Here is a 115343-nt window from a genome sequence, read left to right on the forward strand (position 1 = left end):
GGCGCCCCCCCCAGCCGGGCCGCAAAACAAACCCACCCCGCGGTGGGGCCTCACCACCTCCATATCCGTTCCCCCCCGCCACCGGCGTTTTGTCGTCGTGCCCCGTGCCCCGGGTCGGGCGGGCGGCCGGGGCCGCCCGCCGCTCAGCCGAGGTCGGCCGGCTTCGGCGTGCCACCCGGGCCATCGCCCCGGCGGCGCCGCGGCAGGCGGGGCCGGAACCGCTCGGCGAACGCGTACCGACGCTCGGCCCGGCTCGGCCCGCCCCGGCGGCGCAACGACGGCGGGAGCAGGCTCGCCCGCAACCGGCGACCGCGTCCGGCCCGGGCCAGCAGACCCCGGCGGACCGCCCGCACGTCCTCGCCGAGGCCCGGCTCGCGGACCGGCGGGGTGGCCGCGTACAACAGCCGTTCGGTGGCGAGCGCGATCCGCGGCAGCGCCTCGCGGGCGGCGAGCACGGCCGATCCCGCCGCGAGCCGCCCGGTGTCGTCGGCGTCCCCGGCACCCTCGGCGGCGGGGGCGTCGACCGCCAGCACGGCGAGCAGCCGTTCGGCGGCCTGGCGCGGGGTCTCCGCGTCCGGTGCCGGGTGGCCCAGGTCGCGGGCGGTGTCCAGCACCTCGGCCCACCCGCCGAGCACCGGCCCGGCGCGGTCGTCGGCATCGACGTCGGCCGCCACGTCCCGGGTGAGCGCCGCGAACCGGCGTCGGCGAACCCGGGTGCGGACCAGCATCGGCGCCACCACGAGCAGCACCGCCAGCAGCACGGCGCCGCCGATCAACAGCACCCGGCCGGACAACCGCGGCCCGTCCGAGGAGGCGCCGACGGCGGCCGGCGCGCTGGTCGTGGCGGTCGACGGCCCGGCGCTCGGCACCGTCTGCGGCTGCTTGGTGGGCAGGTCGCCCGCACTGCCCGGGGTGGCCGACGGCGCGACCGGTGCCACGTCCTGCTGGGCGTAGGACGGCGAGTTGCCTCGGGAGGGGGTCGGCTCGAACCGGATCCAGCCCGCGCCGGAGAAGTACAACTCCGGCCACGCGTGCGCGTCGTGGCTGCTGACCTTGTAGCTCATGTCGGCCTGCTGCGTGCCGGGGATGAAACCGACCGCGATCCGCGCCGGGATGCCCAGGGTGCGGGCCATCACCGCCATCGCGGAGGAGAACTGTTCGCAGTAGCCGACCTTTTGCTCCAGGAAGTTCTCCAGTGCCGAGGCGCCGTTGCCGGGCGGGACCTTGGTGTCGTAGCGGAACTGGTTGGAGCGGGCGAACCACTCCTCCAGGTTGCGGGCCCGGTCGTAGGAGGTGCCGTTGCCGCCGATCCGCTGCGCCTGCTGGCGGATCCGGTTCACCATGTCGGGCGGCAGGTTCAGCGCCACGTAGGGCGCGAGCGCGGGCGGCGGCGGGCCGGCGGCCTTGAGCTGGGCGGGGGTCGGCTCGACGTCGAGGCTGGTCACCGTCCAGCCGAGGCCGCGCAGGCCCTGCTTGTTGTCGGCCAGCAGCAGGCGACCCTCGGGCTCGTAGCGCCAACTGCCCTTCACCTGGACCTGCGTCGCCGGGTAGGGCATCGGCAGCGAACCCTGGTCGTAGTCCCGGTCGGACTCGACCCGGGTGACCACCTCGGTGGTGCGCACCCCCTGGTCCAGGCCCGGCGGCTTGGGGAAGTCCTTCGGAACGTCGGTCAGTTGCCGCTCCGACGGCTGCCAGGAGCGGCCGTCGAACCGGTCGAGGGAGGAGATCCGCAGATAGATCGAGCCGGGCGAGGCGGAGCTGGTGCGATAGCGCATCAACTCCCGGTTCTCCGCCCGGTTCAACTCGTCGGAGAGCTTGACCACGGGGTTGATCGTGGTCAGCCGATGCGACTGCGGCCCGTTGTCGTTCTTGTCCAGGAGCCGGTTGGCGCTCAGCGGGATCAGCGCGGGCACCGCGACGGCCACCGCGAGCGCGGCCACGCCGATCCGGCCGCCGCCGCGGGCGGGTGGGCGGTACTGGCGCATCGGTGGATAGCCGGGCGGTATCGGCGGCGCCAGCGGCCTGCCCCAGCGCAGCAGCCGTTCGCGGCCCTCCGCGAGCAGCAGCAGGACGTAGGCCAGCGCCGCGACCAGGAAGACCGCCCAGCCGAGGCCGGACTGGGACAGCGCGGCGGGCACGCTGTAGAGCGCGAGCAGCGGCAGGCCCGCCGGCGCGGCCTGCGCGTAGGTCACCGCGATCATGTCCACGATCACGGCCACGCCGCCCATCACCGTGAGCAGGATCGCGACGATCCCGGGCGTGGCGGGCGCGGGCGTGCTGAACTCGCGAATGTCCTGTCCGCCGGTGCGCATCAACTCCACGAACGCGTCGACGCTGCCGGGGGTCGGGATCGGGCCGCTGGCGTCGGGGACGCAGACCAGGAGCAGGTAGGGCACCAGGGCGGCGAGCTGGGTCAATCCCACGATCGGGCGCGGCACCCGGATCCGCCGGGCCCCCTCGCCGACCAGGGCGACCAGCAGGATCGCGCCCAGTCCCTGGGCGATCCAACGGCCCGCGTCGACCAGCGGGAGCAGTGCGGACGAGGTCAGTGCGGTCGCGAGAGCCGCGACCAGGGCCAGACGCAGTCGGCCGGTCATGGCCGTTCCCCTCCGTCGACGGTGGAGCCCCCGATCGTGGGCGCCGTGCGAGGGCGCGGCGGCGGGCCCGAGGCGGCGGGCGTGGATACGGGCGCGGGGGCCGCGGGGGCGGCGGCGCGCGCGGTGCCGGCGTAGGACATCGAGCCGGCGGCGGCCGGGTCGCCCACCCGACCGGCCGAGCGCCACAGTTCGGACAGCCGGGAGCCGGCCCGGGCGGAGAGCACGCGCCAGCCGGCCTGGCGGAGCAGGCCCACCGCGCTGTCGTGCGGCAGCGCGCCGGGCACCCGGCCCCACGTGCTCACGTCCAGGACGATCGCGACCCCGCGCCCGGAGCGGTGCCGGGCCCGGCCGAGCCGCTTGACGTCGTCCTCGGTCAGCGCGCCGAGCACGGCGACGGTCAGCCCGCCGCCCGCCGGGTCGCGCAGCGCGGGCTCGGCCTGGTCCAGGGCGTTCACCGGCACCGTCTCCACCACCGCGAGCGCGTCGAGCAGGAAACCCTCCAGGTCGCCGGGCGCGGCCCGGATGCCCTCCAGGTCCCCGGCGAGCGCGTCGCCCTCGGCGTCGAGCAGGCGGGTGGTGTAGCCGCGCCGGCACAGGTGTACGCCCACCGACGCGGCGGCCGAGACCACCCATTCGAAGGACGAGGCCGGTCCGTCGCCGACGTGCGCGCCGGCGCGGGTGTCGATCAGTACGGTGGCCCGGTTCTGCCAGGCCTGTTCCTCGCGGCGCACCATCAGTTCGCCGCGGCGGGCGGTGGAGCGCCAGTGCACCCGGCGTACGTCGTCGCCGTGCCGGTACTCGCGCGGGACCACGTCCTCCTCACCGGACGCGGACACGTTGCGGGCGTGGCTGTCGCCGTAGCCGGTCCACTCGCCGCCCAGGTCCACCGCGGGCAGTGGCTGCACGGCCGGGGTGACCACGAGGGTGTCCCGGGCGGCGAAGGAACGAGTCAGCTCGCACATCCCGAACGGGTCGGCCATCCGCAGGCGCAGCGGCCCCACCGGGAAACGCCCGCGCAGATCCGAGCGCACCCGGTAGGACACGTGCCGGTTGCCGTGCGGCTCGATGCGGTCCAGCACGAAGCGGGGCCGCGAGCCGAGCACGTAGGGCACGTGGTCCTCGAGCATCAGCAGACCGGTGGGGATGCGCGAGACGTTGTCCACGCGCAGCCGCACCTGGGACTCGTGGCCGGCCGCCACCCGGGGCGGCTCCAGCCCCCGGGCGCTGGTGACCAGGTGCCGGGTGCGGGCGACGATCAGGACCGCCACCAGCGGCAGCGCGGTGAGCAGGAAGCCGACCCGCAGCAGGTCGCGTTGGCCCAGGACCACCGCGCAGATGCTCGCGGCGATCCCCGCCGCGAGGAAGGAGCGCCCCCGGGTGGTCAGGCCCGACAGTGCGGTACGCACGTCAGCGCGCCGCCCCGGAGCCCGTGCCGCCGAGGCGACCGTCGGACGGCACCGGCGCGTAGCCCTCGTGCGCGGTCGGCGCCTGCGTCGGGTACGGCCGGCCGCCGTTGTGGTGCGGGACGCCGCCCGGGTAGGGCTGGTGGGCGGGCGGCACCGGCGGGGCGGGCACGATCTGCGGCGCGCCGACCGCCCGCCCCTGGGCCGGTTGCGGGGCCTGGCCGGTGGGGGCGCCGGGGACCGGGACCTGGCGCACGATGTCGGCGACGATCTGCTCCGGGGTACGTCGGGCCATCTGCGCGTCGGCGGTGGGCAGCAGGCGGTGGGCCAGCACCGAGACGGCCAGGGTCTGCAGGTCGTCCGGCAGGACGTAGTCGCGGTTGTCCAAGGCGGCCGCCGCCCGTGACGCGCGGACCAGGTGCAGGGTGGCGCGCGGCGAGGCGCCAAGGCGCAGTTCGGGCGAGCGGCGGGTGGCGTTGACCAGGTCGACCGCGTAGCGCGCGACGGCCGGGGACACGTGCACCCGGCGGACGGCGTCGGCGAGGCGGACCAGGTCGCGCGCGTCGGCGACCGGGGTCAGGTCGGTCAGCGGGGAGCCGGCGCTGTGGCCGCCGATCATCCGCAACTCGGCGTCGATCGCCGGGTATCCCATCGAGACGCGGGCCATGAACCGGTCCCGCTGCGCCTCGGGCAGAGGATACGTTCCCTCCATCTCCACCGGGTTCTGCGTCGCGATCACCATGAACGGCGCGCTCAACTCGTAGGTGGTGCCGTCGACGGTGACCTGACGCTCGGCCATGCACTCCAGGAGCGCGGATTGCGTCTTCGGCGAGGCCCGGTTGATCTCGTCGCCCACCACGATGTTGGCGAAGATGGCGCCCGGCTTGAACTCGAACTCGCGCTTCTCCTGGTCGAAGACGCTGACGCCGGTGATGTCCGAGGGCAGCAGGTCCGGGGTGAACTGGACCCGACGCATGTCGCAATCGACGGATCGCGCGAGGGCCTTCGCCAGCATCGTCTTGCCGACTCCCGGAACGTCCTCGACGAGCAGGTGGCCCTCGGCCAGCAGCACCGTCAAGGCGAGGCGGACGACCTCGGGCTTGCCCTCGATCACGGTCTCCATGGCCCCGCGGATCCGATCGGTGGTGACCGTCAGATCCCCCAGACCGGCCTGATCGTTGAACGTCGACACCCGTGCCCCTCCCTGGAACCGCGTTGTGCACGCCCTGGGTCAGGGCCACAGGCCGATTCTCCCGGTAGCGTGCGCTGCCGTCACCCCGTTGGACGGCCCGGACAACGCGCATTGCGACTCCGGACGGTAGCCGACGCGGCATGGAGGGCGATCCGGTCGGCGCAAAAGGCTTCGGCCGAGACGGGTCGATCCCCTCGATGGTGCCGCGCCGATCCGGAATTCGGGTCGGCGGGAGAGGCGACGGAGCCTATGACTGCGCGGAGGCGCCTTCCGGTTGCACGTCGGAGAGCGGGAAAACCTCGCGCAGCAGGCCGGTGGTGACGTCGTAGACGAAACCGCGCACGGTCTCCCGGTGCAGGAGGAACGGGGAGCGGAGCACCCGGTTCATCGACTGGCGCACGTCGCCGTCGAGATCGACGAACGCCTCGACCGCCCACTGCGGGCGCAGGCCCGTGTCGGCCTCGAGTTCGCGGCGGAAGTCCTCGGTGACGGTGAGCATGCCGCACTGGGTGTGGTGTATCAGTACCACCTGCGTGGTGCCCAGGTGCCGCTGACTGATCGTCAGCGAACGCACCACGTCGTCGGTGACCACGCCGCCCGCGTTGCGGATCACGTGCGTGTCGCCCAGTTCCAGACCGAGCATCGCGTGCACGTCCAGGCGGGCGTCCATGCACGTGACGACCGCCGTGTGGCGGACCGGCATGGCGGACATACCGGGGTTCCGGTACTGCTCCGCGTAGAGGCGGTTGGCTGCGACAAGACGATCGACCATGGTCAGGACGTTAGCGATTGCCAGGCGGATCCGCTTCGTGGGGGGAGTCACACTGCCCACATGCAGATGATTCGTCGCAATTCTGAGCTATGAGTGCTAATCCACGAATGGGAGATTCGTACCGGGAGCCCAAGGGTGCAAAGGCCGAAACCCGCGCCCGATGCGGGGGAGTGGCGTGCGGGGGGCGCGCAATCGGGTGGTTCTTCTGCCTCACCCCTTCTGAGCTGGGCTTTTGTCATCAGTGGGAACAGAGTGACGCGCCCGAAAAGGGTTGACCGTGGGGTTTGGTGGAGTAGAGTGGCGGGAAATGGAGCCCACAAGCTCCTGACGGCGGCCGGAGGTGCTCGGTGTTTCTGGGCACATACGAGCCCCGGTTGGACGACAAGGGCCGGCTGATCCTGCCGGCGCGATTCCGGGACGAGCTGGCGGAGGGCCTTGTGATCACAAAGGGGCAGGAACGCTGCCTCTATGTGTGGCCCATCGCGGAGTTCACCCGGATCGCCGAGCAATTGGGTCGAGCCCCGGTGACCTCGAAGGCGGCACGCGACTACATGCGCGTGCTCTACGCCGGGGCCTCCGACGCGGTGCCGGACAAGCAGGGGCGAGTGCTGGTGCCGCAACCCCTGCGCGACTACGCGGGCCTGGACCGGGACAGTCGGGACTGCGTCGTCATCGGGACCAACACCCGGGTCGAGCTGTGGGCGGCCCGGACCTGGCACGACTACCTCGCGGAGCAGGAGCGGTCCTTCGCCGTGTTGTCCGAGGAGGTGCTGCCCGGTCTGATCTGAGCCGATCCGAGCGCGGCGACGCCCATCGCGTCTTCTCGGTTCCCGAGTCGCATCCTCACGAACGTGGTCTCGCCCGGCGCACCTGCGGCGAGGTCTCCACCCGCTCCGAGCTTTCTGGCACTCCTTCCCCGGTGCCAGAGGTCACTTCCCCAGACGAGCGGGCGGGGACCTGGCGGCACGGTTCGCGGCATGTTCCGCGAGAAGGTTGCACCTCGGCCTCCGGGCCCTGCCCGGCGGATCTTGGCGGGTCCGCGCCGCCCGGCACCGCACCTCGCCGCACCGGAGAAACAGCCGAATGGAACCACTATGCGGCTGCTCCTCCGGCACGCCGATGCACGGCACCGGACGACGCGGCCTGCTCCGCCGAGATCCGCCGGGCAGGGCCTAGACTGCGGGTTTCCGCACGACGAAGGGCCCGGAGTGAACGCGACGATGGTGGAGGGGCCGTGACGGCACCCGCCCACATTCCGGTCCTGCTGGAGCGGTGTGTCGACCTGTTGGCCCCCGCGTTGCGCGCACCCGGAGCGATCGTGGTGGACGCGACACTGGGCATGGGCGGACACAGCGAGGCCCTGCTCACCGCCTTCCCCGAGGTACGGCTGATCGGCCTCGACCGCGACCCCGAGGCGCTGGAGCGCTCGGCGGCCCGGCTCGCGGGGTTCGGCGAGCGGGCGACGCTGGTGCACGCGGTCTACGACGAACTGCCCGAGGTGCTGGATCGGCTCGGGATCGAGCGGATCAACGGCATCCTGTTCGACCTCGGCGTGTCCTCGCTGCAACTGGACCGGGCCGATCGCGGCTTCGCCTACGCGCAGGACGCGCCGCTCGACATGCGGATGGACCCGACCGTGGGCATCACCGCGGCCGACATCCTGAACGGCTACACCGCCGCGGAGTTGGCCCGGATCCTGCGCGACTTCGGCGAGGAGCGGTTCGCCCGCCGGGTGGCCGACGCGATCGTGCGCGAGCGGGAGAAGGAGCCGTTCACCACGAGCGCGCGGCTGGTCGACGTGGTGCGCACCGCGATCCCGGCCGCGACGCGGCGTACCGGCGGCAATCCCGCCAAGCGCACCTTCCAGGCCCTGCGGATCGAGGTCAACGGGGAACTCGCGGTGCTGGAGCGGGCGTTGCCCGCCGCCGTGCGGGCGCTCGCGCTGCACGGGCGGATCGTGGTGATGTCCTACCACTCGCTGGAGGACCGGATGACCAAGCGCGTGTTCGCGGCCGGCGCACAGAGCAAGGCGCCGCCGGACCTGCCGGTGGTGCCGGAGGAGTTGCAGCCGCGGTTCAAGCTGCTCACGCGCGGTTCGGAGCAGGCGAGCGAGCGGGAGAACGAGGCGAACCCGCGCGCGGCATCGGTGCGGTTGCGGGCCGCGGAGCGGGTGCGGGAAGACCGGTGAATCGACGCGGCGGACGGGGGAGCCGATGAGCGGCGCGGCGAAGACGATGACCCGGATCCGCCTGGCCGCGCGCCGGGCGAAGGGGACCACGCGCACGCCGTTCGTGGTGCTCGTGGTCGGTCTGCTCGGCGGCGGGCTGTTGTCCCTGTTGCTGCTGAACACCGCGCTCAACCAGGGCTCGTTCGAGGTGGGCCGGTTGCAAAAGCGCCAGGACCAGCTCACCGACGACCGCGAGGCGTTGCAGCGCGAGCTGGACGCCAGGGCCGCGCCCGGCGAACTCGCCCGACGGGCCCAGGAGCTGGGGCTGGTTCCGGGGGGCAGTCCGGTCTTCATCGACCCCGCGACCGGGCGAGTGCTCGGGGTGCCCAAGCCCGCAACGTCCAAGCCGCCGTTGGTACCGGAGGCCCCCGCGACACCGGCCGGTGCCACCGCCGCCCCGCCCGCCGGTGGGGGACCGGGCGTGCCGGTGGCCCAGGCCGGGGCCGATCCGGCCGGGGCTTCGGCGCCGGCGACTCCGGCGGCGCCGGCGGCGCCCGCCGTCGAGACGCCGGCGACCATCGCCCCGCCTGTCGCCGAGACCCCGGCGGCCCCGGCGACGCCCGCCGCGCCGGAAGCGGCTCGTTGACGCGAGGCTCCGCCGATCGTGTCGCCCGCCCGGGTGCGCGGTCCACGGGCGGGTCCGGGCCGTGGGGCGCCGCGCCGCGAGAGGGCGGCGCGATTCGACGTGTCGGGTCGGGGTGGCGGGCGGGTCGATGTGGTCGGGTGGAGGAGGGTGGGGTTTCGCCCGGCGCCGCGCGTTCGTCCGCTCGTTGTACGGGTGTGCCGCCGGGTGCGGTGCGCTGTCGCGTCCGCCCCGCTGTCGCGTTCGACTTGTTGTCACATTCGGCTTGCTGCCGCATTCGGCTTGAAGGGACCCCGCGTTGACCGACGGACGCCGTGACCCCCGTGATCCGCGTGATCCCGACGAGCCGCGTTCCGCCGGAAGGGGCCGCCGGGACGCCGGCGCCGACCCGGCCGGGTCCTCGGCGCGCCGACCCCGGTCGGCGGCCGACCGCACGGGTGCGCCGGACGCGCGCCGCCCGCGCCCGCGCGGTCAGGGCGACCCGGCCGCGCCGCGTGGTGCGGGTGCGCGCGACGGGGAGCGGGCGGAACCCGGCGCCCGAGCCGGCCGACCCGGGCGACCGCGCCGACCGGGCGACGAGTCGGATCCGCCCGCGCGGCGCACCGGGCGACCCGCGAGCCCCGACGCGCCCCGCTCGGGCCGGTCGCGCGCGGACGGCGGGTCCTCCGGGATCGGTTCGGGCCGGTCGCGGGGCGATGGCGCCTCGCCCCGGGCGGGGTCCGGGCGGGCTCGGGACGCGGACGGGGCCGTGCGTCGAGGGGCGGAGCGTGCTCGGGCCGAGGACGGCGCTGCGCGGCGCGATTCGGGTCGGTCGCGGGGTGATGGCGTGTCTTCCCGGGTGGAGTCCGGGCGTTCGCGGCGCGAGGACGAGTCCGCGCGTCGGGGTTCGGGGCGCGGCGAGAACGCGGTCCCTCGGGCCCAGGGTGCCTCGCCGGGTAGGCCGCGCGTGGACGGTGCGTCCTCCCGGGCCGACGGGCGGGCGCGGGCCGGGTCCGGGGAGGATCGTGGCCGGCTTCGGGCGTCGCGGGCGCGGGAGCGTGGTGGGGCGGAGAGTGGGCCCCGGCCCGTGCGGCGGGCCGGGGATGCCGCCGCCACGCGGGACGAGCGTTCGGCCGCCCGACGCCCCCGGCCGGTGGACGGCTCGGGAGACCGGGCCGGGTCGGAGCGGTCGAGGCCGCCTCGCACCGCCTCCGGTGAGGGCGCCGGGCGGCGGGTCCGCGAGGCTGCCCGGGCCGAGCGGGCCGGGGCTTCGGGGCGGGCGCGGCCGAGTGCCGCCCGGCCGGCTCGTCTCCCCGCCCCGCGTCGGCCCGTACGGCCCGCCCGGATGGGCGACCCGCGCAAGCGGCTGCGGATCGGGCTGATCGCGCTCGGCGTGGTGCTGACCCTGTTCGCCGGCCGACTGCTTCAACTCCAAGCCCTGGACGCGCCCGCGTACGCCGCGCAGGCCGCCGCCAAGCGCACCCAGACCGTCACCGTGCCCGCCGAGCGCGGCTCGCTCACCGACGCCTCCGGGGTGAGCCTGGCCAAGTCGGTGGACGCCTACGACGTCACCGCCGACCCCACCCAGGTGCAGAAGTACGACCCGCACGCCACTGCGCTGGCGCTGGCCCCGCTCGTGGGCGGCGACCCGGTGGCCATCGAGGCCAAACTGCGCACCCCCAAGTCCCGCTACGTCGTGCTCGCCCCACAGGTGGACCCCGCCGTGTGGAACACCATCCGCCAGGCGCAAAAGGACCTCGGCAAGGTGCGCCGTGACGACCTGGTCGGCATCTACTCGACCAAGCACAGCAAGCGGATCTACCCGGCCGGCCCGGTCGGCGCGAACCTGGTCGGCTTCGTCAACGCCACCGGCCACGGCGGCGGCGGCCTGGAGATGACCCTCGACGGCCAACTCGCGGGCAAGGACGGCCGCACCACGCAGGAGATGGTCTACGGCCGCCGAGTGCCCACCTCCGACCTCACCGGCACCCGGGCCGTGGCCGGCTCCGACGTGCAACTGACCGTCTCGCGCGACCTCCAGTGGTACGCCGAGCAGTTGATCGGCGCCAAGGTCGCCGAGACCAAGTCGGAATCCGGCACCGTGGTGGTCCAGGACGTGCGCAGCGGCCAGATCCTGGCGATGGCCACCGCACCCGGCTACGACCCCAACCACATCGGCCCGAACGACGTGCACAACCTGGGCAACCGGGCGGTGGAGGAGGCGTACGAGCCGGGCAGCACCGGCAAGGTGATGACCATGGCCGCGGTGATCCAGGAGGGCCGGGCCACCCCGGGCACCCACGTGACCGTGCCCAACCGGCTCGCCCGCGCCGACCAACTGTTCAAGGACGAGCACGACCACCCGACCCAGCAGCTCACCCTGGCCGGCGTCCTGGCCAAGTCCAGCAACATCGGCACCATCCTGGCCTCGGAACAGCTGGGGCCGAGCCGCGCCGAGGCCAACGCCAAGCTGCACGAGTACCTGACCCGGTTCGGCGTCGGGCAACCGTCGGGCCTGAAGTTCCCGGGCGAGACGCCGGGCATCCTGGCCCAGCCGCAGAAGTGGAGCGGGTCACAGCAGTACACGATCCCGTTCGGCCAGGGCCTGTCGGTCAACTCGGTCCAGGCCACCTCGGTGTTCCAGACCATCGCCAACGGCGGCGTGCGGATCGAGCCGAGCCTGGTCAAGGGCAGCACCGACGCGGACGGGAAGTTCAAGCCCGCCGCCGCGCCCAAGTCCACCGTCGTGGTCAGCCCGGAGACCGCCCGCCAGGTGAGCGACATGCTGGAGACCGTGGTCGCCGACGACGGCGGCACCGGCAAGAACGGTCGCATCCCCGGCTACCGCGTTGCGGGCAAGACCGGCACCGCCAACCGGTTCGACCCCAAGACCGGCCACTACAACGGCTACACCACGTCCTTCATCGGCTTCGCCCCGGCGGACAACCCGCAGGTCGTGGTGTCGGTGACGCTCCAGGCGCCGGGCATCGACGGAGGTGGCGGCAGCCTGTGCGCGCCGGTGTTCCAGCAGGTGATGACGTTCGCCCTGCAGAGCCGTCGGATCGCCCCGAGCGGCACCGCGCCGCTCGATCTCCCGATCGAGTGGTGATCGATGCCGGCACCAGGCGAGTGGTCAAAGCGCGGTAGCCTGCCCGCCGTGCCCAACCGTGATCTGCGCCGCCCTGCCGAGGTGCGCCCTCAACCGCTGACCGGCCTGGCCGGGTTTCTCGCCGTCCCGCTCACCGGGGGCCCGAGCGATCCGGAGGCGACGCTGACCGGCGTCACCCACGACTCGCGGGCCGTGCGCCCGGGCGATCTGTACGCCGGGTTGCAGGGCGAGCACGTACACGGCGCCGCGTTCGCCGCGCAGGCCGCGAAGGCGGGCGCGGCCGCGCTGCTCACCGACCCGGCCGGCGCGGCCCTGGCGGCCGACAGCGGCCTGCCCACCCTCGTGGTGGCCGATCCGCGCGGCCGACTGGGTGAGATCGCGGCCTGGGTGTACGGGCGGCCCGCCGAGCACCTGACCATGTACGGCGTCACCGGCACCAACGGCAAGACCACCACCGCCTACCTGCTCGACGGCGGGCTGCGCGCGGGCGGCGGCGTCACCGGGATGATCGGCACCGTCGAGACCCGGATCGGCGAGGAGGTGGTCCCCAGCGTGCGCACCACGCCGGAGGCCACCGACGTACAGGCGCTGCTCGCGTCGATGCTGGAGAGCGGCGTCACCGACGCGGTGATGGAGGTCTCCAGCCATGCGCTCGCGCTCGGCCGGGTCGACGGCACCGTCTACGACGTCGCACTGTTCACCAACCTGTCCCAGGACCACCTCGACTTCCATCCGTCGATGGAGGACTACTTCCTGACCAAGGCCGACCTGTTCACGCCGCGCCGCTCGCGACTGGGCGTGATCGACGTGGACGACGCGTACGGCCGCCGGCTCGCGAAGCTGGCGAGCGTGCCGGTGCTGACCGTGTCCGCGACGGGCGACCCGGACGCCGACTGGCGGGCCGAGAACGTCGAACTCGGCCCCGACGGCAGCCGCTTCACCGTGGTCGGGCCCGACGGGCACAAGGCCGAGGCGCGGGTGTGCCTGGCCGGCCCGTTCAACGTGTCCAACGCGCTGCTCGCGATCGTCGCGCTGACCGCCGGCGGCGTCTCGCTCGACGACGCCGTCGAGGGCGTGGGCCGCACGCCGGGCGTGCCCGGGCGGATGGAACGGGTCGACGTCGGCCAACCGTTCGAGGCCGTGGTCGACTTCGCGCACACCCCGGACGCGGTCGAGACGCTGCTGCGCGCGCTGCGCCCGGTGACCTCCGGCACGCTGACCATCGTGCTCGGCGCGGGCGGGGACCGGGACCGGGCCAAGCGCCCGCTGATGGCCGCGGCCGCCGCCCGGTTCGCCGACGCGGTCGTGCTCACCAGCGACAACCCGCGCTCGGAGGACCCGAACACGATCCTGGACGAGATGCTCGCCGGGATCGGTGCGGCCGACGCCTCGCCGGGTGCCGTGCTGGTCGAGCCGGATCGGGTCGCGGCGATCGCGCTCGCGGTGGACCGGGCCGCGCCGGGCGACACCGTGGTGATCGCGGGCAAGGGGCACGAACAGGGCCAGGAGTTCGCGAACGGGATCAAACACCCCTTCGACGACCGCGTCGAGCTGCGCGCGGCGTTGGCCAGAACCATGCACGCCGGCCCCGCGTCCCCCAAGCAGTCCACCGATGCGAGGATCGTGGCTCCCGCACCATCAACGCACACCCCGACGTCCGAGACCCCGAACCCAGGCGTCCCGGCGACCGGCACCTCGCGTGCCGAGGAGACGAACCAGTGATTTCCACCACTCTTGCCGAGATCGCCACCGCTCTCGGAGGGCGGCCGGCGGGCGGCGCGGATCCGCACGCGCACATCACCGCCGGGATGGTCGTGGACTCCCGCAAGGCCGGCCCCGGCACGCTGTTCGTGGCCGTACGCGGCGAGCACGTGGACGGGCACGACTACGCGCGCGCCGCGATCGAGGCCGGCGCGGTCGCGGTCCTCGCCGACCGCGAGACCGGCACCCCGGCGATCCTCGTCGACGACGTGGTCCGCGCGCTCGGCCGACTCTCCCGGACGATCCTGGACCGGCGTCCCGAGACCACGGTGATCGCGCTGACCGGCTCCTCCGGCAAGACGAGCACCAAGGACCTGCTCGGCCAGGTGCTCGCCCGCCGGGGCCCGACGATCGCCCCGAGCGGCAACTTCAACACCGACATCGGCCTGCCGATGACCGTCCTGGGGGTGACCGAGGAAACCCGTTACCTGGTCGCCGAGATGGGCGCGCGCCACGTCGGCGACATCGCCTACCTGTGCACGATCGCCCCGCCCCGGATCGGCCTGGTGCTCAACGTCGGCTCCGCGCACATGGGCGAGTTCGGCGGGCGCGAGGGCATCGCCAAGGCGAAGGGCGAGCTGGTCGAGGCGCTGCCCGCCGACGGCGTGGCCGTGCTCAATCGGGACGACCCGTACGTGCGCGCGATGGCCGCGCGCACCAAGGCCCGCGTGGTCACCTTCGGCGAGAGCGCCGAGGCGGACGTACGGGCCGAGAACGTGACACTCGACGAGCAGGGACGGGCCTCGTTCACGCTGTGCGTGCCGGAGGGCAGTGCGCCGGTGATCTTGCGCCTGTACGGTGAGCACCACGTGGCGAACGCACTCGCGTGTGCCGCGGTGGCACGCGAAGTGGGCATGACCGTCGAGGACATCGCGGCCGCCCTCGGCGCGGCCGGTACGATCTCCCGCTGGCGGATGGAAGTCACCCGCAGGGACGACGGGGTGACCGTCGTGAACGACGCGTACAACGCCAACCCCGAGTCGATGCGGGCCGCACTCAAGGCCCTGGTCGCGATGGCGGGTGGCAATCGTACGTTCGCCGTGCTGGGCGCCATGCGGGAGTTGGGCGAGGAGTCGCTGACCGAGCACGACGCGATCGGGCGACTCGCGGTACGCCTGAACATCCACCGACTGGTGGCCGTGGGCGGCAGGGAGGCCGCCTGGATCGACATGGGCGCGAAGAACGAGGGTTCGTGGGGTGAGGAGTCGGTGCTGGTGCCCGACGTAGAGGCGGCCGTCGAACTACTCCGGGGCGAACTGGCCCCGGGCGACGTCGTACTGGTGAAGGCGTCCCGAGGGGTCGCCCTGGAACGGCTCGCGGACGCGCTGTTGGCGGACGCCGCCGGGGACGACGTGAGCAACGCGGAGGTGCACGGGTGAGGGCCATCCTCATCGCCGGCGGCATCGCCCTGGTGTTGTCGCTGATCGGTACGCCGCTCGCGATCCGGATCCTGGTCAAGCGCGGCTACGGCCAGCTGATCCGGGACGACGGTCCGGCCGGACACCACAGCAAGCGCGGTACGCCCACCATGGGCGGCGCGGTGATCATCCTGGCCGCGCTCATCGGCTACGGCGCCGCCAAGGCGATCACCCTGGAGACGCCGAGCGCGTCCGCGCTCCTGGTGCTGTACCTGATGGCGGGCCTGGGCCTGGTCGGCTTCGTCGACGACTTCATCAAGATCGTCAAGCAACGCAGCCTGGGTCTGCGGGCCAAGGCCAAACTGGCCGGACAGTCGTTCGTGGGCATCTCGTTCGCACTGCTCGCGATCCAGTTCAAGGACGCGCGCGGGTTCACCCCCGCGTCCACCCACCTGTCCTTCGTGCAGGACACCGCGCTCGACCTGACGCCGGTGTTCTTCGTGATCTGGGCCTACATCCTGATCGCCGGCCACTCCAACGGCGTGAACCTCACCGACGGTCTGGACGGTCTGGCGACCGGCGCCTCGGTGATCGTCTTCGGCGCGTACACCTTCATCGGCGTCTGGCAGTACGGTCAGTCGTGCCTGAACGCGCCCGGCGTGGGCTGCTACGACGTGCGCGATCCGCTCGACCTGGCGATCGTGTCCGCCGCGATGATGGGCTCGTGTTTCGGCTTCCTGTGGTGGAACACCTCGCCGGCCAAGATCTTCATGGGCGACACCGGTTCGCTCGCCCTGGGCGGCGCGCTCGCCGGGCTGGCCATCCTGACCCGCACCGAGTTGTTGTCCGCGCTCATCGGCGGCCTGTTCCTGATCATCTCGCTGTCGGTGATCATCCAGGTGGGCTACTTCAAGATGACCGGCAAACGGGTGTTCAAAATGGCGCCGCTCCAGCACCATTTCGAACTCAAGGGGTGGACCGAAGTACTCATCGTGGTTCGGTTCTGGATCATCGCCGGCCTGTGCGCCATTCTCGGGATCGGCATCTTCTACGCGGGCTGGGTTACGGGAACGTAAGAGACGTGAGTACGAAAGACCTGAGCACCTTCACCCATCACGGTGCGCCGTGGGCCGAGCTGTCGTTCTGCGTCGCGGGCACCGGGGTCACCGGCGCGTCCGCGGCGCGGGCGCTGCACGGCCTCGGCGCCCGGGTCGTGGCGATCGACGGCAGCGCCGACGACAACGCGCGGCGCCGCGCCGAGGAGTTGGGCGCGCTCGGCGTCGACGTGCGGCTGGGCGACGACGAGACGCTGCCCGAGAACACCGACGTGCTGATCACCTCGCCCGGACTGCCGCCCACCAAGCCGCTGTTCGCCGCCGCGCGCGCGGCCGGCGTACCGGTGTGGGGCGACGTGGAGTTGGCGTGGCGGTTGCGGCCGCGCGTGGACCCCGCGCCGTGGCTGGCGATCACCGGCACCAATGGCAAGACCACGACCGTGCGGATGCTCGCCTCGATCCTGGAGGCGTCCGGCAAGCGGGTCGCCGCCGCGGGCAACGTCGGCACACCCGTGGTGGACGCGGTGCTCGCCCGCGACGCCGACGGCGAACCGGCGTACGACGTGCTCGCCCTCGAACTGTCCAGCTTCCAACTGCACTGGCTGCCGACCTGGGAGGAAAGTCCCAAGGACGACGCCGGCGCGCCGCGGATGCTGGCCGCGGCGGTGCTGAACATCGCGCCGGACCACCTGGACTGGCACGGCTCGCCGGAGGCGTACGCGGCGGACAAGGGCCGGATCTACGGCGGTTGCCAGATCGCCTGCGTGTACAACCTGGCCGACCCGCAGACCGAACAGCTCGTGCACGAGGCCGAGGTCGAGGAGGGCTGCCGCGCGGTGGGCTTCGGGCTCGGGCCGCCGGGGCTGTCGAACTTCGGGGTGGTCGACGACCTGCTGGCCGATCGCGCGTTCGTGGCCGACCGGCACAGCACCGCGGCGGAGCTGGCCACCGTGGGCGACGTGAACCCGCCCGCGCCGCACAACGTGGCCAATGCGCTGGCCGCCGCCGCGCTGGCCCGCGCCTACGGCGTGCCGCCCGTGGCGGTGCGCGACGGGCTGCGCGCCTTCCGGCCCGACGCGCACCGCATCGCGCATGTGGCCACCGTGGCCGGCGTCGACTACGTGGACGACTCCAAGGCCACCAACGGACACGCCGCGGCGGCCTCGCTGGCCGCCTACCGGGACATCGTGTGGATCGCCGGCGGCCTGGCCAAGGGCGCGTCCTTCGACGACCTGGTCTCCGGCGCGAAGAGCCGGCTGCGCGCGGTGGTGCTGATGGGCGCCGACCGCGCGGTGATCCGGGACGCGCTCGCGCGACACGCCCCCGATGTCCCCGTGGTGGAGGTTGCCGCGACCGACACTGGGGCCATGGAACTGGTCGTGGGCGAGGCGGCGGCGCTGGCGCGTCCGGGTGACACCGTGCTGCTCGCGCCCGCGTGCGCCTCGATGGACATGTACGCCAACTACGGCAAGCGCGGCGACGCGTTCGCCGACGCGGTCCGCGGGCTCGGGCCGGCGGCGGGCTGACCGGGCGCGATGGCCGCCGGTCCGCAGACTCGCGAGGCACACCCCGCGCCCGCCGACGAGCGGCGGCCGCGGGGCGACTCGCGGCTGCCCGCGCCGCGTCCGGCCGCCGGGGCGCGCCGGATCGGACCGGTGCGGCGGGAGTTGCGTCGGGCCATGGACAGTCCGCTGACCGCCTACTACCTGCTGCTCGGCTCCGGCCTGCTGCTCACCGTGCTCGGCCTGGTGATGGTGCTGTCCGCGTCGCAGATCACCTCGCGCACGATCTACGGTTCCTTCGACGAGATCTTCACCAAGCAGTTGATCGCGGTCGCGATGGGCTTCCCGCTGATGTGGATCGCGTCACGTCTGCCGCTGCGCTGGTACCGCCGGTTGGCCTATCCGTTCCTGCTCGGCTGCGTGGGCGCGCTGTGTCTGGTCCTGGTGCCCGGTCTGGGCATAGAGGTCAACGGCAACCGCAACTGGATCGGCTTCGGCTCGTTCCAGATCCAGCCCTCGGAGTTCGCCAAGCTGGGCCTGGTGTTGTGGGGGGCCGACGTGCTCACCCGCAAGCGCCGGTTGCTGGGCCAGTGGCGGCACATGTTCGTCCCGCTGCTGCCCGGCGCGCTGATCATCCTGTTTTTGGTGCTGCTCGGCGGCGACATGGGCACCGCGATGATCATCACCGTGCTGGTCCTGGCGCTGTTGTGGATCGCGGGTGCCCCGGGCCGGTTGTTCGCCATGGCGATCGCCGTGGTGAGCGTGCTGGCCACCGTGCTGATCCTGCTCAAGCCGCACCGGGCCGCCCGGTTCGCGGGTTTCCTCGACCCGTTCTCCGACCCCGACGGCAGTACGTTGCAGGCCGCCCAGGGCATCTATTCGCTGGCCACCGGCGGTTGGTTCGGCAGCGGAATCGGGACCAGCTATGGCAAATGGGGCACTTTGCCCGAGGCGCACACAGACTTCATCTTCGCCGTCATCGGCGAGGAATTGGGTCTGGTGGGGACGCTGTCCGTACTCACCCTCTTCGCGGCCCTAGGCTATGCAGGTATCCGCGTCGCGAGTCGGACGAAAGACCAGTTCGTACGGCTCGCCGCGGGTGGCGCGACCGCGTGGATCATGGCCCAGGTCATGATCAACGTCGGGGCGGTGCTCGGCCTGCTGCCGATCGCCGGAGTGCCGTTGCCATTGGTGTCCTACGGAGGTTCCGCCCTGCTTCCGACCATGTTCGCCGTGGGCATGCTGTTGTCCTTCGCCCGAGGTGAGCCAAAGGCCGAGGCGGCGCTCGCCGCACGCGGGCCCGGGGCGGTTCGTCGAGCGTTCGCGCGGATCCTGCCGCGCAGGGATGGGTGAATCAGGTGCATGTCGTCCTTGCCGGCGGAGGAACCGCCGGGCACATCGAGCCCGCTCTGGCCTTGGCGGACGCGCTGCGCCGCCAGAACCCGAACGTGGGTATCACGGCGCTCGGCACGGCCAAGGGCCTGGAGACCAAGCTCGTTCCCGCTCGCGGCTACGAACTGGCGTTGATCCCGGCCGTGCCGTTGCCGCGCAAGCCCACGCCCGAACTGATGACCGTGCCCGGCCGGCTGCGCGGCACGATCCGCGAGGCCGCGGCCGTGTTGGAGCGCACCCAGGCGTCCTGCCTGGTCGGCTTCGGCGGCTACGTCGCGCTGCCGGGCTATCTGGCGGCCAAACGCCAGGGTGTGCCGACCGTGGTGCACGAGGCCAACGCCCGTCCGGGCCTGGCCAACAAGATCGGTGCCCGCTACACCCGATTCGTCGCGGTGAGCACGCCGGACAGCAAGCTGCGCGGGGCCCGCTACATCGGCATCCCGCTGCGGCGCGCGATCGCCACCCTGGACCGCAACGCGTTGCGCGACGAGGCCCGGGCGATGTTCGGCCTGGACCCGATGCGACCCACGCTGCTCGTGTTCGGCGGCTCGCAGGGCGCCCGGCGGCTGAACGAGACGCTGGCCGCGACCGCTCGGCAACTGCTCGCCGAGGGGGTCCAGGTGCTGCACGCGGCCGGCCCCAACAACGAGCTGAAGATCGACTCGCCGCCCGGTGGACCGGCCTACGTCGTGGTGCCCTACCTCGACCGGATGGACCTGGCCTACGCGGCGGCCGACATGGTGCTGTGCCGGGCCGGCGCGATGACCTGCGCCGAGTTGGCCGCGGTCGGGCTGCCCGCGGCCTACGTACCGCTGCCCATCGGCAACGGCGAGCAGCGGCTGAACGCCCAGCCGGTGGTCAAGGCGGGCGGCGGTCTGCTGGTGGACGACGCCGACCTGACCCCCGACTGGATCCGCTCCTCGGTGCTGCCGGTGCTCACCGACGCGCGTCGCCTGCACGACATGGGCAAGGCCGCGGCCGAGTTCGGTCGGCGCGACGCCGACGAGGAACTGGTCCGGATGGTCCACGAGGCGATCGCCGCCGCGCGGTTGCCCCAGTAGCCGCCGGCCCGAGGAGCGTCCTTGCCCGACACGAAGGAGCGCGCGCCGGCGCGCCCGGCCAGGCCCGGCCGCGCGCCGCGGCGGCGCTGGACCAATCTGCGCCCGCTCCTCGTCCTGGTGCTGCTCGTGGTGCTCGCGGGCGCCGGGTGGGGGATCGTCTACCACTCCCCGCTGTTGGACGCCCGGACGGTGTCCGTCGGCGGGCCGGTCGTGCTGCCCAAGGACCAGGTCGCCAAGGTCGCCGCGGTGCCGGTCGGCGAGCCGCTGGCCGGGATCGACCTCGACGCGATCCGGGCCCGGGTGGCCGCGATCCCGCGTGTGGCCTCGGTCCACGTGGAACGCGACTGGCCGCACACGGTGCGGATCACGGTCCGCGAACGCACCACCGCCCTGGTGGTGCCGGACGCGGACCGCTACGCGGAGATCGACAAGGACGGCGTACGGTTCGGTACGGTGGACGCCGCGCCCACCGGGGTGCCGATCGTCAAGGTCGACGCCAACACGGTGAGTCGGGAAACGCTACGGGGGGTGGTTCAGGTGGTCTCGGCACTGCCGCCGCCGATCGCCCAGCGGGTACGGGACATCACCGCCCGGACGCGTGACGACATCGTGCTGGTGCTGGACAAGGGCGAGACCGTGTCGTGGGGCGGGGCGGAGGCGTCGGATCGCAAGGCGCTCGTGCTCGCGGTGCTGTTGACGCGGCCGGCGAAGTTCTACGACGTCAGCGCGCCCGACGCGCCGGTGACCCGAACCCAACCGTTTCCCTCGCTCGCGCCGCCGGCGCCCGCGCAGTCGTTGGCTCCGGGGGCGTCCGGCGCGGCGGTTTCGACCCCGAGCACGCCGTGACCGGGGGCGGAAGCACTCGGCCACTGCGATAAAACAATAGGGACAGGTTCGGCGTGTTCGTTGAACCGCGTCCGATGGGGACCTAGTGTCGGCCTAGCCCCAGGTTGACAAAGCAGTTATCCGCACTGTTCGGATCGGCGGTGTTCGATGCGAACGGGGCTGACTCTATACCTGAGGGTGAGGGTTTTGGTGGCTCGCGGAAATCGCGTCCCGACCTCCCCAAGTCGGCAAATGTCGGCATGCCGGAACCACGGCACGCCGACCGGAACTCGAGGCGAGAGGCCTTCGACGTGGCAGCACCCCAGAACTACCTCGCAGTCATCAAGGTGGTCGGTATCGGCGGTGGCGGGGTCAACGCCATCAACCGGATGATCGAGGTCGGTCTCAAGGGCGTCGAGTTCATCGCGATCAACACCGACGCCCAAGCCCTCCTCATGAGCGATGCCGACGTCAAGCTCGACGTCGGCCGCGAACTCACCCGCGGCCTGGGGGCCGGGGCGAATCCCGATGTCGGGCGCAAGGCCGCCGAGGACCACCGCGAGGAGATCGAGGAGGTCCTCAAGGGGGCCGACATGGTCTTCGTCACGGCGGGCGAGGGCGGCGGCACCGGCACCGGCGGCGCCCCCGTGGTGGCCAACATCGCCCGCTCGCTCGGCGCGCTCACCATCGGCGTGGTCACGCGCCCGTTCACCTTCGAGGGACGGCGCCGCGCGAACCAGGCCGAGGACGGCATCGCGCAGCTGCGCGACGAGGTCGACACGCTGATCGTGATCCCGAACGACCGATTGCTGTCCATCTCCGACCGGCAGGTCAGCGTCCTGGACGCGTTCCGATCGGCCGACCAGGTGCTGCTGTCCGGTGTCCAGGGCATCACCGACCTGATCACCACGCCCGGCCTGATCAACCTCGACTTCGCCGACGTCAAGTCGGTGATGTCGGAGGCGGGTTCCGCGCTGATGGGGATCGGCTCGGCGCGCGGCGACGATCGCGCGGTGGCGGCGGCCGAAATGGCCATCTCCAGCCCGCTCCTGGAGGCGTCGATCGACGGTGCCCGGGGCGTGCTGCTGTCCATCTCCGGCGGCTCCGACCTCGGTCTGTTCGAGATCAACGAGGCCGCGCAGCTGGTCAGCGAGGCGGCGCACCCCGAGGCCAACATCATCTTCGGCGCGGTGATCGACGACGCGCTCGGCGACGAGGTCCGGGTCACCGTGATCGCGGCCGGCTTCGACGGCGGGCAACCGCCGTCCAAGAGCGAGTTGGGCAAGCCGGCGGTGGCGCCGCCGCAGCCGCCCGTCCGCCCCGAACCGACCGGTCGCCAGGGCGGCTCGGGCATCGGGCAGGGCGTGCTCAACGACCCGCCGCAGACGACGTACCAGACCCCGACCACGCCGGGTCCGCGCACCCCGCTGGTGCCGGAACCGATCAAGGACGATCTGGATCTCGACATCCCGCCGTTCATGAAGTAGAAGGAAATCGTCGCCGGCAGTCGGCGACGCAAGAGTTCGAAACAATTCGACAGACCACGAGGTGGCCCGCACGTGTTCACGCGAAGGGCCGCTTCCGGCGGCGCCCGTTTCGCCTTCACCGACCGGTGGGGCGGCACGGGCGCCGCGCCGTATGACGAGTTGAACCTCGGCGACCACGTGGGCGACGACCCGGAGGTGGTGGCCGCCAACCGGGCGCGTACCGCCGAGGCGTTGGGGCTGTCGGCCGATCGGGTGGTGTGGATGAACCAGGTGCACGGCGACACGGTGGCCGTGCTGACCGGTCCGAGCGCCGAGCCGGTGCCCGGCACCGACGCCGTGGTCACCGCGACCCGCGGCCTCGCGCTCGCGGTGCTGGTCGCCGACTGCACCCCGGTACTGCTCGCCGATCCGCACGCCGGCGTGATCGGCGCCGCGCACGCGGGCCGTCCGGGGCTGGCCGCCGGTGTGGTGCCCGCCACGATCGAGGCGATGCGCGGCCTCGGCGCCGACCCCGCGCGGATCGAGGCGTGGACCGGACCGGCCGTCTGCGGCGCCTGTTACGAGGTTCCCGAGGCGATGTGCGACGAAGTGTCCGCACTCGTCCCCGCGGCCCGCGCACGCACCCGCCAGGGCACGCCCGGGCTCGATATACCGGCCGGAGTGTGGGCGCAACTCGCCGCGCAGGGGGTCGTGTCGGGTGAGAAATCGCACATCTGCACGCGCGAGTCGGCCGACCATTTCTCCTATCGGCGCGACCGCGCCACGGGTCGGATCGCCGGCTACGTGTGGCTCGCCGAGGACTGACCCCGCCCGGGCGCGGCGGGCCGGCGTCGGCGACGATGGGCCCATGGACACGCCCGATTCAGCGACCGCCACGACCGCCCACCGGCGGGCCGAGCTAGCCGCCAACCTGGCCGACGTCCGGGCCCGGATCGCCGCTGCGTGCACCGCGGCCGGCCGCTCGCCCGAGGACGTCACCCTCGTCGTGGTGACCAAGACCCACCCCGCGAGCGACGTGCGCCTGCTCGCCGAACTCGGCGTCCGCGACGTCGGCGAGAACCGCGACCAGGAGGCCGCGCCGAAGGCGGCGGCCACGAACGATCTCGACCTTCGTTGGCACTATGTCGGCCAGTTGCAGACCAACAAGGCCAAATCGGTGGCCGGTTACGCCGATGTGGTGCACTCGCTCGACCGGATTCGGCTCGCCCACGCGCTGTCCGCGGCGGCCGAGCGGCAACAACGTTCGATCACCGCGCTGTTGCAGGTAAGCCTGGACGAAGACCCCGCCCGCGGTGGGGTGTCCGCGACCGACCTGGCCGAACTCGCCGACGCCGTGGCCGCGGCGCCGCGGCTGACCCTCGGCGGAGTGATGGCGGTGGCCCCGCTCGGCGTCGAACCCGCCCGCGCGTTCGCCCGGTTGCGAGAAATCGCAACCCGCCTACGCGAAGCCCATCCGGCTGCGAACATGGTTTCCGCGGGGATGAGCAACGACCTCGAAGCGGCCATCGAGGCCGGGGCGACACATGTACGCATCGGTACTGCGGTGCTCGGAGTCCGGCCCTCCCTCCGGTAGCGTCGCCGTGAAGTGGATCGCACGACCCACGGTGACCTCAGCCGATCCACCGTGAGACCGGAGGAAGCGGAACATGGCCGGCGCAATGCGCAAGATGGCGGTCTACCTCGGCCTCGTGGAGGACGATGTCTACGAGTATGACGATTACGATGAGGACGACATCGGCCAGGACGGCCGCGACCGGGTCGAGCGCACCGATCGTCGCGAGGAGCGACGGGACGAGCGTCGTGAGGAGCCACGTGAAGTACGCGAACCGCGTGGGGAATCGCGGGAACGTCGCGACGATCCCGTTCGTGGAGCTACTGCCCTCCGCGAAGCGGGGGCCCTTCGCGACGAAGGCCGCCTCGAAGAACACCGCGCAACAGTGTCCGCCATGCCCGAACGCCGTCCCGAGAGCAGCACACCGGTGACCGTACACAAAGTCGTCAGCGAACGTGAGCCCTACCGCATCACGACGCTGCACCCGCGTACCTACAACGAAGCCCGCACGATCGGCGAGCACTTTCGCGAGAGCACGCCCGTGATCATGAACCTGACCGAAATGGAGGACACCGACGCCAAGCGCCTGGTGGACTTCGCCGCGGGGCTCGTGTTCGGCCTGCACGGCAGCATCGAACGGGTCACCCAAAAAGTCTTCCTCCTATCGCCTGCTAACGTCGATGTGACAGCCGAGGACAAGGCCCGCATCGCTGAGGGCGGGTTCTTCAATCAGAGCTGAGGTGTGCGAAAACTGAGGCTAGGTGCGGTCCTGACCAGAGGGACGGCACACGAGGGGGCAGGTAAATGAGCATCGCGCTGGAGATCATCCGCATCGTGCTCTACTGCTTTTTGATCGTGTTGTTCTTCCGCTTGGTGATGGACTACGTGTTCCAGTTCGCGCGGTCGTACGAGCCGCGCGGGGCCATGGTGGTACTGCTGGAGGCGACGTACTCCATCACCGATCCACCGTTGAAGTTGCTGCGCAGGTTCATTCCTCCGCTGCGCCTCGGGGGTGTAGCACTCGACCTGTCCTTCTTCGTACTGATGATCATCGTCTACATCCTGATCTCCGTCGTGGGCAGGCTGTAAGCGGTACCGTCTGTCCGATGCCGACGATCACGCTGAGGTGAAGAGATGCCGTTGACCCCCGAAGACGTGCGTAACAAGCAGTTCACGACCGTCCGTCTCCGCGAGGGCTATGACGAGGACGAGGTCGATGCGTTCCTCGATGAGGTCGAGGGCGAACTGACCCGACTTCTCCGGGAAAACGAGGATCTGCGAGCGAAACTCGCGGCGGCGACCAGGGCCGCCGCGCAGAGTCAGCAGCAGGCCCAGCAGCGCAAGGAGCGCGAACGCCCCGACGCACCCGTCCCGGCAGCCATATCCGGGCCGACCCCGGTTCCCCCGCCGCCCCAGATGGGTGGGCCGCAGGGAATGCAGGGCGGCCAGCATCCGATGCAGGGCGGCCCGCAGCAGCTCGGTCCCGGTGGACCGCAGCAGCACCCCATGGGGGGACCGCAGCAGCTCGGTCCCGGCATGAGCGGTCAGCACCAGCTGCAGGGTCCGCCGCAGCACCAGTTGCAGGGCGGCCCCGGCATGCAGAGCGGTCAGCACCAGCTGCCCGGTCAGCAGCAGCACCAACTGCAGCCCGGTCAGCATCAATTGCAGGGCGGCCCCGGCATGGGCGGTCCCGGCATGAGCGGCCAGCACCAGCTCCAGGGCCCGCCGCAGCACCAGCAGCAGCTTCAGCAGCACCAGCTGCAGGGTGGCCCGCCGCAGCTCGGTCCGGGTGGACCGCAGCAGCAGATGGGCAACCCCGGTGGCGACAGCGCCGCCCGAGTGCTCGCGCTGGCGCAGCAGACGGCCGACCAGGCGATCGCCGAGGCCCGCTCCGAGGCGAACAAGATAGTGGGCGAGGCGCGCACCCGGGCCGAGGGCATGGAGCGCGACGCGCGGTCCAAGGCCGACGCCCTGGAGCGTGACGCGCAGGAGAAGCACCGCGTCGCGATGGGCTCGCTGGAGAGTGCCCGCGCCACGCTCGAGCGCAAGGTCGACGACCTGCGCGCGTTCGAGCGCGAGTACCGCACGCGGCTGAAGTCGTACCTGGAGAGCCAGCTGCGTCAGCTGGAGTCGCAGGCCGACGACTCGCTCGCGCCGCCGCGGACCCCGGCCACGGCCTCGTTGCCGCCGGCCATGTCGTCCGCGCCGGTACCGATGTCGCAGGCGATGGCTCCGTCCATGGGCCAGTCGATGTCCCAGCCGTCGTCGATGTCGCCGGCCATGACGCCGTCGATCGGGCAGCAGATGAGCCCGGCGATGACGCAGCAGATGTCGCCGGTGCGTCCGCAGGCTCCGCAGCCGCAGCAGATGCAGCAGCCGTCGCCGATGCGCGGGTTCCTGATCGACGAGGACCCCGACAACTGACCGGCCACTGAGCGTCGGTCGGTCATCCGAGAAGCGCCCGCCCCCTCCGGGGGGACGGGCGCTTCTCGGTTTTCCCGGTCCGGGTACGACACGGGCGGGGCGACCCGAGCCGCCCCGCCCGGCCGGTCAGACCTTGCGCAGCCAGAACCGCAGACCGAGCGCGGGGTCGCCGTGCTCGAACAACTCCTCGTCCTCCGGGGAGCCCTGGGCGAACTGCGTCGCCAGCACCTCCTCGGCGACCTGGCCGCCGTGCGCGAGCAGCGCCGACGTGGTCTCCTCCGACTCGTCCGCGGCCCACCACACCAGGATCCGGTCGGACACCTCCAGGCCGCTGTTCTTGCGAGCCTCCTGGATCAGCCGGACCACGTCCCGGGCCAGACCCGCGAGCCGCAGTTCGGGGGTGATGGTCAGGTCGAGCGCCACGGTCGCGCCGTCCTGGCCGGCCACCGTCCAGCCCTCGCGCGGGGTTTCGGTGACGATGACCTCCTCGGCCACCACCTCCACCGGCTCGCCCTCGACCTCGACCACCGCGGTGCCCGAGGTACGCAGCGCCGCCGCCAGGGCCGCCGCGTCGGCCGCCGCGATGGCACCGGCCACCACCGGGGTGCGCTTGGCGAACCGCTTGCCCAGGGCCCGGAAGTTGCCCTTCGCGCTGTACTCGACCAGGTCGCCGCCCGCCTCGGACAGCGCCGCCACCGAGACCACGTTCAGCTCCTCGGCGATCTGCGCGCGCAGTTCGTCGGACAATTCGTCCCAGCCGCTCGCGCCGATCAGCGCCCGGCCCAGCGGCTGCCGGGTCTTGACGCCGGAGTCCGCCCGGGTGGCCCGGCCCAACTCGACCAGGCGCCGCACCAGCGCCATCTGCCGCCCCAGTTCGGGCTGTACGAGGGCCGCGTCCGTGCTCGGCCAGGTCGCCATGTGCACCGACTCGGGGGCGTCGGCGGTGACCGGACGCACCAGGTCCTGCCAGACCCGCTCGGTGATGAACGGCACCAGCGGCGCCATCAGCTTCGTCACCGTGACCAACGCCTCGTGCAGCGTGGCCAGCGCGGCCGGGTCCGCGTTCCAGAACCGCCGCCGGGACCGGCGCACGTACCAGTTCGACAGGTCGTCCACGAACGCGGTGAGCGCCTTGCCCGCGCGCTGCGTGTCGTAGGCCTCCAGGGCCGCGTCCACGTCGCCCACGAGGGTGTTCAGCTCGGACAGCAGCCACCGGTCGAGCAGCGGGCGGTCGGCCGGGGCCGGGTCGCTCGCGCTCGGCGTCCAGCCGCCGGTGCGCGCGTACAGGGCCTGGAAGCTGACCGTGTTCCAGTAGGTCAGCAGCGTCTTGCGGACCACCTCCTGGATGGTGCCGTGCCCGACCCGGCGGGCCGACCACGGCGAACCGCCCGCGGCCATGAACCAGCGCACCGCGTCGGCGCCGTGCCGGTCCATCAGCGGGATCGGCTCCAGGATGTTGCCCAGGTGCTTGGACATCTTGCGGCCGTCCTCGGCCAGGATGTGCCCCAGGCAGACCACGTTCTCGTAGGACGACCTGTCGAACACCAGCGTGCCGACCGCCATCAGCGTGTAGAACCAGCCGCGGGTCTGGTCGATCGCCTCGGAGATGAACTGCGCCGGGTAGGACTGCTCGAACAACTCGCGGTTGCGGTACGGGTAGCCGAACTGGGCGAACGGCATCGACCCCGAGTCGTACCAGGCGTCGATCACCTCGGGCACCCGGGTCGCCTGCTCGCCGCACGCGGTGCCGTCGGCCGCCTTGGCCGGGCAGCCGAAGACGACCTCGTCGATGTACGGCCGGTGCGGGTCCAGGCCCGACAGGTCGCGCCCGGTCAGCTCGGAGAGTTCGGCCAGCGAGCCGGCGCAGATCAGGTGCCCCTCCTCGCACCGCCAGATGGGCAGCGGGGTGCCCCAGAAGCGGTTGCGCGAGAGCGCCCAGTCGATGTTGTTGTTCAGCCAGTCGCCGTAGCGGCCCCACTTGACCGTGTCCGGGTGCCAGTTGGTCCGCTCGTTCTCGCGCAGCAGCGCGTCCTTGACCGCGGTGGTGCGCACGTACCAGGACGGCTGCGCGTAGTAGAGCAGCGCGGTGTGGCAGCGCCAGCAGTGCGGGTAGCTGTGCTCGTACTCCAGGTGCCGGAACAGCAGCCCGCGGGCCCGCAGATCGGCCACCAGGGCCTCGTCGGCCTTCTTGAAGAACTGTCCGCCGACCAGCGGCAGCTCGGCCTCGAAGGTGCCGTCGGGGCGCACCGGGTTGACCACCGGCAGGCCGTACGCGCGGCAGGTCTCCAGGTCGTCCGCGCCGAACGCGGGCGCCTGGTGCACGACACCGGAGCCGTCCTCGGTGGTGACGTACTCCGCGAGCACCACGAAGTTCGCGTCCTCCAGCGGCAGCAGGTCGAACGGGCGCCGGTAGGCCCAGCGTTCCATCTCGCGGCCGGTGAAGCGCTCGCCGGTGGCCGCCCAGCCCTCGCCGAGCGCCTTCGCCAGGAGCGGCTCGGCGACCACGAGACGTTCGTTGCCGTCGGTGGCCACCACGTAGGTCACGTCGGGGTGCACCGCGGCGGCGGTGTTGGACACCAGCGTCCACGGCGTGGTCGTCCACACGAGCAGCGCCGCCTGCCCGGCCAGCGGCCCGGAGGTGAGCGGGAAGCGCACGTAGACCGAGGGGTCGACGACCGTCTCGTAGCCCTGCGCCAGTTCGTGGTCGGACAGCCCGGTGCCGCAGCGCGGACACCACGGCGCGACCCGGTAGTCCTGGGTCAGCAGGCCCTTGTCGAAGATCTGCTTGAGCGACCACCAGACCGACTCGACGTACTCCGGATCCATCGTCCGGTACGCCTTGGACATGTCGACCCAGTAGCCCATCCGGGTGGTCAGTTCCTCGAACGCGCCCACGTGCGTCATCACCGACTCGCGGCACTTCGCGTTGAACTCGGCGATCCCGTAGCGCTCGATGTCCGGCTTGCCGGAGAAGCCCAACTGCTTCTCCACGGCCAGCTCGACGGGCAGGCCGTGGCAGTCCCACCCGGCCTTGCGCGGCACGTTGTAGCCGCGCATCGTGCGGTAGCGCGGGAACACGTCCTTGAACACGCGCGCCTCGATGTGGTGCGCCCCCGGCATGCCGTTGGCCGTCGGCGGGCCCTCGTAGAAGACCCAGCGGGGGCCGTCGGCGTTCTGCGCGAGGGAGCGCTCGAAGATGTCGTTGTCCCGCCAGAACGCGAGGACCTCGTGCTCCATGGCGGGCAGGTCGACCTGCGCCGGTACCGGGCGGTACATGTGGCTTCCTTCCGCGGGCTGTGATGCGTGCCTACCGAAGGGACGAGACGGCCGTCGGCCGATCCCGCGGTACCACCCTTCTTGGCCGCGCGCCGCCCGATCTGCCTACCGTGCCCGGGCGGGCACAACCCTCTCGTCTGCGCGAGGGTCGGTTCTACGGGTCGCTCCGCAACCGGACCGACCTTTCCTCCGACAGCTCCGGGGTGATCTTCACCTCGCGCACACCCCCGGGCTCACACCGTCCCCGGGTCGCTGGCGGCTGCGTGCGACGCTACTCGTCCCCATCGACACCGTCTCGCTCTGCGGATTGTACGACCCGCGCGGACCCTCGCGCCTCCGAGTTCACCCGCCCCCAGGTGCATAACGATCCGCTCGGGAACCGGTAACGAACGGGACACGTAGAAGAGGGATAAGCGTGGTTGCGTCTGGGCACAACCGATTTACGTCGCCGCCCCGGCGCACTCTGTGACGGGACGGCGCGTCCGGTTGTCCGGGGCGACCCATCCCTAAGCGAAACAAGGGGGCCGTGAACATGACGGATACAGAGAAGGCGAGTGGCGGGCGGACGCGTCGTGCGACCACGACGGCCGCGCCGCGAGCCTCGGTACGGGGAGGAACGGGACGCACCGTGAAGGCACCTGCACACGTGACCACCTCGACCGCGACGCTCCCGACACCGCCGAGCGGGTTCCATGAGCCGACGATGTACATCGTCCGGCCGGGGGAGGACCCCTGGGACGACGCGGAGCTGCGCGAGGTGCGCGAGGGTCTGATCGAGACCGCGCACGAGTTGCGCGCCGAGATCGCCGTGTCGGAGAACGGCATCGCCGATCTGCTGCGCGACTCGGGGGAGGGCGCGGGCGACGATCAGGCGGACACCGGGACCAAGAACTTCGAGCGCGAGCACGAGATGTCCCTGACCAACAACGCGCGTGGCATGCTGCTCCAGTCGGAGAAGGCGCTGCGGCGCCTCGCCGACGGGACATACGGGGCCTGCGAGTCGTGTGGCTCGGCCATCGGCAAGGCGCGCCTGCAGGCGTTCCCGCGTGCGACCCTGTGTGTGACCTGCAAGCAGCGCGAAGAGCGCCGGTAGCCGCCGCGGCCGCCGGCGGCGCGTCCGAGGACTGGAGCACGCCATCGGCACCGGAGCGGAACGACGGGAAGACGCGGAGTCGCAGGCCCCCGCGGGGGAGCCGGACACCGGGGCGACCGGGGGCGGGGCGGACGGCGACGAGCCGACCGTGCCCGCCGGTTCGCGTACCCGTCGCTACATCCTGGTCCTGCTCGGGGTCGCGGCCGTCGCCTACGCCCTGGACCTGATCAGCAAGCTGATCGTGGTGAAGAAGCTCGAATACCACGCCCCGATCGACATCCTCGGCGACTGGCTCCAGTTCCGGGCCACCCGCAACGCGGGCGCGGCGTTCGGCATGGGCCAGGGGCTGACCATCGTGCTCACGGTGATCGCCAGCGCGGTGATCGTGGTGATCCTGCGGCTGGCCCGCAAGCTGAACAGCCTGCCCTGGGCGATCGCCCTGGGCCTGCTGCTCGGCGGTGCGCTCGGCAACCTCACCGACCGGATCTTCCGCTCGCCCAGCGTGTTCGAGGGCCACGTGGTGGACTTCATCGCGCCCAAGCACTTCGCGATCTTCAACCTGGCCGACTCGGCGATCGTGGTGGGTGGCTGCCTGATCGTGCTCCTGTCGTTCCTGGGCCTGCAGCCGGACGGTACGCGGGAGGGTGACGACGAGGGCGGGGACGAGGGCGCGGACGAGGCGACGCCGGCGGACGGGGACGAGCGCGCGGACGGGGGCAGGCGCTCGGACGCGGAGGCCGGGAACGGGGTCGCCGACGCGCCTGCCGGGGCCACTCGGGCGCCCGCGGCGGCGTCCTCCGGGACCGCCGAGCGGGCCGCCGGGGACCGGGACGGCGACCACGCCGTCGAGTCCGGTCCGGATGCCGGGCATACTCGTATCTCGTGACTGTCAATCCCGGCTCCCCCGAAATCCGCACGCTTCCCGTTCCCGACGGCCTCGAAGGCGAGCGGGTCGATGCCGCGCTCTCGCGGATGTTCGGCTTCTCGCGCACCAAGGCGGCCGAGCTGGCCGCCGCCGGGAAGGTGCAGCTCGACGGCCGGGCGGCGGGCAAGTCCGACCGGGTGGTCGGCGGAGCCTGGATCGAGGTCGAGATGCCGGGCGCGCCCCGGCCGGTGCAACTCGTCGCCGAACCCGTGCCCGGCATGCGGATCGTGCACGACGACGACCACATCGTGGTGATCGACAAGCCGATCGGTGTCGCCGCGCACCCCAGCCCCGGCTGGACCGGCACCACCGTGGTCGGCGGCCTCGCGGCTGCCGGCTACCGGATCTCCACCTCCGGCGCGGCCGAGCGCCAGGGCGTGGTGCACCGCCTGGACGTGGGCACCTCGGGGCTGATGGTGGTGGCCAAGTCGGAGCGCGCCTACACGCTGCTCAAGCAGCAGTTCCGCGACCGCACGGTGGACAAGCGCTACCATGCGCTGGTCCAGGGCCACCCGGACCCGCACACCGGCACCATCGACGCGCCGATCGACCGGCACCCCACGCACGACTACAAGTGGGCCGTGGTGACGGGCGGCAAGCCCAGCGTCACGCACTACGACACGATCGAGGCGTTCCGCGCCGCGAGTCTGCTGTCGATCAAGCTGGAGACCGGGCGCACCCACCAGATCCGGGTGCACATGGCGGCGCTGCGGCACCCGTGCGTGGGCGACCTGACCTACGGCGCGGACCCGACGCTGTCCAAGCGGCTGGGCCTGGAGCGGCAGTGGCTGCACGCGGTGAGCCTGGCCTTCGAGCACCCCGGCGACGGCACGTGGGTGCAGTACGAGAGCGGCTACCCGGCCGACCTGACCGCGACCCTGGAGCGGGTCACCGACAGCTGAGGCAATTGCCCGCCGGTCGGTGATTCGGCGGAGATTCGGGGAAGCCTCCAAGATCGAATCGCGCTCGATCGGTCTGGGGGTGGAGTGGGTCAGCTCACGCTGCTGTTCCTGTTGATGTTCGGCACGCTCTTGGTGGTGCCGCTCGCGGGCCGATTGCGGCTGCCGTTTCCGGTGTTGCTGACGCTGTACGGCGTGCTGCTCGGGTGGCTGCCGTTCGTGCCGAACCTGCGGATCGACCCCGACCTGCTGCTGCCGCTGCTGTTGCCGCCGCTGTTGTACGCGGCGGCGCAGCGGTCGAGTTGGCGCGAGTTCGCGGCCAACGCCCGGCCGATCACGCTGCTCGCGGTCGCACTCGTGCTGGTGACCACGGCGGCGGTGGCGGCCGTGGCGGACGCGATGATCCCCGGGCTGCCGCTCGCGGGCGCGGTCGCGCTGGGCGCGCTGGTGGCGCCGCCGGATCCGGTGGCGGCGACGGCGGTGGCCGGCAGTCTGCGGCTGCCGCGGCGGCTGGTGGCGATCCTGGAGGGCGAGGGGCTGTTCAACGACGTCACCTCGCTCGTGCTCTACCAGGTCGCGGTCGCGGCGGTGGTCGGCGGTACGTTCTCGCCCGTCGGGGCGGCGGGCATGTTGGCGTTGTCCGCGGTGGTCGGCGTCGGGATCGGCTTCGCGGTCGGGCTGGCCGGGCGGTTGTTGCTCGCCCGGCTGGACGAGCCCACGCTGCAGACGTTGCTCACGCTCCTGGTGCCGTTCCTGGCCTACGTGGTCGCCGACGAACTGCACGGCTCCGGCGTGCTCGCGGTGTTGACCACCGCGTTCTACCTGGGCTCGGTCGCCGAGGACGCGGACAACGTGGTCGGCCGACTCACCGGGCGCTCGTTCTGGGAGGTCGTCGACCTGGTCGTGACCGGTGTCGCGTTCGGGGTGATCGGCCTGGAGATGTGGGAGATCTTCCACGACCTGCGGGGCGATCGGGGCCGGCTGTTCCTGGAGGCCGGCGCGGTGGTGTTGACCCTGATCGTGGTGCGGGGCCTGTGGTTGTTCCCGGTCGCGGCGCTGGCCCGGCGGCTGCACGCACGGCTGCCGACCACCGGCGAGACCCAGACCCCGGATCCGCGCGAGACCGTGGTGGTGTGGTGGGCCGGGATGCGCGGCGTGGTGACGATCGCGCTCGCGCTGGCGCTGCCGCTGAGCACCGACGCGGGTGGGGCCTTCCCCGAGCGGCAACGGCTGATCGCGATCGCGTTCTGCGTGATCGTGGTGACGCTGCTGCTCCAGGGGGTCAGCCTGCCGTGGCTGGTGCGCCGGCTCGGGGTCTCGGAGACGGACGACGCGGAGAGCCACGAGGAGCGCCGGATCGCGGCGGCGGCGACGAAGGCCGCACTGCATCGGCTGCGCGAACTGGACGAGCAGCGCGACCTCCCGGACGAGATGGTGCAGCGGCTGCGGGCCCGGCAGAAGGCGCTGCTGGCCGAGCTGAAGCCGGAGGGCGCGGGCGAGGAACTGGCCGACGCGGTGGTCGAGCGCTCACGGCGGATCAAGCTCCTGCACGAGATCGAGGCCGAGATGACGGCGGCGGCGCGACGCGAGGTGATTGCGGCCCGGGGGCGCCGAGGGGTCGACCCGGCGGCGGCCGACCGCGTCCTGCGGCGACTGGACCTACGCAGCGTGCGGTGAGGCGGGGGCCGCCTCGGAGGGCCTTTTCGCCGAACTTGGCCGCTGTGAGTGGGGCCGTCCTCAAACGCCGGACGGGCTGGGTTTTCGGTTGCGTTCGGCGACGGGCGCTGCGGTCCGCAGGCGCCTGCGGCGAGCTGTCCTCAAACGCCGGACGGGCTGGGTTTTCGGTTGCGTTCGGCGACCGGCGCTGCGGTCCGCAGGCGCCTGCGGCGAGCTGTCCTCAAACGCCGGACGGGCTGGGGGCGGCTGGGCCCGGGAGGCCGCTCGGGGCTGCTGTGCTTCGGTTGGGTGCGGGCTGCGCCTTGCTTGCGGGCGGCCGGTGCGCAGCCGGCCGGACCCGGCAGCGGCCCACCACCGACTCGGACCAGCCGCTGCCGGTCGCTTTTTCGCCGACCAACACACCCGCCTCGTCGGGAGCGCCAAGTCTTGGAGCCCCGCACGCCGGGGGCGGCCCATTGCCGACTCGGGCAGGTTCCTGACCGGCCCTCCGTAGCCGAAGCGCGACTCTCGCCGAAAGCACTCGGAGGCTCCTCGGCGGACTCGACTCGGTTCGACCATCCTCCGGCCCCGCGCGTCGGCGACCAGTCGGGCCTGTCGGGGTACGCCGTGTGGGCGGGTACCGTTGGGGGTTTGTTGTGTGGGGATTGGTCTTCGGAAGGATTTGTTGTCGTGGCCCGCATTGTGTTGTTTCACTCGGCCTATGGGCTGCGGCCCGCTGTTCAGGATGCGGCCGGGTGGTTGCGGGGGCTCGGGCATGAGGTGGTGGTGCCTGATTTGTATGACGGGCGTTGCACCGAGTCGATCGAGGAAGGCATGGAGATCAAGGATGAGATCGGTGCGGACGAGTTGATCCGGCGGGCCGTGAAGGTGGCGGCCGGGCTGGGGGAGGGGCTTGTGTATGCGGGGTTTTCGCTGGGGGCCTCGATTGCGCAGAATGCCGTGTTCGCCGATCGCACCGCGGCCGGGCTCTTGATGTTCCACGGCACCTCCGACCTGCGTGAGGATGCCGTGACGGAGGTGCCGGTGCAGTTGCATGTGGCCGAGCCCGATCCGTTCGAGACCGAGGACTGGCTGGGGACCTGGTATCTGGGCATGCGCCGCGCCGGGGCCGATGTGGAGATCCACCGCTACCGGGGCGCCGGTCACCTGTTCACCGATCCCGGGCTGCCGGACTACGACCGCGAGGCCGCCGCGCGGGCCTGGGCGATCGCCTCGGACTTCCTCAACGAGATCGACTCGGCCGCGGCGGCCGCAGCGGCCAGCGACTGAGGCTTCTTGGCCAGGCTCACGTACTTGCGCGGGCCGGTCTGCGCGGGCACCTGCGGGGTCGGGCGCGCCTTCGCGAAGCGCCCGTTGCCGCTGTACGGGCCCACGGCCTCGTTGCCCAGCGGCGCGGGCGCGGTGGCGATGCGGGGCAGTGCGTACGGGTGTTCGCGGCGCAGGTAGTCGAGCAGCTTCTCGCGGACCTCGCAGCGCAGCGTCCACAGGTCGTCGGAGTCGCGGGCGGTGACCACCGCGCGGATCAGGATCGTGGTCGGCGTGGTGTCGGTGACGTACAGGCTCCAGCCCTGGCCGTCCCACAGGCCGGTGTCCTTGAGGATCCGGTGCAGTTCCTCGCGCAGTTCGCTCACCGGCGCCGAGTGGTCCAGGTGCAGGAACACCGTCCCGGTCATCCGGGTGTCGGTGCGCGACCAGTTCTCGAACGGCCGCGAGGTGAAGTAGGACACCGGCATCACGATCCGGCGCTGGTCCCACGTGTTGACCACCAGGTAGGTCAGGGTGATCTCCTCGATCGTGCCCATCTCCTGGTTGACCACCACCGAGTCGCCGATCCGGACCATGTCGCTGAACGCGATCTGCAACCCGGCGAACAGGTTGGCCAGTGCGCTCTGCGCGGCCAGACCGGCCACCACGCCGAGCAGGCCGGCGGAGGCGAGCAGGCTGGTTCCGATCGTCTTCATGCCCGGGAAGGTCATGATCATCGCCGCGAAGGTGATGATCCCGACGATCGCCACCGCGGTGCGTCGGATCAGCGCGATTTGGGTCTGTATCCGGCGTACCCGGCCGGTGTCCGTCGCGTTCGCCGCGTAGCGCTCGAACGAGGTGTTCACCAGCAGGGTGACCGCGTGCACGATCAGCCACGAGCAGGCCGCGATCACCGAGAGCACCAGGATGTGCCGGAGCATCCCCCGGCTGCGCTCGGGCAGCGCGGCGGCGGGCTCGGCGAGCAACAACATCGAGGTGCCGAGGGTCGCCACGATCGAGGCGCGGCCGCGCCGCGCCATCGACCACAGTGGTCCGGTCAGTGGTTTGCGGGTCTGAACTTCGCGGGCCAGGCGAGCCATTCCCCAGGTCACCAGGCCCGTGAAGGCGATCACCGAGACGAGCACGATCAGCGGGCGAAGTATGTGCCACACGTCCACGTCGAAGGCCTCCCAGGGGCTTGCGGTCAAACCCGTACGGTACCCGAGCCCGCCGAGGTCACCCATCGCCTCGCGGGGCGCGCGGGAAGCGCCCCGGGGGTTCGCGGGGGCGATAACGTGCGAGTTCGGGTGGTGCACGGCACGGAGGACGCGCGATGTCCAAATGGACCAGGATCGGCAGGGCCGGCTTCGGCGCGATGCGGCGCGGACAGCGGTTCCGCACCGCCTCCCGGGCCGCGGAGCAGCGCTCCGCCGAGGCCGGCGCGACCGCCTTCGACCCGGACGTGGACACCCGGCTCACCGCGCGCCAGACCGCCCTGCTGATCCGCTACCTGGTGGGCAAGGTGGTGCTGGGCCGGCTGGAATTCGTCTTTCTGGTCAAGTATCTGCTGGTGGTCGTCGGCCTTCCGGCGCTGTTCCTGTTTCCGCCCCTGGGGATTGCGCTGCTGGTGCTGTTCGGCCTCGCCGCGCTGGTCCAGTGGGTGATCTCGCGGGCGATCGGGCGGCTCGCCGCCTTTCACCGACTGGGTGCCGCCGAGGGGGAGTTGACCGACGCGGCGACCGTGTGGTGGCCCAACCTCAAGCGCGAGACCGCCCGGGTGGGTCTGCCGACCCGGCCGCTTCCGCTGCTGCGCCTGGCCGCCGCGCGGGCGACCCGACGGTTGGGCCCCGAGCGCGAGGCGGCGTTCGCGGCGATCGACTGGCGGGCGGTGCTGCCGCGCGACCAGTGGCGGCGGGCCCGGGTGCTGCTCGCCGAGGAGGCGGGCGGCGGACCGGCCGGGCGGACCGCGTAGAGTCGTCTGGTCGTGTGTCACCCCGCGCGCGCAACCTGACGCGCGTCGCGGGCCGCACGCCGTCACCACCACCTTCAGGACGACGCGCGGGGTCGGATGTACAAGCTGCCCGGAACGGACGAGCGGAGCGTGACCATTCCCGGCGAGCGCGCGAACGCCGACCCGTGCTTCACGGTGCGCGGCCTGACCCGGACCTATCGCACCGGGCGCCGGCGCGATCGGCACGTGGTCACCGCCAACGACACGATCGACCTGGACGTGCGCCGGGGCGAGATCTTCGGCCTGCTCGGGCCCAACGGCGCGGGCAAGTCCACCCTGGTCCGCCAGCTCACCGGCCTGCTCCGGCCCGACTCCGGCAGCATCGACCTGCTCGGCCACGACCTGGTGCGCCGCCCCGACGTGGCCGCCCGACTCGTCGCCTACCTCGGCCAGGAGTCCGGCGCTCTGGACGAGTTGACCGTCGCCCTCGCGATCGAGACCACCGCCCGGCTGCGCGCGCTCGACGCCCACCGGGCCCGGGTCGAGCGCGACGCGGTGCTCGACGAACTCGAACTCGGCCCGATCGCGGACCGCCCGCTGAAGAAACTCTCCGGCGGCCAGCGCCGACTGGCCTGCGTGGCCACCGCACTGGTGGGCGATCGGCCCGTGCTGGTCCTGGACGAGCCGACCACCGGCATGGACCCGGTCGCGCGCCGCGCGGTGTGGGCCGCAGTGGATCGCCGCCGGGCCGACAGCGGCGCCACCGTGCTCCTGGTCACCCACAACGTGATCGAGGCGGAGACCGTGCTCGACCGGGTCGCGGTGCTCGACGAGGGCCGGGTGATCGCGTGCGACACCCCCGGGGGTCTGAAGGCCATGGTCGGCGACGAGGTCCGGCTCGACCTGGTCTGGCGGGCCGACCCACCGATGGACGACCCGGCCGTCGGTATGCTCGCGCGCAGCGCGGTGCGCACGGGCCGACGCTGGAGCACCCGGATGGAACCGGGAATGGCCCGCGAACTGCTCGCCGGCGTCACCTCCGGGCCCGCGTTCGAGGCGCTCGACGACTTCACGCTGTCCACGCCGAGCCTGGAGGACGTCTACCTCGCGCTCGGCGGCCGCCACCAGGGACTGGTCAAGGGATGAGGGTGTCGACCCCAGTGAGTGCAGCGAGCATCGAGACCGCGCCGCCGCGTCCGGTCGAACCGGTCGCCCCGGCGGCGGGCACGCCGCTCGGCGCCGGGCTGCTGACCGTCTACCGCGCGCAGTTGTCCCGGGTGCGGGTCTCCCGGGTGCCGCTGCTGTTCGTCGCGGTGTTCCAGTCGGTGGGCATCATGATCCTGATGCGCGGCGTGGTGGACACCGGCAGCGACAGCGCCCGCGAGGCGGTGGTGGCCGGGTCCAGTGTGCTCGTGGTCGCCTTCGTCGCGCTCAACCTGCTCGCCCAGCACTTCGGCAACCTGCGCGCGGCCAACGCGCTCGACTACTACCTGACGCTGCCGGTGCGCCCGGCCGCCGTGGTGCTCGGCATCGCCGCCGCGTACGCGTCCTTCACGCTGCCCGGCACGGTGGCCACCGCGGTGATCGGCGCGCTGATGTTCCAGCTGCCGCTGGCCAACCTGTGGGTGCTGCTGCTGGTCGTACCGCTGTCCGGCGCGGCCCTCGCGGGCATCGGCGCGGTCTTCGGGCTGCTCGCCCCGCGCCCGGAACTGGCCACACTCCTCGGCCAGTTGGGCATGTCGGCGGCGCTGCTGCTTGGCGTGCTGCCGGAGGACCGGATGCCCGAGGTGATCGTGCTCGCCCGGGATGTGCTGCCGTCCTCCTACGGGGTGGACGCGTTCATCGCGAGCTATGGCGACCCGAACTGGGCGGTGGTGGCCGGCAACCTGGCGGTCTGCGCGGGGGTCGGCGTGGTGATGCTCTCGCTGGCCACCTGGGCCTTCCGGCGCAGTACCCGGGCGTAGCCGACGCCCCTTCGACCACCGGACACATCGCCGCGCGGGGCCGACCCGCGGGCTCGAGCCGTACATGGGACGCTGACCAGATGACGTCTGCCGGGGATATCGACCCCTACCCGTCGCCCGAGGGCGCGCACGTGGGCTTCGCGCCCGGGTACGACGCGCCCCCCTCGTTGTGGCGGCGCTACCGCACCGACGTGCTCGCGTTCGCCGCGGTGGTCGCGACCTGCCTGGTGGTGGGCGCGATCGTGGGCGTGGTCTGGGAGCAGATCACCCCCCGGGTGCCGCTGATGGCCACCAAGGAGGGCGTTTTCCAGGTCTCGCCCGAGACCGAGACCTCGATCGCCCTGGACGGCTGGTTCGCGGTGTGCGGCGTGGTGGCCGGCATCGTGCTCGCGCCGCTCGCGTTCTGGCGCTTTCGCCGACAGGGCGTGGCGACCGCGCTCGGGCTCACCGTCGGCGGGATCGCCGGCGCGTATCTGGCCTTCAAGGTCGGCGTGGCGCTCGGGCCGGACGGGATCGCCGACGAGGTGCGTCGGGTCGGCCTGGGCAAGCGCTTCGACCAGGAGCTGGACCTGAAGGCCAAGGGCGTGTTGCTGCTGTGGCCGATCGCGTCGATGGTGATCTTCCTCGGCCTGTCCGCCGGATTCGCCCCCGCCGAGCGCCGCGAGACGTTCCAGGGGCCGTGGCCGTGGGCGCCCCAGGGCCCGGGCCGCGACCACGCGCCCGGCCCGTTCCCGGGTTCGACCGTGTCCGCCCCGGTCGACCTCACCAAGCACGGGTCCGACGAGAGCTGACCCCGCGGGGCAGTCCACGCGGCCGACCCCTGCGGGGCAAAAGCCGCCCCCTGTGGGGCAAAGGTCGACCCCTGTGGGGCAAAGGCCCTAGACCCGCCCCACCGGAGCCGTCACCGCGCCCGTGAGCCGGATCAGGTCCGCCGGGGCCAGCTCGATCTCCAGGCCCCGGCGGCCGGCCGACACGTACACCGTTTCCAGCGCGAGCACCGAGGCGTCCACCACGGTGGGGTGCCGGCGCTTTTGGCCGAGGGGGCTGATCCCGCCGAGCACGTAGCCCGTGGCCCGCTCGGCCGCCGCCGGGTCGGCCATCGCCGCGCGTTTGCCGCCGACCGCGGCGGCCAGCGCCTTGAGGTCGAGCCTGCCCGCCACCGGGACCACCGCGACGGTGAGCGCGCCGTCCACGTCCGCGAGCAGCGTCTTGAACACCCGCGCGGCCGGCACACCGAGCACCGTCGCGGCCTCCTCGCCGTACGAGGCCGCGTCCGGGTCGTGGGTGTACGCGTGCGTCGTGAACGCCACGCCCTCGCGGGTCAGCGCCACCGTCGCCGGGGTGCCCTGTCCGCCCTTGGTCCTGCCCTTCGCCATGCCGGCGCGCCCTTCGGTCGGGTCGGTCGGGCCCGAGGCGATCGGGGCCGCCCCGGCCGGTCCGTGTCAGTTGGGTTCGATGTTCTGCCGCAACAACTCGATCGCCGGCAACGACGGCAGGTGGTCGAGCAGCGCCGCCTCGCGGCGCAGCAGTTCCACCTCGGCGGTCAGCCGGGCGGTCGCGTCCTCCGCCTCCAGGAGCCGCTGCTTGTCGTGCGGGTCGAGCACCACCGCGGCGGCCACCAGGTAGGACAACACGACCGGGTCGTCGGGCAGCTCCGGCAGGCTCATCGGGGTGCGCTGCTGGGCGGTGAGCAGCCGACGCTGATACTCGGCGAAAGCCCGGGTCGCGGCCAACCCGAGAACGTCGGCCCGCTCGCCGGGCGGATCGGCCAGGTATTCGACCTCGGCGTACAGATACGGCCCCGAGTCGTCCACCGAGACCAGCTCGAACCGGGTCGCACCCGTGGCCACCAGGTCGTAGCGGCCGTCCTCGTGCGTCTTGATCGTGGCGATCTCCGCCGTGCAGCCCACCGGGTGCAGCACCGCGAGCGGATCGCCCTGGATGTCGCCGACCTCACGCCCGGTGCGCAGCGCCACCACGCCGAAGCGCTGCTCCGCCTGGGGCAGCGCCTCCAGATCCCGGACCAGCGCGCGGTATCGCTCCTCGAAGATGTGCAGGGGCAGCACCAGACCCGGATAGAGCACCGAGTTGAGCGGGAAGAGCGGAAGCCGGTCGGTCACGGTGACCAAGAGTAGGCCCTGACCGCCGGAGCGCGCCGATCATTGATCTCACCCACGATTGAGCACCCGCGTCGCGCCCGCCGCCGCGGCCCCGGCGAGGATCCAACCGAGCAGGATCAGCGAGTAGGCGAGCCACTGGCCGAGCCCGGTCGGCTTCCACGCGCCGTCCTGACCGAGCGTCACCACCGGCAGGAGCAGGTCGAGGGTGTACCAGAACGGGTTCCAGTGCGGCGCCTCGTCCGCCTTCAACGGGGCCGGCGGATCGGCCGCGAACACCGCCGTGCCGATCGCCACCAGCGTGACCAGCCAGCCGACGGCGCGCACCGGCCGGTAGCCGTAGCCGATCGCCACGTCCTGCACATGGCCCCAGAGCCGGCCCGCCGGGCCCAACCCGGCGCGCCGCCGGCGCTGCTTGGCCAGCAACACTGTCCGGGCCTGCTCGTCCTCGCCGGCCGCGCGGTAGGCGGCGGCGAGCTGGTCGTAGGGCTGGGGGGTGTACTCGGCGGTGCCCCGCTCCACCCAGTCCACCCGCTGTCGCACGGTCAGCGGAGGCTCGGCGCGCAGCGTCGTGTACCGCGTGCCGGCCAGCACCAGGTCGCCGCGCGCGGGCCAGGAGCCCGGTCCGTCGGTGAGCGTGCCGAAGGTCGCGTCGGTGAGGACGATCCGTCCGCGCGGCGGCCGGACCGGCTTCATGTGCAGGTCCTGCGCGACCACCCGCGACATGGTCAACTCCTCGCCGGGATTCGCGCAGATCACCGCCCGCCCGAGCACCAGGCCGCCACCCAGGCGCGCGTCGTTGAGCCGGATCGAGCCGGTCGCGGCGAAGCCCGCGCTCAGGTGCAGCGAGTGCTCCACCGTGATCCGCCCGAGATCCATCGCCGACTCCCCCGGGCGCTCGACACTCGCCCCGTACAGCGTGACCCGCCCGCCGAACCGGCCGCCGTACAGGCTCACCTGCCCGCGGAAGACGCTGCGGTCCATCGACGAGTCCGCGCCCACATGCAGGCCGTTGGCCATCAACGCCACCCCGCGCCGGTCCGGACCGACCACGCAGTCGTCGATCCGCAGGTCGTTGTCCACACGCGAGTCCAGGATCCGCAGACCGCCCGCCACCTCGCAGCGGCACAGCGAGAGGTCGCCGTCCACCCGCATGTTGCGGCCCTGGATCTCGGTCAGCACGCAGTCGAGCAGATTCAGCGTCCGCGTGCTCGCCACGTTCAGCACGATCGGGCCCTCGAAGCGGCAGCCGATCACCGAGACGTAGACGTCGAGCCGCGCGCCGCCCAATTCCAGGTCGCCCACCACCCGGGCGCCGCTCAGCCGCAGTGCGGTGGTGTGACCGGGCTCGGCCTCCGGCGGCTGGAGCAGCAGCCGGGCGAGCACTTGGGCCCGGATCGTGCGGTCCGGCCCCCACGTCGCGCCCGTGCGCGGATCGTCGTCCGCCGGCACGCCCGTGCCCAGATCCAGCCGTTCGCCGCGCCGATACGCCTCCCACAGGCGGATCTCGGTCGCGCTCAGATGCCCCGGCGGTGTGCTCATCCGTGGTCCCCCGACACTGGAAGGCTGCTGCGTCCCGCCCATGATCGCGCGTCTCACTGTCCGACACACGAGGACGTATGGTTCGGCGCCGTCTCTACACTGGGGCAGGTGATCTCCCGTATCGACCTGCGCGGTCCCGCCTCGCGGGCTGTCCTGGACAGCCCCGCCGCACTGCGCGACGTGTTGCCCCGAGCCGAACTCGACGTCGAGGCGGCCCTGGAGAAGGTCCGCCCCCTCTGTGAGGACGTCAGGCATCGCGGCGTCGAGGCGCTGATCGAGATCACCGAGCGCTTCGACGGTGTGCGACTGACCGACATCCGGGTGCCCGCCGAGGCGATCGCCGCGGCCCTGGACACGCTCGCGCCCAAGGTGCGCGCGGCCCTGGAGGAGTCGATCCGCCGGGCCCGCGCGGTGCACCGCGAGCAGCGCCGGCAGGACGTGACCGTGCAGGTCGTGCCCGGCGGCACGGTCACCGAGCGGTGGGTGCCGGTCGAGCGGGTCGGGCTTTACGTACCGGGCGGCAACGCCGTCTACCCGTCGTCCGTGGTGATGAACGTGGTCCCCGCCCAGGAGGCCGGCGTCGCCTCGATGGCGGTCGCCTCGCCGCCGCAGGCCGGGTTCGGTGGGCTGCCGCACCCGACCATCCTGGCCGCGTGCGCGCTGCTCGGCGTGGACGAGGTCTACGCCGTGGGCGGGGCCCAGGCGATCGCGATGTTCGCGTACGGCGCGGGCTCGTGCGCGCCGGTGCACCTGGTCACCGGTCCCGGCAACATCTGGGTCGCCGCCGCCAAGCGGCTGCTCAAGGGCCGGATCGGGATCGACGCCGAGGCCGGGCCGACCGAGATCGCGGTGCTCGCCGACGACACCGCCGACGCCGGGCACGTCGCGGCCGACCTGATCAGCCAGGCCGAGCACGACACGCTGGCCGCGTCGATCCTGGTCACCGACTCCGAGGCGCTGGCCGACGCGGTCGTGGAGGAGTTGAAGGTGCGGGTGGACGCCACCCGGCACCGCGAGCGGGTCACCGAGGCGCTGGCCGGCCGGCAGTCCGGGATCGTGCTGGTGGATTCGGTCGACGACGGCCTCGCCGTGGTGGACGCCTACGCCGCCGAGCACCTGGAGATCCAGACCGCCGACGCGGGCGCGGTCGCCGCCCGGGTGCGCAACGCCGGCGCGATCTTCGTCGGCGCGTTCGCCCCCGTATCGCTCGGCGACTACTGCGCCGGGTCCAACCACGTGCTGCCCACCGGCGGCTGCGCCTGCCACTCCTCGGGCCTGTCCGTGCAGTCCTTCCTGCGCGGGATCCACGTCGTGGACTACTCGCGCGCGGCGCTCGCCGACGTCGCCGAGCACGTCAGCGTGCTGGCCGACGCGGAGGACCTGCCCGCGCACGGCGCGGCCGTGCGGGCCCGCTTCGCGACCGGCGAGCTGTCCGGCCTCGCGGCGTGGGAGGAGGGCGCGTGAGCGACCTGGACCGGCTGCCGATCCGCGCCGAGCTGCGCGGGCAATCGCCGTACGGCGCCCCGCAGTTGGATGTCCCGGTGCGGCTCAACACGAACGAGAACCCGTACCCGCTGCCGGCCGCGCTGGTGGCCCGGATCGCCGAGCGGGTCGCCGCCGCGGCCCGCGACCTGAACCGCTATCCGGACCGGGACGCGGTCGAACTGCGCACCGCGCTGGCCGACTACCTGTCCCGGACCGGCGGCTACCCGCTGGGCCCGGAGCGGGTGTGGGCGGCCAACGGCTCCAACGAGGTGCTGCAACAGCTGCTCCAGGCGTTCGGCGGCCCCGGGCGCACGGCGCTGGGTTTCGACCCGTCCTACTCGATGCACGCGCTGATCGCGCGCGGCACCGGCACCGGGTGGATCTCCGGCGCGCGCGGCGCCGACTACACGATCGACCTCGACGAGGCGCTGGCGCAGATCGCCGAACACCGCCCGAACGTGGTGTTCCTGTGCTCGCCGAACAACCCCACCGGCACCGCGCTCGCCGGCGACGTGGTCGAGCAGGTGTACGACGCCGCGCAGGCCGCCCGGCCGTCGCTGGTGATCGTCGACGAGGCGTACGTCGAGTTCGCGCACACCGCGTCGCTGCTGCCGCTGCTGGAGGGCCGGCCGCACCTGGTGGTGAGTCGGACCATGTCCAAGGCGTTCGGCGCGGCGGGCCTGCGGCTCGGCTACCTCGCGGCGGACGCCGCGGTGGTGGACGCGGTGCAACTGGTCCGCCTGCCGTACCACCTCTCCGCGGTCAACCAGGCCACCGCGCTGGCCTGCCTGGAGTTCGAGGACACCCTGCTGGGCTATGTGCGCGAACTCAAGGAACAGCGCGACCGGCTGGTCGAGGAACTGCGCGCGCTCGGGTGCGAGGTGACCGACTCCGACGCCAACTTCGTGCAGTTCGGCCGATTCGAGGACCCGCACGCGATCTGGGCGCGGATCCTCGAACACGGGGTGCTGGTCCGCGACAACGGGGTCCCGGGCATGCTGCGGGTGACCGCCGGCACGGACGCCGAGAACACGGCCTTCCTGGACGCGATGCGGCACGTTCTCAAAAGCGCGCGTCCGAAGGACTGAGAGAAAGTCGAAATCACCGCCATGGCAAGAACCGGTCGCGTCGAACGCGCCACGAAGGAAACCTCCGTCGAGGTCGAAATCGACCTGGACGGCTCGGGGAAGGTCGACGTCGCCACCGGCGTCGGCTTCTTCGACCACATGCTCGACCAGCTCGGCAAGCACGGCCTGTTCGACCTGACCGTCAAGACCCGGGGCGACCTGCACATCGACGCGCACCACACGATCGAGGACACCGCCCTCGCGCTCGGCGCCGCGTTCCGCCAGGCCCTCGGAGACAAGAAGGGCATCCGCCGCTTCGCGGACGCCTCCGTGCCGCTGGACGAGGCGCTGGCCCAGGTCACCGTGGACCTGTCCGGCCGGCCGTACCTGGTGCACTCCGAGCCGGAGCACATGGCGCCGATGATCGGCCCCGACTACGACACCACGCTGACCCGGCACATCCTGGAGTCGTTCGTCGCCCAGGCGCAGATCTGCCTGCACGTACACGTGCCGTACGGGCGCAACGCGCACCACATCGTCGAGGCGCAGTTCAAGGCGCTCGCCCGGGCGCTGTCGGACGCGTGCGTGCTCGACCCGCGCCGGGCCGGCGTGATCCCCTCGACGAAGGGCGCGCTGTGAGCACCGGCGCGATGGTCCTGATCGTGTTCGGGCTCTTCCTGGTCGGCGGGTGCATCTCGTTCGTCAAGCAGGGCCTGCCCAAGAGTGTGATCGCCCTGCTCGCCATCGGCGCGTTCTTCTCGATCGCGGCCGGCGTCCTGAAGATCGGATAGGCGCGTGCCCAAGAAGGTCATCGTCCTCGACTACGGATTCGGGAACGTGCGTTCGGCCGAGCGGGCGCTCGCGCACGCCGGCGCCGACGTCGAGATCAGCGCGGACCAGCACGCCGCGCTGAACGCCGACGGGCTGCTCGTGCCCGGCGTCGGCGCGTTCGCGGCGTGCATGGAGGGCCTGCGCGCGGTCCGCGGCGACACCATCGTGGACAAGCGCCTCGCCGGCGGCCGGCCGGTGCTCGGCATCTGCGTCGGCATGCAGATCCTGTTCACGCGCGGCGTCGAGCACGGGGTGGCCACCGAGGGCTGCGCCCAGTGGCCGGGCACGGTCGAGCGGCTGGCCGCCCCCGTGGTGCCGCACATGGGCTGGAACACCGTCGAGCCGCCCGCGGACAGCGTGCTCTTCCGCGACGCCGCGCCCGACACGCGCTACTACTTCGTGCACTCCTACGCGGTGCGCACGTGGGAGATGCCGGTGGTCCAGGACGGCCCGCACATCCCGCCCGGCGTCACCTGGAGCACGCACGGCACGCCGTTCGTGGCCGCCGTGGAGAACGGCGCGCTCAGCGCCACCCAGTTCCACCCGGAGAAGTCCGGCGAGGCCGGCGCGCACCTGCTGCGCAACTGGCTCGAGACGCTGTAGCCCGCGCGGCGCGCGTGCCGCGCCGCACCGCGATCGCCCCCGATCGCCCCGACCGCACCCCGCCCGAACTTCCGACCGAACTGCTGAGGATCCCAAGCGTCATGACCGAGACCCACCGCCTCGAACTGCTGCCCGCCGTCGACGTCGCCGACGGCCAGGCCGTCCGCCTGGTCAAGGGCGAGGCCGGGTCGGAGACCTCCTACGGCGACCCGCTGGCCGCCGCCCTGGCCTGGCAGAGCGCCGGCGCCGAGTGGATCCACCTGGTCGACCTGGACGCCGCGTTCGGCAAGGGCAGCAACCGCGAACTGCTCGCCGAGGTGGTCGGCAAGCTCGACGTCAAGGTCGAGCTGTCCGGCGGCATCCGCGACGACGCCTCCCTGGAGGCCGCGCTCGGCACCGGCTGCCGCCGGGTGAACCTGGGCACCGCCGCGCTGGAGACGCCGGACTGGGTGCGCTCCGCGATCGCCCGGCACGGCGACCGGATCGCGGTGGGCCTGGACGTGCGCGGCACCACGCTGGCCGGGCGCGGCTGGACCCGCGAGGGGGGCGAGCTGTTCGAGACGCTGGCCCGGTTGGACGCCGACGGCTGCGCCCGCTACGTGGTCACCGACGTGAACAAGGACGGCACCCTCGCGGGCCCGAACCTGCAACTGCTGCGCGACGTCTGCGCGGCCACCGACCGCCCGGTGGTGGCCTCGGGCGGGGTGTCCTCGCTGGCGGATCTGCGCGCCATCGCCGAACTGGTGCCGCTGGGTGTGGAAGGCTCGATCGTCGGCAAGGCGCTGTACGCCCAGGCGTTCACCCTCGAAGAGGCGTTGGAGGCGGTGTCCCGGTGACGGGAAGCGACAATTCGGCCGGGTCCGGTAGCTCGGCCGGCATCGAGCGGTACTCGTCCGGCGGCCCGTGGGAGGACACGTTCGGCTACTCGCGCGCGGTCGCCGTCGGCGACTACGTGCACGTGTCGGGCTGTACCGCGATCGTCGAGGGCAATCTGGCCCACGAGGGCGATCCGCACCACCAGACGCTCGCCGCCTTCCGGATCGCGCTGGACGCGCTCGCGCACTTCGGGCTCGACGCGGCGGACGTGGTGCGCACCCGGATGTACATCACCCACTCGCGCGACTCGGACGACGTCGGGCGTGCGCACGGCGAACTGTTCGGCGAGGTGCGACCGGCCGCCACGATGGTCGTGGTGGCCGGGCTGATCGACTCGCGGATGCTCGTCGAGGTCGAGGTGGACGCGTACCGGGGGAGGGCGTCGTGACGTTGGCCGTACGGGTGATCCCGTGTCTGGACGTGGACGCCGGCCGGGTGGTCAAGGGTGTCAACTTCGAGAACCTGCGGGACGCGGGCGATCCGGTCGAGATGGCCCGGGTGTACGACGCCGAGGGCGCGGACGAGTTGGTCTTCCTCGACATCACCGCCTCCTCGGGCAATCGCGAGACGACGTACGACGTGGTCCGGCGCACCGCCGAGCAGGTGTTCATCCCGCTCACCGTCGGCGGCGGGGTGCGCGCGGTCGAGGACGTGGACCGGCTGCTGCGGGCCGGCGCGGACAAGGTGGGCGTGAACACCGCGGCGATCGCGCGGCCGGAGTTGATCGCCGAGATCGCCGACCGCTTCGGCTCCCAGGTGCTGGTGCTCTCGGTGGACGCGCGGCGGCGCCGCGACGGCGCGCCGGGCTTCGAGGTGACCACGCACGGCGGGCGCACCGGGACCGGCATCGACGCGGTCGCCTGGGCGGCGCGGGCGGCCGGGTTGGGCGCGGGCGAGATCCTGCTCAACTCGATGGACGCCGACGGCACCAAGGACGGCTACGACCTGGAGTTGATCCGCCTGGTCCGGGCCGAGGTGGGCATCCCGGTGATCGCCTCCGGTGGCGCGGGCGCCCTGGGGGACTTCGTCCCGGCCGTGGAGGCGGGCGCCGACGCGGTGCTCGCAGCAAGCGTGTTCCACTTCGGCATGTTGCGGATTCCGCAGGTCAAGGACGTATTGCGGGAGGCGGGGCAGCCGGTGCGCTGAGCCGCGAACCGGGCGAGGGAGCCGACCGCGGGTGCGGTCGGCTTTTTCGTGACCGGATGTGCAATTTTTATTGCGAAAGATTTATTGCGAAAGAACTCTTTCACATTTATCGTGGGGTGATGAGCGAGCAGCCTCCGCCCCGACGGATGATCAAGGACGTACAGACCCTCAAGGTGTTCACCCACCCGCTGCGGATCTCGCTGCTGCGGATGCTGCACGCCGGCGGCCCGGCCACCGCGTCGATGTTGGCCAAGCGGGTCGACGCGACCCCGGCCCTGGTCAGCTACCACGTGCGCACGCTGGCCGCGCACGGCTTCGTGGTCGAGGACCCCGAGCACGCCGAGGACGGGCGCGAGCGCTGGTGGAAGGTGGTCGAGGACCTGACCTTCTCGCTCGGTGACTTTGCCGAGGACCGGGTCGGCCGCGACCTGTCCACCGGCATCGTGCGGGTGCTCGGCTCGCAGTCCGAGGACCGCTACCGCCGGTTCCTGGACGAGGTCGAGTCGTGGGGCCCGGAATGGGCGGGCGCCGCCTTCAGCGGTGCGCCGACGCTCCGGCTGACCGCCGACGAGCTGCGCGAACTGGGCGAGGAACTGCAGGAGTTGGTGGCCCGATACCGGGACCGGCAGACCCCGGGCGCGGAGCATGTCGAGGTCTACATCCGAGGTTTCCCGTACCGCATGTGAGCGCCGGGCGCCGTGCCCGCCGCCCTCGCCGTCCGCCGCCGCCCCATCGAGTACCGGAACGGGGAGCATCATGGCCGTACGCAACACCGCGACCGGAGTCGCGACCACGACGCCCCGACCCGCGCACCGCGACCCGCGCGTGCTGGCCTGGCTCGGCGCCTTCACCGCGTCGCTGATCGGCGACCAGATCTGGTTTCTGGCGCTGTCCTGGACGGCGGTACGCGGCGGCGACGGCACGCAGACCGGCCTGGTGCTGGCCGCCGGATCGTTGCCCCGGGCACTGCTGATGTTGCCCGGCGGGGCGATCGCCGACCGGTACGGGCCGCGCCGCGTGCTGATCGGCAGCGACCTGGTGCGCTGCGTGGTGATGATGATCGCGGCGTTCGCGGTGGCGGCGAGCAGTCCGGCGATCTGGCTGCTGATCACGATCGCGCTGGTGTTCGGCGCGGTGGACGCGCTGTTCATGCCCGCCGTCGGGGCGCTGCCGGTGCGGCTGACCGACCGCTCGCAACTGGTCCGGGTCCAGGGCATGCGCTCGTTGTCGCAGCGGGTGGCCACCGTGGTGTCCGCGCCGATCGGCGGCGCGGTGCTCGCCTGGGGCGACGCCGAACTCGCCTTCACGCTCAACGCGGCCCTGTTCGGGCTCTCCCTCGCGCTGCTGTGGCGGCTGCGCCCGGGGCCCGCGCCCGAGCCGGAACCGGGCACCGAGGAGCCGGAATTGGGCCTGCGGGCCGGGCTGCGCCACGTGTTCGGGCACGAGTTCTTGCGCCCGCTCCTGATCACGGTCGCGCTGATGGAGCTGGGCTTCACCATCCCGATGAACGTCGGCATCGTGCTGCTCGCCGACGACGCGGGCTGGGGGCCGGGCGGGATGGGCGCGGTGCTGGGCGGGTGGGGGATCGGTGCGGCGATCGGCGCGTTGGGGCTGACCGTTGCCGGACGGGTGCCGCGACCGGTGTTCGTGCTGCCGGTGGGGATGCTGGTGATGGCCGGCGGTCTGGTCGGCCTCGGTTACGCGCCCGGGGTCGGCGTCGCGGTGGCCTGCGCGGCGGTCCTGGGTGTGGGCACCGGCGTGGTGGGCGGGGCCGGGAGCGCGCTGGTGCAGACCACATGCGCGCCGAGTGCGCTGGGCCGGGTGACCGCGTTGCAGATGATGTTCGCGGTCGGCCTGATCCCGCTGCTGTACCCCGTCGGGGGCCTGATCGCCACGGAGTTCGGGCCCTCGGCCGTGTTCGCCGGCGGCGGTGCGGCGATGCTCGCGGGCATCCTGGTGGCACTGGGCAGCGGACCCTTTCGGCGTCGGGCCTGACTTCGGGTCACGGAAGGATTCCGGTCGCACAACGATCATCTGACTCGAAGTCAAGTAGTTGGGCCCGGTCGAGCGCGAGGTTCACCCGATCGGGCAGGCTAGGCACATGACGATGCCGCCATCACCCGGACAGGGTGGCTACCCCGGATACGGGCAGCAGCCAGGCCAGGGTTATCCGAGCAACCAGCCGTACCCCGGGCAGCAATACCCCCAGGGCGGACAGCAGTACCCGCCGCCGCCGCAGAACCCGTACGGCGGCGGCGGACCGCAGTATCCCGGCAACTACGGCGGCGGCGGGGGCTATGGCGGCGGCATGCCGCCGGGTCCCAACCAGGGCGGCTCCGGCAAGGGGCCGTTGATCGCCGTGGTGATCGCCGCGATCGTCGTGGTCGGCGGGATCATCGCCACCCTCGTGGTGGTCCTGGGCGGGGACGACAAGAAGAAGTCGGCGTCGCCCACGCCCGCTCCGACCACCTCGGCCGTGTCCTCGCCGAGCGCCACGCAGAGCGCGCCGCCCACGACCCGCCCGACCACCAGCCGCCCGACCGCGCCGCGCACCACCGCGTCCGGCGGCACGGACCCGACCATGCCCTCCGAGGTGCAGTACGTCGACCTGTCCAAGGGCGACTGCGTGACCCTGGACACCACCTCGGGCACCATCGACAAGAAGACGTGCACCAGCACGCACAACGGCGAGGTCATCATGACCTACGAACTGACCGGCAGCACCTACCCGGGCGAGTCGGCGATCACCGACCAGACCGAGACCAAGTGCACCCCGGCGCTGACCTCGGCGGTGAGCGGGCGCTCCGACGCCTCGCAGTTCACCTTCACCTACACCTTCCCGAAGCAGCCGGGCTGGGACATCGGTCGGCGCAAGGTGACCTGCATCGCGAAGTACAAGTCGGGGCAGACACTCACCAAGCCCCTGCGCTGACCGAGCGCTCGGCCCTTGGGGGAGGGATCGACGTGATGAGCAGTCCCGGCGGATACCCAGGCGGTGACCAGGGCGGTGGCAACCCGGGCGCCGGGGGCTACGGCAACTACGGCGGGGGAGGATACGGCGGCGGCTCCGGCGGTGGTTATCCGGGCGGCCCGGCGGGGCCCCCGCCCGCGAACCCGCCTCCGTCCCCGCCCTATGACGGTCCGACGATCGGCGGCCCGCCCTATCGCGCGGGCCCGCCCTACGGAGGCGGCGGCCCGCCGTACGGCGGAGGTCCGCCCTACGGCCCGCCCACCGGGCCGCCCGCGGGGCCGCCCGGCGGCGGTCGCAGCGGTCGGGTGGTGGCGATCGTGGTGGTCGTCGCGTTGGTGATCGCCGGCGGCGTGATCGCCCTGGTGGTGAGCCTGGGCGACGACGGCAAGAGCGACAAGGCCGGCCCGACGACGAGTGCGACCCGGCCCACGAGCGCGCGGTCGAGCGAGACCGCGTCGCCCACAGACTTGCCCGAGCCGCCCACGAGCGAGCCGCCCACGAGCGGGCCGCCCACGAGCGGGCCGCCGGCCACGGAAGCCGCCGGCTCGCCGCCGGCGACCAACCCCAACGGCAGCGTCGCGGTCCGCAAGGTCCCGCTCAGTCCGGGCGACTGCATCTCGTTCGCGGCCGGCAGCACCGACGTGAACAAGGTCGGGTGCACCACGCCGCACGACGGGCAGCACATCGAGAACGTCGCGCTGCCGGACGGCGCCTGGCCCGGCGACGGGGCGATGGACACCAAGGCGTCGGAGGTGTGCAAGCCGATCACCGAACCTGTGATCAACCGTCAGCCCGACGCCGCGCAGTTGACCTGGCTCTACATCTATCCGAAGGAATCGGGCTGGGCCTCCGGCGATCGTGAGGTCCAGTGCCTGGTGTCCTACTCGGACGAGACCAAGAAGCTGACGGCACCCCTGCAATAGCCTTTCGGCCGCGCACGATGCGGGGCGCGCTCGATGCCGGCCGCGCTCGATGCCGGCCGCGATGCACGGTGGCCGGCCTCCGGCCCGGTTGGCCTCAAGCGCCGGCCGGGCTGCTTGGCCTCAAACGCCGGCCGGGCTATTTGGCCTCAAACGCCGGCCCGGCTGCTTGGCCTCATGCGCCGGCCGGGCTGAAGGTGGGCTTGTGCGGGCTTGGAGGTTGCGGTTGGGCGCGGGTGTTGGACGGGTCGGGTGGTCTACGGTTCACCCGGCGTTCGAGGGCGACCCGGCCGGAGGCCGGCCTCCACGTGAGCGGGGTGCGTGATGTCTGGCCGTCGGCGACGTTCGTTGTCGAACGTGGCCGAAATCCCAGCCTGTCCGGCGTTTGAGGACAACCGGGCCGGAGGCCGGTTTCCGTGTGAGTCGGGTGCGTGGTGGTCGGCCTGTGGGTGACTTTCGTTGCCGAACGCGGCCGAAAATCCGGCCTGTCCGGCGTTTGAGGACGGCTGTGCCGGCGGGCCTCCGGGGGTGCGTGGTGGTGGGGCCGTCGGTGACGTTCGTTGGCGAACGCGGCCGAGATCTCGGCCCGTCCGGCGTTTGGGGACGGCCGGGGCGGGGGTGGGTCTCCGTGTGGGTGGGGTCAGGTTGGGGGTGGGGTGGGTTTTTGTTGGGCCGTCCAGGATGCATGCAGGCGGGTGTAGATTCCTCCGGCGGTGACCAGGCGGGTGTGGGGGCCGCGTTCGATCAGCTTTCCGGCGTCGAAGACCAGGACCTCGTCCGCCGATTCGGCCGTGGACATCCGGTGTGCGATGAAGACCGCGGTGCGGCCTCGGGTCAGGCCGTCCAGGGCTCGGTTGATCCGGACCTCGGTGGCCGGGTCGACCGCCGAGGTCGCCTCGTCCAGGACCAGCAGGTCCGGATCGGCGATGTAGGCCCGGACCAGCGCGACCAACTGCCGCTCGCCCGCCGACAACGACTCGCCGCGCTGGCCCACCCGGGTGTCCAGGCCGGCGGCCAACCCCGCGAGCCAGTCGGCCAGTCCCAGGTCGGCGAACGCGGCGACGATCGCCGCGTCGTCCGCGTCCGGCCGGCCGTACCGCACGTTCTCCCGCAGCGTGGCGTCGAACAGGAAGCCCTCCTGCGGCACCATCACCACCCGCGCGCGCAGCGACGAGAAGCGCACCCGGGTCAGGTCGACGCCGTCGAGCAACACCCGGCCCTCGTCCGGGTCGACCAGGCGCGTGAGCAGCTTGGCGAACGTGGTCTTGCCCGAGCCGGTCTCGCCGACCACCGCCACCCGGGTCCTGGGCGCGAGCGTGACGTCCACGTCGTGCAGGATCCGCGGGCCGCCGGGATAGCCGTACGAGACGTGGTCGAACCGCACCTCGACCGGGCCGCGGTCCAACTCCTCGCCCGCCTCGCCCGGATCGGCGATGTCCGGCTCCGCGTCCAGCACCTCCAGCACCCGACGCCAGCCCGCGAGCGCGTTCTGCGCCTCGTTCAGGATCTCCACGCCCATCTGCACCGGGCCCACGAACAACGTGACCAGGAACAGGAACGCGACCAGCTCGCCCACGCTGAGCTGCCCGTCGATGCCCAGCCACACCCCGACGACCACCACCAGGCCGTTGGCCAGGCCGACCACGAACTCGCCCATCGGGAAGGTCAACGCGACGAACAACTGGGCCCGGGTCTGCGCGTCGCGGTGCGCGTCGACCGACTCGTCGATCCGGCGCGCGGTGCGCTCCTCGATGCCGTGCGCGCGCACGATCGCGGCGCCCACGACCGGCTCCGAGATGGCGCCCAGCATCCGACCCATGGCGACGCGCACGTGCGAGTACGCGGCGGCGATCCGCTTCTGCACCGCGCGCATGAAGAAGTACAGCGGCGCGAAGCACACCCACACCAGCAGGGTCAGCTGCCAGGAGTAGACGAACATCAGCACCGTCACCAGCGCGATCTGCCCGACGCTGACGATCAGCAACAGGCCGCCGAACTGGATGAATCGGCTGATCGTGTCCACGTCGCCGGTCACCCGCGAGACCAGCGAGCCGCGCTTCTCCGACTGCTGGTGCAGCGTGGACAGGTCGTGGATGTGCCGGAAGGCGGCCACCCGCATCGTGGACAGGCCGCGTTCGCTGGTGCGGTACAGCCGCACGTTCATCGCGTACGCCGACACCGCGGTGACCACCACCGCGAGCGCGGCGAGCGCGGCCATCGTGCGTACCACGGTCAGGTCGGGACCGGCGTCGGCGCGCAGGCCCCGGTCGATGGTCTGCTGCACGGCCAGCGGCACCACGATCCGGCCGGCCGTGCCGATCACGGCCAGCAGCAGGGTGACGATCAGGCCCTCGGTGAACTCCGGGGTCATCCGCAGGCCGCGGCGCAGCACGCTCAGGCCGGACTCGGTCGGTCGGTCGGCGTCGGGGCCTATTCGGGAGCCCGACCCGCTCTTCGGTTCGGGTTCGGGTGCGGCCGGCTTGGGCACGGCGGTGGCGATACTCATGAAGCCGTGGCCTCCTCGGCCTCGTCGACGTCGATGTCGGTGTCGAGTTCCTGCTCCGCGTCCTCGCGCGCGGCGCGTTCGTACGCGTTGACCAGGCGGCGGTAGCCGACCGAGCGTTCCAGGAGCGTGTGGTGCGGGCCCCGGTCGAGCACCCGGCCGCCCTCGATGTAGACCACCTCGTCGGCGAGCGCGATGGTGGCCTTGCGGTAGGCGACCACGACCACGGTGGCCGGTCCCGCGTCGCGCAGCCCGTGCAGGATGGCGGCCTCCACACGCGGGTCCACCGCCGAGGTGGCGTCGTCCAGGACGAGCAGGCGCGGCCGGCGCACCAGGGCCCGGGCCAGCGCGATCCGCTGGCGCTGGCCGCCGGAGAGGGTGGTGCCGCGCTCGCCGACCTGGGTGTCCAGGCCCTCGGGCAGCGCGGCGACGAAGTCGGCCTGGGCGATCCGCAGCGCCTCGTGTACCGCGGCGTCGTCCAGGTCCAGGCCCAGGGTGATGTTGTCACGGACGCTGTCGTCGAACAGGAACGCCTGCTGTGGGACCAGCGCGGCGGTGGCCGCGATCCCGCCCCGCCGGTAGTCGCGCAGGTCGGTGCCGTCGAGCAGGATTCCGCCGTCCACCGGGTCGACCAGTCGGACCAGGAGCGAGACCAGGGTGGACTTGCCGGAACCGGTCGGGCCGACGACGGCGATGGTGCGCCCGGGGTCGACATCGAACGCCACGTCGTGCAGCACGTCGGTGTCGTCGGTGTAGCCGAAGCGCACCGCGCGCGCCTCCAGGCGGGCCGGACCGGCCGCCGCGTCGCCGCCCTCGATCTCGCCGTAGGTGTGCTCGCCCTCGGCGTCCAGCACGCCGCGGACCCGGTCGTAGCCGACCACCGAGCGCGGCATGTCGCCGAGCAGCCAGCCGATCGCCCGGACGGGGAAGGCCAACAGGGTGAACAGGTAGGCGACCTGCACGAGGTCGCCCGGCGCCAGATCGCCGTGCGAGACCCGGACCGTGCCGACCACCAGGACCAGCAGCACGCCGAAGCCGGGCAGCGCCTCCAGGATCGGGTCGAACAGTGCCCGGACCCGGCCCACCGCGATGTTCGCGTCGGCCAACTCCCGCGACGCGGCCGCGAACCGGGTGGTCTCCTCGCTCTCCCGGCCCAGCGTCTTGACCACCAGCGCGCCGTCGAAGCTCTCGTGCGCGATCTCCGCGACGTCGGCGCGCAACTCCTGCGCGCGCATCGCCAACGGCCCCTGCCTGCGCTGGTAGACGATGTTGAGCGCGGCGATCGCCGGGAAGATCACGAAGCCGACCAGGGCCAGCGCCCAGTCGGTGATCACCATCGAGATCGCCGCGACGAACAACATCACCACCACGCCGGTGGCCATCGGCAGCGGTGCCACCGGGTTCCACGCCGCCTCGACGTCGGCGTTCGCGTTGGACAGCAGCGTGCCGGTCGGGTGGCGGTGGTGCCAGGCGAGCGGCAGCCGCAGGTATTGCCGGGTGACCCGGCGGCGGAAGGTGGCCTGGAGGCGGTACTGCATCATGCCCGCCCACAACCGCCGACCGATCACGCCGAACGCCTTGAGCAGCGCGACGCCGAACACCGCCGCGAACGCACCGATCAACGCGCCCGCCGTGGTGTGCCCATCGCGGAAGGCCGGGATGATCACGTCGTCGGTGACCCGCCCGAGCACAAGCGCCGAGCCCACCGTCATCACGCCGTACACCGCGCTCGCGCCCACCGCGGCGGCGAAGATCCGAGGCTCCTCGCGGATCGCGACGCCGAGTACGCGCAGTCCTTGTCGCAGAACGACCTTGTCCGCCACGGGGCTCACTTTCACGCGGAATCCCCCGGATTCATCAAAATCCAGGGGAACGCAGCCGCCGCGAACGGGGCTGTCGACGATGTTTGTCCGATGAACGTACAAGGCGCCGCCGACCGCCCCGATTCCCCGTCCGCCCCGCCGACTCCATCCGGATCACCGGCCTCCGGACGGATTGGAGCAGACCATTCCCGCATGTCACCCTGTTTCGGGCGCTCCCCGCGAACGGCCTCGCGACGCCCCGATTACCCGCAACCAAACCCCGGGTCGGGCTCGTCTCCACGGGCGTGCCCTGACCATGATCGATAGACCGAGGACGCCGCTGTGGGCCTCACCAGCCTCAAACTGATAATCCTGCTGTGCCTCGTCACCGTCGCGGCGGCGTCGGCGGCCGTGTTCTTCTGGCCCAAGCTGTCCCGCCAGCACGTGGTGCCCATCCTGGGCCGGGTCGGCATCCTGCTGAGTACGCAGGTCCTGCTCCTGGCCACGGTCGCGGTGATCGGCAACCGATATTTCGTCTTCTATACGACCTGGGACGACCTGTTCGGGCGCACCGGCAAACCGGTCCTGAACTTCGGCGAGGCCGGTCCCGGCGACATGCCCAAACTGGTCAAGGAGAAGGGCACCGAGACGATAGACGTCCCGCAGGGGAGCAACCCCCAGGTCGCGGGCCAGATCATGCAGGTCGACCTGGTCGGACGACGCAGCGGGATGGGCACACCCGCGCTCGTCTACCTGCCGCCGCAATACTTCCAGGCCCAGTACAAGGACCGGCGCTTCCCCGTCGTGGTCACGCTCACCGGCTACCCCGGCAACGAGCGCAACCTGGTCACCCGGCTGGAGTTGCCCAAGATCGCCGCCAACGAGATCGCCGCCGGCCGGGTCCAGCCCACCATCTACGTGATGATGAAGCCCAGCGTCGGCCTCGACCGCGACACCGAGTGCACCGACGTGCCCGGCGGCCCGCAGGTCGGCATGTTCTTCAGCCAGGACCTGCCCGAGGCGATCAACCAGGCCTACCGCGTCGCCCCGGGACCGCGCGGCTGGGCCATGCTCGGCGACTCCACCGGCGGCTACTGCGCGGCCAAGCTGCCGATGCTCAACTCGGACCGGATCGGTGCGGGCGTCGCGCTCTCCGCCGACTACGGCGCCCCCTCCGACGGCGACACCGGCGACCTGTACGGCGGCAGCAAGGCCTACCGCAACCAGAACGACCTGCTGTGGCGGCTGAAGAACCTGCCCATGCCGCCCGTCAGCCTCCTGCTCACCAGCAGCGAGAGCGGCGAACCCAACCTCGCCGACACCCGGGAGTTCCAGAAACTGGCCAAGGCGCCGCTCAAGGTCGACACCCTGCTCCTGCCCACCGGCGGACACAACTTCAAGACCTGGCAGACGGTGCTGCCCGACGCGCTGCGCTGGCTGAGCGCGCAGCAAAAGAGCGACCACCCCAAGGAGCCGGGGCCGGTGGCCGCCTCGCCGTGACCGGCCGTGTCGCGGATCGCGCCCCTTGATTTCATCCGGCGCGGGCCGAAGGATCGGCACATGCCGACTTCCCACGCCCGCGCCGAACGCGCCGCGCTCGCCGAACTGCTGCGCGTCCTCGGACCCGACGCACCGACCCTGTGCGAGGGCTGGACCACCCGGGACCTCGCGGCCCACCTCGTGGTCCGCGAACGCCGCCCGGACTCCGGACCGGGCCTGGTCTTCAAGCCGCTCGCCGGATACACCGAACGGGTACGCCTGCGGCAGGCGGCCAAACCGTACGAGCAGAGCGTGCGCCTGGTCGCCGACGGGCCGCCGACACTGTCCGCCTTCGGCATCCCCGGCGTGGATGCGGCGGCCAACACGATGGAGTACTTCATCCACCTGGAGGACGTCCGGCGCGCCCAACCCGGCGGCGCCGAACCGCGCGAGCTGGATCCCGCGCTCACCGAGATCCTGTGGAAGCGCGCCAAGGGCTCCTCGCGGATCGCGCTGCGCCGAGTGCCGGTGGGGGTGGCGCTGCGCCGCACCGACACCGGCGCCGACGAGCCGGCCCAGCCGATCCACAAGGGCACCCCCGTGGTCACGCTGGCCGGACACCCGGCCGAACTGCTGCTGTACCTGTTCGGCCGCAAGGAGCACGCCCGGGTCGAGGCCACCGGCGACCCGGACGCGGTACAGGCGCTGCGCGCGGCCGATACCGGCCTGTGAACGCTCGCGCGGCCGGCCCGCGCGGGTCTGCGACAATGCGCGCATGACCGGTGCCTCCCACCCGCCCGCGCGGCCGTCCGACCTCGATCCGAGCATCGCCGCCCGCCTCAAGCGCGACCCCGACGGCCTGATCGCCGCCGTCGCCCAGGCGAGCGACACGGGCGAGGTGCTGATGGTCGGCTGGATGGACGACGAGGCGCTGCACCGCACGCTGACCACCGGCCGGTGCACCTATTGGAGCCGCAGCCGGCAGGAATACTGGGTCAAGGGCGACACCTCGGGCCACGTGCAAAAGGTGGTCTCGGCCGCCCTCGACTGCGACGGCGACGCGGTGCTCGTGCGGGTCGAGCAGACCGGCGCCGCGTGCCACACCGGTGCGCGCACCTGCTTCGACGCCGACGTCCTGCCGGTTACCTCCTGACCGTCCGCCTCCCGACCGTCCGCCCCGCCCGTCGCCTCGCGACCGTCCGGTCGCCGGACCGGTCCCCTCCGCCGACTCGCCGCCCGGGAGATTGCGCTCGCCATGACCACCGGAACCGTCACCCCCGACCCGGACACCTTCCGGGAACTCGCCCGCGACCGGCGCGTCATCCCCGTCACCCGGCGCTTTTTGGCCGACGGCGACACGCCCGTGGGGCTGTACCGCAAGCTCGCCGCCGAGCGGCCCGGCACCTTCCTGCTCGAATCCGCGGAGAACGGCCGCTCCTGGTCCCGCTATTCGTTCGTGGGCGTGCGCAGCGCGGCCATGCTCACCGAAGTGGCCGGGCGGGCCCGCTGGTTGGGCACCCCGCCGGTGGGCGTGCCGGTGGACGGCGACCCGCTGGAGGTGCTGCGGGCCACGATGGAGGCGCTGCACACCCCGCACGGCATCCCGGGCCTGGACCTGCCGCCGCTGACCGGCGGGATGGTCGGCTACCTCGGCTACGACATCGTGCGCCGGTTGGAACGGCTGCCCGAGTCGAGCGTGGACGACCTGCGCATCCCCGAGCTGATGATGTTCCTGGCCACCGACCTCGCGGTGCTCGACCACGTGGACGGCAGCGTGCTGCTGATCGCCAACGCGATCAACCACGACAACCGCGAGTCGGGCGTGGACGAGGCGTATCGGGCGGCGGTGGCCCGGCTGGACGCGATGACGGCGGACCTGGCCCGGCCGACCGGACTGGCCGCCGCGGCGTTCGAGCGGGCGGCGCCGGCCGAGGCGGTCGGCCCTTGGGGGTCGGCCGAATACCGCAAGGCGGTGGCCGCGGCCAAGGAGGAGATCCGGGCCGGCGAGGCGTTCCAGATCGTGCTCTCCCAGCGCTTCGAGATGCCCACCGAGGCCGGCGCGTTGGACGTGTACCGGATCCTGCGGGCGACCAACCCCAGCCCGTACATGTACCTGTTCCGGATGCCCGGCCCCGACGGCGGCGCCGAGGGCGGGTTCGACGTGGTCGGCTCCAGCCCCGAGGCGCTGGTCAAGGTCGAGGAGGGGCGGGCGATGGTGCACCCGATCGCGGGCACCCGCCATCGCGGTGCCACGCCCGCCGAGGACGCCGCACTCGCCGAGGAGTTGCTGGCCGACCCGAAGGAACGCGCCGAACACCTGATGCTCGTCGACCTGGGCCGCAACGACCTGGGCCGGGTCTGCGCGCCCGGCACGGTCGAGGTGGTCGACTTCATGTCGGTCGAGCGCTACAGCCACGTGATGCACATCGTGTCCACGGTGGTGGGCGAGTTGGCGCCGGGGCGTACCGCGCTCGACGTGTTCGCCGCGTGTTTCCCGGCGGGCACCCTGTCCGGCGCGCCCAAGCCGCGGGCGATGGAGATCATCGAGAACTTCGAGCCGACCCGGCGCGGGTTGTACGGCGGTTGTGTGGGCTACGTGGACTTCGCGGGGGACCTGGACACCGCGATCGCGATCCGCACTGCGCTGATCCGCGACGGTGTCGCCTACGTCCAGGCCGGCGCGGGTGTGGTCGCCGACTCGTCGCCGGAGGCCGAGGACGTGGAGTGCCGCAACAAGGCGGCGGCGGTGCTGCGCGCGGTGGCGATCGCGGCCACGCTGGCCCCGGCGCACGAGAGCCCGGCGTCCTGACGGAGGAGAGCGCTGTGGTGGGGCGCTCCGGTGGGGCGTGGACCCGACCCGGGTCAAGGCGCGGCGAGGCGTGGTTCATGCTGGATGCATGACCGACGCGAGGACCGAGGCCGGCGCGGCGCGCCGCGGCACCGAGACGGACGACCGATCGCCGGGCGGGGCGCCGACCGCCGAGGCGGCGGAACCCGAGGCCGGGGCGGCCGGGGCGGAAAGCGCCGCGGCCGAGACGGTGGATGTCGCCGTGCGGGAACGCAAGGCCGCTCGGCGCGAGTTGACTGCCGCGGTGTTGCTGGTTCTGGTCGGCGCGGGTGTCGTGCTCTCGGTGGCGGGGCGCACCTGGGCAGAGGGCACGGCGCTGGTGCACGGCTCGCACATCGCGGTGCACGCGAGCGGCAACACGATCAACAAGGCCACCTCGGCGCTCGCGCTGCTCGGGCTTGCGGGCGGTCTCGCGATCCTCGCGACCCGGACCGTCGGCCGCACGCTGATCGGCGCGCTGATCGCGCTGGCGGGGGCCGGGGTCACCGTGCTGGCCGTACAGGGCGCGCGCGACACCTCGGCGGTGGACGGCGAGGCGGCGAAGAAGGCGGCCGTCGAGGGTGTGCGGGCGGTGGACGTGAGCCACGCGGTCTGGCCGTGGTTCGCGGCCGTGGGCGGTGTGCTGATCGTGCTGGCCGGGCTCTTCGTGGTGATCCGCGGGCGGCGCTGGCCCGGAATGTCCAACCGCTACGAGGCGCCGGCGGGGCGGGGGGTCGCGGCCCGGCGGCGTACCGCGACCAACGCGGACCTGTGGAACGCGTTGGACCGGGGCGAGGACCCCACGCGCTGAGCACTGCTCCCGGCGGGTGACAATAAGAATCGCGCGGGTGCGACCCGCGCGCTTACGCGTGTGCAGTTCGATGTGAAGCCGAAGGAGTCGATCGATGTCGTCGCAAGCCGGAAACCACGGCAGCACCCCCGCGGCCTGGACCGTGACCATACTGGCGCTGATCGGTTGCACCGTCTCGGGTGTCGCGATGATCGCGGCCAACGTGATGCTTTTCTGGGTCGGGGCCGCGGTGGTGTTGGTCGGCTGCATCGCCGGTGCGGGGATGCGGATGGGTGGGCTTGGGGCTGCGCCCGCGCGTCGCTGACGCCGCCGCGCTCGGGCCGTGCGGCGGCCTTTGGCCTCATGCGCCGTGGCCTCAAGCGCCGGCCGGGCTGGGTGGCCTCAAGCGCCGGCCGGGCTGAGTGGCCTCAAGCGCCGGCCGGGCTGAGTGGCCTCAAGCGCCGGCCGGGCTGAGTGGCCTCAAGCGCCGGCCGGGCTGGGTGGCCTCAAGCGCCGGCCGGGCTGAGTGGGCTCCAGCGCTGGTTGGGGTGCTTGGGCTTGGGTGCCGGCCGGGCTGGGTGGCCTCAAGCGCCGGCCGGGCTGAGTGGGCTCCAGCGCCGGTCGGGTGCTTGGGCTTGGGTGTCGGCCGGGGTGCTTGGCTTCAAGTAGGTCGGGGTGCTTGGGCTTGGGTGCCGGGCGGGTTGGGTGGCCTTGAGCGTCGGCCGGGCCGGTTGGGCTCCGGTGTCGGTCGGGGTGCTTGGGTCGAGGGCTGCGCCGGGCGGGTTGTTTGGGGTTGTGGGCCGGTGGTTGGTGGGTGGGTTTTCGGGTGGTGGTGGGTGGCTTGTTCTAGGGTTGGCTTGTCGGCCTAGGGGGGAAAGTGGCGTACGGCTACCCGGGGGCTCCCGGTAATGGGGATCGGGCGCGGGAGTGGAGTGCGCCGCCTCGGCCGTTCGGGCATTCGGTGCCGCCCTATGGACCGCCCACCACGCCGCCGCCCGCCGGGCCGCCGCCGGGGGCGCCGGACAACTACCTTGCCTGGGCGGTCGTGGCGACCGTGTTCTGTTGTTTTCTGGCCGGGGTTCCGGCGTTGCTCGCGGCGACCAGCGTGAATGAGCGGTGGCAGCGCGGCGACGTGGCGGGGGCCCGGCTCGCCTCGCTGCGGGCGCGCAACTGGACGATCGGGACCGTCCTGCTCGGGGTGATCTTCTGGACCACCTGGATGGTCGGCGTCTTCCTGCTGGGCTGGAAAGACACGCTGGGTGACCTGTGATGGCACCCGCCGACGGCACAATGAGTCCGTGAGCATGCCCGCCCGCCCCGCGCCGGCCACCGGATTCCGGATGCGCAACCTGGGGCTTCCGGCCACGAGTCTGGCGGTGCTCGCGGCCGCCACCACCTATGTGGGCCTGGTGGATCCGCGCGAGAGCGGCCACTACCCGTCCTGCCCCTACCTGGTGATCACCGGCCTGGCCTGTCCCGGCTGCGGGGGGCTGCGCTGTGTGCACGCGCTCACCCACCTCGACCTGCCGGCGGCGCTGGGCTACAACGCGCTGGCGGTCGCGCTCTTCCCGCTGATCGGGTGGTTGTGGCTGCGCTGGGCGGTGCGTACCGCGCGCGGCGAGCCGCGGCGCACATTGGCCGATCCTCGGTGGTTGCGGGCGCTGCTGGCCGTCGTACTGGTCTTCTGGATCGTTCGCGACCTGCCGTTCGGCGCGGGGCTCGCCCCCTGACACACAGTGATCGGCGGCGGTTTCGCGAGCCGGACCGTGCGCACGGGGCGACCGTGCGACGCCGTATGCTGCCCCCACCTCTTCGGCGGTGCGATGTGTCGGGTCTGTTCGAATCGGCCTATACCATCGAAGGGCCGGGGGAGCAGGTTCTCCGGACGAACGAGGGGATGTAGGGCGTGACTGTGCTCGACGAGATCATCGACGGTGTCAACGCCGACCTCGCCGAACGACAGGCCCGCGTATCCCTTGACGAGATCAAGGAACTCGCGGCCCAGGCGCCGGCGCCCCGCGACGCGGAGAGCATCCTGCGCGGCGACGGCATCGCCGTCATCGCCGAGGTCAAGCGCTCCAGCCCCTCCAAGGGCGCGCTCGCCGCGATCGCCGACCCGGCGGGCCTCGCCGCCGACTACGAGTCCGGCGGCGCCTCCGTGATCAGCGTGCTCACCGAGCAGCGCCGCTTCGGCGGCTCGCTCGACGACCTCGACGCGGTCCGCGCCGCGGTCGACATCCCGGTCCTGCGCAAGGACTTCATGGTGACGAGCTATCAGCTGTGGGAGGCCCGCGCGCACGGCGCCGACGTCGCCCTGCTGATCGTCGCGGCCCTGGAGCAGAACGCGCTGATCTCGTTGATCGAGCGCTCCCGCTCGATCGGTCTCACCACCATCGTGGAGGTCCACGACGAGGAGGAGACCGCCCGCGCGCTCGACGCCGGCGCCACCGTGATCGGGGTCAACGCGCGCAACCTCAAGACCCTCGAGGTGGACCGCAACAACTTCGCCCGGATCGCCCCGCTGATCCCGGACACCTGCGTGCGCATCGCCGAGTCCGGCGTGCGCGGCCCGCACGACCTGATCGCCTACGCCAACAACGGCGCCGACGCCGTCCTGGTCGGCGAGTCGCTGGTCACCGGGCGCGACCCGCGCAGCTCGGTCGCCGACCTGGTCGCCGCCGGCGCCCACCCGGCGATCCGGCACGGGCGCGGCTGAGGGCGCGGGCACGATGAGCATGGACCCGCGACTGGCCCGGGGCTGCAAGCCCCGCGGCTGTCGCGCGCCCGCCCGCCGGGTGCGTGGCCGCCGCGTGCGGTACGTGATCGGCTGCGAGCCCGGCCAGGTGCCGGGCAGCCGATGGCGCCGACACGTTTCCTGACCCACCCGTCAGCAACGTGCCGTCCCACGGCATGCCACACCGACAAGGACCCCGCATGTCCAGCACTGCCCAACTGCCGGATCCCTCCGGCCACTTCGGCGTCTTCGGCGGGCGGTTCCTGCCCGAGGCGCTGATCGCCGCCCTCGACGAGCTGACCGCCGCCTACGACAAGGCCAAGGACGACCCGCAGTTCCAGGCCGAGTTCACCGGCCTGCTGCGCGACTACGCCGGTCGCCCGAGCATCATCACCGAGGCGCCCCGCTTCGCCGAGCACGCCGGTGGCGCGCGGATCATCCTCAAACGCGAGGGCCTCAACCACACCGGCTCGCACAAGATCAACAACGTGCTCGGCCAGGCCATCCTGACCAAGCGCATGGGCAAGACCCGGGTGATCGCCGAGACCGGAGCCGGCCAGCACGGCGTGGCCACCGCCACCGCGTGCGCGCTGCTCGGCCTCGAGTGTGTCGTCTACATGGGTGAACTCGACACCCAGCGCCAAGCGCTCAACGTGGCCCGGATGCGGGTGCTCGGCGCCGAGGTGATCCCGGTGGCGATCGGCTCGCGCACCCTCAAGGACGCGATCAACGAGGCGCTGCGCGACTGGGTCGCCAACGTCGACACCACCCACTACCTCCTCGGCACCGCGGCCGGCGCGCACCCCTTCCCGGCGATGGTCCGCGACTTCGTCCGGGTGATCTCGGTCGAGGCCCGGCAGCAGGTGCTCGACCTGACCGGGAAGCTGCCCGACGCCGTCTGCGCGTGTGTCGGCGGCGGCTCCAACGCGATCGGCGCCTTCCACGCGTTCATCCCCGACGAGGGCGTGCGGCTCTACGGCTTCGAGGCGGGTGGCGACGGCGTGGAGACCGGACGGCACGCCGCCTCGATCACCGGCGGCTCGATCGGCGTACTGCACGGCGCGCGCACCTACCTGCTCCAGGACGAGTACGGGCAGACGCAGGAGTCGCACTCGATCTCGGCCGGCCTGGACTACCCGGCCGTCGGGCCCGAGCACGCCTGGCTGCACCAGACCGGCCGGGCGATCTACCGGCCGATCGACGACGCCCCCGCGATGGAGGCGTTCCGGCTGCTGTGCCGCACCGAGGGCATCATCCCGGCGATCGAATCGGCGCACGCCCTCGCCGGCGCGATCGAGGTCGGGCGCGAACTCGGCCCCGACGCGACCATCCTGGTCAACCTCTCCGGGCGCGGTGACAAGGACATGCACACCGCCGCCAAGTACTTCGATCTCCTCGACGCGGAAGCGGAGCAGTCGTGACCGGCACCGGTACCACCACCAGGCTCACCGAGGTGCTGGCCGCGGCCCGCGCGGACAACCGCGCCGCGCTGGTCGGATACCTCCCGGCGGGCTACCCCTCCGTCGAGGGCTCCGCCGCCGCGATGCGCGCGATGGTCGAGGGCGGCTGCGACATCATCGAGGTCGGCCTGCCGTACAGCGACCCGCAGATGGACGGGCCCGTCATCCAGCGCGCCGTCGAACACGCGCTGGCGCACGGCACCAACACCCACCACGTGATCGACAACGTGCGCGCGGTCGCCGAGACCGGCGCCGCCACGCTGGTGATGTCCTACTGGAACCCGATCGAGCGCTACGGCGTCGAGCGGTTCGCGAGCGAGTTGGCCGCGGCCGGCGGCAGCGGGGTGATCACCCCCGACCTGATCCCGGACGAGGCACACGAGTGGATCGCCGCCACCGACCGCCACCGGCTGGACCGGATCTTCCTGGTCGCGCTGTCCTCCTCCGACGAGCGCATCGCCTACACCACCCGACACTGCGGCGGCTTCGTCTACGCCGCCTCGGTGATGGGCGTCACCGGCGCCCGCGCCTCGGTGAGCACGCTCGCGGGCGACCTGGTCGCACGCACGCGCGCCACCACCGATCTGCCGGTGTGCGTGGGCCTGGGCGTCTCCACCGCCGCCCAGGCGGCCGAGGTGGCCGGCTACGCCGACGGTGTCATCGTCGGCTCCGCGTTCGTCCGCGCCCTCCTGGACGCGCCGAACGAACAGGCCGGCCTGGACGCCGTCCGCGCCCTGGCCGGCGAACTCGCCGAGGGCGTCCGCAAGCGCTGACCGCCCCCGAAGCTCTCATCCCGTGTAAAAACCCAACAAAATGAGCACCGGCTGACCGACGGCCGCCGCAGCACTCCAGCGGCGGCCGTCGGCATGCCGCGTGCCATCCACTCCAACCCCCATCGGAGGAACCCGCGTTGAGCGCCAAGACCAGGACCAACCGAACGCCCGTCATCCTCGCCGTCGTCGGCGTGTTCGTGGTCGCGGTGCTGGCCGCCGTCCTGGGCGTCGTGCTCACCACGGGCAACGAGAGCAAGAGCGAGGACTCCGGCCCCGCGGCACAGCCGACCGGCGCCAAGGCGGCCATCCGCGACGTCGACCTCGCGAGCCTGCCCGCCGCCGTGCGGGCCGACGGCACCATCCGCGTCGGCGGCGACGCGGCCCCGGTCACCGTCACCGTGTACGAGGACTTCCGCTGCCCCTTCTGCAAGCGCTTCGAGGCCAACTTCGGCCCCCTGCTCGCCGACTACATCCAGGCCGGGAAGATCAAGGTCGACTACCACATCGCGTCCTTCCTGGACGGCAAGCTCGGCGGCACCGGATCGGTCAAGGCCGCCAACGCCGCGCGCTGCTCGGTCGACGCCGGCAGGTTCGCCGCGTACCACGCCGTGCTGTTCAAGAACCAGCCCGACGAGTCCGAGGACGGCTACACCGCCGGCCGCCTTCTGGACCTGGCCGGCCAGGTCCAGGGCCTGCGCGGCGAGACCTTCGACGCGTGCGTGAACACCGACGCCAACGCCGCCTGGGTGAGCGCCTCCGAGAGCACGTTCGAACTCTCCGGCGTCTCCGCCACGCCCGCGATCGCCGTCGACGGAAAAATTCTGGACTCCGGGAACTCGGCCATGCGTTCGCCCGACAACCTTCGTGAACTGCTCGACCAACGCCTGGGGAACCCCGGGAGTGGTAAGGCGGCGCTCGGACAGGAACCTCAGGCGCCTTCGGCCGGTTAGACAGGACATGTGCCGGTCCGGGTGCGGGGGACCAGTGGACCGGCCGTCCCTGAACCTCACCCGTCGTGACGGAGGTCAGACCGTGGGAAGCAAGACGATCGAGCCGGCGGCCGAGCGATGAGCGCGACGGCCGGCCCGACCGGGGCGAGAGCGGCAGGCCCGACCGGGGCGCGAGGGGCGGGCCCGCTCGCGGGTCTGCGGCCGTACGTACCGTGGATCGGCCTCGCCGCCCGGCTCGGCCTGGCCTTCGTCTGGGCGTACGCCGGCTGGGAGAAGGCACTCGACCCCGACCAGGCCGCCTACGCGGTCCGCGGCTACGACGTGCTGCCCGACGGCCTGGTCGACCCCGTCGGCTACGCCCTGCCCTACCTGGAACTGGGCCTGGCCCTGCTCCTGGTGCTCGGCCTGGGCACCCGGCTCGTCGCGTCCCTGTCCGCGCTGCTCCTGCTCGTGTTCATCGCGGGCATCGCCCAGGCGTGGGCGCGCGGCCTGGCGATCGACTGCGGCTGCTTCGGCGGCGGCGGTCCGGTCGAGCCGGACAAGACCGCGTATCTCGAGGAGATCCTGCGGGACTGCGGCTTCCTGCTGCTCGCGATCTGGCTGATCGTCTTCCCTCGCACCCGGCTGTCCGCCGACGCCTGGCTGTTCCCGGAGGAACCGCCCTACGACGAGGACTTCGAGGACGAGGACGACGAGGACGCCGACGAGGACGAGGCGCACACGGTGGCGGACGAGCACCGCGGGGACGCGAACCGGAACCCCGGAACCCGGGAACTGAAAGGCCCTGAGATCACGTGAGCTCGAAGAATTCGGCAGGCAAGCGCACCGCGCGCGAGCGGATGGCCCAGGAGCGCGCCCGCCAGGAGGCGGCCGCCAAGCGCAAGCGGATGTTGATCATCGCCGGCGCCGTCGTGGCCGTCCTCGCGGTCGTCGCCATCATCGGCGTGGTCGTCGGCACGTCCAAGACCAACAAGAAGAAGGGGCCCTGGAAGGACGCGCTCGCCCAGCCCGCGAGCGCCCCGCCCAACCTGTCCGCGGACGGCCTGGGCGTCCCGGTCGGCAGCAACCCCAACGCCCCCTCGCTGATCATGTACGAGGACTTCCGCTGCCCGATCTGCCACGAGGTGGAGAAGGCGCTCGGCCCCACCCTGCGGCAGATGGCCGACGCCGGCACGATCAAGATCGACTACCACATCGCCTCGTTCCTGGACGGCAAGCTCGGCGGCAACGGCTCCAAGTACGCGGCCAACGCGGCCGGGTGCGCGCAGACCGCGGGCAAGTTCGCGCCGTACCACGACACGCTCTTCGCGAACCAGCCGGACGAGTTGAACGACAAGTTCGGCAACCGGTCCTATCTGCTCGACCTCGCGAGCAAGGTCGACGGCCTGCGCTCGCCGACCTTCGACCGGTGCGTGAACGACCTGAGCTACGCCGGGTGGGTGAACAACGTCGAGGATGCGTTCCAGCACGCCAAGATCGGTGACACCCCCGTCACCGGCACCCCGACCGCCGGCATCAACGGCAAGACCATCGACCTGATCGTCAAGGGCCGCGGCCTGGCCACCCCCGACGAGGTGCGCGCGCAGATCCTGGCGGCGATCAAGTAGTCACCGTCCGTCGCCGCACGAGCGGGCGCGACCCCGAAATCCCCGGGATCGCGCCCGTTCGCACGTGCCCGCCGGCACACGTATCCCCCCGCACCCGGTAGCGTCGTACCCGCCATGGACCTCGCATTCATTCCCAGCCCCTCGCGCGGACAGATCGACCTCGGTCCGATCCCGCTGCGCGGCTACGCGCTGTGCATCATCCTCGGTGTCGTCCTCGCGATCTGGCTCGGCGAGCGCCGCTGGGTCGCCCGCGGCGGTCGCGCCGGCACGGTCGGCGACATCGCCGTGTGGATGGTGCCCTTCGGCCTCGTCGGAGGCCGCCTCTACCACGTCGTCACCACGCCGGAGCCGTACTTCGGCGACGGCGGCGACCCCATGCAGGCGTTCGCCGTCTGGAAGGGCGGCCTCGGCATCTGGGGGGCGATCGCGCTCGGCGCGGTGGGCGCCTGGATCGGCTGCCGGCGCCGGGGCATCCCGTTGCCCGCGCTGGCCGATGCGCTCGCCCCGGGCATTGTGCTCGCCCAGGCGGTGGGCCGCTGGGGCAACTGGTTCAACCAGGAGCTCTACGGCCGCGAGAGCGACGTGCCGTGGGCGGTGAAGATCGACGGCGACCACAACGTGATCGACCCCGGCCAGAGCGGCACCTTCCACCCGACGTTCCTGTACGAGTCGTTGTGGTGCATCGGCGTCGCCGCGCTGGTGATCTGGGCCGACCGCCGCTTCAGGCTCGGCCACGGCCGGGCGTTCGCGCTCTACGTCGCGGGCTACACGGTGGGCCGGTTCTGGATCGAATACATGCGCGTCGACGACGCCGAACACGTGCTCGGCATGCGGCTGAACAACTGGACGGCGATCCTCGTCTTCGCCGGCGCCCTCGTCTACATCTGGGTCTCGGCCCGCAAGCACCCCGGCCGCGAGGCCCCGGAGACGCTGCGCGGACACGACCCCGAGGGCGGGGACGACGCGGAGGCGGTCGGGACGGACGCGGACGCGAAGACGGTCGATGCGGATGCGGATGCGGTCGACGCGGACGCGGAGCAGACCGACGCGGACGCGAAGAACGCCGCCGTCGACCTCGGGAAGTCCGACCGCCCCGTCGACGCCGACGCGGACCCGGACGCGGCGGCGACCGACGCCGAGCCCGGCCCGGACGACGCCGGGGAACACGCCGGCTCCGGCCCGCGCAAGGCCGCCGACAAGGGCTGACCGACCCACGCCGAAGGCTGTCCGAACCCGCACCCACCTGCGGGTTCGGACAGCCTTTCCTGGCCGGCGGCACCCGGCGGCGAACCGGTAGCGTCGTGGCCCCAGCGTGACGAGAGGGCCGAACGAACCGTGAAGACCAGCCACATAGCCGCCGAGGTGCCCGACCCCGCCCCGGAGCTCGGACACCAGGACGGCATCGACCACACCCACCGCGACATCGGCGGCGGCTGGCTGCGCCCGGCCGTGTTCGGCGCGATGGACGGACTGGTCTCCAACTTCGCGCTCATCTCCGGCATCGTCGGCAGCGACGCGACCCCCAGGACCGTGGTGGTCACCGGCCTTGCCGGACTGGCCGGCGGCGCCTTCTCGATGGCGGCGGGGGAGTACACCTCGGTCGCCTCGCAGGCCGAACTGGCCCGCGCCGAGGTCGAGGTCGAACGCCGCGAGCTGTGCCGCAGCCCCGAGGCCGAACAGCGCGAGCTGGCCGAGCTGTACATCGCCCGCGGCCTGGACGAGGACCTGGCCGTCGAGGTGGCCCGGCAGCTGTCCCGCGACCCCGAGCTGGCCCTGGAGATCCACGCCCGCGAGGAACTGGGCGTCGACCCGCACGACCTGCCTTCGCCGTGGCTGGCGGCCGGCTCCTCGTTCGCCTTCTTCGCCATCGGCGCGCTGCTCCCGCTGCTGCCGTACCTGCTCGGGGCGACCACGCTCGCGCCCGCGCTGGTCCTGACCGCCCTCGGCCTGTTCGGCGCCGGCGCCGTGGTCTCCCGGGTCACCGCCCGGCCGTGGTGGTTCGGCGGAACCCGTCAGTTGGTACTCGGCGCGGCGGCGGGCGGACTGACCTACCTGCTCGGCCTGCTGATCGGCCGACAGGTATGAGAGGCACCCGCGACGTGAACGCGGCGTGATGCGTCCGTAACCTGCGCGTAGCCCGGCGACCCCACCCGGAAACCAATCGCCATAACGGTCCGAGACATGCGGTTTCGTCGCCCGGATGGTCGGGAATGAGCCACCCGATATGCCAAGGCGACCGGCGCGGCGCAGCGCTCGAAGGCCGGGCCGAATCATCCTGGTGACCGCATGGTGAGACGGGTTTGTCCCGGGTTCCGGATAGACGTACTGATCGTGTAACCTGCACGAAATCGCAGAGGGCCAACGTCGTCCCTGTTGCGCACCACACGCCACGACGACGACGGGAGCGCCCATGCCTCCTGCCATGCCCGCATCCTCGGGCCCCCTCTTCTCCGCGATTCCCGCGGCCCAGGGGTTGTACGACCCCCGTAACGAGCACGACGCCTGCGGTGTCGGATTCGTGGCCACGCTCACCGGCGAGCCCAGCCACGACATCGTCGACCAGGCGCTGACCGTCCTGCGCAACATGGAACACCGCGGCGCCACCGGCGCCGAGCCCGACACCGGCGACGGCGCGGGCATCCTGATCCAGGTCCCCGACGCCTTCCTGCGCGAGACGGCCGGCTTCGCGCTGCCCGCCGCCGGTGGCTACGCGGTCGGCATCGCCTTCCTGCCCGACGACGACGTGCACGCGGGCCGCGCCAAGTCCTCCATCGAGCGCATCGCCGCCGAGGAGAACCTGCGCGTGCTCGGCTGGCGCGAGGTGCCCACCACGCCCGGCCTCGTCGGCAACGGCGCCCGCGCCACGATGCCGCGCTTCGCCCAACTGTTCGTGGCCGGCGTCGACGACACCGTCACCGGCATCGCCCTCGACCGGCTCGCCTTCGCGCTGCGCAAGCGCGCCGAGCGCGAGGTCGAGGTCTACTTCGCCTCGCTGTCCGCGCGCACCCTGGTCTACAAGGGCATGCTCACCACGGGACAGCTGGAGCCGTTCTTCCCCGACCTGTCGGACCGGCGCCTGGCGTCCGCGATCGGCCTCGTGCACTCGCGGTTCTCCACCAACACCTTCCCGGCCTGGCCGCTCGCCCACCCGTACCGCTTCATCGCGCACAACGGCGAGATCAACACGGTCAAGGGCAACCGCAACTGGATGGCCGCGCGCGAGTCCATGCTCGCCACCGACCTCATCCCCGGCGACCTCAGCCGGCTGTACCCGATCTGCACGCCCGACGCATCCGACTCGGCGTCCTTCGACGAGGTCCTGGAACTGCTCCACCTCGGCGGCCGGCCGCTGCCGCACGCCGTGCTGATGATGATCCCCGAGGCGTGGGAGAACCACGCCACGATGGACGACGCCCGGCGCGCCTTCTACAAGTTCCACGCCACCGTGATGGAGCCGTGGGACGGCCCGGCCTGCGTCACCTTCACCGACGGCAGCCTCATCGGCGCCGTCCTGGACCGCAACGGCCTGCGGCCCTCGCGCTACTGGGTCACCGACGACGGCCTGGTCGTGCTCTCCTCCGAGGTCGGCGTCCTGGACATCGACCCCGCCCGGATCGTGCGCAAGGGCCGGCTCCAGCCCGGCCGGATGTTCCTGGTCGACACCGAGGCCCGGCGGATCGTCGAGGACGACGAGATCAAGACCGCGCTCGCCGCCGAACACCCCTACCAGGAATGGCTGCACGGCGGCCTGATCAACCTGGAGGACCTGCCCGAGCGCGAACACGTCGTGCACACGCACGCCTCCGTCTCGCGCCGCCAGCAGACCTTCGGCTACACCGAGGAAGAACTCCGCGTCATCCTCGCGCCGATGGCCCGCGCCGGCGGCGAACCGCTCGGCTCGATGGGCACCGACAGCCCCATCGCCGCGCTCTCCACCAAGCCCCGACTGCTGTTCGACTACTTCGTCCAGCTCTTCGCCCAGGTCACCAACCCGCCGCTGGACGCGATCCGGGAAGAACTGGTCACCGCGCTCGGCAGCTTCGTCGGCCCCGAGGGCAACCTCCTCGACGCCCAACCCGCCGACTGCCGCAACGTCGTCCTGCCCTTCCCGGTGCTGGACAACGACGAACTCGCCAAGCTCATCCACATCAACCTCGACGGCGACCAGCCCGGCCTCAAGGCCGTCACCATCTCCGGGCTCTACCCGGTCGACGGCGGCGGCGCCGCGCTCGCCAAGCGGCTCGAGGAGATCCGTGCCGAGGCCACCCGCGCGATCGCCGACGGCGCCCGCATCGTGGTGCTGTCCGACCGCCACTCCGACGCCGAACACGCGCCGATCCCCTCGCTGCTGCTCACCTCCGCCGTCCACCACCACCTGATCCGGACCAAGACCCGGACCCGGGTCGGACTGATCGTCGAGGCCGGCGACGTCCGCGAGGTGCACCACGTCGCGCTGCTCATCGGCTACGGCGCGGCCGCCGTCAACCCCTACCTGGCCATGGAATCCGTCGAGGACCTGGTCCGCGAGGGCGTCTTCCTCAGCGACATCGCCCCCGAACAGGCGATCCGCAACCTGATCAAGGCGCTCGGCAAGGGCGTGCTCAAGGTGATGTCCAAGATGGGCATCTCCACCGTCGCCTCCTACCGCGGCGCCCAGGTGTTCGAAGCCATCGGCCTCGCCGAGGACTTCGTCGCCGAATACTTCACCGGCACCACCAGCAAGCTCGGCGGCATCGGCCTCGACATCGTCGCCGAGGAGGTCGCCCGCCGGCACGCCAAGGCCTACCCGCCCACCGGCATCGCACCCTCGCACCGCCGGCTGGAGATAGGCGGCGAGTACCAGTGGCGCCGCGAGGGTGAACCGCACCTGTTCGACCCGGAGACCGTCTTCCGGCTCCAACACTCCACCCGCACCCGCCGCTACGACATCTTCAAGAAGTACACCGCGCGCGTGGACGAGCAGTCCAAGCGACTGATGACGCTGCGCGGCCTGTTCGGCTTCCGCGACGGCGTGCGCGAGCCCGTCCCGATCGACGAGGTCGAACCGGTCTCCGAGATCGTCAAGCGGTTCTCCACCGGCGCGATGTCCTACGGCTCCATCTCGATGGAGGCGCACCAGACGCTCGCCATCGCGATGAACCGGCTCGGCGGCAAGTCCAACACCGGCGAAGGCGGCGAGGACCCCGAGCGGCTCCACGACCCCGAGCGGCGCTCGGCGATCAAGCAGGTCGCCTCCGGGCGCTTCGGCGTCACCAGCGAATACCTGGTCAACGCCGACGACATCCAGATCAAGATGGCCCAGGGCGCCAAGCCCGGCGAAGGCGGCCAACTGCCCGGGCACAAGGTGTACCCGTGGGTCGCCCGCACCCGCCACTCCACCCCCGGCGTCGGCCTCATCTCCCCGCCGCCGCACCACGACATCTACTCCATCGAAGACCTCGCCCAACTCATCCACGACCTCAAGAACGCCAACCCCGCGGCCCGAGTGCACGTCAAGCTCGTCGCCGAGGTCGGCGTCGGCACGGTCGCGGCAGGCGTGTCCAAGGCGCACGCCGACGTGGTGCTCATCTCCGGGCACGACGGCGGCACCGGCGCCTCACCGCTCACCTCGCTCAAGCACGCGGGCGGCCCCTGGGAACTCGGCCTCGCCGAGACCCAGCAGACGCTGCTGCTCAACGGCCTGCGCGACCGCATCGTGGTGCAGACCGACGGCCAGCTCAAGACCGGGCGCGACGTGCTCGTCGCGGCACTGCTCGGCGCCGAGGAATACGGCTTCGCCACCGCGCCGCTCGTGGTCTCCGGCTGCGTGATGATGCGCGTGTGCCACCTCGACACCTGCCCCGTCGGCGTCGCCACGCAAAACCCCGTGCTGCGCGAGCGGTACAACGGCCAGGCCGACCACGTGGTCAACTTCTTCGAGTTCATCGCCGAGGAAGTGCGCGAACTGCTCGCCGAACTCGGCTTCCGCACCCTGGAAGAGGCCGTCGGCCACGCCGAACTCCTGGACACCGCCGCGGCGATCGAACACTGGAAGGCCGAAGGGCTCGACCTCACGCCGCTGTTCCACGTGCCCGCGCTCCCCGAGGGCGCCGCACTGCACCGCACCGGCCCCCAGGACCACGGGCTGGCCAAGGCGCTGGACAACCAGCTCATCCAGCTCAGCGCCGACGCCCTGGAACGCGGCGAGAAGGTCGTCATCAACCTGCCGGTGCAAAACACCAACCGCACCGTCGGCACGATGCTCGGCCACCAGGTCACCAAGCGCTACCGCGGCGCCGGACTGCCCGACGACACCATCGACATCACACTCACCGGCTCCGCCGGCCAGTCGTTCGGCGCGTTCGTGCCCAAGGGCATCACCCTGCGGCTCGAAGGCGACGGCAACGACTACGTCGGCAAGGGCCTGTCCGGCGGCCGGATCATCGTCCGCCCCCACCGCGCCGCGACCTTCGCCGCCGAGGACAACATCATCGCCGGCAACGTGATCGGCTACGGCGCCACCGGCGGCGAGATCTACCTGCGCGGCGTCGTCGGCGAACGCTTCTGCGTGCGCAACTCCGGCGCCACCGCCGTCGTCGAGGGCGTCGGCGACCACGGCTGCGAATACATGACCGGCGGCCGAGCCGTCGTCCTCGGCCGCATCGGCCGCAACTTCGCGGCCGGCATGTCGGGCGGCATCGCCTATCTCCTCGACGCCGACCCGAACAACATCAACACCGAACTCGTGGGCATCGAGAACCTCGACGCCACCGACCGCGCCGAACTGCACGACGTTGTGCGCCGGCACCACGAGGAGACCGGCTCGGCCGTCGCCGAAGCCCTGCTCTCCGACTGGGACGCCGCCTCCCGGCGCTTCACCAAGATCCTGCCCAGGGACTACAAGGCAGTGCTCGCCGCCAAGGACGCCGCCGAGCGAGCCGGTCTCCCCGAGACCGAGATCGTCCAGAAGATGATGGAGGCGGTTCATGGCTGACCCGAAGGGCTTTTTGACCACGCCCCAACAGCTCGGCACGCGGCGCCCCGTCGACGTGCGCATCCGGGACTGGAAGGAGGTGTACGAGGAGCGCACACTGCTCCCGATCATCACCGAACAGGCCGGCCGCTGCATGGACTGCGGCATTCCGTTCTGCCACAACGGCTGCCCGCTGGGGAACATCATCCCCGAGTGGAACGACCTGGTCTGGCGCGACGACTGGCAGGCCGCGAGCGAACGCCTGCACGCCACCAACAACTTCCCGGAGTTCACCGGGCGGTTGTGCCCCGCGCCATGCGAGGCCGCGTGCGTGCTCGGCATCAACCAGGCGCCGGTCACCATCAAGAACGTCGAGGTCTCGATCATCGACCGGGCGTGGGACGACAACAACGTCGCCCCGCAGCCGCCCGACCGGCTCTCCGGCAAGACCGTCGCGGTGATCGGCTCCGGCCCCGCCGGCCTCGCCGTCGCCCAGCAGCTCACCCGGGCCGGGCACACCGTGGCCGTCTACGAGCGGGCCGACCGGATCGGCGGACTGCTGCGCTATGGCATCCCCGAATTCAAGATGGAGAAGCGGCACATCAACCGGCGCATCGAACAGATGCGCGCGGAAGGCACCAAGTTCTACACCGGCATGCAGATCGGCACCGACCTGGATGCGGCCAAGCTGCGCCGGCGCTACGACGCGGTGGTGATCGCGGCCGGCGCCACCGCCGCGCGTGACCTGCCGATCCCCGGACGCGAGTTCGGCGGCGTGCACCAGGCGATGGAATACCTGCCGTTCGCCAACAAGGTGCAGGAGGGCGACCTCGTCGCCTCGCCGATCGACGTGGCCGGGAAGCACGTGGTGATCATCGGCGGCGGCGACACCGGCGCCGACTGCCTGGGCACCGCGCACCGCCAGGGCGCGGCCTCGGTCACCCAGCTGGAGATCATGCCCCGGCCCTCGGAGGAGCGGCCCGCCGCGCAGCCGTGGCCGACCTACCCGATGACCTATCGGGTGGCCAGCGCGCACGAGGAGGGCGGCGAGCGCGTCTACGCCGTCAACACGCAGGAGTTCGTCGGCGGCGCGGACGGGCGGGTCAGGGCGCTCAAGCTGGTCGAGGTGGTGTTCGAGGACGGCCGCTTCGTACCGGTGCCCGGCAGCGAGCGGGAGATCCCGGCCGACTTCGTCTTCCTGGCGATGGGCTTCACCGGGACCGACCGCTCCAACGGGCTGGTCGAGCAGCTGGGCCTGGCCCTGGATGAGCGCGGCAACGTGGCGCGCGACGAGGCGTTCGCGACCAACGTCGACGGCGTGTTCGTGGCCGGCGACGCCGGACGCGGGCAGTCGCTGATCGTCTGGGCGATCGCCGAGGGCCGCTCGTGCGCGGCGGCGGTGGACGGCTGGCTGACCGGCGGGACCAACCTGCCGGCGCCGATCCGGCCGACCGATCGACCGCTCACGGTGTGACGCAGCGCGACCGCACGGGTCGGGATTGAATATGTGACGAAAGTCGCGTGAACGAGAAAGGGCGCCGCCGTTGCGGCGCCCTTTCCGCATGCCGGAAAAGCGCCATATACCGGACGCGGGTACGGCTTACCCGGCGGTAGGAACTAGGCTTTGGGACCATGCGTCGAGCCAAAATTGTCTGCACCCTGGGTCCTGCCACAAATTCGTATGAACAGATCCGCACGCTGGTCGACGCAGGCATGGATGTAGCCCGCTTCAACCTCAGCCACGGCGCGTACGCCGAGCACGAGGAGCGTTATCACCGCGTCCGTCGGGCATCCGACGAAACCGGTCGCAGCGTCGGCATCCTCGTCGACCTCCAGGGCCCGAAGATCCGCCTGGAGACCTTCGCCGAAGGCCCCGTGCTCCTGGAGCGCGGCGACGAGTTCACGATCACGACCGAGGACGTCCCCGGCGACAAGCACGAGGTCGGCACCACCTACAAGGGGCTGACCGCCGACGTCACCAAGGGCGAGCGGATCCTGATCGACGACGGCCGGGTCACCCTGGAGGTCGTCGACGTCGAGGGCCCGCGCGTACACACGATCGTCATCGAGGGCGGGATGGTCTCCGACCACAAGGGGCTCAACCTGCCCGGCGTGGCGGTGAGCGTCCCCGCGCTGTCCGAGAAGGACATCGAGGACCTCAAGTGGGGCCTCGCGCTCGGTGCGGACATGATCGCGCTGTCGTTCGTGCGTGCCGCGAGGGACATCGAGGACGTCCACAAGATCATGGACGAGGTCGGTGTCCGGCTGCCGGTGATCGCCAAGATCGAGAAGCCGCAGGCGGTGGACAACCTCGAGGAGATCGTCCACGCCTTCGACGCCATCATGGTCGCCCGCGGCGACCTGGGCGTCGAGATGCCGCTGGAGGCCGTGCCGATCGTGCAAAAGCGCGCGATCACGCTGGCCCGGGCCAACGCCAAGCCCGTCATCGTCGCCACCCAGATGCTCGACTCGATGATCAGCGCCTCGCGTCCCACCCGGGCCGAGGCATCCGACGTCGCCAACGCCGTCCTGGACGGCACCGACGCGGTGATGCTCTCGGGCGAGACCTCGGTGGGCAAGTATCCGATCGAGACCGTCAAGACCATGGCGCGGATCGTGGTCGCGGCGGAGGACTCCACCGCGATGCAGGAGGAGATCCGCACCATCGCCGGCCCGCGCACACAGGGCGGGGTGATCGCGAAGGCCGCGATCGAGATCGCCGAGCGGCTCGACGCCAAATACCTGGTCGCGTTCACCCAGAGCGGCGACACGGGTCGCCGGCTGTCGCGCTACCGCTCGATGATCCCGATGCTGGCCTTCACCCCGGAGCCGGCGGTGCGCAGCCGGCTGGCCCTCACCTGGGGCCTGGAGACCTTCCTCGGCCCGCTGTGCAGCCACACCGACGAGATGGTCCGCCAGGTGGACGCGGCCCTGCTGGCCATCGGCCGCTGCAAGAAGGGCGACCTGGTCGTCATCACGGCCGGCTCCCCGCCCGGCGTCCCCGGCTCCACCAACCTGATCCGCCTGCACCACATAGGGGATCTCCCGGCCGAGTAGCACTCGTCCGCGATCGCCGGCACCGATGGCTCGTCACCCGCCCCGGCGGATGACGAGCCATCAGTATTTCGGCCCCACGTGCTCATCCATGAGCGCGACGGAGGCCCGACGGGCGACGGAGAGATTGTTCCGCCGAGCGAACTTCCACTCGACACCGAGTTTGTCCAGCGTTGTTGTGAGGATCCGCATGATGTCCGCGGACTCGTTGGTGAAGAGGTAGCGGGGATACTCATAGTGCTTGCGCTTACCCGCGACCACGCGGGTGGTCCAGTTCGTGACCCGACACCCATCGGAGTGAATCAACCCACGCACGAGCGCCCACGGCTCGCCCCGAACGATGTCCCGCTGCCAGGACTCCAACACGATCTCCCGCTCATGCTTCCGCCCGGCCCCGTGCTGGGGAAACAGACACGGCCAATGCTTCCAGAGCGACGTGACCATGTGACAGCCCTGACGAGGCACACGAAAGACATTGCTGCCGGGGCGAACCGCACGCATCGCCGCCTCGCACTCGTCCATCAGACAGGGCCAGGCGTCTCCACAGGCGATCCGCAGCCCGTACACACCTTTCGCGTAGCCGCTGAGGCAGCCGTCGCCCAGATAGAGGCCGAGCAGATAGGCGTAGTTCCGGCCAGGTGCCGGCGCGGTGGGGATTCCGATGCAGCGAACACAGCCCGTGGGCCGCGCCGGGTCGACGCGGACTCGCCATGACCGCATGGCGGCACGAGAGATCCCGGTTTCCCTGCTCACCGAGTTCGGACTGCGCCCACCATCGAGGAGCCGGAGTGCCGCCAGGCGCGTCGTCGTGTCGTACATGCGCGCGGGCCATCAGTATTTGGGACCGACATGTCGGTCCATGAGCGCGACGGAGGCACGGCGGGCGACGGACAGAAGGTTCCGGCGGGCGAATTTCCACTCGACACCGAGTTCGTCCAGGGTTGTCGTGAGGATGCGCATGATGTCCGTGGATTCGTTGGCGAAGAGGTAGCGCGGGTATGGGGGTTCCGCAGGATATGGCCGTCTCCGAGGTACAGACCGAGGAGGTAGGAGTATGCGTGGCGATCGACCTCGGTGCCGCGGCAACGAAAGCACGAGGCACCGCGTGGTGCGGGAAGTTCGCCGTGACGAAAGCGTTCCATGTGCAGCCAGCAACCTACGGTCCCTGACGGGACGCGCAGCCTTCTCGCGACCTCGGCGTTGGGGATGCCTGTGTGCAGCAGGGCGAGTGCCTGGCGACGAAGATCCGAATTGCTCATGGACCCACGCTCTGTTACCAGCGCTTATGGGTTCAGGCGTTCGAGTGGGATTCACTCGATCGGACTAGTTGGTGCCCTGGGTGGGAGTCGAACCCACAACATAACCGGTTTGAGCGGTCATTCTCTGCCAATTGGAATACCAGGGCCTATTTCGGACATTTCGTTGTCCTTGTCTCGGCAGGTTGCCCTGCCTGGCAGACACCATACCGCGTCTCGGTACCCTCGTGTCCGCACCATTTCTCTGATCGAGGAGCCACGTGACCGCCGCCACGCAGCCGCCCGCCGCAGAGCAGGACAGTCGGCGCGCCCGTGTCGTCATTGCCGAGGACGAGGCGCTGATCCGGCTCGATCTGAAAGAGATGCTGGAGGAAGAGGGGTACCACGTCGTCGGGGAGGCGGGGGACGGGCAGCGGGCCGTGGAGTTGGTGGAGGAGTGTCGGCCCGATCTGGTCATCCTCGATGTGAAGATGCCGATATTGGACGGCATTTCGGCGGCCGAGCGGATCGCCCAGGCGCGGCTCGCACCGGTGCTCATGTTGACCGCCTTCTCGCAGCGCGAGCTGGTCGAGCGGGCCCGGGACGCGGGGGCGATGGCCTACCTGGTCAAGCCGTTCACCAAGGGCGACCTCGTTCCGGCGATCGAGATGGCCGTCTCGCGTTACACCGAACTGGCCGCCCTGGAGCGCGAGGTGGGCGATCTCACCGCGCGGCTGGAGACCCGCAAGCTCGTGGACCGGGCGAAGAGCGTGTTGCAGGAGAAGTACGGGATGTCGGAGCCGGAGGCGTTCCGGTGGATCCAGAAGGCATCGATGGACCGTCGGATGTCGATGCGCACCGTGGCCGAGGTGGTCGTGTCCGGGGGCGATGTCGCCGACTGATCCGAGATTGTCGATTCAGCTACGAACCCGTCCGGTTCCCGACAAACCGGACGGGTTCGTCGTTTTTCCGGCAGCTGATGATCATATTTGATCACTTTGGATCGTAAGAATTCGTTTACAGTTTCTTTTGGATTACATCTGGTTACGGGCGCATCACATCTCCGTCGGCGGACTGCCGCTGCCGTTCCGGCCGGACTACATTCCGGGCACCGCATGTTCATCGCGGTTTGTGAAGGCGCCCCGATGCGGGCTCCGAACTTTTTCTACAAGGGGTTGGGGTTTGCTGTGCTCAAGCGACGCGTGATCAAAATCGCGCTGCCCATCGCGGCAGCGGCACTCGTGCTTTCCGCGTGCGGCAGTGACGATGACGGCGACAAGAAGAAGGACGGGGGCAGCACCGCTCCCGGCAACTCCGGCGGCGGTAACAAGCCGACCTGGACCATCGGTTTCCAAGCGGGCCTCTCGGGGGAGAATGCTCAGCTTGGCATCAATGAAGAGAACGGCGCTCGGCTCGCCGTCGAGCAGGCCAACGCGAAGGGCGATCTTCCCTTCACGCTCAAGTTCAAGACCTCGGACGACGAGGCATCGGAGACCAAGTCGGTCTCCGCTGCGCAGAAGCTGATCGACGACAGCAATGTTGTTGCCGTTATCGGCCCCGCCTTCTCCGGCCCGACCAAGGCCGCGTCGCCGAACTACGCCAAGGCGAAGCTCGCCACGGTTTCCCCGTCCGCGACGAACCCGTCCCTGACGAACCCGGAGAACAATTTCACCGCGTTCTTGCGGGGTGCGCCGAACGACAACGCCCAGGGCGGCGGGATGGCGAAGTACCTGTCGAAGAAGCTCCAGGTCAAGAAGGTCTTCGTCGTCGACGACAAGACCGAGTACGGCGTGGGTCTGTCGAAGGTCGCCAAGGACGAGTTGACCAAGGCCGGCGTCCAGGTCGTCTCGGACAGCGTGCCGAAGGCCACCCCGGACTACGGTCCGATCTCCACGAAGATCAAGAACTCCGGCGCGGACGCCATGATCTACGCGGGCTACTACCAGGACGGCGCGCCGTTCGCCAAGAAGCTGAAGGAAGCGGGCTTCAACGGCCCGAAGTTCTCCGGTGACGGCACCAACGACGCGCAGTTCGTCTCGCTGGCCGGCGACGCCGCCAACGACTGGTTCCTCACCTGCCCGTGCGCCGACGCCAACGTCGAGGCGGCCACGAAGCAGTTCACCGAGGACTACAAGAAGCGCTTCAACACCAACCCGAGCACCTACTCGGCGGAGTCGTTCGACATCGCCAACCTGGTGATCGACCAGATGAAGTCCTTCGGTGCGGAGAAGATCACCCGCGAGGCGATGCTCACCAAGCTCAAGGGTGCCTCGTACAAGGGTCTGACCAAGACCTTCAAGTTCAAGCAGAACGGTGAATTCGACGGCGCCACGACCTTCATCTACCAGGTCAAGGGCGGCAAGATCGGCTACATGGGCGACATCGACCAGCTCGTGGGCGGCTGACCTCCTCGTCGAGGACGTCGCCACCTGACGATCGGGCCCGGGCCTTCCCGGAGTTTCGGGAGGGTCCGGGCCCGTCCGGTTTTCTTGAGGAAGCTTTCCTTATGCAACCTGATGAAATCCTGGATTACCTTATTCCAGGGATCATGCTCGGTGCGCTGTACGCGGTCATCGCCATCGGCTATACCCTCGTCTATGGTGTGCTACAGCTCATCAACTTCGCACACAGCGAAGTCTTCATGGTGGGCGCCTATTCGGCCCTGCTCGCCTTGACCTGGATCGACCCGAGCACCAACCCGACGGCACTGGTGTCGGTCTTGTTGGTCGCGGCGGGGTTGGCCGTTTCCGGTACCGCCGGAGCGGCCACGGCCTTCGCTCTGGAAAAAGTCGCGTACAGACCGCTCAGACGCAGGAACGCGCCACGTTTGGCGTTCTTGATCAGCGCGATCGGGGCCTCCTACTTCCTGCAGAACCTGGCGGGGAAGTTGTTCGGTCGCGACTCGCGCGCACTGCCGACGCTGTTCGAGAACAAGAAGGTCTTCTCGGTCTTCGGCACCCAGGTGACCATCCTGCAGCTGCTCATCGTGTGCGCGGCCGTGCTGATGATGGTCGGCCTGGACTACCTGGTGAACCGCACCAAGCTGGGCTCGGGTATCCGGGCGGTGGCGCAGGACGCCGAGACGGCGGGCCTGATGGGCGTGGACATCGACAAGGTGATCTCGCGTACGTTCATCATCGGCGGCTTCATGGGTGGCATCGCCGGTTTCCTGTTCGGCCTGCACCTGCAGTTGTCGTTCACGATGGGCTTCCTGCCGGGCATCACCGCGTTCGCCGCGGCGGTCGTCGGCGGGGTCGGCAACATCCGCGGCGCGATGATGGGCGGCATGCTGCTCGGCATCGTGGAGAGCTTCTCCTCGCCGATCTTCGGTGAGTCGTGGCGGTACGTCAGCGCCTTCGCGGTGCTGGTCCTGGTGCTGATGTTCCGGCCGACCGGCATCCTGGGCGAGCGCTTGGGGAGGTCGGCGTGACCACGACCACGACACAGACGGATTTCGCGCCGACGGCGGCGACGCTGGCCAAGTTGCGGCGCAAGCGCTGGTACCAGCACCCGATGTACGGCCGACTGGTGGGCACCGTTGCGGCGGCCGTGCTGCTGGACGTGATGAGCGGCCCGCAGGGCAGCCGCGAGGACGTGTTCTTCTCGCTGGACAAGACCCTCGGCTCGATGCGCGTGGTCTGGTGGATCATCGGCGCGGTCGCGCTGTGGGCGGTGATGGAGTTCGGCAAGCCGCTCTATCAGCGTTTCCTGGGGCCGAAGGTGGGCCCGTTGGACCGCTTCACCACCCCCGTGACCGAGCCGGTCAAGGCGGTGGCGGCGCAGGCTAGGGCGAAGACGGCGGATTGGCGTCGGATCATCTGGGTCCGGCTCGGCTTCTCGGCGGTGGTGATCGGCCTGCTGATCCTGTTGCCGAACCTGCTGTCCACCTTCTGGAACCAGGTTCTGGTCAACGAGGTGGCGATCTACGTCCTGCTTGCGATCGGGCTGAACGTGGTGATCGGCTGGGCGGGTCTGCTCGACCTGGGCTTCATCGCGTTCTTCGCGATCGGCGCGTACAGCACGGCGTATTGGACCGGCGCGATGCCGGTGGATCCGCCGTTCAAGCTGAACGCGTTCCTGGTGATCCCGGTGGCGGTGGCCACGTGTCTGCTGGCCGGGCTGCTGCTCGGCGCGCCGACGCTGCGGTTGCGCGGTGACTATCTGGCGATCGTCACGCTCGGCTTCCACGAGATCATCTACCTGATCGCCAAGAACGCGGACGGGTTCACCAACGGTCCGCGCGGTGTCCAGGGCATCTCGAACTTCGGGATCCACATCGGTCCGATCGACTACGACTGGGAACTGGATCCGGTGCCCTACTGGTACCTGCTGATCGGGATCGCCACGATCTTGATCATCGCGTTCCTGCGGCTGGAGCACTCTCGGGTGGGTCGGGCCTGGACGGCGATTCGCGAGGACGAGGTGGCCGCGTCGGCGACGGGCGTGCCGACGGTGAAGTTCAAGCTGATGGCGTTCGCGATCGGCGCGTCGACGTCCGGTATCGCCGGGGTGGCGTACGCGAGCAAGGCGCGCTTCATCAGCCCGGAGAGCTTCCTGCTGTTGTTCTCGGTCCTGGTGGTCGCGTACGTGATCTTCGGCGGCATGGGTTCGCTGTGGGGCGTGATCATCGGTACCGCGTTCCTGGCCTGGCTGCCGCAGTACATGAAGGACTGGGTCGATCCGAACGACCGCTTCATGTACCTGGGCGCGCTGCTGATCATCATGATGATCTACCGCCCACAGGGTCTGATCCCCTCGGTGCGGCGCAAGCGTGAGTTGAGCATGGCCAAGGCGGGTCTCGGCGACGCGGACGCGATGTCGGAGCCGGCCGGCGGGAGGATGACGTGAGCATCACCACGACGAAGGCGGACGAGCGGCCTCGGGTGGATCCGGGCGACCAGGTGATGCGGGTGCGCGGTGTGACGCTGCGCTTCGGCGGCCTGGTGGGCCTGTCCGATGTGGCGTTGGATCTGCACCGGGGCGAGATCCTGGCGGTGATCGGGCCGAACGGCGCGGGCAAGACGTCGCTGTTCAACTCGCTCACCGGGATGTACGTCCCGCAGGAGGGCACGATCGTGCTGCGCGACCGGTCGGGCGGCGAGCATTCGCTGCTCGGTCGCAAGCCGCATCTGGTCAACCGGCTGGGGGTGGCCCGCACCTTCCAGAACATTCGCCTGTTCGGCGCGTTGACCGCGCTGGAGAACGTCAAGATCGCGGCGGAGACCCGGCAGAAGTCGGGCCCGGTGTCGATCATGCTGGGGTTGCCGAACGCGCGCCGCGAGGATCGCGAGAGCGACCGGCGGGCGCTGGAGTTGTTGCACTTCGTCGGTCTGGACGGGCTGCTCAACGAGTTGGCGGCGTCGTTGTCCTACGGTCAGCAGCGCAGCCTGGAGATCGCCCGGGCGCTGGCCACCGATCCGCAGGTGTTGCTCCTGGACGAGCCGGCGGCGGGCACCAACCCGACCGAGAAGCTCGACCTGGAGGTGTTGATCCGGCGGATCAACCGCGAACTGGGCATCAGTGTGCTGCTGATCGAGCACGACATGCGTTTGGTGATGTCGGTGGCGGACCGGGTCACGGTGCTCAACTTCGGCAAGGTGATCGCCTCCGGCTCGCCCGCCGAGGTGCAGCGCGATCCGGAGGTCGTGGCCGCGTATCTGGGCGCGGAGATGGCCGCCGAGATGACCGGTGCGACGCAGGCCGAGGTCGGCGGGGTGCCCGAGGACGGTTCGGTCCCCGCGCAGCGGGACGGGGAGGAGCAGCGATGAGCGCCGCCGACGCCGCGGGCGCGGACGCGGTCGGGTTGGCCAAGCCGGCCGCCGGCACCGCCGTACCGCCCCGGAAGAAGATGCTGGAGCTGGACGATCTGCACGTGTTCTACGGCGCCATCCAGGCGCTGAAGGGTGTGCACATCGAGGTGAACGAGGGCGAGATCGTGGCCCTGCTTGGTGCCAACGGGGCGGGCAAGACCACCACGTTGCGCACCATCTCGGGGTTGTTGACGCCGCGTGAGGGCGAGGTGCGTTGGCGCGGCGAGCGCATCGACGGGGTGCCGGCGCATCACGTGGTGGGGCTCGGCATCGGGCACTCTCCGGAGGGTCGTCGGGTGTTCCCGGCGATGACCGTCACGGAGAACCTGAACATGGGCGCCTACCGGTTCAAGTCGGTGCCCAAGGCCGAGTTGGACCGGGTGTTCGAGCTGTTCCCGCGCCTGGCGGAGCGCCGCGAGCAGTTGGCGGGCACGTTGTCGGGTGGCGAGCAGCAGATGCTGGCGATCGGGCGCGCGTTGATGGGGCAGCCCAAGCTGCTGCTCCTGGACGAGCCGTCGATGGGTCTGGCGCCGCTGATCGTGGCGCAGATCTTCGAGATCATCCGGGAGATCAACGAGCAGGGCACCACGGTGTTGCTGGTCGAGCAGAACGCGGCGCAGGCGTTGCGGCTGGCGCACCGGGGCTATGCCCTGGAGACCGGGTCGGTGGTGTTGTCCGGGCCGGCCGATCGGCTGTTGTCGGATCCGAAGGTGCGCGAGGCGTATCTGGGCGAGGGCGCGTAGCGCGAAGGTGTCCGCGCGGCGGAGGGGGTCGGCCCCTTCGCCGCGCGGTCCCGGCGCCGGTCGGCGTGGTCAGGGGCGCTTGATCATGCAGCTGAGCCGTGCGGTGCAGATGCGCCGGTCGTTCTCGTCGGTGATCACGATCTCGTAGGTGGCCAGGGTGCGGCCCAGGTGTACGGGGGTGGCCACGCCGGTGACGACGCCGGCGTCGGCGGAGCGGTGGTGGGTGGCGTTGATCTCGATGCCCAGGGCCATGGCGTCGCGGCCGGCGTGCAGCGCGGAGCCCACCGAGCCGAGGGTTTCGGCGAGGACGCACGACGCGCCGCCGTGCAGCAGCCCGTAGGGCTGGGTGTTGCCCTTGACCGGCATGGTGGCGACCACACGCTGGGCGGATGCCTCGACGAATTCGATCCCCATGCGCTCGGAGAGGGTGTCCCGGCTGCCGAGGTTCATCAGGGCCAGGATCTCTTCGAGGCTGGGCGGGGTGGTCTCGTCGGGCATGGTGCGCTCCTGTCGGATACATGGTTGTGTCGGCCTGACAGCCTAGGATCGCGGTCGTGGCAGCTACTCGGACCCCCCAGACCTCCGTTCCCGCCGGTTCCCGGCCGCGACTCCTGCTCCTCGACGGGCACTCGTTGGCGTACCGGGCCTTCTACGCGCTCAAGGAAGCGTCGATGAGTACCGCGACGGGTCAGCCGACCCAGGCGGTCTACGGGTTCACGTCGATGTTGGTGAACGTGTTGCGCGACGAGGCGCCGACCCATCTGGGTGTGGCGTTCGACGTGTCCCGGCAGTCGTTTCGCACCGAGGAGTTCCCCGACTACAAGGCGAACCGCTCGGAGACTCCGGAGGAGTTCAAGGGCCAGGTCGAGCTGATCGTCGAGGAGCTGACGGCGATGGGCGTGCCGACGATGCGCGTCGCCGGTTTCGAGGCCGACGACGTGATCGCCACGCTGGCCACCCGGGCCGCGGCCGAGGGTTTCGAGGTGCTGATCCTCACCGGCGACCGTGACGCGTTGCAGCTGGTCACGCCGGATGTGACGGTGCTGTATCCGATGATGGGCGTGAGCAAGCTGCACCGGTTCACGCCGGACGCGGTGGAGGAGAAGTACGGGCTGACCCCGGCGCAGTATCCGGACTTCGCGGCGCTGCGCGGCGACCCGAGCGACAACCTGCCGGGCATTCCGAAGGTGGGCGAGAAGACCGCGGCGAAGTGGATCCGCGAGTTCGGCTCGTTCGCCGAGCTGGTGGCGCGTGCCGACGAGGTCAAGGGTCAGGCCGGGCAGAATCTGCGCGACAACCTGGACAACGTGAAGTTGAACCGGCGGCTGACGGAGCTGGTGCGCGACGTCGAGCTGGACGTGACGCCGACGGATCTGGAGCGCAAGCCGTTCGACCGGGTGGCGGTCGAGGTGGTGCTCGACGCGCTGGAGTTTCGCAACGCGAGCTTCCGGGAGCGGTTGTGGGCGGTGGACCCCGGGGCGGTGGTCGCGGTGGCGGAGCCCGAGCCGGGCTTCGAGATGGACACCACGGTGGTCGCGCCGGGCGCGCTGGCCGAGTGGTTGGCCGAGCATGCGGCGGGCGCGGAGCGTACCGGTCTTGCGGTGGACGGCTCGTGGGGGCGCGGCACCGGTGAGGTCAGGGGGCTGGCGTTCGCCGCGGCGGACGGGTCGGCGGCGTTCGTGGATCCGCTGACGATGGACGCGGGCGACGACGCGGCGCTGGCGGCGTGGCTGGCGGATCCGCGGCGGACCAAGGCGGTGCACGACGCGAAGGGGCCGATCCTGGCGCTGGCCGCGCGCGGCTGGGCGCTGTGGGGGATCACCAGCGATACCGCGCTGGGCGCCTACCTGGTGCTGCCCGGGCAGCGCTCGTTCGCGCTGGAGGGCCTGGTGGAGCGGTTCCTGGGGCGCGAGTTGCGGGTGGATGCGGGTGGTTCGGGCGACGGGCAGTTGGCGCTGGACATGTCCGACGAGGCCGACGCGGAGCCGGGCGCGGCGCTGATGCTGGCCGCGCGGGCGGTGGTGGACCTGGCGGCGGCGCTGGATACCGAGCTGGCCGCCAAGGGCGGGTTGGAGCTGCTGCGCGACATGGAGTTGCCGCTGCTGCCGGTGCTCGCGCACATGGAGCAGATGGGCATCGCGGCCGACCTGCCCTATCTGGAGCGGCTGCAGGAGCAGTTCGCGGCGGCGGTCAAGCAGGCCACCGAGGAGGCGCACGCCGCGGTGGGGCACGAGTTCAACCTGGGCTCGCCCAAGCAGTTGCAGGAGATCCTGTTCACCGAACTGGGCCTGCCCAAGACGAAGAAGATCAAGACCGGGTTCACCACCGACGCCGACGCGCTGACCTGGCTGGCGACGCAGACCGACAACGAGTTGCCGGTGATCCTGCTGCGTCACCGCGACCAGACCCGGCTGCGTACCACGGTCGAGGGTCTGATCAAGACGGTCGCCGACGACGCGCGCATCCACACCACGTTCAATCAGACGGTGGCGGCGACGGGCCGGTTGTCCTCGCAGGACCCGAACCTGCAGAACATCCCGATCCGGACCGAGGAGGGCCGGCTGATCCGGCGCGCGTTCGTGGTCGGCGAGGGCTTCGAGGGGCTGCTCACCGCCGACTACAGCCAGATCGAACTGCGGATCATGGCCCACCTGTCGCAGGACACGGCGCTGATCGAGGCGTTCACCTCGGGTGAGGACCTGCACTCGACGATGGCCGCGCAGGTCTTCTCGGTGGCGCCGGAGGCGGTGGATCACGGGCTGCGCAGCAAGATCAAGGCGATGTCCTACGGATTGGCGTACGGGCTCTCCGCGTTCGGCCTGTCCCAGCAGTTGGACATCGAGCCGGCCGAGGCGCGCGGGCTGATGGAGACCTACTTCGAGCGGTTCGGCGGGGTGCGCGACTACCTGCACAAGGTGGTCGAGGAGGCCCGGCAGACCGGCTACACCGAGACCGTGTTCGGGCGCCGGCGCTATCTGCCGGATCTGACCAGCGACAATCGGCAGCGGCGCGAGATGGCCGAGCGCATGGCGCTGAACGCGCCGATCCAGGGTTCGGCGGCGGACATCGTCAAGGTCGCGATGCTCGCGGTGGATCGGGCCATGCGGGAGGAGAAGCTGGCCTCGCGGATACTGCTCCAGGTCCACGACGAACTGGTCCTGGAGGTGGCGCCCGGCGAGCGGGAGCAGTTGGAGGCGCTGGTGCGGCGGGAGATGGCCGGCGCCTATCCGCTGCGCGCGCCGCTGGACGTCTCGGTCGGTTTCGGGGCGAACTGGGAGGACGCCGGTCACTGATCCGGAACGAGTGCGTCGTGGGGGTGGAGAGCCGGCCGAAGCCGGCATAGGTTCGCACGGGCACCGGTGGTCACCGACGACCGGTGCACCGTCGAACTCGCGCACAGAGGGGGGAGCTTCGTGGAAGAGGCCGAATCGGGGCCCGATCCGCGGAAGCCGGGCGAATCGGAGGCGGACGCCGGCGAGGTGTCGGCGGAGCGGATATCCGCCGCCGCGCCCGCGGCCGAATCCGAGGGCACGCCCGGTCCCGAGAAGCCGCCGACGTCCGGCGCGCCCGAGGAGCCGGCCAAGCGCAGACGGATCCTGAATCCGTGGCTGGGCAGCGCGGCGGCGATCCTGGTCGTGTTGGCGTGCGGCGCGGCGGTGCAGTCCCCGTTCACCATGGTCACCGCGCACCGGGTGCCCACCTCCGATCTGCCGCGCCTTTCGGACGCGGCGCCGGTCGGCGGCGTCTCGGTCAACGGCGGCGGGCCGGCGCACTTCGAGTTGCCGCCGCCGGTGGTGCCGGCCGCGCTGCCGGGGGCCGCGACCACCGCCGCCACGCCGCCGGCGACCACGGCGGCCCCGGGCGCGACGTCCTCGGCCGGGCCGCGGGGCACCACCGCGACCGGGACCGGCGGGATACCCCAGACGGTGCTGCTCGCGTATCAGCAGGCGGCGTCGAACCTGGCCCGGATGGATCCCGGCTGCAAACTGCCGTGGACGCTGCTCGCGGGCATCGGCCGGGTGGAGTCGGAGCACGCGTACGGCGGCAACGTGACCGTGGACGGCACGTCGGTGACCCCGATCCTGGGTCCGCGCCTGGACGGCGGGCAGTTCGCCCGGATCACCGACACCGACGGCGGACGCTACGACTTCGACACCGAGTTCGACCGCGCCGTGGGGCCGATGCAGTTCATCCCGTCCACCTGGAAGAGCTGGGCGATGGACGGCAACCGGGACGGCGTGGCCAACCCGCAGAACATCTTCGACGCGACGCTCACCGCGGGGCGCTACCTGTGCGCGGGCAACCGGGACCTGTCCACCGGGGCCGGGTTGAACGCGGCCATCCTCAGCTACAACCACTCCAACGAATACCTGCGCACGGTCACCTCGTGGATGACCTACTACGCGACGGGCGCGCGTTCGGTGCCCGACGCGCGGCAGCCGGTCAAGCCGACCACGAAGGCGCCGACCACCAAGCCCGCCGCCACCAAGTCGGCGGACCCGCCCGCGACGGGCGATCCGTCGAAGAGCGCGACGGCGAGCGCGTCGGGGTCGGTGACGCCGCCGATCTCGTCGAGCGCGTCGAGCGCGTCGGGAGCACCGGAGCAGTCCGCCTCGGCGGCGGCGTCGGCTGACGCCCCGACGGCGGGCGGTCGGTAGCCGGTCCGAACCCGAGCAGAATCCGATCCGCAAAAAACGGGAACCTGTTCTCGTTTCTTGCTACCGTGCCCCATCGCCGACCGTCGCGGCGTCGGCCGGGGCAGCAGGAAAGGTGGGACCGCCGAATGCGTTCCTTCGCAGCGGTCGTGGCAGGGGCGCTCCTCGCGGTCGGGGCCGCGTTCGTGCTGAACGCGTGCGCCGCCGCGGATCCCGGGCCCGTGCACAAGCCGCTCCAGGTCACGAGCCCGCCCGCGCGTCCCTGACCATGCCGGCGCGAATCCGTACCCGGTTCCATCGTCAAGGGGTCCACCTCGATGCGTCGTAAGTCCGGTCTGATCCTCCTGGTCGCGGCCGTGTTCTGCGTGGCCCTGGCGCCGCTGTTGCGCGAGTTCGTCCTCCCGAGGCTGGTGGCCAAGGCGCTCGCGGGCGAGGACGCCTACCGGGTGCTGGTCCTGGACGCGACGAACGCCACGCTCCTGGGCGCGCCCGAGGGCCCGGGCAAGGCCAAGGTCACCGCGATCCAGGCGATCCGGCCCAACGCCAAGGACAGCCACGGCTCGACCGTGGTGTGGGACCTGAACCTGGCCGTGCTGGACGGCACCGGCAAGGTGGTCACCCAACTGCCCGAGCGCTACGCGTTCGACGCGGCCGGCCAGATCCCGAAGAACTGCTGCGGCGAATCCGTCGACGGCGCCCCGGCCGCGCACACCGGCCTCGCCTACAAGTGGCCGTTCTTCACCGGCAAGCGCGACTACAACTACTACGACTCGCAGGCGCACAGCGCGAACGTGATCTCGTACAAGGGCACCGCCGAGCGCGACGGGCTGCGGACGTACCGCTTCGAGCAGGTCGTGCCGTGGATGAAGATCCCGATGCCCAGGCAACTCCCGGGCGGCCTGGACCCGGTCGCGGTGGAGAAGGAGGGCATGCAGCTCTGGTACACCGCGACCCGGAAGATGTGGGTCGAGCCGGTCACGGGCATCCCGGTGTACGTCGAGGAGACCCGCACCGAGGAGCTGCGCACGTCGCCGCCGGCGGACGACCCCAACGCCAAGCCGGTGGTCACCAAGGTCTTCGACGGCACCTTCAAGCTGCGCCCGGAGTGGTCGGCCGCGCTCGTCGCGGACGCGAAGGACTGGAGCGGGACGCTGCGGCTGCTGCACGATACGGCGCCGTTGGGGTTGATCGTGGTGGGTGTGTTGTTCTTTGTGACGGCCGTCGTGTTGCAGTTCGTGGCGGACCGGAAGGCGGCACGGCCGCGGCTGCGGCCTTCGGTCGAGGAGGAGCGGGCGGCGCGCACGTTGGCCGAGGTGCCGTAGCGCGCTTTGCGCGCGAGTTTGGTGTGCGAGAGCGCGCTTCGCGCGACTTTGGTGTGCCCGCCCGCTCCGCCCGTTGCGTTTGGTGTGGATGCTGCGGGTTCAGGGCTTCGGGGGTGGCCGGCTCGGCCCCCCGGCCGCCCGTCGGTTGTAGTGCTCGTTGCGTTTTGTGTGTGGGCTGCGGGTTTGGGGGCTTCGGGGGAGGCCGGCTCGGCTTCTCGGTCGTGCTTCGGGTGTGGGTGCTCAGTCCTTGGTGCAGACGAAGATTGCCGTGCCTGGGAGCAGGCGGCCGCGTAGGGGGCTCCAGCCGCCCCAGGTGGACTCCAGGTCTTCGGGCCATTCCGGTTCGACGATGTCCAGGAGGTGGAAGCCCGCGCCGACCACCTCGCGTACCCGCTCGCCGAGCGTGCGGTGTTGTTCGACGTAGGTGGCCCGGCCGGTGTGGTCCTGCTCGACGTAGGGGGTCGTGTCGAAGTACGAGGCGACCGCGGTCAGCCCCTCCGGCCCCGGCTCGTCCGGGAACGCCCAGCGGATCGGGTGGGTGATCGAGAACACCCACCGCCCGCCCGGTCGCAGCACCCGGAACACCTCGCGCATGATCCCCGCCCCGTCCGGGCTGAACGGCAACGCGCCGTACGCGGAGAACGCCAGGTCGAAGCTTGCGTCGGCGAACGGCAGCCGGCCTGCGTCGGCCTGCACCACCGGCACCCGGGTGCCGTGCTCGGCGTCCAGCCGACGCGAGTGCTGGAGCTGGCGCAGCGACAGGTCGAGCGCGATCGGGAACGCGCCGCGCGCCAGCAGTCGCCGCGAGCACTGCGCCGCGCCCGCGCCCACTTCGAGCACGGTGCGCCCCTCGACCGGGCCGAGCAGCTTGACCCGGTCCTCGTCCAGCCCCTCCGGGCACCACGTGAAGCGCGCGTCGCCGAGGAAGTCGCCGTGCTCGACCTGGTACTCGTCGGCGTTCGCGTCCCACCACCGGCGGCCCGCGCGCACACTCTCGACGAGGCCGACCCTGCGGCGTACCGCGTCGTCGTCGACGCCTTCCGCGTCCTCGGGGTCGACGTAGCGCGCGACCAGTGACGCGTGGGGGTCGTGGGACGTGGGCCGGTTCACTTGGCTCCCAGGTTGCGGTGAAGCCGCGGTATCGCTGCGGGCGGGCACGGACGCGCGTAGGGTACTCCCTTCGGGACGTCCGGGTTGATCGCATGCATCCGGTGCGCGTTGACCGCACCCGGTCGGCCCCGTATGCTGCAAGTTGCGCCGCGGGCCTGCGTGAACTCAGACGGAGCAGGTCGCGCTCACCTTTGTCGATCCCACGCCATCCTCTTGCATGGACTGCGGTCGTCGGGGGCGAAACCGGGTCCACAAGCGTGTTTGAAAACGACTTCTGTCCGTACCCGGAGCCCTTACCCACATGACGAGCAGCACCGAGGCCACGCCCAGCACCACCCCGCAGGTGGCGGTCAACGACATCGGCTCCGAGGAAGACTTCCTCGCAGCGATCGATGAGACGATCAAGTACTTCAACGACGGCGACATCGTGGATGGCGTGATCGTCAAGGTCGACCGGGACGAGGTCCTGCTCGACATCGGTTACAAGACCGAAGGCGTCATCCCGTCCCGCGAGCTTTCCATCAAGCACGACGTGGACCCCCACGAGGTCGTCACTGTCGGTGACCACATCGAGGCCTTGGTTCTCCAGAAGGAGGACAAGGAAGGCCGCCTGATCCTCTCGAAGAAGCGGGCGCAGTACGAGCGCGCCTGGGGCACGATCGAGAAGATCAAGGAAGAGGACGGCATCGTCACCGGTACCGTCATCGAGGTCGTCAAGGGTGGTCTCATCCTGGACATCGGCCTCCGCGGCTTCCTCCCGGCCTCGCTGGTCGAGATGCGTCGTGTGCGGGACCTCCAGCCGTACGTGGGCAAGGAGCTCGAAGCCAAGATCATCGAGCTGGACAAGAACCGCAACAACGTGGTCCTGTCCCGCCGTGCCTGGCTCGAGCAGACCCAGTCCGAGGTGCGCCAGACGTTCCTCACGACCCTGCAGAAGGGTCAGGTCCGCACGGGCGTCGTCTCCTCGATCGTCAACTTCGGTGCGTTCGTGGACCTCGGCGGCGTCGACGGCCTGGTGCACGTCTCCGAGCTGTCCTGGAAGCACATCGACCACCCGTCCGAGGTTGTCGAGGTCGGCCAGGAAGTCACCGTCGAGGTCCTCGACGTCGACATGGACCGCGAGCGTGTCTCCCTGTCGCTGAAGGCGACCCAGGAAGACCCGTGGCAGCAGTTCGCCCGGACCCACCAGATCGGCCAGGTCGTTCCCGGCAAGGTCACCAAGCTCGTTCCGTTCGGTGCGTTCGTCCGCGTGGACGAGGGCATCGAGGGCCTGGTGCACATCTCCGAGCTGGCCGAGCGCCACGTGGAGATCCCGGAGCAGGTCGTCCAGGTCGGCGACGAGATCTTCGTCAAGGTCATCGACATCGACCTCGAGCGTCGCCGCATCAGCCTCTCGCTGAAGCAGGCCAACGAGGCGTTCGGCGCGGACCCGGCCACGGCCGAGTTCGACCCGACCCTGTACGGCATGGCCGCGACCTACGACGACGCGGGCAACTACATCTACCCGGACGGCTTCGACCCCGAGACCAACGACTGGCTCGAGGGCTTCGACAAGCAGCGCGAGGAGTGGGAGAAGCAGTACGCCGACGCCCAGGCGCGCTTCGAGTCGCACCAGCAGCAGGTCGTCAAGGCCCGCGAGGCCGAGGCGGAGGCCGTTGCCGGCGAGGCCGCGGGCGCGTACTCCTCGGGCGGTGACGACGAGGTCGAGGCCGACACCACCGGCGGCGCCCTCGCGTCCGACGAGGCGCTGGCCGCGCTGCGCGAGAAGCTGGCCGGCGGCCAGAGCTGAACTCCGGCACACGACGCCTGAGGTGAACCTCGGGTAGCCGGATGTATCGCAGGGCCCCATCTCCCTTCGGGGAGGTGGGGCCTTTCGATGTTCCGGGGCGTCGGCGTTTTCCGGTGCGGGGGCGCTAGGGTCGGGATCGGTCACACGGCAGCCGGGGGAGGGTGCGGCGTGTACGTCTCGTCCACACGTGCGGATGCGCCGCTCGCGCGGCCCGGGTCGGGGCGCGGTGCGGTGGTCACCGGCAATGTGATCGCCCTGGGCATGGTCAGTCTGGTCACCGACATCTCCTCCGAGATGGTCACCGCGGTGATGCCGGTCTACCTGGTCACGGGCCTGGGTCTGACGATGCTTCAGTTCGGCTTCCTGGACGGCCTGTACTCCGGCGTCACGGTCTTCCTGCGGTTGATCGGCGGCCACCTCGCGGATCGGTTCGCCGCCCGCAAGCCGGTCGCGGTGGTCGGCTACGGGATGTCCGCCGTGGCCAAGCTCGGCCTGCCGCTGGTGGGCGCCTCGGTGCCGGGGATCGGCGCGGTGCTCGCCGCCGACCGGGCGGGCAAGGGGCTGCGGACGGCGCCGCGCGACGCGCTGATCTCGCTGTCGAGCACGCCCGAGGCGCAGGGGCGCGCGTTCGGCGTGCATCGTGCGCTCGACACGGTCGGGGCGTTCACCGGGCCGTTGGTGGCGTTCACCATCCTGGCGGCGGTGGGCACCGCATACGACGCGGTGTTCGTGGTGAGCTTTTGCGTCGGCCTGGTGGCGGTGGCGATGCTCGTGCTGTTCGTGCGCGACCACCGCGATCCCACGGAGCACCGGCCCGGATGGCGCGACGGGGCGCGGCTGTTGCGGGATCGGCCCTATCGCCGGTTGTGCGTGGTCGCGGCGGTGCTGGGCCTGGTCACGGTCAGCGACGCGTTCGTGTATCTGTTGCTCCAGCACCGGCTGGAGATCCGCCCGCACTGGTTCCCGCTGTTGCCGCTGGGCACCGCCGGGGTCTACCTGGTACTGGCGCTGCCGCTGGGGCGGCTGGCCGACCGGATCGGGCGGCGCCGGGTGTTCCTGGCCGGGCACGGGGCGCTGCTCGCGGCGTATCTGTTCCTGGGCGGCCCGCTCGGCGGGGTACCGCTGCTGCTGATCGTGCTCGCCCTGCACGGGGTGTTCTACGCGGCCACCGACGGCGTGTTGTCGGCCGCGGTGGGGGCGCGGTTGCCGGCGGCGGGTCGGGCGGGCGGGATGGCGGTGGTGCAGACCGGGCAGGCGGTGGGCCGGTTCGCCTCCTCGATGGTCTTCGGCGCGTTGTGGACCGCGTGGGGGCCGGCGACGGCGATCCGGGTGCTCGCGGTTGCCCTCGCGGTGGCCCTGTTCGGCTCCACCCTCGCCCTGGCGGGTCGCCGGGTGCGGGCGACGCGACCCACGGAGGTCCACGATGTCCGCTGACCTCGACGCCGATGCCGACGCGCCGGTGAAGCCGGTGGTCACCCGGCGGCGCGTACTGGTGTTCGCGCTGGTTCTGGTGCTGCTCGCGGGCATCGCGGTCGGCTACACGGTGTACGCGGTGCGGCGCGAGGACGACCGGCTCTACGGCGGCGACGGCACCGCGCCGGGCGGGCCGCCGCTGAGCCTGGTCGGCGCGCCGCGGTTGTTGTTCCGCAGCACCGAGTCGGGCCCGGGGTACGGCCGGCTGGCCACCGTCGCGGCTGCCGATCCGGGCGGGCCGCGCACGGTGGGCGAGCGCTCCTGCGACCGGGTCTACGCGGCCGGCGGCACCGCGGTGTGCCTGGCCACCGAGGGCGGCCTGACCAGGACCCCCGTCGCGCTGGTCCTGGACGCGGACCTGCGCCAGGTGCGCCGGGTCGAGTTGGCCGGCACGCCCAACCGGGCCCGGGTCTCGGCGTCGGGGCGGATGGCCTCGTGGACCGTGTTCGTCTACGGCGACTCGTACGCGTCCATGACCTTCTCCACCCGGACCTCGATCCTGGACACCCGCACGGGCGAGCTGACCGCGAACCTGGAGGACTTCACCACCACCCGCGACGGCAAGGAACTCAAGTCGCCGGACCGCAACTTCTGGGGTGTCACCTTCACCGCCGACGACAACACCTTCTACGCCACCCTGTCGACCAACACCACCGGCCGCACGTACCTGGTCCGCGGGGACCTCGCGGCGCGCACCATGACGGTGTTGCGGGAGAACGTCGAGTGCCCGTCGTTGTCCCCCGACGGGACCCGGTTGGTGTTCAAGAAGAAGATCTCGCAGAGCACCCGCAACCCATGGCGGCTGCATGTGCTCGACCTCGCCACGATGCGCGAGACGCCGCTCGCGGAGACCCACAGCGTGGACGACCAGGCGATCTGGATCGACGACCACACGGTGGGGTACGCACTGCCCACCGGCTCCGGCGCGGCCGGCGACGTGTGGTCGGTGCCGGCCGACGGCGGCGGCGCGCCGACCCGGCTCGTGATCGGCGGATTCTCCCCGGCGCCGCTGCGCTGACCGCGCGCAAGGACGCGCTTGTGCATCGGCCCGGCCTCGCGCAGGCTGCGGGTCTGCCACAGTTCCGTCACGAAATGCCGGTCGCGGCCCGGGCGGTGTCAGCCGTTCGGCAGCGTGTGACCTGGAACGAAGCCGCAGGACGGGTGCCCGATCGGTGGCGGCCCCTTCGGGGCGATACCGGGCCGACTCGGCGAAGAGCGCCTGCGAGGTTCGCGTACCCTGACTCATTGGTGCCATGCGCCGGGCTCATATGGAAGTGGCCCGTGTGGCGGTCGGGACGACCGCCGAAGCACGTAGGCCCCCGGACTTCGGGGCAGGGCGCCCACTCGACGTGCAGTAGGAATTGGGGATTTCGATGGCCTTTGGTGGAGCGTTCGCCACCGGGCAGGTAGTCAAGACCGTCGGCGCGTCCGACGTCGCCCTGTACCGCGGGGTGCGCGGGCGCACCGGGCACCCGGTCGTCCAGCGCACGAGCAAGGCACTGTCCTTCGCCGGGGAGCACGCGGGTGTCTGGCTCGCCGCGGGTCTGGTCGGCGCCGCGGTGGACCGCGACCGTCGGCCCGAATGGCTGCGCGCCACCGCGACCGTCGCCGGGGCGCACGTGGCCAGCATGGTGATCAAGCGGGTCGTGCGCCGCCCCCGACCGGCGATAGCGGGTCTGGAGCCGACCGTGCGCACCGCCGGCCGACACAGCTTCCCCTCCTCGCACTCCGTCTCCTCCGCTGCCGCGGCCGTGGCGTTCCACGGTCTGCTGCCCACGGCCGTCACCGGCACGGCAGCCGCCGCGACGTGTTTCTCGCGGCTCGTCGTGGGCGTCCACTATCCGTCCGACGTGGCCGCCGGCGCGACCATGGGTCTCGCCGCGGGTGGCCTGGGTCGAGCCTGGGTCCGCCGCGCAGAGCGTCCGAAGGGGTTCTGAAGTCTTGAGTACATCCGAAGTCGAAGCGTCGCTCGAGCCGGACGAGGCCCTGGTCGTACCGGGCCCGGCCGCCGGGGCGGCGACCGCCGTGGCCCCGACCCCGGTCGAGGCGCCCGCGCCGCCGCGTGGCGGACTGGCCGGCGGCCTGCTGAAGCTGGCCCGGCCCAAACAGTGGGTCAAGAACGTGCTCGTGTTCGCCGCGCCGCTGGCGGCCGGGCGACTGGACGAGGGCTACGTCCTGGGCCACAGCGCGATCATGTTCGTGCTGTTCTGCCTCGCCGCCTCGGCGATCTACTACATCAACGACGCGTTCGACGTCGAGGCCGACCGCGAGCACCCCACCAAGCGCAACCGCCCGATCGCCTCCGGTGTGGTGCCGGTCAAGCTCGCCTGGACGCTCGGCCCGATCCTGGGCATCGCCGCCGTGGTGCTCGGGGTGCTGCTGTGCAACCCGGGGACCGCGCTGGTCCTGGGACTGTACGTGGTGCTCAACGTCGCGTACTGCTTCTCCTTCAAGCACGTGGTCGTGCTCGACCTGGCCATGGTCGCCTCCGGCTTCCTGTTCCGGGCGATGGCCGGCGGCACCGCGTCCGAACTGCCGCTGTCGCGCTGGTTCCTGCTCACCGCGGGCTTCGGGTCGTTGTTCATGGTCGCGGGCAAGCGCTACTCGGAGATGGTGTTGATGGGCGAGGAGGCGGCCAAGACGCGCGCCTCGCTGGCCAACTACTCGATCACCTACCTGCGCTTCGTGTGGCAGATGGCGGTGTCGGTGACGCTGCTCACCTACTCGCTGTGGGCGTTCCAGATCCCCGAGGGCGATTCCACTCTGGCCTGGCACCAGTTGTCCCTGGTCCCGTTCGGCTTCGCCTTCCTGCGCTACGCCGTGTACGTGGACGCCGGAACCGCGGGGTCCCCCGAGGACGTTCTCCTCAAGGACAAGGTCCTCGTCGGCCTTGGCTTCGCCTGGCTTCTCACCTTTGTTCTGGGAGTGTTCCATGTCTGACGGCCCGTCGGCCGACGTACGACCGACCGCTCGGCGGGTCCGGCTGAACGGATGGGGACGCACCGCCCCCACCTTCGCCGACGTCGTGCGACCCACCACCCGCGAGCAGGTCGCGACCGCCCTGGGGCAGCGCACCTCGCGCGGGGTGATCGCCCGCGGCCTGGGCCGCTCGTACGGCGACCCCGCGCAGAACGGCGGCGGCACCGTCCTGGACATGACCGGCCTGGACCGGATCCTCGCGGTGGACCTGGAACGTGGTCTGGTCACCTGCGAGGCCGGGGTCAGCCTGGACCGGTTGATCGAACTGTTCGTCCCGTTCGGCTTCTTCGTCCCCGTCACCCCCGGCACCCGGCAGGTGACCGTGGGCGGCGCGATCGGCGCCGACGTGCACGGCAAGAACCACCACGCCGACGGCAGCTTCTGCAACCACGTGTTGTCCATGGACCTGCTCCTGGCCGACGGCACCGAGCGCACCGTCACCCCGGACAACGACCCGGAGCTGTTCTGGGCCACCGCCGGCGGCATGGGCCTGACCGGCCTGGTGTTGTCCGCGACCATCCGCATGACGCCCATCGAGACCTCGCTCGCGTCGGTGGACACCGACCGCACGCGCAACCTCGACGAGGCGATGGCGCTGATGGCCGAGACGGACGAGAAGTACACGTACACCGTCGCCTGGCTCGACTGCCTGGCCAAGGGCCCGAACCTGGGCCGCTGCGTGCTCACCTGCGGCGAGTTCGCGGCGCTGGACGACCTGCCTGCCAAGCAGCGCCGCGACCCGCTGCGCTTTCGGACCGGCTCGCTGCTGACCGTGCCGGACCTGGTGCCGGGTCGGCTGCCGAACAAGCTCACCATGGGGCTGTTCAACGAGCTGTGGTACCGCAAGGCGCCCAAGCACAAGGTCGGCCAACTCCAGTCGATCACCGCGTTCTTCCACCCGCTGGACCTGGTCCAGGAGTGGAACCGGGTCTACGGGCGGACCGGCTTCCTCCAGTACCAGTTCGTGGTGCCGTTCGGCCGCGAGGACGGGCTGGTCAAGGCGGTCGAGACGATCAGCCGGCACGGCGCGCCCTCCTCGCTCACCGTGCTCAAGCGCTTCGGTCCGGGCAACGCGGGCTTCCTGTCCTTCCCCAAGCCGGGCTGGACGCTGACCCTCGATTTCCCGACCAACACCCCCGGCCTGGCCCGGCTGCTGCGCGAGCTCGACGAGATCGTGCTGACCAACGAGGGCCGCTTCTACCTCGCCAAGGACTCGCGGATGGACCCGGCCGACCTGGCCCGGATGTACCCGCGGCTGGAGCAGTTCCGCGAGGTGCGCGCCAAGGTCGACCCGGACGGGGTCTTCGTCTCCGACCAGGCGCGCCGGCTCGGGATCTGACCGGCCGGCCACGCAGCACTCCCTCCTCCGTCTCGTGAACCACGCTTTTGTGAAGGACGCACCGTGAAAGACGCCTTGGGCGCACCGCAGTCCCTGCTCGTTCTCGGCGGTACCTCCGAGATCGCGCTGACCACGGCCCGCGCGATGGTCGCCGAGCGCGTGCGGCGGGTCGTGCTCGCCGGACGCCCCTCCGCCGGGCTCGAGGCCGCCGCCGACGACCTGCGCGGTCGCGGCGCCACGGTCGAGGTGGTCGCGTTCGACGCGGCCGAGCCCGACGACCACGAGAAGACCATCGACGAGGTCTTCGCGGCGGGCGACATCGACGTCGTGCTGCTCGCGTTCGGGGTGCTCGGCGACCAGGACGCGGACGCGAAGGACCCGGCCGCCGCCGCGCGCGTCGCGCAGGTGAACTACGTGGGCGGCGTCTCGGCCGGGCTCGCGGCGGCGAACGCGCTGTCCCGGCAGGGGCACGGGGCGCTCGCGGTGATCTCGTCGGTGGCCGGCGAGCGGGCCCGCAAGTCGAACTTCATCTACGGCTCGACCAAGGCCGGCCTGGACGCGTTCGCGCAGGGCCTGGGCGACAAGCTGCACGGTACGGGCGTGCACGTGATGGTGGTCCGGCCCGGGTTCGTCCGGACCAAGATGACCGAGGGCCTGCCGGACGTGCCGCTGGCCACCACGCCTGAGGTGGTCGCCGAGGCGATCGTCAAGGGCCTGCGGCGCAAGTCGTCGGTGGTGTGGGTGCCCGGTCAGTTCCGCTTCGTGATGTCGGCGCTGCGGCACGTGCCGCGGCCGATCTTCCGCAAGCTCAACATCTGACGTCACGCCGCGCGAAGGCCCGTCCCGGTGGTCCGGGGCGGGCCTTCGCGTGTCCGGGGCCGGGGTCTTCGGGGCGGGCGCCGCCCGGCCGCTACGGTGGCCCGGTCGTGGTTGACCCGGGTACGGACGAGGGGCGCGGGCATGGGCAGCAGGGGAAACGTCGGCCTGACCGGTGGGATCGGGGCGGGCAAGAGCGAGGTGGCGCGGCTGCTCGCGGAGCTGGGCGCGGTGGTGATCGACTCGGACCGGATCGCGCGCGAGGTGGTGGCGCCCGGGACGCCCGGCCTGGCGGCGGTGGTCGCCGAATTCGGCGAGTCTGTGCTGCTGCCCGACGGCTCGCTCGATCGACCGGGGCTGGGTCGGATCGTCTTCGGCGCGCCGGAGCGGCTGGCCGCGCTGAACGCGATCGTGCATCCGCTGGTCGGGGCGCGCGCGGCCGAGCTGACGGCGGCGGCCGGGGAGGACGCGGTGCTGGTCAACGACGTGCCGCTGCTCGTGGAGAACGACCTGGCCGGGCTGTACGACCTGGTGGTGGTCGTGGACGCGGCCCCCGAGACGCAGCTGGACCGGCTGGTGCGGCTGCGGGGCATGCCGGAGGCCGACGCGCGGGCCCGGATGGCCGCGCAGGCGTCGCGGGAGCAGCGGCTGGCGGTCGCGGACGTGGTGATCGACAACGACGGGCCGCTGGAGGCGCTGGAGCCGCAGGTGCACTCGTTGTGGGAGCGGTTGACGGGCGCCTGAGGCTTGGTCGTGGGTGCGGCGCGGGTCGGCGGGGTTTACCCGCCCGCTCCGCCCGTTGCGTTTGGTGTGGAGGCTGCGGTTGCTCCTGTGCGTGGGTGACCCGATCCGGCCCGTGGGCGCCCCGTCGTGGCCTTGGGGGTGGGTTTCCGGGGGTACGGAAGGCTGCCGAGGGTTGGGCTTGCGGCGTTTGTCGGTGTGGGGTCGTAACGTGTATGGGGTGCGACCCATCACCGATCTCGAACGCAAAGTGGCGCCTTTCGAGGTCGTCAGTCCCTTTCAACCGTCCGGCGACCAGCCGCAGGCGATCGATCTGCTCGAGGAGCGGATCAAGGCCGGCGACCGCAACGTGGTGCTGCTCGGCGCCACCGGCACGGGGAAGTCGGCGACGACCGCGTGGATGATCGAGCGACTGCAGCGACCGACGCTCGTCATGGCGCCCAACAAGACCCTCGCCGCGCAGCTCGCCAACGAATTCCGCGAGCTGCTGCCCAACAACGCCGTCGAATACTTCGTCTCGTACTACGACTACTACCAGCCCGAGGCGTACGTCCCGACCACCGACACCTACATCGAGAAGGACTCCTCGATCAACGAGGAGGTCGAGCGGCTGCGGCACTCGACCACCAACTCGCTGCTGACCCGCCGTGACGTGGTCGTGGTCGCCTCGGTGTCCTGCATCTACGGCCTGGGCACCCCGCAGGAATACGTGGACCGCATGGTCCGGCTGCGGGTCGGCGAGGAGATCGAGCGGGACGAGCTGCTGCGCCGCTTCGTGGGCAACCAGTACACCCGCAACGACGTCGCGTTCACGCGCGGCACCTTCCGGGTGCGTGGCGACACGATCGAGATCTTCCCGGTCTACGAAGAGCTGGCCGTGCGGATCGAGATGTTCGGCGACGAGATCGAGTCGCTGATGACGCTGCACCCGCTCACCGGCGAGGTGGTCAGCGAGGACGACGAGCTGTACGTCTTCCCCGCCACCCACTACGTGGCCGGCCCCGAGCGCATGGAGCGCGCGGTCGTCGGGATCGAGCGCGAGCTGGAGGAGTCGCTGGCGCTGCTGGAGAAGCAGGGCAAGGTGCTGGAGGCGCAACGACTGCGCATGCGCACCACCTACGACATCGAGATGCTCCGCCAGATCGGCACCTGCTCCGGCGTGGAGAACTACTCGCGGCACATGGACGGCCGCGAGGCCGGCAGCGCGCCGAACACGCTCCTCGACTACTTCCCCGAGGACTTCGTCCTGGTGCTGGACGAGTCGCACGTGACCGTGCCGCAAATCGGCGCGATGTACGAGGGCGACGCGTCGCGCAAGCGCACGCTGGTCGAGCACGGCTTCCGGCTGCCGTCCGCGATGGACAACCGCCCGCTGAAGTGGGAGGAGTTCCTGGAGCGGGTCGGCCAGACGGTGTACCTGTCGGCGACGCCCGGCAAGTACGAGCTGGCCAAGGCCGACAAGGTGGTCGAGCAGATCATCCGGCCGACCGGACTGGTCGACCCCGAGGTCGTGGTCAAGCCGACCGAGGGCCAGATCGACGACCTGCTGCACGAGATCAGGATCCGGGCCGAGAAGGACGAGCGGGTGCTGGTCACCACGCTCACGAAGAAGATGTCCGAGGACCTGACCGACTACTTCCTGGAGCAGGGTGTGCGGGTGCGCTACCTGCACAGCGACATCGACACGCTGCGCCGGGTGGAGCTGCTGCGCGAGTTGCGGCTGGGCGAGTTCGACGTGCTGGTCGGCATCAACCTGCTCCGCGAGGGCCTGGACCTGCCCGAGGTCTCGCTCGTGTCCATCCTGGACGCGGACAAGGAGGGCTTCCTGCGCTCGGGCACCTCGCTGATCCAGACCATCGGCCGCGCCGCGCGCAACGTGTCCGGCCAGGTGCACATGTACGCGGACCGGATCACCCCGTCGATGGAGAAGGCGATCGACGAGACGAATCGCCGGCGCGAGAAGCAGGTCGCGTACAACGCCGAGCGCGGCATCGACCCGCAACCGCTGCGCAAGAAGATCGTGGACATCCTCGACTCGATCTCGCGCGAGGACGCGGACACCGCCGACCTGCTGTCCGGCGGGGGCCGGGGCCGGCAGAAGGCACCGGTGCCGGCGCTCGGCCGCAAGGGCGGGGCGAGCGACATGCCCGCGACCGACCTGGCCGACATGATCCGGGTGATGACGGACCAGATGCACGCCGCCGCCTCCGAACTGCAATTCGAGCTGGCCGCGCGGTTGCGCGACGAGGTCGGGGAGCTGAAGAAGGAGCTGCGCGGGATGAAGGCCGCGGGCATCGCGTAGCAGGATGACGGGACGGCTCGCCGGATCCGAGGGAACGGCCTGCCGAGCCCGTACGTCATGACCGGTAGGTTCGTGACCCTGAATGTGTCCGAGGGGGCTCGCCGGGACACCGGCGACCCCCGAGGACTACTCTGCGGCCAGTACGGGCCCGCCTGCCTCGTTCCGGGGCGGGGCCCACGAGCCGCGTGACCGAAAATCTGTGAGGGGAGACGTCGCCAGTGGCCGTCAACATGTCCAAGGGCCAGAGGATTTCACTCGACAAGCCGGGTGGTGGCGAGCTGACCATGGTCCGGATGGGCCTGGGCTGGGACGCCATCAAGCGCCGCGGCCTGTTCGGCAGCCGGGAGAAGGAGGTCGACCTCGACGCGTCGTGCGTGCTCTTCGCGGAGAACCAGCCGGTCGACGTCTGCTACTTCGGCCAGCTCACCAGCAAGGACGGGTCCGTGCGCCACACCGGCGACAACCTGACCGGGCACGGTGACGGTGACGACGAGTCGATTCTGGTGGACCTGGGTCGCGTGCCGGTGCACGTGGACCAGATCATCTTCACGGTCAGCTCCTTCCAGGGGCAGACCTTCCAGGAGATCGAGAACGCGTTCTGCCGGATCGTGGACGAGACCACGAACACCGAGCTGGCTCGCTACACGCTCTCCGGCGGTGGCAACTACACCGGCCAGATCATGGCCAAGCTGTACCGGCACGGCACCGGCTGGAAGATGGCCGCGATCGGCGAGCCCGCCCACGGGCAGACCCTGCGCGACCTCCTGCCGGCTCTGATGGCGCACCTGTAGGACGCACAACCACACATGGCGAGCGGGCCGGGACGGGCGGACGACGCCTCCCGGCCCGCTCGCGCGGGGTCCGTCCCGGCGGGGCGGGGAGGGGACGAACGCACGTGAGCACCGAACTGGTACGGGGTCAGAATCTGGCACTGCCCGACACCCGGGTGGAGGTCGAGGTCGCCGCGCAGTGTCCGGTCGAGCTGGTGGTGGCCCTGGTGGGGGCCGACGATCGGGTCCGCGGCGACGACGACGTGGTCCAGCGCGGCGGTGGCGACACCGCCGGGGTGACGATCCGTCAGGCCGGTGCGACCTTCGAGTTGGACAAACTGCCCGCCGAGGTCGAGCGGGTGCTGGTCGGCGCCTCGCTCGAGGGCGGCGGCGTGGACCGCTTCGGCGTGGTCGCGGCGCCCGTGGTCACCGTGCGCGCGGGGGGCGAGGACCTGGCCTCCTTCCGGGTCACCGACCTCGGCAACGAGCGGGCACTGCACACCGTCGAGCTGTACCGGCGCCAGGGGGCGTGGAAGGTGCGCGCCGTCGGGCAGGGCTACGACGCGGGCCTGGAGGCGCTGCTCAAGGACGTCGGGGTACAGAACCGGGCCCGGGTCGTGGACCGCGCGCGGACCGCCCTCGGCGGGCCGGCCGCCGCGCCGTTCAGCGCCGCGAACGCGCCCACGGAGCCGCGCGAGCCGGGCACCGTGCCGCGCGTGGACGCCAACGGCGGCATGGCCTGGGCCGCGCCGCCGCCGGATGTCGAGCAGGAGGCGAACCGGCGGGCCGCGCGGCGCGAGGTGGAGAAGCTGTACGAGCAGGTCTGGGGCGTCTTCGAGGACGCGGCGCGGTCGGCGGCGGCCTATCGCTCGGCGATCGAGTACGCGGACGGCCGGCTGGACAAGGAGCTGGAGGGGGTCCTGAACGACCCCGCCGCGCGCTTTTCGCCCGCCGGGCTGGCCGCGCAGGACACCGCGCGGGATCGGCATCGGGCGCTGGCCGAGCAGGCCAAGGCGGTACTGGATCGCGACACCGCGCAACTGGTCGGCGAGGTCGAGCAGTTGGAGCCGAACCTGCCGCCGGTGATGGCGCGTTGGGACAGCACGTCGTGGGCCGGGTGGCAGGCGCCGGAGGACGGGGCGCCGGCGATTCGGCTGGGCGACCTGTATCTGCCGGAGCGGCCCGAGTTGCGGGTGCCGATGGTGTTGCGGCTGCCGATGGACCGCGGGTTGTGGGTGGACACCGGCGCCACCGGTCTGGAGGGCGAGCGGGGCGACGGCGCGGAGCGGGCGAACGAGCTGGCGGTGTCGTTGACCGCGCGGATGTTCGCGGCCTTCCCGGTGGGCGAGTTCAAGGTGCACGTGATCGACCCGGCGGGCAAGGGCACGGCGGCTGCGCCGTTGCAGCCGCTGGCGGCCTCGCGGCTGCTGGTGGGGCCGGTGGCCACGGACGCGGCCGACATCTCGGCGCTGCTGGGTCGGATCATCGACCGCATCGAGCTGGTGCGGATGGCGGTGGCCAACGACGCTGTGGACTCGCTGCCGGACGGGCTTGATCTGGCGCGGCAGTTGTTGCTGGTGCACGATTTCCCGTTCGGGTTCGACGATCGCAGTGCGGCTCAGTTGCGACACATCGTCGAGGAGGGGCCGCGGGTCGGGGTGCACGTGATCGTGGTCGGGTCGCGGGTGGACGCCGAGTCGTTCGGGCCGCTGCTGGAGCCGTTGTGGCGGTCGTTGTTGCGGCTGACGGCGATTCCGGAGGATCACATCATGGATCCGTGGATCGGCCTGCCGTGGGTGTACACCCCGGACCTGCCCTCCGGCGGCGCGGAGGCCACACGCCAACTCCTGTCCTGGGTGGCGGGCGCGCGCTAGGCCGGGGGCGGCCGGGTGGGGGGCCTCCGGGCCGCGGGCCGCGCGGTGTCCTCAAGCGCCGGACGGGCTGGGTGTTTCGGGTGCGTCGGCGCCGGGGGCTGGGGTTGGGTGGTGGCCTCCGGCCGGGTGTCCTCAGGCGCCGGACGGGCTGATTGTTCGGTGTCCCGAGTGTCGGGGCTGCGGTTTGCTGGTCGTCTTCTTCCGGGTTGTCCTCAGGCGCCGGACGGGCTGGGCGGTTCGGGCGTCCCGAGTGCCGGGGGCTGGGGTTGGGTGGTGGCCTCCGGCCGGGTGTCCTCAGGCGCCGGACGGGCTGGGTGTTTTGGGCGTCCGGAGCACCGGGGGCTGCGGATGGGTGGTGGCCTCCGGTCGGGGTGTCTTCAAGCGCGTCGGGCGGGCTGATTGTGTTCGGTGCTCCAAGTGCCAAGGCTGCGGTGGTTGTTGGGCTCCGGCCGGGTGTGCTCAAGTGGCGGGCGGCGCGCTGATTGTTCGGCGCCTCGAGTGTTGGGGGCGGTGGCCCGCTGTCCACAAGTGGCGGATGGGCTGATTGAGGGTGCTCGGCCGAACGTCATTACCCGACCTCAGCCGCCGGCGCTCGGCGTTCTCGAACCGGCTGCCCCGTCCGGCGTTTGGGGACACCGGGCCGGCGGTCATCACCATGCCGCAGCCTCCGGGACTCGGGGTACCCGAACCGAAGTCCCCAGCCTTTCCGGCGTTTGAGGACACCCGGCCGGAGGCCACCGGCAAACCGCAGCCCCGGCGCTCGGGGTACCGAAAACAGTCAGCCCGTCCGGCGTTGAGGACGACCCCCGGGTGAGTCACCGTCCAGCCGCAGCTTCCGGCAGTCGGCGCATCCGAAATCCATCCAGCCGGTCCGGCGTCCGAGGACGACCCCGGGCAGGCCGGGTGCCCAAAGCATCCAGCCCGTCCGGCGGTTGAGGACGATCGCGGGTGAGCCATGACCAAGCCGCGGCCTCCGGCGCTTGGGGGTGGACGATCCCACCCGGCCGGTCCGGCGTTCGGGGACGCCCCGGGTGGGTCGCCGTCCGGCTGCGGGATTCGGTGGTTGGGGCATCCGACAACCGGCCGGCGCGTTCGGGGTTGAGGACGCCCGGCAGCAGGCCGACATCGCGCCGCAGCCTTCGGCGGTCGGGGTGCCCGAATTGCTCAATCTGTCCGGCGTTTGAGGACGATCCCGCGTGGGTCGCCGTCCAGCTGCGGCTTCCGGTGGTCGGGGCATTCGGAAAGCAGCCGGCCCGTTCGGCGTTTGAGGACAACCCTGGCGGGGGTGGCTACCAGGCTGCCAGGCGTGGTGCTCGGGTGCCCGAAATCGCTGCGCCGGTCGGGTGTTTGGGGGTGATCCGGGTGGGCGCGCACCATGCTGCGGCTCAGTCGAGATCGGCCGGCCGGGTCGGTGGTGGACTGGGAAGGGTCGTCGGTTTGGGGGAGTTGGGGGGAAAGGGGCGGGAAGCGGGGGCCTGGGGTCGTAGACTCTCGGGCCGTCGGTCGTGATCGAGGCGGCCTGGGGAAAGGTTGTCGCCTTGTTCGCCTATGCCGATCCGGTGCGGATGCTCGGGGTGGCCGCCGAGGTTGCGCGGACCGAGTTCGCGGTTGTCGATCTGGAGACGACCGGGTTCTCGCCCGCTCGTGGGGATCGGATCGTGGAGATCGGCGTCGTGCGGATGCGCGGCACCGGTGAGGTGCTGCGGGAGTGGACCACGCTGCTCGATCCGGGGCGGTCGGTGGGCGCGAGCCACGTGCACCGGATCACCGCCGCCGACGTGGTGGGCGCGCCCCGTTTCGCGCAGATCGCCACCGAGTTGGCCGGCCTGCTCGCGGGCGCGGTCGTCGTCGCCCACAACGCTTCCTTCGAGCAGCGTTTCCTGGAGGCCGAGTTCGTCGCCGCCGGCCTGGCCCCGCCCACCCTGCCCGCGCTGTGCACGATGCGGCTGGCCAAGGCGTCCGGCCTGCCGCTGGCCGACCACAAGCTCGGCACCTGCTGCGCCCACTTCGGGCTGACCTTCCCCGACGCGCACGCGGCCCTGGCCGATGCCCGGGTCACCGCCCGCCTGCTGCCGCTGCTCCTCGCCGGCCTCGGTACCCGCAGCCTGGGTCTGCCGGTGCCGCCGGCCCGTGCCCCCGAGACCCTGCACGCGCCCGTGCTCAAGCCGCGCCGGGGGTTCGCGCCCGCCCGGTGACGGGTATCCGGGCAGCCCGACACAGGGATCACCGAGCGCCCTGTCACCAGGATTTGGCAAAGGATCGCTTGGTGTTTCCTTTACCTTCTGGCATCCTGGAGGCAATCGGAGGGGTACAGACCCCCCTCCGGCGATGACGCGACCCCCCACGTCTGCCGGAGGCGCAGTGGACGTTTCACCCGTTGCCTGGATCCTGACCATCGTCGTGCTGCTGGCACTGGTGGCAGTCGATCTGTTCATCAACCGCAAACCCCACGAGGTGACCCTCAAGGAGGCGTCCCTGTGGGGCATCTTCTGGGTCGGCCTCGCCGTGCTGTTCGGCATCGGCCTGACGGTCTTCGCCGGTGCCGAGCCCGGCGGCGAGTTCTTCGCGGGCTTCATCACCGAGAAGTCGCTGAGCGTCGACAACCTGTTCGTGTTCGTGCTGATCATGGGCAAGTTCGCGGTGCCGCCGCAGTACCAGCAGCGGGTGCTGCTGGTGGGTGTGCTGCTCGCGCTCGTGCTGCGCGGCGCCTTCATCGCCGCCGGCGCCGCCGTGGTCGCCGCGTTCTCGTGGGTCTTCTTCATCTTCGGCGCGTTCCTGATCTGGACCGCATGGAAGCTGATCAAGGAGGCGCAGTCGGACGAGGAGGAGGAGTTCGAGGAGAACGCCCTCCTGCGCAAGGTCGAGAAGGTGCTGCCGACCACCGACGGCTACCGCGACATGAAGCTGGTGGTGCGCGAGAACGGCAAGCGGCTGGTCACGCCGATGCTGATCGTGATGATCGCCGTCGGCACCACCGACGTGCTGTTCGCGCTCGACTCGATCCCGGCGATCTTCGGCCTCACCAAGGAGCCGTACATCGTCTTCACGGCGAACGCGTTCGCCCTGATGGGGCTGCGCCAGCTCTACTTCCTGATCGGCGGACTGCTGAAGAAGCTGGTCTACCTGTCGTACGGCCTGTCGGTGATCCTGGGCTTCATCGGGGTCAAGCTGATCTTCGAGGCGCTGCACGGCGAGGGCGTGCACGTGCCGGAGATCGGCATCCCGTTCTCGCTCGGCGTGATCGTGGCGACCCTGGCGGTGACCACGGTGCTGAGTCTGCGCAAGACGAAGAAGGACGAGCGGGCGGCGGCCGAGGCGGCCGCGAAGGCGGACCGGGACGCGAGCGTCTAACCCGGAAGCGGTACGGCCGGCGGCCCCTGCGCGAGGACGATCTCGTGCGGGGGCCGCCGTGCGTCCGGGCCCGGCCGCAGTCGTACGCCGACGCTGCCGCACAGGCAGCGGGTGTAGACGACTTCGCCCTGGGATGTGAGGTGCCGGGACAGTACGGTCATACGCGGATCCTCGATCCGCCCGCAGGCGTCGCACCGGGAAGACATCGCGTTGCCCCCATGTTCACTAGGGTAATAGGTGTGCTGGTGTAGCTCCTTACATAGTTCGCAGCCTAGGTAAGGGTTCAATGGAAGTCAACGGTTACCGCAGTGACGGGGTCGGCGCTGCCGTCGCGATGGTCAACGCGTGGACCGGCGAGGAGGGCGCGGCGCCGGACGTGCAGTCCGCGCGCGATGTGCTGAGGCCGTTCTCGTATCTGGTCGCCGACCTGGACGAGAGCGCGCTCGAACCGTTGCTCGCCTGGGCGCGGGAGCTGCGCGCGTTCTTCGTGCTCGGTGATCTGGAGGCCGCCGTGGCGCACGTGAACGGCCTGCTGGAGCGGGTCGAGTCGCGACCTCGGCTGGTGGATCACGGGTATGGGCTGCACCTGCACCACGCGCCGTCGGGGGTGCCGTTCGTCCAGCGCATCCGGATCAGCACCGCACTGGGGCTGGCCAACCTGGTGGCCGACTACGGGCTCGGCCGCTCCGGGGTGTGCGCGGCGGCGGCCTGCGACCGCGTGTTCGCGGACACCTCGCGCAACGGTCGCAAGCGCTACTGCTCGGACACCTGCGCCAACCGGGCGAACGTGGCGGCGCACCGGGCCAGGCGGCGGGCCGCCGAGGGCGCCGGACGGGTCTGAACCGGCCCGGCGCCCCGCGGATCCGCTACCAGCGGCGGGCGCGCCATTCGGCGAGGTTGGGGCGCTCCGCGCCCAGCGTGGTGTCGTTGCCGTGGCCCGGGTAGACCCAGGTCTCGTCGGGGAGCACGTCGAACAACTTGTGCTCGACGTCGTCGATCAGGTGGTCGAAGGCGGCGGGATCGCCGAAGGTGTTGCCCACCCCACCCGGGAACAGGCAGTCGCCGGTGAACAGGTGCGGGTGCCCCTTGGGGTCGTCGTACAGCAGCGCCACGCTGCCCTCGGTGTGCCCCACCAGGTGGATGGCCCGCAGCTCGATCGCCCCGAACGCGACCGTGTCGCCGTCGTCCAGGAGCACGTCGCTGGGCACCGGGATGGCCTCGGCGTCGGCGCGCCCCGCGAGCGTGGTGGCCCCGGTGTGCGCGACCACCTCGGCCAGCGCCTGCCAGTGGTCCTGGTGCCGATGGGTGGTGACCACCTTGGCCAGGCCGCCGTCGCCCACCAGGGTGATCAGCGTGCCCGCGTCGTTGGCCGCGTCGATCAGCAACTGCTCATCGGTGGCGCGACAGCGCAGCAGGTAGGCGTCGTTGTCGTAGGGCCCGACGGCCACCTTGGTGATCATCAGCTCGGCCAGCTCGCGCACGGCCGGGGCGCCGCCGACCTTCACGGATCCGTGATACGTCATGCGGGCCATCCTCCCCGGCCGCGCGCCCTCTCGGCTACCGGCGGGCTACATCCAGGCGGGCGGTGTCGGCAGGGGGCCGGCCGGCTCGACGCTCAACCCGTCGCCGTTGGCGCGGCCGATCAGCCAGGCGAGCAGCGACTGGCGGCGGCCCGAGACGACCGCGGCGGGGGCCACGCCCTCCGGGCCGATCAGCAGCTCGCGGTGGGTGATGTCGTCGCGCAGCAGCAGCGGCGGGCAGTCCGGCCGGCCGCGGAAGGACGCCGCCACCTCGTTCAGCTCGCGGTCGGCGTACTCGGTCGGCCAGTGCGCCGGCGTCCAGCCCGCGTCCAGGTCGACGTGGTGGATGTACAACTCGCGCAGCCGCTTGGCGGGCAGCGTCGTCGCGGCGATCTCGCCGGCGTTGCGCGCGGTCACCTTGGCGCCCCACGCGGTCGGCGTCATCGCCGTGAACGCCTGGGCGAACCGGCCCGAGGCGTCGTACAGGTCGGTCAGCTGCTCCCGCGGCGGCCGGCCGGCGCCCTCCTCGATGGCCCGGTCGCGGGCGTCGCCCGGCGGGTACATCGGGGTGGGTATCCCGGTCCGCGCCCAGTTCAGCAGGTTGGTCAGGGCGTCCGCGTTGCGGGCCAGATGGGTCAGCACATGGCCCCGGCTCCATCCGGGCAGCAGCGACGGGCCGGCCAGGTGCTCGGCCGACAGTCGTTCCGCGCTCGCCAGGACCTGAGCGGTCGCCTCGTTGATCTCCGCGAGCATCGCGGCCGGCTCGAACCCGTCCGTGGTCACGTTTACCTCCCCCGGATCGCCCTCCGCCGCGGATTCGCGGAACGAGACGGGTCCCGATGCGACGGAGGTCTGTGATGTTGCAGCTTAGTGCGGCGGGCAGGCCCGAGTGCCCGGGCCGGGGCTTCACACGATCGGGTGAAGAAGGGCCCGAAGAAGTTTTGTTCGAATGAATGTGCGATAGCCTGGCGCCTCAAAGGGGAACAAACACCTGCCCGCGGCTGCTTACGATGGCGCGAGGACGTAACGATCCGGGGCCGCAGAACGTCACCACCGGCGTGACCTCGACTGCGACCGCCCCCCGGGTCCGCATCCTCGATCCGCACTGTCGACGCGTACCGATCAGCCTCTGATCGGCTTCCGTTCAGCTCGACACCATTCAGCCGCAGCGGCATGTCGTCGAAGGGTTTCGATTCTCAAGTGGCCGACCGTCTCATCGTCCGTGGCGCGCGCGAGCACAACCTCAAGGACGTCTCCCTCGACCTTCCGCGCGACTCACTCATCGTCTTCACCGGCCTGTCCGGGTCCGGCAAGTCCTCCCTCGCCTTCGACACGATCTTCGCGGAGGGACAGCGCCGCTACGTCGAGTCGCTGTCGTCCTACGCGCGCCAGTTCCTCGGGCAGATGGACAAGCCCGACGTCGACTTCATCGAGGGCCTGTCGCCCGCGGTCTCGATCGACCAGAAGTCGACGAACCGCAACCCCCGCTCCACGGTCGGCACCATCACCGAGGTCTACGACTACCTGCGCCTGCTCTACGCCCGGATCGGCCACCCGCACTGTCCCGAGTGCTCCCGGCCGATCGCCCGGCAGAGCCCGCAGCAGGTGGTCGACCGGGTCCTGGAGCTGGAGGAGGGCACCCGCTTCCAGGTGCTCTCGCCGATCGTGCGCGAGCGCAAGGGCGAGTTCGTCGACCTGTTCGCCGAACTCCAGTCC

General features: G+C 71.4%; 99 protein-coding genes, 1 tRNA gene and 2 pseudogenes (1 of these 102 running past the window's edge). 83 read left to right on the forward strand and 19 right to left on the reverse strand.

What is annotated here, in order from left to right:
• Positions 1-143: 143 nt before the first annotated feature.
• The 4 genes from ACWGR4_RS18780 to ACWGR4_RS18795 all read right to left on the reverse strand — a co-directional run bounded on the left by ACWGR4_RS18780 (position 144) and on the right by ACWGR4_RS18795 (position 5964).
• The gene (locus ACWGR4_RS18780) at positions 144-2597 is read right to left on the reverse strand and encodes a transglutaminase family protein (protein WP_452132561.1); all 2454 of its coding nucleotides are present in this window, start codon (positions 2595-2597) and stop codon (positions 144-146) included.
• Positions 2594-4003 (reverse strand): DUF58 domain-containing protein, encoded by a 1410-nt coding sequence (locus ACWGR4_RS18785; protein ID WP_452132562.1) that lies wholly within the window; start codon positions 4001-4003, stop codon positions 2594-2596. Before ACWGR4_RS18785 ends, ACWGR4_RS18780 begins: the two co-directional genes overlap by 4 nt.
• 1 nt (position 4004) lies before the next feature.
• Positions 4005-5192 carry an AAA family ATPase gene (locus ACWGR4_RS18790; protein ID WP_380012716.1) on the reverse strand — a complete coding sequence of 396 codons (1188 nt, stop codon included), beginning with the start codon at positions 5190-5192 and terminating at the stop codon, positions 4005-4007.
• A gap of 247 nt (positions 5193-5439) precedes the next feature.
• A complete protein-coding gene (locus tag ACWGR4_RS18795; RefSeq protein ID WP_380012719.1) occupies positions 5440-5964 on the reverse strand; it encodes a beta-class carbonic anhydrase in 525 nt (174 codons plus the stop codon).
• Positions 5965-6311: 347 nt separating this feature from the next.
• On the opposite strand from ACWGR4_RS18795, the gene mraZ reads away from it, so the two are divergent.
• The 17 genes from mraZ to ACWGR4_RS18880 all read left to right on the forward strand — a co-directional run bounded on the left by mraZ (position 6312) and on the right by ACWGR4_RS18880 (position 26279).
• Entirely contained in the window at positions 6312-6752 is a 441-nt protein-coding gene (gene mraZ / locus ACWGR4_RS18800) for a division/cell wall cluster transcriptional repressor MraZ (RefSeq protein ID WP_380012722.1), read from the forward strand.
• 446 nt (positions 6753-7198) lie between these two features.
• Positions 7199-8152, forward strand: a complete 954-nt coding sequence (gene rsmH / locus ACWGR4_RS18805; RefSeq protein ID WP_380012725.1) for a 16S rRNA (cytosine(1402)-N(4))-methyltransferase RsmH — start codon at positions 7199-7201, stop codon at positions 8150-8152.
• A gap of 25 nt (positions 8153-8177) precedes the next feature.
• Positions 8178-8777, forward strand: a complete 600-nt coding sequence (locus ACWGR4_RS18810; protein ID WP_452132563.1) for a cell division protein FtsL — start codon at positions 8178-8180, stop codon at positions 8775-8777.
• Between the two features lie 1321 nt (positions 8778-10098).
• Positions 10099-11862 carry a peptidoglycan D,D-transpeptidase FtsI family protein gene (locus ACWGR4_RS18815; RefSeq protein ID WP_380012731.1) on the forward strand — a complete coding sequence of 588 codons (1764 nt, stop codon included), beginning with the start codon at positions 10099-10101 and terminating at the stop codon, positions 11860-11862.
• Positions 11863-11910: 48 nt separating this feature from the next.
• Positions 11911-13584 (forward strand): UDP-N-acetylmuramoyl-L-alanyl-D-glutamate--2,6-diaminopimelate ligase, encoded by a 1674-nt coding sequence (locus ACWGR4_RS18820; RefSeq protein ID WP_380012734.1) that lies wholly within the window; start codon positions 11911-11913, stop codon positions 13582-13584.
• Positions 13581-15002, forward strand: a complete 1422-nt coding sequence (locus ACWGR4_RS18825) for a UDP-N-acetylmuramoyl-tripeptide--D-alanyl-D-alanine ligase (protein WP_452132564.1) — start codon at positions 13581-13583, stop codon at positions 15000-15002. The genes ACWGR4_RS18820 and ACWGR4_RS18825 overlap by 4 nt, the downstream gene beginning before the upstream one ends.
• Entirely contained in the window at positions 14999-16057 is a 1059-nt protein-coding gene (mraY, locus tag ACWGR4_RS18830) for a phospho-N-acetylmuramoyl-pentapeptide-transferase (RefSeq protein WP_078977595.1), read from the forward strand. The genes ACWGR4_RS18825 and mraY overlap by 4 nt, the downstream gene beginning before the upstream one ends.
• Before the next feature lie 20 nt (positions 16058-16077).
• Complete coding sequence (gene murD / locus ACWGR4_RS18835) at positions 16078-17562, forward strand: UDP-N-acetylmuramoyl-L-alanine--D-glutamate ligase (RefSeq protein ID WP_380012827.1); 1485 nt, start codon at positions 16078-16080, stop codon at positions 17560-17562.
• Between the two features lie 9 nt (positions 17563-17571).
• On the forward strand, positions 17572-18891 hold the full coding sequence (gene ftsW, locus ACWGR4_RS18840) for a putative lipid II flippase FtsW (protein ID WP_452132565.1): 1320 nt from the start codon (positions 17572-17574) through the stop codon (positions 18889-18891).
• Between the two features lie 5 nt (positions 18892-18896).
• Complete coding sequence (gene murG, locus ACWGR4_RS18845; RefSeq protein ID WP_078979537.1) at positions 18897-19991, forward strand: undecaprenyldiphospho-muramoylpentapeptide beta-N-acetylglucosaminyltransferase; 1095 nt, start codon at positions 18897-18899, stop codon at positions 19989-19991.
• A gap of 21 nt (positions 19992-20012) precedes the next feature.
• Positions 20013-20837 (forward strand): cell division protein FtsQ/DivIB, encoded by an 825-nt coding sequence (locus ACWGR4_RS18850; protein WP_452132566.1) that lies wholly within the window; start codon positions 20013-20015, stop codon positions 20835-20837.
• 290 nt (positions 20838-21127) lie between these two features.
• Positions 21128-22303 (forward strand): cell division protein FtsZ, encoded by a 1176-nt coding sequence (ftsZ, locus tag ACWGR4_RS18855; protein WP_380012830.1) that lies wholly within the window; start codon positions 21128-21130, stop codon positions 22301-22303.
• 72 nt (positions 22304-22375) lie between these two features.
• The gene (pgeF, locus tag ACWGR4_RS18860) at positions 22376-23107 is read left to right on the forward strand and encodes a peptidoglycan editing factor PgeF (protein WP_452132567.1); all 732 of its coding nucleotides are present in this window, start codon (positions 22376-22378) and stop codon (positions 23105-23107) included.
• Positions 23108-23150: 43 nt separating this feature from the next.
• Entirely contained in the window at positions 23151-23876 is a 726-nt protein-coding gene (locus tag ACWGR4_RS18865) for a YggS family pyridoxal phosphate-dependent enzyme (protein WP_380012750.1), read from the forward strand.
• Positions 23877-23949: 73 nt separating this feature from the next.
• Positions 23950-24594 carry a cell division protein SepF gene (locus ACWGR4_RS18870; protein WP_078977600.1) on the forward strand — a complete coding sequence of 215 codons (645 nt, stop codon included), beginning with the start codon at positions 23950-23952 and terminating at the stop codon, positions 24592-24594.
• Positions 24595-24659: 65 nt separating this feature from the next.
• Complete coding sequence (locus ACWGR4_RS18875; protein ID WP_020552920.1) at positions 24660-24944, forward strand: YggT family protein; 285 nt, start codon at positions 24660-24662, stop codon at positions 24942-24944.
• Between the two features lie 45 nt (positions 24945-24989).
• A complete protein-coding gene (locus ACWGR4_RS18880; RefSeq protein ID WP_380012753.1) occupies positions 24990-26279 on the forward strand; it encodes a DivIVA domain-containing protein in 1290 nt (429 codons plus the stop codon).
• Between the two features lie 126 nt (positions 26280-26405).
• Here the strand turns inward: ACWGR4_RS18880 and ileS are convergent, their stop codons facing one another.
• Positions 26406-29555 (reverse strand): isoleucine--tRNA ligase, encoded by a 3150-nt coding sequence (ileS, locus tag ACWGR4_RS18885; RefSeq protein ID WP_452130994.1) that lies wholly within the window; start codon positions 29553-29555, stop codon positions 26406-26408.
• 628 nt (positions 29556-30183) lie between these two features.
• Here ileS and ACWGR4_RS18890 point away from each other — a divergent pair.
• The 5 genes and pseudogenes from ACWGR4_RS18890 to ACWGR4_RS18910 all read left to right on the forward strand — a co-directional run bounded on the left by ACWGR4_RS18890 (position 30184) and on the right by ACWGR4_RS18910 (position 35418).
• Entirely contained in the window at positions 30184-30648 is a 465-nt protein-coding gene (locus ACWGR4_RS18890) for a TraR/DksA family transcriptional regulator (RefSeq protein WP_246126764.1), read from the forward strand.
• Positions 30649-30679: 31 nt separating this feature from the next.
• Positions 30680-31297: pseudogene (lspA, locus tag ACWGR4_RS18895) on the forward strand (signal peptidase II); the annotation flags it as partial.
• 233 nt (positions 31298-31530) lie between these two features.
• On the forward strand, positions 31531-32475 hold the full coding sequence (locus ACWGR4_RS18900) for an RluA family pseudouridine synthase (protein ID WP_452130995.1): 945 nt from the start codon (positions 31531-31533) through the stop codon (positions 32473-32475).
• An 84-nt stretch (positions 32476-32559) separates the two neighbouring features.
• On the forward strand, positions 32560-34149 hold the full coding sequence (locus ACWGR4_RS18905; protein ID WP_452130996.1) for a Na+/H+ antiporter: 1590 nt from the start codon (positions 32560-32562) through the stop codon (positions 34147-34149).
• A gap of 669 nt (positions 34150-34818) precedes the next feature.
• Entirely contained in the window at positions 34819-35418 is a 600-nt protein-coding gene (locus ACWGR4_RS18910) for a dienelactone hydrolase family protein (RefSeq protein WP_126641238.1), read from the forward strand.
• Here the strand turns inward: ACWGR4_RS18910 and ACWGR4_RS18915 are convergent.
• Positions 35322-36566, reverse strand: coding sequence for a mechanosensitive ion channel family protein (locus ACWGR4_RS18915; protein ID WP_380012833.1), 1245 nt, complete (start codon positions 36564-36566; stop codon positions 35322-35324). The two genes, ACWGR4_RS18910 and ACWGR4_RS18915, sit on opposite strands and share 97 nt — an antisense overlap.
• Positions 36567-36727: 161 nt before the next feature.
• Here ACWGR4_RS18915 and ACWGR4_RS18920 point away from each other — a divergent pair, with 161 nt between their 5' ends.
• From ACWGR4_RS18920 to ACWGR4_RS18935, 4 genes are all read left to right on the forward strand, one after another.
• Complete coding sequence (locus ACWGR4_RS18920; RefSeq protein ID WP_452130997.1) at positions 36728-37366, forward strand: hypothetical protein; 639 nt, start codon at positions 36728-36730, stop codon at positions 37364-37366.
• A 174-nt stretch (positions 37367-37540) separates the two neighbouring features.
• Positions 37541-38491, forward strand: coding sequence for an ABC transporter ATP-binding protein (locus ACWGR4_RS18925; RefSeq protein WP_380012836.1), 951 nt, complete (start codon positions 37541-37543; stop codon positions 38489-38491).
• Positions 38488-39309 (forward strand): ABC transporter permease, encoded by an 822-nt coding sequence (locus tag ACWGR4_RS18930; protein ID WP_380012773.1) that lies wholly within the window; start codon positions 38488-38490, stop codon positions 39307-39309. The genes ACWGR4_RS18925 and ACWGR4_RS18930 overlap by 4 nt, the downstream gene beginning before the upstream one ends.
• 80 nt (positions 39310-39389) lie before the next feature.
• The gene (locus ACWGR4_RS18935; protein ID WP_452130998.1) at positions 39390-40100 is read left to right on the forward strand and encodes a hypothetical protein; all 711 of its coding nucleotides are present in this window, start codon (positions 39390-39392) and stop codon (positions 40098-40100) included.
• Positions 40101-40187: 87 nt separating this feature from the next.
• Here ACWGR4_RS18935 and ybaK read toward each other — a convergent pair whose 3' ends face one another.
• The 3 genes from ybaK to ACWGR4_RS18950 all read right to left on the reverse strand — a co-directional run bounded on the left by ybaK (position 40188) and on the right by ACWGR4_RS18950 (position 42968).
• Positions 40188-40685, reverse strand: a complete 498-nt coding sequence (gene ybaK / locus ACWGR4_RS18940) for a Cys-tRNA(Pro) deacylase (RefSeq protein WP_380012779.1) — start codon at positions 40683-40685, stop codon at positions 40188-40190.
• Between the two features lie 66 nt (positions 40686-40751).
• Entirely contained in the window at positions 40752-41438 is a 687-nt protein-coding gene (locus ACWGR4_RS18945; RefSeq protein WP_452130999.1) for an LON peptidase substrate-binding domain-containing protein, read from the reverse strand.
• Positions 41439-41477: 39 nt separating this feature from the next.
• Positions 41478-42968 (reverse strand): oxidoreductase, encoded by a 1491-nt coding sequence (locus tag ACWGR4_RS18950; protein ID WP_452131000.1) that lies wholly within the window; start codon positions 42966-42968, stop codon positions 41478-41480.
• 108 nt (positions 42969-43076) lie between these two features.
• Here ACWGR4_RS18950 and hisD point away from each other — a divergent pair, with 108 nt between their 5' ends.
• From hisD to ACWGR4_RS19010, 12 genes are all read left to right on the forward strand, one after another.
• Positions 43077-44432, forward strand: a complete 1356-nt coding sequence (hisD, locus tag ACWGR4_RS18955; RefSeq protein WP_126641245.1) for a histidinol dehydrogenase — start codon at positions 43077-43079, stop codon at positions 44430-44432.
• Positions 44429-45541, forward strand: a complete 1113-nt coding sequence (locus ACWGR4_RS18960) for a histidinol-phosphate transaminase (protein ID WP_452131001.1) — start codon at positions 44429-44431, stop codon at positions 45539-45541. The genes hisD and ACWGR4_RS18960 overlap by 4 nt, the downstream gene beginning before the upstream one ends.
• A gap of 21 nt (positions 45542-45562) precedes the next feature.
• On the forward strand, positions 45563-46159 hold the full coding sequence (gene hisB / locus ACWGR4_RS18965; protein ID WP_380012794.1) for an imidazoleglycerol-phosphate dehydratase HisB: 597 nt from the start codon (positions 45563-45565) through the stop codon (positions 46157-46159).
• Positions 46156-46311 carry a hypothetical protein gene (locus ACWGR4_RS18970; RefSeq protein ID WP_380012797.1) on the forward strand — a complete coding sequence of 52 codons (156 nt, stop codon included), beginning with the start codon at positions 46156-46158 and terminating at the stop codon, positions 46309-46311. The genes hisB and ACWGR4_RS18970 overlap by 4 nt, the downstream gene beginning before the upstream one ends.
• 4 nt (positions 46312-46315) lie before the next feature.
• The gene (gene hisH / locus ACWGR4_RS18975) at positions 46316-46954 is read left to right on the forward strand and encodes an imidazole glycerol phosphate synthase subunit HisH (RefSeq protein ID WP_380012800.1); all 639 of its coding nucleotides are present in this window, start codon (positions 46316-46318) and stop codon (positions 46952-46954) included.
• A gap of 101 nt (positions 46955-47055) precedes the next feature.
• Positions 47056-47790: a bifunctional 1-(5-phosphoribosyl)-5-((5-phosphoribosylamino)methylideneamino)imidazole-4-carboxamide isomerase/phosphoribosylanthranilate isomerase PriA gene (gene priA, locus ACWGR4_RS18980; protein WP_380030647.1), complete on the forward strand. Its 735-nt coding sequence runs from the start codon at positions 47056-47058 to the stop codon at positions 47788-47790.
• A complete protein-coding gene (locus tag ACWGR4_RS18985) occupies positions 47787-48218 on the forward strand; it encodes a RidA family protein (RefSeq protein WP_452131002.1) in 432 nt (143 codons plus the stop codon). The genes priA and ACWGR4_RS18985 overlap by 4 nt, the downstream gene beginning before the upstream one ends.
• A complete protein-coding gene (gene hisF, locus ACWGR4_RS18990; RefSeq protein ID WP_078977617.1) occupies positions 48215-48976 on the forward strand; it encodes an imidazole glycerol phosphate synthase subunit HisF in 762 nt (253 codons plus the stop codon). The genes ACWGR4_RS18985 and hisF overlap by 4 nt, the downstream gene beginning before the upstream one ends.
• Before the next feature lie 119 nt (positions 48977-49095).
• Positions 49096-49662: a helix-turn-helix domain-containing protein gene (locus ACWGR4_RS18995; protein WP_452131003.1), complete on the forward strand. Its 567-nt coding sequence runs from the start codon at positions 49096-49098 to the stop codon at positions 49660-49662.
• Between the two features lie 70 nt (positions 49663-49732).
• The gene (locus ACWGR4_RS19000) at positions 49733-50971 is read left to right on the forward strand and encodes an MFS transporter (protein ID WP_452131004.1); all 1239 of its coding nucleotides are present in this window, start codon (positions 49733-49735) and stop codon (positions 50969-50971) included.
• A gap of 106 nt (positions 50972-51077) precedes the next feature.
• Positions 51078-51908 carry a septum formation family protein gene (locus tag ACWGR4_RS19005; protein ID WP_452131005.1) on the forward strand — a complete coding sequence of 277 codons (831 nt, stop codon included), beginning with the start codon at positions 51078-51080 and terminating at the stop codon, positions 51906-51908.
• A 35-nt stretch (positions 51909-51943) separates the two neighbouring features.
• Complete coding sequence (locus tag ACWGR4_RS19010) at positions 51944-52870, forward strand: septum formation family protein (protein ID WP_452131006.1); 927 nt, start codon at positions 51944-51946, stop codon at positions 52868-52870.
• Positions 52871-53507: 637 nt separating this feature from the next.
• On the opposite strand, the gene ACWGR4_RS19015 is transcribed toward ACWGR4_RS19010, so the two are convergent.
• Positions 53508-55373: an ABC transporter ATP-binding protein gene (locus ACWGR4_RS19015; RefSeq protein ID WP_452131007.1), complete on the reverse strand. Its 1866-nt coding sequence runs from the start codon at positions 55371-55373 to the stop codon at positions 53508-53510.
• Positions 55370-57208, reverse strand: a complete 1839-nt coding sequence (locus ACWGR4_RS19020; protein WP_380011445.1) for an ABC transporter ATP-binding protein — start codon at positions 57206-57208, stop codon at positions 55370-55372. The genes ACWGR4_RS19015 and ACWGR4_RS19020 overlap by 4 nt, the downstream gene beginning before the upstream one ends.
• 306 nt (positions 57209-57514) lie before the next feature.
• On the opposite strand from ACWGR4_RS19020, the gene ACWGR4_RS19025 reads away from it, so the two are divergent.
• The 20 genes from ACWGR4_RS19025 (at position 57515) to pyk (ending at position 79801) form a co-directional block, all read left to right on the forward strand.
• On the forward strand, positions 57515-58672 hold the full coding sequence (locus tag ACWGR4_RS19025; RefSeq protein ID WP_380011442.1) for an alpha/beta hydrolase: 1158 nt from the start codon (positions 57515-57517) through the stop codon (positions 58670-58672).
• A gap of 60 nt (positions 58673-58732) precedes the next feature.
• Positions 58733-59383: a TIGR03085 family metal-binding protein gene (locus ACWGR4_RS19030; protein WP_452131008.1), complete on the forward strand. Its 651-nt coding sequence runs from the start codon at positions 58733-58735 to the stop codon at positions 59381-59383.
• 43 nt (positions 59384-59426) lie between these two features.
• Positions 59427-59804, forward strand: coding sequence for a phosphoribosyl-AMP cyclohydrolase (gene hisI / locus ACWGR4_RS19035; protein ID WP_380011436.1), 378 nt, complete (start codon positions 59427-59429; stop codon positions 59802-59804).
• Positions 59805-59906: 102 nt separating this feature from the next.
• The gene (locus ACWGR4_RS19040; RefSeq protein ID WP_380011433.1) at positions 59907-61460 is read left to right on the forward strand and encodes an anthranilate synthase component I; all 1554 of its coding nucleotides are present in this window, start codon (positions 59907-59909) and stop codon (positions 61458-61460) included.
• 88 nt (positions 61461-61548) lie between these two features.
• Positions 61549-62289 carry a TIGR02234 family membrane protein gene (locus ACWGR4_RS19045; protein ID WP_452131009.1) on the forward strand — a complete coding sequence of 247 codons (741 nt, stop codon included), beginning with the start codon at positions 61549-61551 and terminating at the stop codon, positions 62287-62289.
• A gap of 94 nt (positions 62290-62383) precedes the next feature.
• On the forward strand, positions 62384-62593 hold the full coding sequence (locus tag ACWGR4_RS19050; protein WP_078977628.1) for an HGxxPAAW family protein: 210 nt from the start codon (positions 62384-62386) through the stop codon (positions 62591-62593).
• 636 nt (positions 62594-63229) lie between these two features.
• Positions 63230-63538, forward strand: coding sequence for a CD225/dispanin family protein (locus ACWGR4_RS19055; protein ID WP_078977629.1), 309 nt, complete (start codon positions 63230-63232; stop codon positions 63536-63538).
• Positions 63539-63572: 34 nt separating this feature from the next.
• Positions 63573-63998 carry a DUF2752 domain-containing protein gene (locus ACWGR4_RS19060; protein WP_380011473.1) on the forward strand — a complete coding sequence of 142 codons (426 nt, stop codon included), beginning with the start codon at positions 63573-63575 and terminating at the stop codon, positions 63996-63998.
• 176 nt (positions 63999-64174) lie between these two features.
• Positions 64175-64984 carry an indole-3-glycerol phosphate synthase TrpC gene (gene trpC / locus ACWGR4_RS19065; protein ID WP_380011426.1) on the forward strand — a complete coding sequence of 270 codons (810 nt, stop codon included), beginning with the start codon at positions 64175-64177 and terminating at the stop codon, positions 64982-64984.
• A gap of 13 nt (positions 64985-64997) precedes the next feature.
• Positions 64998-65147 carry a tryptophan biosynthesis modulator TrpM gene (gene trpM / locus ACWGR4_RS19070; RefSeq protein ID WP_380030666.1) on the forward strand — a complete coding sequence of 50 codons (150 nt, stop codon included), beginning with the start codon at positions 64998-65000 and terminating at the stop codon, positions 65145-65147.
• A 55-nt stretch (positions 65148-65202) separates the two neighbouring features.
• Entirely contained in the window at positions 65203-66423 is a 1221-nt protein-coding gene (gene trpB, locus ACWGR4_RS19075; RefSeq protein ID WP_452134219.1) for a tryptophan synthase subunit beta, read from the forward strand.
• On the forward strand, positions 66420-67235 hold the full coding sequence (gene trpA, locus ACWGR4_RS19080) for a tryptophan synthase subunit alpha (protein ID WP_380030668.1): 816 nt from the start codon (positions 66420-66422) through the stop codon (positions 67233-67235). Before trpB ends, trpA begins: the two co-directional genes overlap by 4 nt.
• A gap of 137 nt (positions 67236-67372) precedes the next feature.
• Positions 67373-68185, forward strand: a complete 813-nt coding sequence (locus ACWGR4_RS19085) for a DsbA family protein (protein ID WP_452131011.1) — start codon at positions 67373-67375, stop codon at positions 68183-68185.
• A 117-nt stretch (positions 68186-68302) separates the two neighbouring features.
• Positions 68303-68983 (forward strand): MauE/DoxX family redox-associated membrane protein, encoded by a 681-nt coding sequence (locus tag ACWGR4_RS19090; protein WP_452131012.1) that lies wholly within the window; start codon positions 68303-68305, stop codon positions 68981-68983.
• On the forward strand, positions 68980-69792 hold the full coding sequence (locus ACWGR4_RS19095; RefSeq protein ID WP_452131013.1) for a DsbA family protein: 813 nt from the start codon (positions 68980-68982) through the stop codon (positions 69790-69792). Before ACWGR4_RS19090 ends, ACWGR4_RS19095 begins: the two co-directional genes overlap by 4 nt.
• A gap of 114 nt (positions 69793-69906) precedes the next feature.
• Complete coding sequence (gene lgt / locus ACWGR4_RS19100) at positions 69907-70998, forward strand: prolipoprotein diacylglyceryl transferase (RefSeq protein WP_452134220.1); 1092 nt, start codon at positions 69907-69909, stop codon at positions 70996-70998.
• Between the two features lie 156 nt (positions 70999-71154).
• Positions 71155-71877, forward strand: a complete 723-nt coding sequence (locus tag ACWGR4_RS19105) for a VIT1/CCC1 transporter family protein (RefSeq protein WP_452131998.1) — start codon at positions 71155-71157, stop codon at positions 71875-71877.
• Positions 71878-72214: 337 nt separating this feature from the next.
• On the forward strand, positions 72215-76765 hold the full coding sequence (gltB, locus tag ACWGR4_RS19110) for a glutamate synthase large subunit (protein ID WP_452131997.1): 4551 nt from the start codon (positions 72215-72217) through the stop codon (positions 76763-76765).
• Positions 76758-78218: a glutamate synthase subunit beta gene (locus ACWGR4_RS19115; RefSeq protein WP_380011400.1), complete on the forward strand. Its 1461-nt coding sequence runs from the start codon at positions 76758-76760 to the stop codon at positions 78216-78218. The genes gltB and ACWGR4_RS19115 overlap by 8 nt, the downstream gene beginning before the upstream one ends.
• Positions 78219-78376: 158 nt before the next feature.
• Positions 78377-79801 carry a pyruvate kinase gene (pyk, locus tag ACWGR4_RS19120; RefSeq protein ID WP_380011397.1) on the forward strand — a complete coding sequence of 475 codons (1425 nt, stop codon included), beginning with the start codon at positions 78377-78379 and terminating at the stop codon, positions 79799-79801.
• A 60-nt stretch (positions 79802-79861) separates the two neighbouring features.
• Here the strand turns inward: pyk and ACWGR4_RS19125 are convergent, their stop codons facing one another.
• From ACWGR4_RS19125 to ACWGR4_RS19135, 3 genes and pseudogenes are all read right to left on the reverse strand, one after another.
• Entirely contained in the window at positions 79862-80617 is a 756-nt protein-coding gene (locus ACWGR4_RS19125; protein WP_452131996.1) for a transcriptional regulator, read from the reverse strand.
• A 12-nt stretch (positions 80618-80629) separates the two neighbouring features.
• Positions 80630-80797: pseudogene (locus tag ACWGR4_RS19130) on the reverse strand (helix-turn-helix domain-containing protein); the annotation flags it as partial.
• A gap of 329 nt (positions 80798-81126) precedes the next feature.
• Positions 81127-81203: transfer RNA gene (locus tag ACWGR4_RS19135), tRNA-Leu, on the reverse strand.
• Between the two features lie 111 nt (positions 81204-81314).
• On the opposite strand from ACWGR4_RS19135, the gene ACWGR4_RS19140 reads away from it, so the two are divergent.
• The 6 genes from ACWGR4_RS19140 (at position 81315) to ACWGR4_RS19165 (ending at position 87586) form a co-directional block, all read left to right on the forward strand.
• Positions 81315-81935 carry an ANTAR domain-containing response regulator gene (locus ACWGR4_RS19140; protein WP_126641271.1) on the forward strand — a complete coding sequence of 207 codons (621 nt, stop codon included), beginning with the start codon at positions 81315-81317 and terminating at the stop codon, positions 81933-81935.
• A gap of 213 nt (positions 81936-82148) precedes the next feature.
• Positions 82149-83438, forward strand: a complete 1290-nt coding sequence (locus ACWGR4_RS19145; protein ID WP_380011388.1) for a branched-chain amino acid ABC transporter substrate-binding protein — start codon at positions 82149-82151, stop codon at positions 83436-83438.
• 143 nt (positions 83439-83581) lie between these two features.
• Positions 83582-84463: a branched-chain amino acid ABC transporter permease gene (locus tag ACWGR4_RS19150; RefSeq protein ID WP_126641401.1), complete on the forward strand. Its 882-nt coding sequence runs from the start codon at positions 83582-83584 to the stop codon at positions 84461-84463.
• Positions 84460-85881, forward strand: coding sequence for a branched-chain amino acid ABC transporter permease (locus ACWGR4_RS19155; protein WP_380011385.1), 1422 nt, complete (start codon positions 84460-84462; stop codon positions 85879-85881). The genes ACWGR4_RS19150 and ACWGR4_RS19155 overlap by 4 nt, the downstream gene beginning before the upstream one ends.
• Positions 85878-86801, forward strand: coding sequence for an ABC transporter ATP-binding protein (locus ACWGR4_RS19160; RefSeq protein WP_380011382.1), 924 nt, complete (start codon positions 85878-85880; stop codon positions 86799-86801). Before ACWGR4_RS19155 ends, ACWGR4_RS19160 begins: the two co-directional genes overlap by 4 nt.
• Positions 86802-86881: 80 nt before the next feature.
• Positions 86882-87586, forward strand: coding sequence for an ABC transporter ATP-binding protein (locus tag ACWGR4_RS19165; RefSeq protein WP_170222322.1), 705 nt, complete (start codon positions 86882-86884; stop codon positions 87584-87586).
• A gap of 69 nt (positions 87587-87655) precedes the next feature.
• Here the strand turns inward: ACWGR4_RS19165 and ACWGR4_RS19170 are convergent, their stop codons facing one another.
• Complete coding sequence (locus tag ACWGR4_RS19170; RefSeq protein ID WP_395788928.1) at positions 87656-88084, reverse strand: hotdog fold thioesterase; 429 nt, start codon at positions 88082-88084, stop codon at positions 87656-87658.
• Positions 88085-88131: 47 nt separating this feature from the next.
• Between ACWGR4_RS19170 and polA the strand changes: the two genes are divergently transcribed.
• From polA to ACWGR4_RS19190, 4 genes are all read left to right on the forward strand, one after another.
• Positions 88132-90879 (forward strand): DNA polymerase I, encoded by a 2748-nt coding sequence (polA, locus tag ACWGR4_RS19175; RefSeq protein WP_380011466.1) that lies wholly within the window; start codon positions 88132-88134, stop codon positions 90877-90879.
• Between the two features lie 120 nt (positions 90880-90999).
• Positions 91000-92244 (forward strand): lytic transglycosylase domain-containing protein, encoded by a 1245-nt coding sequence (locus tag ACWGR4_RS19180; RefSeq protein ID WP_452131995.1) that lies wholly within the window; start codon positions 91000-91002, stop codon positions 92242-92244.
• 125 nt (positions 92245-92369) lie between these two features.
• Complete coding sequence (locus ACWGR4_RS19185; RefSeq protein WP_160161682.1) at positions 92370-92507, forward strand: hypothetical protein; 138 nt, start codon at positions 92370-92372, stop codon at positions 92505-92507.
• 51 nt (positions 92508-92558) lie between these two features.
• Positions 92559-93563: a DUF3068 domain-containing protein gene (locus tag ACWGR4_RS19190; RefSeq protein ID WP_452131994.1), complete on the forward strand. Its 1005-nt coding sequence runs from the start codon at positions 92559-92561 to the stop codon at positions 93561-93563.
• A gap of 240 nt (positions 93564-93803) precedes the next feature.
• Here the strand turns inward: ACWGR4_RS19190 and ACWGR4_RS19195 are convergent, their stop codons facing one another.
• Positions 93804-94673, reverse strand: coding sequence for a class I SAM-dependent methyltransferase (locus ACWGR4_RS19195; RefSeq protein ID WP_380011369.1), 870 nt, complete (start codon positions 94671-94673; stop codon positions 93804-93806).
• Positions 94674-94974: 301 nt separating this feature from the next.
• Between ACWGR4_RS19195 and rpsA the strand changes: the two genes are divergently transcribed.
• The 13 genes from rpsA (at position 94975) to ACWGR4_RS19260 (ending at position 112107) form a co-directional block, all read left to right on the forward strand.
• A complete protein-coding gene (gene rpsA / locus ACWGR4_RS19200; RefSeq protein WP_078977653.1) occupies positions 94975-96462 on the forward strand; it encodes a 30S ribosomal protein S1 in 1488 nt (495 codons plus the stop codon).
• Positions 96463-96630: 168 nt separating this feature from the next.
• A complete protein-coding gene (locus ACWGR4_RS19205) occupies positions 96631-97896 on the forward strand; it encodes an MFS transporter (protein WP_380011366.1) in 1266 nt (421 codons plus the stop codon).
• Positions 97886-98953: a hypothetical protein gene (locus ACWGR4_RS19210; RefSeq protein ID WP_380011363.1), complete on the forward strand. Its 1068-nt coding sequence runs from the start codon at positions 97886-97888 to the stop codon at positions 98951-98953. Before ACWGR4_RS19205 ends, ACWGR4_RS19210 begins: the two co-directional genes overlap by 11 nt.
• Before the next feature lie 355 nt (positions 98954-99308).
• A complete protein-coding gene (locus tag ACWGR4_RS19215) occupies positions 99309-99872 on the forward strand; it encodes a phosphatase PAP2 family protein (RefSeq protein WP_078977656.1) in 564 nt (187 codons plus the stop codon).
• Between the two features lie 4 nt (positions 99873-99876).
• Positions 99877-100875, forward strand: a complete 999-nt coding sequence (locus ACWGR4_RS19220) for a decaprenyl-phosphate phosphoribosyltransferase (protein ID WP_380011357.1) — start codon at positions 99877-99879, stop codon at positions 100873-100875.
• On the forward strand, positions 100868-102253 hold the full coding sequence (locus ACWGR4_RS19225; RefSeq protein ID WP_380011354.1) for an FAD-binding protein: 1386 nt from the start codon (positions 100868-100870) through the stop codon (positions 102251-102253). Before ACWGR4_RS19220 ends, ACWGR4_RS19225 begins: the two co-directional genes overlap by 8 nt.
• A gap of 63 nt (positions 102254-102316) precedes the next feature.
• Positions 102317-103072, forward strand: a complete 756-nt coding sequence (locus ACWGR4_RS19230) for a decaprenylphospho-beta-D-erythro-pentofuranosid-2-ulose 2-reductase (protein WP_380011351.1) — start codon at positions 102317-102319, stop codon at positions 103070-103072.
• Between the two features lie 141 nt (positions 103073-103213).
• Positions 103214-103813, forward strand: a complete 600-nt coding sequence (gene coaE / locus ACWGR4_RS19235; RefSeq protein WP_452133582.1) for a dephospho-CoA kinase — start codon at positions 103214-103216, stop codon at positions 103811-103813.
• A 217-nt stretch (positions 103814-104030) separates the two neighbouring features.
• Complete coding sequence (uvrB, locus tag ACWGR4_RS19240; RefSeq protein ID WP_380011345.1) at positions 104031-106112, forward strand: excinuclease ABC subunit UvrB; 2082 nt, start codon at positions 104031-104033, stop codon at positions 106110-106112.
• Positions 106113-106330: 218 nt separating this feature from the next.
• Positions 106331-106903: a TerD family protein gene (locus ACWGR4_RS19245; protein ID WP_078977660.1), complete on the forward strand. Its 573-nt coding sequence runs from the start codon at positions 106331-106333 to the stop codon at positions 106901-106903.
• A 104-nt stretch (positions 106904-107007) separates the two neighbouring features.
• Complete coding sequence (locus tag ACWGR4_RS19250; RefSeq protein WP_380011342.1) at positions 107008-108756, forward strand: TerD family protein; 1749 nt, start codon at positions 107008-107010, stop codon at positions 108754-108756.
• Between the two features lie 1538 nt (positions 108757-110294).
• Positions 110295-110951: a 3'-5' exonuclease gene (locus tag ACWGR4_RS19255; protein WP_452133581.1), complete on the forward strand. Its 657-nt coding sequence runs from the start codon at positions 110295-110297 to the stop codon at positions 110949-110951.
• A gap of 166 nt (positions 110952-111117) precedes the next feature.
• A complete protein-coding gene (locus ACWGR4_RS19260) occupies positions 111118-112107 on the forward strand; it encodes a TerC/Alx family metal homeostasis membrane protein (protein WP_452133580.1) in 990 nt (329 codons plus the stop codon).
• Here ACWGR4_RS19260 and ACWGR4_RS19265 read toward each other — a convergent pair.
• Positions 112104-112268 (reverse strand): hypothetical protein, encoded by a 165-nt coding sequence (locus ACWGR4_RS19265; RefSeq protein WP_380011333.1) that lies wholly within the window; start codon positions 112266-112268, stop codon positions 112104-112106. The two genes, ACWGR4_RS19260 and ACWGR4_RS19265, sit on opposite strands and share 4 nt — an antisense overlap.
• Positions 112269-112393: 125 nt before the next feature.
• On the opposite strand from ACWGR4_RS19265, the gene ACWGR4_RS19270 reads away from it, so the two are divergent.
• On the forward strand, positions 112394-112948 hold the full coding sequence (locus ACWGR4_RS19270) for a CGNR zinc finger domain-containing protein (RefSeq protein ID WP_380011330.1): 555 nt from the start codon (positions 112394-112396) through the stop codon (positions 112946-112948).
• A gap of 25 nt (positions 112949-112973) precedes the next feature.
• On the opposite strand, the gene ACWGR4_RS19275 is transcribed toward ACWGR4_RS19270, so the two are convergent.
• Complete coding sequence (locus tag ACWGR4_RS19275; protein WP_126641290.1) at positions 112974-113630, reverse strand: MBL fold metallo-hydrolase; 657 nt, start codon at positions 113628-113630, stop codon at positions 112974-112976.
• Positions 113631-113675: 45 nt separating this feature from the next.
• Positions 113676-114410, reverse strand: coding sequence for a maleylpyruvate isomerase family mycothiol-dependent enzyme (locus tag ACWGR4_RS19280; RefSeq protein WP_452133579.1), 735 nt, complete (start codon positions 114408-114410; stop codon positions 113676-113678).
• A 417-nt stretch (positions 114411-114827) separates the two neighbouring features.
• Here ACWGR4_RS19280 and uvrA point away from each other — a divergent pair, with 417 nt between their 5' ends.
• Positions 114828-115343, forward strand: partial view of an excinuclease ABC subunit UvrA gene (gene uvrA / locus ACWGR4_RS19285; RefSeq protein WP_380011324.1) — the start only. It continues 2331 nt past the right edge of the window; the window shows 516 of its 2847 coding nt (coding positions 1-516); it begins with the start codon at positions 114828-114830; the stop codon falls past the right edge of the window.

It is taken from the genome of Embleya sp. NPDC055664 (assembly GCF_053618075.1).

Coding starts and splice junctions, on each gene's coding strand:
- ACWGR4_RS19190 (WP_452131994.1), top strand. CDS start 92,559: ATGCGTCGTAAGTCCGGTCTGATCCTCCTGGTCGCGGCCGTGTTCTGC.
- ACWGR4_RS18920 (WP_452130997.1), top strand. CDS start 36,728: ATGTCCAAATGGACCAGGATCGGCAGGGCCGGCTTCGGCGCGATGCGG.
- ACWGR4_RS19215 (WP_078977656.1), top strand. CDS start 99,309: ATGGCCTTTGGTGGAGCGTTCGCCACCGGGCAGGTAGTCAAGACCGTC.
- trpM (WP_380030666.1), top strand. CDS start 64,998: ATGAGCATGGACCCGCGACTGGCCCGGGGCTGCAAGCCCCGCGGCTGT.
- coaE (WP_452133582.1), top strand. CDS start 103,214: ATGGGCAGCAGGGGAAACGTCGGCCTGACCGGTGGGATCGGGGCGGGC.
- ACWGR4_RS19045 (WP_452131009.1), top strand. CDS start 61,549: ATGACCGACGCGAGGACCGAGGCCGGCGCGGCGCGCCGCGGCACCGAG.
- ACWGR4_RS18815 (WP_380012731.1), top strand. CDS start 10,099: ATGGGCGACCCGCGCAAGCGGCTGCGGATCGGGCTGATCGCGCTCGGC.
- pyk (WP_380011397.1), top strand. CDS start 78,377: ATGCGTCGAGCCAAAATTGTCTGCACCCTGGGTCCTGCCACAAATTCG.
- ACWGR4_RS19270 (WP_380011330.1), top strand. CDS start 112,394: ATGGAAGTCAACGGTTACCGCAGTGACGGGGTCGGCGCTGCCGTCGCG.
- ACWGR4_RS18880 (WP_380012753.1), top strand. CDS start 24,990: ATGCCGTTGACCCCCGAAGACGTGCGTAACAAGCAGTTCACGACCGTC.
- ACWGR4_RS19210 (WP_380011363.1), top strand. CDS start 97,886: ATGTCCGCTGACCTCGACGCCGATGCCGACGCGCCGGTGAAGCCGGTG.
- ACWGR4_RS18795 (WP_380012719.1), bottom strand. CDS start 5,964: ATGGTCGATCGTCTTGTCGCAGCCAACCGCCTCTACGCGGAGCAGTAC.
- ACWGR4_RS18870 (WP_078977600.1), top strand. CDS start 23,950: ATGGCCGGCGCAATGCGCAAGATGGCGGTCTACCTCGGCCTCGTGGAG.
- ACWGR4_RS19090 (WP_452131012.1), top strand. CDS start 68,303: ATGAGCGCGACGGCCGGCCCGACCGGGGCGAGAGCGGCAGGCCCGACC.
- ACWGR4_RS19225 (WP_380011354.1), top strand. CDS start 100,868: ATGTCTGACGGCCCGTCGGCCGACGTACGACCGACCGCTCGGCGGGTC.
- ACWGR4_RS19005 (WP_452131005.1), top strand. CDS start 51,078: ATGACGATGCCGCCATCACCCGGACAGGGTGGCTACCCCGGATACGGG.
- ybaK (WP_380012779.1), bottom strand. CDS start 40,685: ATGGCGAAGGGCAGGACCAAGGGCGGACAGGGCACCCCGGCGACGGTG.
- ACWGR4_RS19170 (WP_395788928.1), bottom strand. CDS start 88,084: ATGCCCGACGAGACCACCCCGCCCAGCCTCGAAGAGATCCTGGCCCTG.
- ACWGR4_RS19060 (WP_380011473.1), top strand. CDS start 63,573: ATGCCCGCCCGCCCCGCGCCGGCCACCGGATTCCGGATGCGCAACCTG.
- lgt (WP_452134220.1), top strand. CDS start 69,907: ATGGACCTCGCATTCATTCCCAGCCCCTCGCGCGGACAGATCGACCTC.
- ftsW (WP_452132565.1), top strand. CDS start 17,572: ATGGCCGCCGGTCCGCAGACTCGCGAGGCACACCCCGCGCCCGCCGAC.
- ACWGR4_RS18865 (WP_380012750.1), top strand. CDS start 23,151: ATGGACACGCCCGATTCAGCGACCGCCACGACCGCCCACCGGCGGGCC.
- ileS (WP_452130994.1), bottom strand. CDS start 29,555: ATGTACCGCCCGGTACCGGCGCAGGTCGACCTGCCCGCCATGGAGCAC.
- ACWGR4_RS18810 (WP_452132563.1), top strand. CDS start 8,178: ATGAGCGGCGCGGCGAAGACGATGACCCGGATCCGCCTGGCCGCGCGC.
- ACWGR4_RS18780 (WP_452132561.1), bottom strand. CDS start 2,597: ATGACCGGCCGACTGCGTCTGGCCCTGGTCGCGGCTCTCGCGACCGCA.
- ACWGR4_RS19150 (WP_126641401.1), top strand. CDS start 83,582: ATGCTCGGTGCGCTGTACGCGGTCATCGCCATCGGCTATACCCTCGTC.
- ACWGR4_RS19015 (WP_452131007.1), bottom strand. CDS start 55,373: ATGAGTATCGCCACCGCCGTGCCCAAGCCGGCCGCACCCGAACCCGAA.
- ACWGR4_RS19010 (WP_452131006.1), top strand. CDS start 51,944: ATGAGCAGTCCCGGCGGATACCCAGGCGGTGACCAGGGCGGTGGCAAC.
- ACWGR4_RS19050 (WP_078977628.1), top strand. CDS start 62,384: ATGTCGTCGCAAGCCGGAAACCACGGCAGCACCCCCGCGGCCTGGACC.
- ACWGR4_RS19275 (WP_126641290.1), bottom strand. CDS start 113,630: ATGACGTATCACGGATCCGTGAAGGTCGGCGGCGCCCCGGCCGTGCGC.
- ACWGR4_RS18875 (WP_020552920.1), top strand. CDS start 24,660: ATGAGCATCGCGCTGGAGATCATCCGCATCGTGCTCTACTGCTTTTTG.
- hisI (WP_380011436.1), top strand. CDS start 59,427: ATGACCGGTGCCTCCCACCCGCCCGCGCGGCCGTCCGACCTCGATCCG.
- trpB (WP_452134219.1), top strand. CDS start 65,203: ATGTCCAGCACTGCCCAACTGCCGGATCCCTCCGGCCACTTCGGCGTC.
- ACWGR4_RS19030 (WP_452131008.1), top strand. CDS start 58,733: ATGCCGACTTCCCACGCCCGCGCCGAACGCGCCGCGCTCGCCGAACTG.
- ACWGR4_RS19125 (WP_452131996.1), bottom strand. CDS start 80,617: ATGTACGACACGACGACGCGCCTGGCGGCACTCCGGCTCCTCGATGGT.
- ACWGR4_RS19185 (WP_160161682.1), top strand. CDS start 92,370: ATGCGTTCCTTCGCAGCGGTCGTGGCAGGGGCGCTCCTCGCGGTCGGG.
- gltB (WP_452131997.1), top strand. CDS start 72,215: ATGCCCGCATCCTCGGGCCCCCTCTTCTCCGCGATTCCCGCGGCCCAG.
- ACWGR4_RS19000 (WP_452131004.1), top strand. CDS start 49,733: ATGGCCGTACGCAACACCGCGACCGGAGTCGCGACCACGACGCCCCGA.
- priA (WP_380030647.1), top strand. CDS start 47,056: ATGACCGAGACCCACCGCCTCGAACTGCTGCCCGCCGTCGACGTCGCC.
- ACWGR4_RS18930 (WP_380012773.1), top strand. CDS start 38,488: ATGAGGGTGTCGACCCCAGTGAGTGCAGCGAGCATCGAGACCGCGCCG.
- ACWGR4_RS19165 (WP_170222322.1), top strand. CDS start 86,882: ATGCTGGAGCTGGACGATCTGCACGTGTTCTACGGCGCCATCCAGGCG.
- ACWGR4_RS19115 (WP_380011400.1), top strand. CDS start 76,758: ATGGCTGACCCGAAGGGCTTTTTGACCACGCCCCAACAGCTCGGCACG.
- hisB (WP_380012794.1), top strand. CDS start 45,563: ATGGCAAGAACCGGTCGCGTCGAACGCGCCACGAAGGAAACCTCCGTC.
- ACWGR4_RS19040 (WP_380011433.1), top strand. CDS start 59,907: ATGACCACCGGAACCGTCACCCCCGACCCGGACACCTTCCGGGAACTC.
- ACWGR4_RS18935 (WP_452130998.1), top strand. CDS start 39,390: ATGACGTCTGCCGGGGATATCGACCCCTACCCGTCGCCCGAGGGCGCG.
- rpsA (WP_078977653.1), top strand. CDS start 94,975: ATGACGAGCAGCACCGAGGCCACGCCCAGCACCACCCCGCAGGTGGCG.
- ACWGR4_RS18950 (WP_452131000.1), bottom strand. CDS start 42,968: ATGAGCACACCGCCGGGGCATCTGAGCGCGACCGAGATCCGCCTGTGG.
- ACWGR4_RS18995 (WP_452131003.1), top strand. CDS start 49,096: ATGAGCGAGCAGCCTCCGCCCCGACGGATGATCAAGGACGTACAGACC.
- ACWGR4_RS19265 (WP_380011333.1), bottom strand. CDS start 112,268: ATGACCGTACTGTCCCGGCACCTCACATCCCAGGGCGAAGTCGTCTAC.
- ACWGR4_RS19145 (WP_380011388.1), top strand. CDS start 82,149: ATGTTCATCGCGGTTTGTGAAGGCGCCCCGATGCGGGCTCCGAACTTT.